The 113,501-nt window shown below is 72.7% G+C and carries 101 protein-coding genes, 1 tRNA gene and 1 riboswitch (1 of these 103 running past the window's edge); of the genes, 39 read left to right on the top strand and 63 right to left on the bottom strand.

The annotated features are described in order from the left end of the window. The first annotated feature begins 264 nt into the window (after positions 1-264). The 5 genes from ACF073_RS33170 (at position 265) to ACF073_RS33190 (ending at position 5,523) form a co-directional block, all read left to right on the top strand. Positions 265-1,074: an SAM-dependent methyltransferase gene (locus tag ACF073_RS33170; RefSeq protein ID WP_392075148.1), complete on the top strand. Its 810-nt coding sequence runs from the start codon at positions 265-267 to the stop codon at positions 1,072-1,074. A 53-nt stretch (positions 1,075-1,127) separates the two neighbouring features. Beyond that, on the top strand, positions 1,128-2,531 hold the full coding sequence (locus ACF073_RS33175) for a glutamine synthetase family protein (protein ID WP_392075149.1): 1,404 nt from the start codon (positions 1,128-1,130) through the stop codon (positions 2,529-2,531). Between the two features lie 2 nt (positions 2,532-2,533). Continuing rightward, positions 2,534-3,709 carry an amidohydrolase family protein gene (locus ACF073_RS33180; protein ID WP_392075150.1) on the top strand — a complete coding sequence of 392 codons (1,176 nt, stop codon included), beginning with the start codon at positions 2,534-2,536 and terminating at the stop codon, positions 3,707-3,709. Between the two features lie 7 nt (positions 3,710-3,716). Further along, complete coding sequence (locus tag ACF073_RS33185) at positions 3,717-4,253, top strand: NUDIX hydrolase family protein (RefSeq protein ID WP_392075151.1); 537 nt, start codon at positions 3,717-3,719, stop codon at positions 4,251-4,253. A gap of 199 nt (positions 4,254-4,452) precedes the next feature. Then, positions 4,453-5,523, top strand: coding sequence for an MASE1 domain-containing protein (locus ACF073_RS33190; RefSeq protein WP_392075152.1), 1,071 nt, complete (start codon positions 4,453-4,455; stop codon positions 5,521-5,523). A gap of 28 nt (positions 5,524-5,551) precedes the next feature. Here the strand turns inward: ACF073_RS33190 and ACF073_RS33195 are convergent. Next, positions 5,552-5,628, bottom strand: a tRNA-Pro gene (locus tag ACF073_RS33195). Positions 5,629-5,752: 124 nt separating this feature from the next. Between ACF073_RS33195 and ACF073_RS33200 the strand changes: the two genes are divergently transcribed. Both ACF073_RS33200 and ACF073_RS33205 read left to right on the top strand, forming a co-directional pair. Beyond that, positions 5,753-6,460 carry a transketolase gene (locus ACF073_RS33200; RefSeq protein ID WP_392075153.1) on the top strand — a complete coding sequence of 236 codons (708 nt, stop codon included), beginning with the start codon at positions 5,753-5,755 and terminating at the stop codon, positions 6,458-6,460. Between the two features lie 61 nt (positions 6,461-6,521). Beyond that, positions 6,522-7,442 (top strand): transketolase family protein, encoded by a 921-nt coding sequence (locus ACF073_RS33205; protein ID WP_392075154.1) that lies wholly within the window; start codon positions 6,522-6,524, stop codon positions 7,440-7,442. Positions 7,443-7,451: 9 nt separating this feature from the next. On the opposite strand, the gene ACF073_RS33210 is transcribed toward ACF073_RS33205, so the two are convergent. From ACF073_RS33210 to ACF073_RS33260, 11 genes are all read right to left on the bottom strand, one after another. Next, positions 7,452-8,756 (bottom strand): MFS transporter, encoded by a 1,305-nt coding sequence (locus ACF073_RS33210; protein ID WP_392075155.1) that lies wholly within the window; start codon positions 8,754-8,756, stop codon positions 7,452-7,454. 108 nt (positions 8,757-8,864) lie between these two features. Further along, positions 8,865-9,224, bottom strand: a complete 360-nt coding sequence (locus ACF073_RS33215; RefSeq protein ID WP_392075156.1) for an MmcQ/YjbR family DNA-binding protein — start codon at positions 9,222-9,224, stop codon at positions 8,865-8,867. Positions 9,225-9,352: 128 nt separating this feature from the next. Further along, complete coding sequence (locus ACF073_RS33220) at positions 9,353-10,255, bottom strand: LysR family transcriptional regulator (RefSeq protein ID WP_392075157.1); 903 nt, start codon at positions 10,253-10,255, stop codon at positions 9,353-9,355. Between the two features lie 31 nt (positions 10,256-10,286). Then, complete coding sequence (locus ACF073_RS33225) at positions 10,287-11,480, bottom strand: glycine C-acetyltransferase (protein WP_392075158.1); 1,194 nt, start codon at positions 11,478-11,480, stop codon at positions 10,287-10,289. An 82-nt stretch (positions 11,481-11,562) separates the two neighbouring features. Continuing rightward, the gene (gene tdh / locus ACF073_RS33230; RefSeq protein WP_392075159.1) at positions 11,563-12,591 is read right to left on the bottom strand and encodes an L-threonine 3-dehydrogenase; all 1,029 of its coding nucleotides are present in this window, start codon (positions 12,589-12,591) and stop codon (positions 11,563-11,565) included. Positions 12,592-12,821: 230 nt separating this feature from the next. After that, a complete protein-coding gene (locus tag ACF073_RS33235) occupies positions 12,822-13,397 on the bottom strand; it encodes a GAF domain-containing protein (protein ID WP_392075160.1) in 576 nt (191 codons plus the stop codon). Positions 13,398-13,458: 61 nt separating this feature from the next. After that, complete coding sequence (locus ACF073_RS33240) at positions 13,459-14,058, bottom strand: ATP/GTP-binding protein (RefSeq protein ID WP_392075161.1); 600 nt, start codon at positions 14,056-14,058, stop codon at positions 13,459-13,461. After that, complete coding sequence (locus ACF073_RS33245) at positions 14,036-14,407, bottom strand: DUF742 domain-containing protein (protein WP_392075162.1); 372 nt, start codon at positions 14,405-14,407, stop codon at positions 14,036-14,038. The genes ACF073_RS33240 and ACF073_RS33245 overlap by 23 nt, the downstream gene beginning before the upstream one ends. 2 nt (positions 14,408-14,409) lie before the next feature. Further along, positions 14,410-14,844 (bottom strand): roadblock/LC7 domain-containing protein, encoded by a 435-nt coding sequence (locus ACF073_RS33250; protein ID WP_392075163.1) that lies wholly within the window; start codon positions 14,842-14,844, stop codon positions 14,410-14,412. A gap of 77 nt (positions 14,845-14,921) precedes the next feature. Continuing rightward, on the bottom strand, positions 14,922-17,210 hold the full coding sequence (locus ACF073_RS33255) for an ATP-binding protein (protein ID WP_392075164.1): 2,289 nt from the start codon (positions 17,208-17,210) through the stop codon (positions 14,922-14,924). A gap of 697 nt (positions 17,211-17,907) precedes the next feature. Beyond that, entirely contained in the window at positions 17,908-19,098 is a 1,191-nt protein-coding gene (locus ACF073_RS33260) for an MBL fold metallo-hydrolase (RefSeq protein WP_392075165.1), read from the bottom strand. Positions 19,099-19,280: 182 nt separating this feature from the next. Between ACF073_RS33260 and ACF073_RS33265 the strand changes: the two genes are divergently transcribed. Together ACF073_RS33265 and ACF073_RS33270 are read left to right on the top strand one after the other, a co-directional pair. Further along, positions 19,281-20,459 carry a Glu/Leu/Phe/Val dehydrogenase dimerization domain-containing protein gene (locus ACF073_RS33265; RefSeq protein WP_392075166.1) on the top strand — a complete coding sequence of 393 codons (1,179 nt, stop codon included), beginning with the start codon at positions 19,281-19,283 and terminating at the stop codon, positions 20,457-20,459. A gap of 54 nt (positions 20,460-20,513) precedes the next feature. After that, positions 20,514-21,134: a TetR/AcrR family transcriptional regulator gene (locus ACF073_RS33270; protein ID WP_392075167.1), complete on the top strand. Its 621-nt coding sequence runs from the start codon at positions 20,514-20,516 to the stop codon at positions 21,132-21,134. Between the two features lie 58 nt (positions 21,135-21,192). Here the strand turns inward: ACF073_RS33270 and ACF073_RS33275 are convergent, their stop codons facing one another. From ACF073_RS33275 to ACF073_RS33285, 3 genes are all read right to left on the bottom strand, one after another. After that, complete coding sequence (locus tag ACF073_RS33275; RefSeq protein ID WP_392075264.1) at positions 21,193-21,978, bottom strand: SGNH/GDSL hydrolase family protein; 786 nt, start codon at positions 21,976-21,978, stop codon at positions 21,193-21,195. A 239-nt stretch (positions 21,979-22,217) separates the two neighbouring features. Further along, the gene (locus tag ACF073_RS33280; protein ID WP_392075168.1) at positions 22,218-23,138 is read right to left on the bottom strand and encodes a peptidoglycan DD-metalloendopeptidase family protein; all 921 of its coding nucleotides are present in this window, start codon (positions 23,136-23,138) and stop codon (positions 22,218-22,220) included. A gap of 5 nt (positions 23,139-23,143) precedes the next feature. After that, positions 23,144-23,297: riboswitch (cyclic di-AMP (ydaO/yuaA leader) on the bottom strand. Between the two features lie 306 nt (positions 23,298-23,603). Beyond that, positions 23,604-25,676 carry an alpha-galactosidase gene (locus ACF073_RS33285; RefSeq protein ID WP_392075265.1) on the bottom strand — a complete coding sequence of 691 codons (2,073 nt, stop codon included), beginning with the start codon at positions 25,674-25,676 and terminating at the stop codon, positions 23,604-23,606. A gap of 172 nt (positions 25,677-25,848) precedes the next feature. Between ACF073_RS33285 and ACF073_RS33290 the strand changes: the two genes are divergently transcribed. Then, a complete protein-coding gene (locus tag ACF073_RS33290; protein WP_392075169.1) occupies positions 25,849-26,646 on the top strand; it encodes a tyrosine-protein phosphatase in 798 nt (265 codons plus the stop codon). Positions 26,647-26,656: 10 nt separating this feature from the next. Here the strand turns inward: ACF073_RS33290 and ACF073_RS33295 are convergent, their stop codons facing one another. The 3 genes from ACF073_RS33295 to ACF073_RS33305 are packed head-to-tail and all read right to left on the bottom strand — an operon-like array spanning position 26,657 to position 28,228. After that, a complete protein-coding gene (locus tag ACF073_RS33295) occupies positions 26,657-27,457 on the bottom strand; it encodes a hypothetical protein (protein WP_392075170.1) in 801 nt (266 codons plus the stop codon). Between the two features lie 28 nt (positions 27,458-27,485). Continuing rightward, positions 27,486-27,608, bottom strand: coding sequence for a DUF6126 family protein (locus tag ACF073_RS33300; protein WP_073891447.1), 123 nt, complete (start codon positions 27,606-27,608; stop codon positions 27,486-27,488). Next, the gene (locus ACF073_RS33305; RefSeq protein ID WP_392075171.1) at positions 27,605-28,228 is read right to left on the bottom strand and encodes a helix-turn-helix domain-containing protein; all 624 of its coding nucleotides are present in this window, start codon (positions 28,226-28,228) and stop codon (positions 27,605-27,607) included. The genes ACF073_RS33300 and ACF073_RS33305 overlap by 4 nt, the downstream gene beginning before the upstream one ends. Positions 28,229-28,376: 148 nt before the next feature. On the opposite strand from ACF073_RS33305, the gene ACF073_RS33310 reads away from it, so the two are divergent. Further along, positions 28,377-28,661 (top strand): hypothetical protein, encoded by a 285-nt coding sequence (locus ACF073_RS33310; protein ID WP_392075172.1) that lies wholly within the window; start codon positions 28,377-28,379, stop codon positions 28,659-28,661. A gap of 11 nt (positions 28,662-28,672) precedes the next feature. Here ACF073_RS33310 and ACF073_RS33315 read toward each other — a convergent pair whose 3' ends face one another. The 18 genes from ACF073_RS33315 to ACF073_RS33400 form a co-directional block, all read right to left on the bottom strand. Then, positions 28,673-30,058 (bottom strand): aspartate aminotransferase family protein, encoded by a 1,386-nt coding sequence (locus tag ACF073_RS33315; RefSeq protein WP_392075173.1) that lies wholly within the window; start codon positions 30,056-30,058, stop codon positions 28,673-28,675. Further along, complete coding sequence (gene dxs, locus ACF073_RS33320; protein WP_392075174.1) at positions 30,055-31,953, bottom strand: 1-deoxy-D-xylulose-5-phosphate synthase; 1,899 nt, start codon at positions 31,951-31,953, stop codon at positions 30,055-30,057. The genes ACF073_RS33315 and dxs overlap by 4 nt, the downstream gene beginning before the upstream one ends. 31 nt (positions 31,954-31,984) lie before the next feature. Continuing rightward, complete coding sequence (ispG, locus tag ACF073_RS33325) at positions 31,985-33,118, bottom strand: flavodoxin-dependent (E)-4-hydroxy-3-methylbut-2-enyl-diphosphate synthase (RefSeq protein ID WP_392075175.1); 1,134 nt, start codon at positions 33,116-33,118, stop codon at positions 31,985-31,987. Between the two features lie 4 nt (positions 33,119-33,122). Further along, on the bottom strand, positions 33,123-34,145 hold the full coding sequence (hpnH, locus tag ACF073_RS33330) for an adenosyl-hopene transferase HpnH (RefSeq protein WP_392075176.1): 1,023 nt from the start codon (positions 34,143-34,145) through the stop codon (positions 33,123-33,125). A gap of 5 nt (positions 34,146-34,150) precedes the next feature. Next, positions 34,151-34,792 carry a 1-hydroxy-2-methyl-2-butenyl 4-diphosphate reductase gene (locus ACF073_RS33335; RefSeq protein ID WP_392075177.1) on the bottom strand — a complete coding sequence of 214 codons (642 nt, stop codon included), beginning with the start codon at positions 34,790-34,792 and terminating at the stop codon, positions 34,151-34,153. A 1-nt stretch (position 34,793) separates the two neighbouring features. Further along, positions 34,794-36,824, bottom strand: a complete 2,031-nt coding sequence (gene shc / locus ACF073_RS33340) for a squalene--hopene cyclase (protein WP_392075178.1) — start codon at positions 36,822-36,824, stop codon at positions 34,794-34,796. A 119-nt stretch (positions 36,825-36,943) separates the two neighbouring features. Further along, the gene (locus ACF073_RS33345; RefSeq protein WP_392075266.1) at positions 36,944-38,008 is read right to left on the bottom strand and encodes a polyprenyl synthetase family protein; all 1,065 of its coding nucleotides are present in this window, start codon (positions 38,006-38,008) and stop codon (positions 36,944-36,946) included. Positions 38,009-38,076: 68 nt separating this feature from the next. After that, positions 38,077-39,507, bottom strand: coding sequence for a hydroxysqualene dehydroxylase HpnE (hpnE, locus tag ACF073_RS33350; protein WP_392075179.1), 1,431 nt, complete (start codon positions 39,505-39,507; stop codon positions 38,077-38,079). Further along, positions 39,504-39,632, bottom strand: a complete 129-nt coding sequence (locus tag ACF073_RS33355; protein ID WP_392075180.1) for a DUF6380 family protein — start codon at positions 39,630-39,632, stop codon at positions 39,504-39,506. The genes hpnE and ACF073_RS33355 overlap by 4 nt, the downstream gene beginning before the upstream one ends. Next, on the bottom strand, positions 39,632-40,594 hold the full coding sequence (gene hpnD, locus ACF073_RS33360; protein ID WP_392075181.1) for a presqualene diphosphate synthase HpnD: 963 nt from the start codon (positions 40,592-40,594) through the stop codon (positions 39,632-39,634). The genes ACF073_RS33355 and hpnD overlap by 1 nt, the downstream gene beginning before the upstream one ends. Next, entirely contained in the window at positions 40,591-41,487 is an 897-nt protein-coding gene (gene hpnC / locus ACF073_RS33365) for a squalene synthase HpnC (protein WP_392075182.1), read from the bottom strand. Before hpnC ends, hpnD begins: the two co-directional genes overlap by 4 nt. Positions 41,488-41,847: 360 nt before the next feature. After that, positions 41,848-42,636, bottom strand: a complete 789-nt coding sequence (locus ACF073_RS33370) for an ABC transporter ATP-binding protein (protein ID WP_392075183.1) — start codon at positions 42,634-42,636, stop codon at positions 41,848-41,850. Further along, positions 42,629-43,558: an ABC transporter permease gene (locus ACF073_RS33375; protein ID WP_392075184.1), complete on the bottom strand. Its 930-nt coding sequence runs from the start codon at positions 43,556-43,558 to the stop codon at positions 42,629-42,631. Before ACF073_RS33375 ends, ACF073_RS33370 begins: the two co-directional genes overlap by 8 nt. Before the next feature lie 107 nt (positions 43,559-43,665). Further along, positions 43,666-44,538 carry a glycosyltransferase family 2 protein gene (locus ACF073_RS33380; RefSeq protein WP_392075267.1) on the bottom strand — a complete coding sequence of 291 codons (873 nt, stop codon included), beginning with the start codon at positions 44,536-44,538 and terminating at the stop codon, positions 43,666-43,668. Between the two features lie 8 nt (positions 44,539-44,546). Then, positions 44,547-45,332 (bottom strand): CDP-alcohol phosphatidyltransferase family protein, encoded by a 786-nt coding sequence (locus ACF073_RS33385; protein ID WP_392075185.1) that lies wholly within the window; start codon positions 45,330-45,332, stop codon positions 44,547-44,549. Then, positions 45,310-46,371 (bottom strand): iron-containing alcohol dehydrogenase family protein, encoded by a 1,062-nt coding sequence (locus ACF073_RS33390; protein ID WP_392075186.1) that lies wholly within the window; start codon positions 46,369-46,371, stop codon positions 45,310-45,312. The genes ACF073_RS33385 and ACF073_RS33390 overlap by 23 nt, the downstream gene beginning before the upstream one ends. Further along, on the bottom strand, positions 46,359-47,111 hold the full coding sequence (locus tag ACF073_RS33395; RefSeq protein WP_392075187.1) for a sugar phosphate nucleotidyltransferase: 753 nt from the start codon (positions 47,109-47,111) through the stop codon (positions 46,359-46,361). Before ACF073_RS33395 ends, ACF073_RS33390 begins: the two co-directional genes overlap by 13 nt. Next, complete coding sequence (locus tag ACF073_RS33400; RefSeq protein ID WP_392075188.1) at positions 47,108-48,937, bottom strand: DUF5941 domain-containing protein; 1,830 nt, start codon at positions 48,935-48,937, stop codon at positions 47,108-47,110. The genes ACF073_RS33395 and ACF073_RS33400 overlap by 4 nt, the downstream gene beginning before the upstream one ends. Positions 48,938-49,203: 266 nt before the next feature. Here ACF073_RS33400 and galE point away from each other — a divergent pair, with 266 nt between their 5' ends. From galE to idi, 3 genes are all read left to right on the top strand, one after another. Beyond that, positions 49,204-50,175, top strand: coding sequence for a UDP-glucose 4-epimerase GalE (gene galE / locus ACF073_RS33405; RefSeq protein ID WP_392075189.1), 972 nt, complete (start codon positions 49,204-49,206; stop codon positions 50,173-50,175). 143 nt (positions 50,176-50,318) lie between these two features. Continuing rightward, on the top strand, positions 50,319-51,254 hold the full coding sequence (locus tag ACF073_RS33410) for a cation diffusion facilitator family transporter (protein WP_392075190.1): 936 nt from the start codon (positions 50,319-50,321) through the stop codon (positions 51,252-51,254). A 180-nt stretch (positions 51,255-51,434) separates the two neighbouring features. Further along, complete coding sequence (gene idi / locus ACF073_RS33415) at positions 51,435-52,028, top strand: isopentenyl-diphosphate Delta-isomerase (RefSeq protein WP_392075191.1); 594 nt, start codon at positions 51,435-51,437, stop codon at positions 52,026-52,028. 15 nt (positions 52,029-52,043) lie between these two features. Here idi and ACF073_RS33420 read toward each other — a convergent pair whose 3' ends face one another. Together ACF073_RS33420 and ACF073_RS33425 are read right to left on the bottom strand one after the other, a co-directional pair. Next, entirely contained in the window at positions 52,044-52,538 is a 495-nt protein-coding gene (locus tag ACF073_RS33420) for an ATP-binding protein (protein WP_392075268.1), read from the bottom strand. A 174-nt stretch (positions 52,539-52,712) separates the two neighbouring features. Then, the gene (locus ACF073_RS33425) at positions 52,713-53,312 is read right to left on the bottom strand and encodes an HdeD family acid-resistance protein (protein ID WP_392075192.1); all 600 of its coding nucleotides are present in this window, start codon (positions 53,310-53,312) and stop codon (positions 52,713-52,715) included. A 150-nt stretch (positions 53,313-53,462) separates the two neighbouring features. Here ACF073_RS33425 and ACF073_RS33430 point away from each other — a divergent pair, with 150 nt between their 5' ends. Then, positions 53,463-54,218, top strand: a complete 756-nt coding sequence (locus tag ACF073_RS33430) for an enoyl-CoA hydratase/isomerase family protein (RefSeq protein WP_392075193.1) — start codon at positions 53,463-53,465, stop codon at positions 54,216-54,218. Here ACF073_RS33430 and ACF073_RS33435 read toward each other — a convergent pair. After that, positions 54,210-54,839, bottom strand: coding sequence for a DJ-1/PfpI family protein (locus ACF073_RS33435; protein WP_392075194.1), 630 nt, complete (start codon positions 54,837-54,839; stop codon positions 54,210-54,212). The two genes, ACF073_RS33430 and ACF073_RS33435, sit on opposite strands and share 9 nt — an antisense overlap. Positions 54,840-54,983: 144 nt before the next feature. Continuing rightward, complete coding sequence (locus ACF073_RS33440; protein ID WP_392075195.1) at positions 54,984-55,943, bottom strand: GlxA family transcriptional regulator; 960 nt, start codon at positions 55,941-55,943, stop codon at positions 54,984-54,986. 241 nt (positions 55,944-56,184) lie between these two features. Between ACF073_RS33440 and ACF073_RS33445 the strand changes: the two genes are divergently transcribed. After that, positions 56,185-58,608 carry a Tex family protein gene (locus tag ACF073_RS33445; RefSeq protein WP_392075196.1) on the top strand — a complete coding sequence of 808 codons (2,424 nt, stop codon included), beginning with the start codon at positions 56,185-56,187 and terminating at the stop codon, positions 58,606-58,608. Between the two features lie 126 nt (positions 58,609-58,734). Here ACF073_RS33445 and ACF073_RS33450 read toward each other — a convergent pair whose 3' ends face one another. Beyond that, entirely contained in the window at positions 58,735-60,375 is a 1,641-nt protein-coding gene (locus ACF073_RS33450; protein ID WP_392075197.1) for an ABC-F family ATP-binding cassette domain-containing protein, read from the bottom strand. Between the two features lie 110 nt (positions 60,376-60,485). Here ACF073_RS33450 and ACF073_RS33455 point away from each other — a divergent pair, with 110 nt between their 5' ends. Then, positions 60,486-61,424, top strand: coding sequence for an FAD-dependent oxidoreductase (locus ACF073_RS33455; protein WP_392075198.1), 939 nt, complete (start codon positions 60,486-60,488; stop codon positions 61,422-61,424). Positions 61,425-61,428: 4 nt separating this feature from the next. On the opposite strand, the gene ACF073_RS33460 is transcribed toward ACF073_RS33455, so the two are convergent. Continuing rightward, positions 61,429-63,375 carry a Xaa-Pro dipeptidyl-peptidase gene (locus ACF073_RS33460; RefSeq protein ID WP_392075199.1) on the bottom strand — a complete coding sequence of 649 codons (1,947 nt, stop codon included), beginning with the start codon at positions 63,373-63,375 and terminating at the stop codon, positions 61,429-61,431. A 176-nt stretch (positions 63,376-63,551) separates the two neighbouring features. On the opposite strand from ACF073_RS33460, the gene ACF073_RS33465 reads away from it, so the two are divergent. Beyond that, positions 63,552-65,042 carry a M1 family metallopeptidase gene (locus ACF073_RS33465; protein ID WP_392075200.1) on the top strand — a complete coding sequence of 497 codons (1,491 nt, stop codon included), beginning with the start codon at positions 63,552-63,554 and terminating at the stop codon, positions 65,040-65,042. 62 nt (positions 65,043-65,104) lie between these two features. Here the strand turns inward: ACF073_RS33465 and ACF073_RS33470 are convergent, their stop codons facing one another. The 3 genes from ACF073_RS33470 to ACF073_RS33480 are packed head-to-tail and all read right to left on the bottom strand — an operon-like array spanning position 65,105 to position 68,025. Further along, positions 65,105-66,022, bottom strand: coding sequence for a PfkB family carbohydrate kinase (locus tag ACF073_RS33470; RefSeq protein ID WP_392075201.1), 918 nt, complete (start codon positions 66,020-66,022; stop codon positions 65,105-65,107). Continuing rightward, the gene (locus ACF073_RS33475) at positions 66,019-66,507 is read right to left on the bottom strand and encodes a macro domain-containing protein (protein WP_392075202.1); all 489 of its coding nucleotides are present in this window, start codon (positions 66,505-66,507) and stop codon (positions 66,019-66,021) included. The genes ACF073_RS33470 and ACF073_RS33475 overlap by 4 nt, the downstream gene beginning before the upstream one ends. Positions 66,508-66,549: 42 nt before the next feature. Next, positions 66,550-68,025: an amino acid permease gene (locus tag ACF073_RS33480; protein ID WP_392075203.1), complete on the bottom strand. Its 1,476-nt coding sequence runs from the start codon at positions 68,023-68,025 to the stop codon at positions 66,550-66,552. Positions 68,026-68,265: 240 nt separating this feature from the next. Between ACF073_RS33480 and ACF073_RS33485 the strand changes: the two genes are divergently transcribed. Next, the gene (locus ACF073_RS33485) at positions 68,266-69,066 is read left to right on the top strand and encodes a MerR family transcriptional regulator (protein ID WP_392075204.1); all 801 of its coding nucleotides are present in this window, start codon (positions 68,266-68,268) and stop codon (positions 69,064-69,066) included. On the opposite strand, the gene ACF073_RS33490 is transcribed toward ACF073_RS33485, so the two are convergent. From ACF073_RS33490 to ACF073_RS33505, 4 genes are all read right to left on the bottom strand, one after another. After that, on the bottom strand, positions 69,061-71,262 hold the full coding sequence (locus ACF073_RS33490; RefSeq protein ID WP_392075205.1) for a 3-hydroxyacyl-CoA dehydrogenase NAD-binding domain-containing protein: 2,202 nt from the start codon (positions 71,260-71,262) through the stop codon (positions 69,061-69,063). The two genes, ACF073_RS33485 and ACF073_RS33490, sit on opposite strands and share 6 nt — an antisense overlap. A 41-nt stretch (positions 71,263-71,303) precedes the next feature. Further along, positions 71,304-72,518: an acetyl-CoA C-acetyltransferase gene (locus ACF073_RS33495; protein WP_392075206.1), complete on the bottom strand. Its 1,215-nt coding sequence runs from the start codon at positions 72,516-72,518 to the stop codon at positions 71,304-71,306. Positions 72,519-72,557: 39 nt separating this feature from the next. Beyond that, positions 72,558-73,727, bottom strand: coding sequence for a CaiB/BaiF CoA transferase family protein (locus ACF073_RS33500; protein WP_392075207.1), 1,170 nt, complete (start codon positions 73,725-73,727; stop codon positions 72,558-72,560). A gap of 307 nt (positions 73,728-74,034) precedes the next feature. Further along, a complete protein-coding gene (locus tag ACF073_RS33505) occupies positions 74,035-74,223 on the bottom strand; it encodes a hypothetical protein (protein ID WP_392075208.1) in 189 nt (62 codons plus the stop codon). A 75-nt stretch (positions 74,224-74,298) separates the two neighbouring features. Here ACF073_RS33505 and ACF073_RS33510 point away from each other — a divergent pair, with 75 nt between their 5' ends. Continuing rightward, positions 74,299-75,477, top strand: coding sequence for a saccharopine dehydrogenase family protein (locus ACF073_RS33510; protein WP_392075209.1), 1,179 nt, complete (start codon positions 74,299-74,301; stop codon positions 75,475-75,477). 67 nt (positions 75,478-75,544) lie between these two features. Continuing rightward, a complete protein-coding gene (locus ACF073_RS33515) occupies positions 75,545-75,733 on the top strand; it encodes a hypothetical protein (protein WP_392075210.1) in 189 nt (62 codons plus the stop codon). Here the strand turns inward: ACF073_RS33515 and ACF073_RS33520 are convergent. After that, positions 75,697-76,437 carry an endonuclease V gene (locus ACF073_RS33520; protein ID WP_392075211.1) on the bottom strand — a complete coding sequence of 247 codons (741 nt, stop codon included), beginning with the start codon at positions 76,435-76,437 and terminating at the stop codon, positions 75,697-75,699. The two genes, ACF073_RS33515 and ACF073_RS33520, sit on opposite strands and share 37 nt — an antisense overlap. A 58-nt stretch (positions 76,438-76,495) precedes the next feature. Here ACF073_RS33520 and ACF073_RS33525 point away from each other — a divergent pair, with 58 nt between their 5' ends. Next, positions 76,496-76,792 carry a YciI family protein gene (locus ACF073_RS33525; RefSeq protein WP_392075212.1) on the top strand — a complete coding sequence of 99 codons (297 nt, stop codon included), beginning with the start codon at positions 76,496-76,498 and terminating at the stop codon, positions 76,790-76,792. A 69-nt stretch (positions 76,793-76,861) separates the two neighbouring features. Here the strand turns inward: ACF073_RS33525 and ACF073_RS33530 are convergent, their stop codons facing one another. After that, a complete protein-coding gene (locus ACF073_RS33530; protein WP_392075213.1) occupies positions 76,862-77,200 on the bottom strand; it encodes a plasmid stabilization protein in 339 nt (112 codons plus the stop codon). A gap of 55 nt (positions 77,201-77,255) precedes the next feature. Beyond that, positions 77,256-78,386 (bottom strand): WD40/YVTN/BNR-like repeat-containing protein, encoded by a 1,131-nt coding sequence (locus tag ACF073_RS33535; protein WP_392075214.1) that lies wholly within the window; start codon positions 78,384-78,386, stop codon positions 77,256-77,258. A 221-nt stretch (positions 78,387-78,607) separates the two neighbouring features. On the opposite strand from ACF073_RS33535, the gene ACF073_RS33540 reads away from it, so the two are divergent. The 4 genes from ACF073_RS33540 to ACF073_RS33555 all read left to right on the top strand — a co-directional run bounded on the left by ACF073_RS33540 (position 78,608) and on the right by ACF073_RS33555 (position 83,114). Then, positions 78,608-79,024, top strand: a complete 417-nt coding sequence (locus ACF073_RS33540) for an SsgA family sporulation/cell division regulator (RefSeq protein WP_392075215.1) — start codon at positions 78,608-78,610, stop codon at positions 79,022-79,024. 341 nt (positions 79,025-79,365) lie between these two features. Next, complete coding sequence (locus ACF073_RS33545; RefSeq protein ID WP_392075216.1) at positions 79,366-80,991, top strand: ABC-F family ATP-binding cassette domain-containing protein; 1,626 nt, start codon at positions 79,366-79,368, stop codon at positions 80,989-80,991. Between the two features lie 144 nt (positions 80,992-81,135). Further along, entirely contained in the window at positions 81,136-81,912 is a 777-nt protein-coding gene (gene ddaH, locus ACF073_RS33550) for a dimethylargininase (RefSeq protein ID WP_392075217.1), read from the top strand. A 227-nt stretch (positions 81,913-82,139) separates the two neighbouring features. Continuing rightward, on the top strand, positions 82,140-83,114 hold the full coding sequence (locus ACF073_RS33555; RefSeq protein ID WP_392075218.1) for an acyl-ACP desaturase: 975 nt from the start codon (positions 82,140-82,142) through the stop codon (positions 83,112-83,114). 119 nt (positions 83,115-83,233) lie between these two features. Here the strand turns inward: ACF073_RS33555 and ACF073_RS33560 are convergent, their stop codons facing one another. Further along, the gene (locus ACF073_RS33560; protein WP_392075219.1) at positions 83,234-83,479 is read right to left on the bottom strand and encodes a WhiB family transcriptional regulator; all 246 of its coding nucleotides are present in this window, start codon (positions 83,477-83,479) and stop codon (positions 83,234-83,236) included. Between the two features lie 277 nt (positions 83,480-83,756). On the opposite strand from ACF073_RS33560, the gene ACF073_RS33565 reads away from it, so the two are divergent. Next, the gene (locus ACF073_RS33565) at positions 83,757-84,545 is read left to right on the top strand and encodes a VOC family protein (RefSeq protein ID WP_392075220.1); all 789 of its coding nucleotides are present in this window, start codon (positions 83,757-83,759) and stop codon (positions 84,543-84,545) included. Between the two features lie 25 nt (positions 84,546-84,570). Here the strand turns inward: ACF073_RS33565 and ACF073_RS33570 are convergent, their stop codons facing one another. Next, positions 84,571-85,692 (bottom strand): LacI family DNA-binding transcriptional regulator, encoded by a 1,122-nt coding sequence (locus ACF073_RS33570; protein ID WP_392075221.1) that lies wholly within the window; start codon positions 85,690-85,692, stop codon positions 84,571-84,573. A gap of 395 nt (positions 85,693-86,087) precedes the next feature. Here ACF073_RS33570 and ACF073_RS33575 point away from each other — a divergent pair, with 395 nt between their 5' ends. Further along, complete coding sequence (locus ACF073_RS33575; protein ID WP_392075222.1) at positions 86,088-88,250, top strand: HEAT repeat domain-containing protein; 2,163 nt, start codon at positions 86,088-86,090, stop codon at positions 88,248-88,250. Between the two features lie 205 nt (positions 88,251-88,455). Here the strand turns inward: ACF073_RS33575 and ligD are convergent, their stop codons facing one another. Further along, complete coding sequence (gene ligD / locus ACF073_RS33580) at positions 88,456-89,475, bottom strand: non-homologous end-joining DNA ligase (RefSeq protein WP_392075223.1); 1,020 nt, start codon at positions 89,473-89,475, stop codon at positions 88,456-88,458. A gap of 74 nt (positions 89,476-89,549) precedes the next feature. On the opposite strand from ligD, the gene ACF073_RS33585 reads away from it, so the two are divergent. Beyond that, the gene (locus ACF073_RS33585) at positions 89,550-90,626 is read left to right on the top strand and encodes an ATP-dependent DNA ligase (protein WP_392075224.1); all 1,077 of its coding nucleotides are present in this window, start codon (positions 89,550-89,552) and stop codon (positions 90,624-90,626) included. Between the two features lie 335 nt (positions 90,627-90,961). Then, positions 90,962-91,981, top strand: a complete 1,020-nt coding sequence (locus ACF073_RS33590) for a DUF3048 domain-containing protein (RefSeq protein WP_392075225.1) — start codon at positions 90,962-90,964, stop codon at positions 91,979-91,981. 34 nt (positions 91,982-92,015) lie between these two features. On the opposite strand, the gene ACF073_RS33595 is transcribed toward ACF073_RS33590, so the two are convergent. Continuing rightward, positions 92,016-92,480 (bottom strand): MarR family winged helix-turn-helix transcriptional regulator, encoded by a 465-nt coding sequence (locus ACF073_RS33595; protein WP_392075226.1) that lies wholly within the window; start codon positions 92,478-92,480, stop codon positions 92,016-92,018. 195 nt (positions 92,481-92,675) lie between these two features. Here ACF073_RS33595 and ACF073_RS33600 point away from each other — a divergent pair, with 195 nt between their 5' ends. From ACF073_RS33600 to pcaD, 6 genes are all read left to right on the top strand, one after another. Then, positions 92,676-93,431 carry a CoA transferase subunit A gene (locus ACF073_RS33600; RefSeq protein WP_392075227.1) on the top strand — a complete coding sequence of 252 codons (756 nt, stop codon included), beginning with the start codon at positions 92,676-92,678 and terminating at the stop codon, positions 93,429-93,431. Continuing rightward, on the top strand, positions 93,431-94,075 hold the full coding sequence (locus ACF073_RS33605) for a 3-oxoacid CoA-transferase subunit B (RefSeq protein WP_392075228.1): 645 nt from the start codon (positions 93,431-93,433) through the stop codon (positions 94,073-94,075). Before ACF073_RS33600 ends, ACF073_RS33605 begins: the two co-directional genes overlap by 1 nt. Positions 94,076-94,175: 100 nt before the next feature. Next, entirely contained in the window at positions 94,176-94,994 is an 819-nt protein-coding gene (pcaH, locus tag ACF073_RS33610) for a protocatechuate 3,4-dioxygenase subunit beta (RefSeq protein ID WP_392075229.1), read from the top strand. 5 nt (positions 94,995-94,999) lie between these two features. Beyond that, positions 95,000-95,602: a protocatechuate 3,4-dioxygenase subunit alpha gene (pcaG, locus tag ACF073_RS33615; protein WP_392075230.1), complete on the top strand. Its 603-nt coding sequence runs from the start codon at positions 95,000-95,002 to the stop codon at positions 95,600-95,602. Beyond that, positions 95,599-96,939, top strand: coding sequence for a 3-carboxy-cis,cis-muconate cycloisomerase (pcaB, locus tag ACF073_RS33620; RefSeq protein WP_392075231.1), 1,341 nt, complete (start codon positions 95,599-95,601; stop codon positions 96,937-96,939). The genes pcaG and pcaB overlap by 4 nt, the downstream gene beginning before the upstream one ends. Beyond that, a complete protein-coding gene (pcaD, locus tag ACF073_RS33625) occupies positions 96,936-98,087 on the top strand; it encodes a 3-oxoadipate enol-lactonase (protein ID WP_392075232.1) in 1,152 nt (383 codons plus the stop codon). Before pcaB ends, pcaD begins: the two co-directional genes overlap by 4 nt. A 223-nt stretch (positions 98,088-98,310) precedes the next feature. On the opposite strand, the gene ACF073_RS33630 is transcribed toward pcaD, so the two are convergent. Then, a complete protein-coding gene (locus ACF073_RS33630) occupies positions 98,311-100,995 on the bottom strand; it encodes an ATP-binding protein (protein WP_392075233.1) in 2,685 nt (894 codons plus the stop codon). Positions 100,996-101,267: 272 nt separating this feature from the next. Between ACF073_RS33630 and ACF073_RS33635 the strand changes: the two genes are divergently transcribed. Beyond that, positions 101,268-102,359, top strand: coding sequence for a DUF2510 domain-containing protein (locus ACF073_RS33635; protein WP_392075234.1), 1,092 nt, complete (start codon positions 101,268-101,270; stop codon positions 102,357-102,359). Positions 102,360-102,544: 185 nt separating this feature from the next. Here ACF073_RS33635 and ACF073_RS33640 read toward each other — a convergent pair whose 3' ends face one another. Further along, complete coding sequence (locus tag ACF073_RS33640; RefSeq protein WP_392075235.1) at positions 102,545-103,159, bottom strand: TetR/AcrR family transcriptional regulator C-terminal ligand-binding domain-containing protein; 615 nt, start codon at positions 103,157-103,159, stop codon at positions 102,545-102,547. A gap of 193 nt (positions 103,160-103,352) precedes the next feature. On the opposite strand from ACF073_RS33640, the gene ACF073_RS33645 reads away from it, so the two are divergent. Together ACF073_RS33645 and ACF073_RS33650 are read left to right on the top strand one after the other, a co-directional pair. Continuing rightward, positions 103,353-104,153 carry a phosphatase PAP2 family protein gene (locus ACF073_RS33645; RefSeq protein ID WP_392075236.1) on the top strand — a complete coding sequence of 267 codons (801 nt, stop codon included), beginning with the start codon at positions 103,353-103,355 and terminating at the stop codon, positions 104,151-104,153. Beyond that, positions 104,150-105,127 (top strand): hypothetical protein, encoded by a 978-nt coding sequence (locus tag ACF073_RS33650; protein ID WP_392075237.1) that lies wholly within the window; start codon positions 104,150-104,152, stop codon positions 105,125-105,127. Before ACF073_RS33645 ends, ACF073_RS33650 begins: the two co-directional genes overlap by 4 nt. 82 nt (positions 105,128-105,209) lie before the next feature. Here the strand turns inward: ACF073_RS33650 and ACF073_RS33655 are convergent, their stop codons facing one another. The 5 genes from ACF073_RS33655 to ACF073_RS33675 all read right to left on the bottom strand — a co-directional run. Beyond that, on the bottom strand, positions 105,210-106,052 hold the full coding sequence (locus tag ACF073_RS33655) for a phospholipid scramblase-related protein (protein ID WP_392075238.1): 843 nt from the start codon (positions 106,050-106,052) through the stop codon (positions 105,210-105,212). Between the two features lie 66 nt (positions 106,053-106,118). Next, a complete protein-coding gene (locus tag ACF073_RS33660) occupies positions 106,119-108,167 on the bottom strand; it encodes a phosphocholine-specific phospholipase C (protein WP_392075239.1) in 2,049 nt (682 codons plus the stop codon). Between the two features lie 154 nt (positions 108,168-108,321). Continuing rightward, positions 108,322-109,899, bottom strand: a complete 1,578-nt coding sequence (locus tag ACF073_RS33665) for a pre-toxin TG domain-containing protein (RefSeq protein WP_392075240.1) — start codon at positions 109,897-109,899, stop codon at positions 108,322-108,324. Positions 109,900-109,903: 4 nt separating this feature from the next. Beyond that, positions 109,904-112,618, bottom strand: coding sequence for a hypothetical protein (locus tag ACF073_RS33670; protein ID WP_392075241.1), 2,715 nt, complete (start codon positions 112,616-112,618; stop codon positions 109,904-109,906). Between the two features lie 235 nt (positions 112,619-112,853). Further along, positions 112,854-113,501, bottom strand: the 3' portion of a protein-coding gene (locus ACF073_RS33675; RefSeq protein ID WP_392075242.1) for a discoidin domain-containing protein. It continues 1,530 nt past the right edge of the window; only the last 648 of its 2,178 coding nucleotides appear in the window; the start codon falls outside the window, past its right edge — the gene reads right to left on this strand; the stop codon is at positions 112,854-112,856.

Raw genomic sequence — 113,501 nt, forward strand, 5'->3', positions numbered from 1 at the left:
CCTCGGCCGCGTCCAGCGTCTCCAGGGCGTCGGGGCAGTCGCCGGACACCGTGGTGCGCGCGGGTGCGATGCCCAGCTCGCGCTGGAGTGCGTGCAGGGCGGCGCCCTTGCCGGCGGTGCGGCCCGTGTTCCGCACGCGCCGGGGCACCCCTCCCCCGGCTCCTCGACGGCGCCCGGGGCGTCGCACCGCGCGTTTCCCGGGACAGCGCGATCAAGGGAGCGGCACAATGGCGAAGGGCAACCGCACGCGAGAGGGGCGGCGACGTGAGTGAGGGCGATTCCCCGGCGACCGGCGCGGCACGACCGAACACCTCCGTGGCGCACAACGCGCGGGTCTGGAACTACTGGATCGGCGGCAAGGACAACTACGAGGTCGACCAGCGGGTCGGCGAGCACATCGCCGGGATGTTCCCGGTGATCCGGGCCGTGGCCCGCGCCGACCGGGACTTCCTCGGCCGGACGGTGCGCTTCCTGGCCGGGGAGCGCGGGACACGGCAGTTCCTCGACGTCGGCACCGGACTGCCCACGGTCGACAACACCCACGAGATCGCCCAGCGGATCGCGCCCGAGGCACGGATCGTGTACGTCGACAACGACCCGATCGTGCTCGTGCACGCCCGCTCGCTGCTCACCAGCTCCCCCGAGGGCCGCACGGACTACATCGACGCCGATGTGCGCGACCCGGACGCCATCCTGCGGGGCGCCGCCGAGACCCTCGATCTGGACCGGCCGGTCGCGGTGATGATGCTGGGCATCCTCAACTTCGTCCTGGACACCGGCGAGGCCCGGGACATCGTGCGCCGGATCATGGCCGCGGTCCCCTCCGGCAGCCATCTGGTGCTCACCCACCCGACCTACGACGCCGAGCTGGGCGGCGAGGGCAACGTCGCCGCGATGGAGTTCTGGAACGCCAACGCCACCCCGCCGATCACGGCCCGCTCCCGCGCCGAGATCGCCGCGTTCCTCGACGGTCTCGAACCGGTCGCGCCGGGTCTGGTGTCGTGCTCGCGGTGGCACACCGGGCCGGATGCCGCGGCGGTACCGCAGTACGGCGCGGTGGCCGTGAAACCCTGATCCCGCCCCGTCGCCCGGCCCCGGGCCGTGGCCGAGCCCGTCGAGGAGGACGCATGACCACTCTGGCCGATCCGGTGCCCGGCGGGCGCCCCGGCGATCTGCGACGGGTCGCCGCCCTCACCGCCGATCTGGCCGCGCAGGGCGTGCACGGGATCGTCCTGGCCTATGTGGACACGGCGGGCGTCGCCCGGGTCAAGACGATCCCGACGGCGCGGCTGGAGGCGGCCGTGGCCTGGGGTGTCGGCATGTCCCCGGTGTTCGACACGTTCCTCGCCGACGACTCCGTCGTCACCACCGACGTCCTCGGCTCCCCCGACGGCGACCTGCGGCTCTACCCCGACCTCGACCAGCTCGTCCCGCTGGCCGGGCAGCCCGGCTGGGCGTGGGCGCCCGTGGACCGGATCACCCAGGAGGGCGAACGGCACCCCGGCTGCGCCCGGACCTTCCTGCGCCGGGTCGTCACGGACGCCGCGGACCGCCACGGCCTCTCCTTCAAGGCGGCCGTCGAGATCGAGTGGGCGGTCGGGCTCGGCTCGGCGCCCGCCGGTGAGTTCGTCCCGGCGGCCTCCGGACCGGCGTACGGCGCGATCCGGCAGATCGAGCTGAGCGACTACACCGCCGATCTGCTGGCCGCGTGCGCGGCCCAGGGCGTGGACGTCGACCAGATCCATCCCGAGTACGCGTCCGGCCAGTTCGAGATCTCGGTGGGCGCCCTCGACCCGGTGGCGGCGGCCGACCGCAGCGTGCTGGTGCGCCAGACGATCCGGGCCGTGGCGCTGCGCCACCGGCTGCGCGTCTCCTTCGCGCCCGCCTACCTCCCCGAGGGCGTCGGCAACGGCGGCCACCTCCACCTGTCCTGCTGGCGCGACGGGACGAACCTGCACTCCGGCGGCTCGGGCCGGTACGGCATGACGGCCGAGGCCGAGTCGTTCGTCGCCGGGGTCCTCGCCCACCTGCCCGGTCTGACGGCGGTGACCGCGCCGAGCCCTGCCAGCTACCTGCGGCTCCAGCCCTCCCAGTGGGCGGGGGTCTTCACCGCCTGGGGCCGCGAGACCCGCGAGGCCGCGGTGCGGATCGTCACCGGTACGGCCGGCCGCCGCGACCAGGACGCCAACATGGAGGTCAAACCGGTCGACCTGGCCGCCAACCCGTATCTGGCCCTCGGCTGCGTGATCGCCGCCGGACTCGACGGGATGACGGCGGTCCGCCCGCTGGCCGGGGAGATCACCGGCGACCCGGCCCGCTACGGCCCCGACGAGGCGGCGGCCCTGGGCGTACGCCGGCTGCCGCGGTCGCTGCCGCTTGCCGTGGAGGAGTTCCGCGCCGACCCGGTGCTGCGGGCCGCGCTGGGGCCGGTCCTCGCCGACGCGGTGAGTGCCGTACGGCTCGGCGAGGCGGCGGCCGTCGAGGGGCTCGGCCCGGTCCAGGTGGCGGCGGCCTACCGCTGGGCGTACTGACCATGGCCCCGCCGGGACCGGTCCACGAGGCCCTCGCCGCGCTGCCGCTGGTGGACCACCACTGCCACGGCGCGGTGACCGCCGACCTGAGCGCCGGGGAGTTCGCGTCCCTGATCACCGAGGGCGCGGCCTGGCCCGGTGTCTCACCCTTCGACAGCCCCGTCGGCGTGGCCGTCCGCCGGCACTGCGCACCCCTGCTCGACCTGCCCCGGCACGCCCCGGCCGCCGACTACACGGCCCGGCGCGCGGCGCTCGGCTGGCAGGAGGTCAACCGCCGCTTCCTGACCGCGTCCGGCGCCGAGGTGTTCTGCGTGGACACCGGCTACACCCCGCACCCGGTCACCTCCCCCGCCGAGCTGGCGGCCGCGGCCGGCGCCGCCGCCTGCGAGGTCGTACGGCTGGAGCAGCTGGCCGAGGCGGTGGCGGCGCGGGGTGTGGCGGCGGGCGCGTACGCGGCAGCGGTCCGCGCCGCGGCCGAGGAGGCCGTGCGCCGGCCGGGCGTGGTGGCGGTGAAGTCGATCGCGGCGTACCGCACGGGCTTCGCCCTGGACCCGGAACGCCCGGCGGCGGCCGATGTGACCCGGGCGGCCGGGCGCTGGCTGGCGGCCGGCGGACGCCTCACCGACCCGGTGCTGGTACGGCATCTGCTGTGGACCGCGGTCGACCTGGGGCTGCCGCTGCAACTGCACACCGGCTTCGGCGACGCGGACGTTCGGCTGCACCGCGCCGACCCCGCCCTGCTCACCGACTGGCTGCACCGGACGGCCGGCACGATCCCGGTCCTGCTGCTGCACTGCTGGCCGTACCACCGTCAGGCCGCCTATCTGGCCGCGGTGTTCGAGCGCGTCCACCTGGACGTCGGTCTCGCCCTGCACTACACCGGGCCGGCCCGGTGCCGGGCGGTGCTGGAAGAAGCACTGGAGATCACCCCGTTCCGCAAACTGCTGTACAGCTCCGACGCCTACGGTGTGGCCGAGTTCCATCACCTGGGTGCCCTGTGCTTCCGGCAGGGCCTCGCCGATCTGCTGCAAGACCGTGTGGACGCCGACGAGTTGAGCCTGGCCGACGCCCTGCGGATCGCGGCCTGGACGGGCCGTGACAACGCCCGCCGACTGTACGGACCGCCCGTATCCGAACCGGCCCGCGATCCCAGCGCGCGCCCCACCCGGAAAGTATGATCAAGCAATGGCTGACATGACCGAAACCACGTCCGGCTGGCTGACCTCGGACGAGCTGGAAATGGCCAGAGCCCGGATGCCGATCCTGTACGTCGAGGCCGTCCCGGTGCGCGTGGACGACAGCGGCGAAGTCACCAGCATCGGGCTGCTGCTGCGCATCGGCCCGGACGGCACGGTCAACCGGACCCTGGTGTCCGGCCGGGTGCTGCACCACGAGCGGGTCCGTGACGCGCTGCTGCGCCACCTGGAGAAGGACCTCGGGCCGGTCGCCCTGCCCCGCGTCCCCTCCTCCCTCCAGCCGTTCACGGTCGCGGAGTACTTCCCGACGGCGGGCATCACGCCGTTCCACGATCCGCGCCAGCACGCGGTGTCCCTCGCCTACATCGTGCCGGTGAGCGGCGACTGCCGGCCCCGCCAGGACGCGCTGGACCTCGTCTGGTTCAGCCCCCAGGAGGCCGCCTCCCCGGCGCTGCGCAGCGAGATGCCGGGCGGGCACGGGGCTCTGCTGCAGCAGGCGCTGGCCCATGTGGGCCTCGTCTTCTGAGGTCCGGGGCCGCGGCGCACGCCGGTGCCCCGATCGGAGGAGGGCACGGGGGCCGGGAAGTGCCGGGCGGCCATGCGGGGCTCCTGACACGGCGGGCCGCCGGCCCGTGGCCGCCGCCGGGCCGCCGGGCCGCTCTGGAGGATCCGCCGGTTCCGGCGGATGATGGGGCTCGGGGCGATGTCGGGACGGAGGTCGCCCGATGGCTGACGTCCGGCGCACACGACTGCGGCGCCATGGCCTGACCGTCCTGCGGATCTGCGTGGTCGCGGCGCTGTACTTCGGTTCGGCCGAGGTGGGACTGCTGCAGGAGCTGGTACGCAGCCAGGTCACCCCGCTGTGGCCGCCGAGCGGTATCGCGCTGGCGGCCCTGCTGCTGTGCGGTGCGCGGGTCTGGCCGGGTATCGCGCTCGGCGCCTTCCTGGCCAACGTCTCGCTCGGGCCGTCGCTCGTGGCCGTACTCGTGATCACGGCGGGGAACACCCTCGCCCCGGTCTGCTCCTACGCGCTGCTGTGCCGTGCGGGCTTCCGTGTGCGACTGGACCGACTGCGGGACGCGCTCTCCCTGATCCTCCTCGGCGCGTTCACCGGGATGCTGGTCAGCGCGACGACGGGCACCACGACCCTGCTCCTCGCCGGAGTGCTGGACGAGGGGTTCTGGCCGACGTGGTCGGTCTGGTGGACCGGCGACGCCATGGGCGTGCTGGTGGTCACGCCGGTCCTGCTCGTCCTCCGGTCGGCGCGCTGGCCGAAGCACGTGCCGGCGTCCCGGTGGGCGGAGGCCCTGCTGCTCATGGCGGCCACGGCCGGCGTCGGCCTGGTCGAGACCAGCAGCTCTCCCCTGCTGTTCCTCGGCTTCCCGCTGCTGATCTGGGCGGCCTTCCGCTTCCAGCTGGCCGGGGCGGCGCCCTGCGCCCTGGCCGTGTCGACCTTCACGATCGTCTCCGCCGCGCGCGGGGCGGGCCCCTTCGCCGGTCATGATCTGCTCACCAGCATGATCGCCCTGCAGGCGTTCAACGGCTCGGCGGCACTGACCTCGCTGCTGGTCGGGGCGGTCATCAGCCGGCGGAACCAGACCGAGCGGGAGATCGCGCGCGCCTGCGGCCAGCTCGCCGAGGTGGTCGCCGGGATCACCACGGCCGACCAGCGGCTCGGCCTTCCCGGCGAGGAGGACGAGCACGACGGACGGGACAAGCGGCCCGAGCGGGTCGAGCGGGTCGAGCGGGTCGAGCGGGTCGAGCGGACACGACAAAGGCCGTCTCCTCGGATCTGAGAAGACGGCCTCCGGCCGACCATGAAGCTGGTCGGGACGACAGGATTTGAACCTGCGACCCCTTGACCCCCAGTCAAGTGCGCTACCAAGCTGCGCCACGTCCCGGTGCGGTCTGACCTGGGCTTTCCCCGGCCGAACGCGCAAGGAAACAATACCGCACTCGGATCGGTCGCCGCGCGCCCCTTTCGCTGTTGACCTCAAGCTTGGTTCAGGTTGCACGATGATCGACATGACCATCGCAGCGGACGAGAGCCGCGCATACGGCTACGACGACCTGCCCCGGCTGATGGGGCTGATGACCGGCGACGAGAAGCACGGCCCGGCGGCCACCTCCACGCTCGACGTGCTGTGGGTGCTCTACGACCGCGTGCTCCGGGTCGCTCCGGAGCTGCGCGAGGACCCGGCCCGGGACCGCTTCCTGCTGAGCAAGGGGCACGGCCCCATGGCGTACTACGCGGTGCTGGCGGCGAAGGGGTTCGTGCCGGTCGCGTGGCTGCCGGACTTCGGGGCGTACGACTCCCCGCTCGGCCACCACCCGGACCGGGTGCTGGTGCCCGGGGCCGAGATCGGCAGCGGGTCGCTCGGGCACGGGCTGCCGATCGCCGTGGGCACCGCGCTGGGCCTGCGGGCGCAGGACCGGCCCGACCCGGCGGTCTGGGTGCTGATCGGGGACGCCGAGCTGGACGAGGGCAGCAACCACGAGGCGATCGCCTTCGCCGGGCCCGCCGGACTCGACCGGCTGCACGCCGTCGTGATCGACAACTCCTCCGCCAGCCACGCGCTGCCCGGCGGGATCGCCGCCCGGTTCACCGCGGCGGGCTGGTCGGCGGTGACCGTCGACGGGCGCGACCACGAGGCGCTGTACGCCGCGTTCACCGCGCCGCATCCGGGCCGGCCGCATGTGGTCGTGGCCCGTGTCGAACCGAAGAACGCCTGACTCGCCTCCTTGCCGGGGGCGCCTCATGGCACCCGTGGCACCTCATGGAAAGGGTCCTTCGATGGACACCATGCGTGACCGTTTCGCCCCCGTCGTCTCCCGGCTGCTGGACGAGGATCCGCGGGTCGCGGTCGTCCTCGCCGAGATCGGCGTCGACGGCTTCCGGGAGGCCGTGCGCCGCCATCCCCACCGGGTGATCAACGTCGGCATCCGCGAGCAGCTGCTGGTCGGAGCGGCGGCGGGGCTGGCGCTCACCGGACTGCGGCCCGTGGTGCACACCTTCGCCAGCTTTCTCGTGGAGCGACCGTTCGAGCAGGTCAAGCTGGATCTGGGGCACCAGGACACGGGCGCGGTGCTGGTGAGCGCCGCCGCCTCCTTCGACTGGCCGGCCGGCGGCTTCACCCACATGGCTCCCGGCGATGTGGCCCTCCTGGACACGCTGGACGGCTGGACCGTACATGTGCCCGGGCACCCGGACGAGGCCGAGACGCTGCTGCACCACGCGATCGCGGCGGGCGACGACAAGGTGTACGTGCGGCTGTCCGTGCAGGCCAACCAGCAGGGCCGGGTGATCGACGGGCAGCACTTCGTCACGGTCCGCGAGGGCCGCTCGGGTGTGGTCGTCGCCGTCGGCCCGATGCTCGACGCGGTCCTCGCCGCCACCGAGGGCCTGGACGTGACCGTGCTGTACGCGACGACCGTGCGGCCGTTCGACGCGGCCGGACTGCGCCGGGCCACCGAGGCGGCGGGGAACGACGTCGTGCTGGTCGAGCCGTACCTCGCGGGGACGTCGACGGCCGCGGTGAGCGAGGCGCTGTCCGACGTACCGCACCGGGTGCTCGGCCTCGGCGTCGGCCGCCGCGAGCTGCGCCGCTACGGCACCGTCGAGGAGCATGTGGCGGCCCACGGGCTGGACGCGGCGGGCCTGCGGGACCGGATCGGCCGCTTCCTGGGTGCCGGGCGGGTGCCGGCCGGCCGGTGAGCCGCGGGCTCAGGGTGCGGGGGCGGGTGTGGGTGCGGGTGCGGGCGCGTCGGCCCGGACCAGGTCGCGTACCGCCGGTATCGCGAGCAGGATCGCCGCCACCGCCAGGCTCACTCCCCCGGCGGCCAGCAGGACGTGGTCGGCGCCCAGCGCGCCGGCCGCCGGACCCGCCAGGGCCTGCCCGACCGGCATCATGGCGAGCGATCCCGCCACGTCGTAGGCATGGATGCGGTTGAGGACGGCGGCCGGGACCTGTGTCTGCACGGTGGTCGCCCACATCACGCCCCAGAAGGACATGCCGGCACCGGCGAGCGCGGCGCCCGCCGCCATGGCGGGTACACCGAGGCCCGCCCCGACGGCCGCCGGGAAACCGAAGAAGGCGAAGAGGGAGACCGCGCCGGCCCGGAGCATACGGCGGGGGCGCAGCCTGAGGGCGAGCAGACCGCCGACCACCGTGCCCGCGCCGAGGGCCGAGTTGACCAGACCGTAGGCGCCGGGCCCGTGGTGCTGGACCACCTCGGTCGCCACCAGCGGGACGGTCGGGCCCCACACGGCGACCATGTACAGGCACCAGACGGCGATCACCCCCCACAGCCAGGCGCGGGAGCGGAACTCCCGCCAGCCGTCGACCAGATCGGCGCGGAAGGCGCGCGGACCGGCGCCGGCTCCGCGGGCGGCCGCGGGGAGCGGGCGCAGCCGCAGGAGCAGCAGGCACAGGGCGCTGAGCGCATAGGTGGCGGCGTGCGCGGCGAAGACGCCGCCGGGCGAGGCGAGGCCGACCAGGACGCCGGCCACCGCGGGTCCGGCGAGCTGTGCGGCGGACTCGGCGATCCGGATCGCGCCGTTCGCCCCCTGGATGTCGGCGGCCAGCCGGGGCACGGTGCTGGCCACGCCCGGCTGGAAGACCGCGCCGGCCATGCCGTTGGCGACGCCGATGGCGCAGATCTGCCAGAGCACCACGTGCCCGGTGAAGAAGAGTCCCGCGGCGACGGACTGGGTGCCGAGCCGGACCAGGTCGGCGCCGATCATCAGTCTGCGGGTGCTGAACCGGTCGGCGATGACCCCGCCGAAGACGACCAGACCGGCGAAGGCGGCGGCCGTGGAGGCCATGGCGAGGCCGACAGCGCCCGCGCCGTACCCGTGCTCCAGCAGGCCGGCGGCCAGGGCCACGGGCAGCATCGTGTCGCCGAGGCGGGCGAGTGCCCGGGCCACGAAGAACAGGGCGAAGTCCCGCGACCACAGGGCCGGGTCACCGGCCGCCGCCTTGCGCACATCCTGGGCGGCGATGTCGCGCCGCGCGTCCGTTCCGGTCATCCCGAGTGCTCCCCTCCCTGCCGTCCGGCCGCTCCCCCCGCACCGCCCGGCCGCGTCGGCTCCGTCGCGCGGGATCATGCCACTGTCCGGCGGCGCCCACCGGGTATTTCAGCCCCCGGGCAGCCGCCCCAACTCCGGGTGTGCGTCCAGCAGTCGGGGCGGGGCGGCCTGGCGCCAGGAGTCCGCCAGGATGTCCCGCAGCTCGCCCTCGTCGTCGAGGGCGGCGAGTCTCGCTCTGACCCAGGCGAACTGGGCCTCGTGGCCGGCGATCCAGAACTTCTCCGGCTCGGCCAGCACGAGTTCGTCGCGCTCCTCCTTGGGGCAGCGCACGGCGATGGACGTCTCGTCCTCCGGGAGGGTCGCGAACATCTTCCCGGCCACCCGGAACGTGGGCATGCTCCAGGCGACCTTCTCCGTGGTGTCCGGCAGGGACAGGGCGATTCGTCGTACGTCTTCTCCATCGGGCATGCAACGCACCGTAGTCCCTGCCACTGACAGTCACCCGAGCCGAGCCGGCGGCCGGCGGGGCCGCGCAACGGCCGGCCGGGCCACCGGGCCCGCGCGCACGCGGCTGGGCACGGTCCGCTACGCGATCTTCACGCCTGTGCCGCCTCGCCCAGCGCCTCCAGCACCGGGCGGATCAGCGGGTGCCCCTCCGCTCCCCGGCGGACGGCGGCGAAGACCCGGCGGGTCGGGGCGACCCCGTCGACCGGTCGTACGACGACATCGGCGAGGTCCATGCCGCGCAGCGCCGAGCGCGGGACGAGGGCCACGCCCGCGTCGGCCGAGGCGAGGGCGACGACGGCACGGAAGTCGTCGGAGGAGTGTTCCAGCCGGGGCTGGAAGCCGGCGCTCTCACAGGCGAGGACCACCACGTCATGGCAGGGATTGCCGGGGTACGGGCCGATCCAGGGGTCCTTGGCCAGCTCGGCGAGCGGGACCTCGGCGGCGTCCGCGAGCCGGTGTCCCAGGGGCACGACCGCGTCGAACGGCTCGGCGTACAGCGGCACGTGGGTCAGGCGGGGGTCGTCCGCCGACGGGGCACCCCGGTACTCGACGGCGACCGCGACATCGACCTGCCGGTCCAGGACCATGGGCAGGCTCGCGTCGCCCTCCGCGTCCTGCACCCGGATCCGTATACCGGGTGCCGTGACGGCGAGCCGGGCCACGGCCGGGGCGACCACCTGGGCGATGCCGGTCGCGAAGGCCGCCACCGTCACCGTGCCCGCCGCGCCCGAGCTGTAGGCCGCCAGCTCGGCCTCGGCGCGCTCCAGCTGGGCGAGGACCGCGTTGGTGTGGCTGAGCAGGATCTCGCCGGCCGGGGTGAGCCGTACCCCCTTGGCGCCGCGCTCGACCAGGCGGTGGCCGGTCTCCTGCTCCAGGGCCGTGAGCTGCTGGGAGACGGCCGAAGGCGTGAGATAGAGCGCGGCGGCCGCCGCGGTGACCGTGCGGTGGTCGGCCACCGCACGGAGGATGTGGAGCCGCCGTGCCTCGATCATGCCCTCGATTATCCCAGGGCGTCCGCGCTGGTCAGACCTCCAGCTCGGCGCGCGCCGCGATGAACGCGTCGACGGCGCGGTTCACGTCCGCCGTGGAGTGGGCGGCGGACAGCTGGACGCGGATGCGGGCCTGGCCCTGCGGCACGACCGGGTAGGAGAAGCCGATCACGTACACGCCCCGCTCCAGCAGCAGCTCGGCCATGCGGGCCGCCTTCGCCGCGTCGCCGATCATGACGGGCGCGATGGCGTGGTCGCCGGCAAGGACGTCGAAGCCCGCCTCGGTCATCCGGCTGCGGAACAGCTTGGTGTTCTCGGCGAGCCGTACGCGCAGGTCGTCGGCCGACTCCAGCAGGTCGAGGACCTTGAGGGAGGCGGCGGCGATCACCGGGGCGAGGGTGTTGGAGAACAGGTACGGGCGGGAGCGCTGGCGCAGCAGGGCGACGATCTCGGCGCGGGCGGCGACATAGCCGCCGGAGGCGCCGCCGAGGGCCTTGCCGAGGGTGCCGGTGATGATGTCGACGCGGTCCATCACGCCGTGCAGCTCGGGGGTGCCGCGGCCGCTCGGGCCGACGAAGCCGACGGCGTGCGAGTCGTCGACCATGACCATGGCGTCGTAGCGGTCGGCGAGGTCGCAGATCTCCTTCAGCGGGGCCACGTAGCCGTCCATGGAGAAGACGCCGTCGGTGACGATCAGGCGGCGCCGGGCGCCGGACGCCTCCTTGAGCTTGGCCTCCAGGTCCGCGAGGTCGCGGTTGGCGTAGCGGAAGCGGCGGGCCTTGGACAGCCGGATGCCGTCGATGATGGAGGCGTGGTTGAGGGCGTCGGAGATCACCGCGTCCTCCTCGCCGAGCAGGGTCTCGAAGACACCGCCGTTGGCGTCGAAGCAGGAGGAGTACAGGATCGTGTCCTCCTGGCCGAGGAACGCGGAGAGCCGGTTCTCCAGTTCCTTGTGCACCTCCTGGGTGCCGCAGATGAAGCGGACGGAGGCCATGCCGTAGCCCCAGCGGTCCAGGGCCTCGTGGGCGGCGGTGACCACGTCGGGGTGGTCGGCGAGGCCGAGGTAGTTGTTGGCGCAGAAGTTGAGGACCTCGCCGGGACGGCCGCCGGCGGTGACGTTCACGGTCGCGGACTGCGGGCTGCCGATGACCCGCTCGGGCTTGTGCAGGCCCGCGGCGCGGATCTCGTCGAGGGTGGCGCGCAGGTCGTCGCGGACGGTGTCGAACATGGGGGCTCCTGAAAGCGCTGACGGGGTGAGGGAGTTCGCGTTCTGGCGGCGGGCGCGGCGCGCGGGGCCGCGGTGGGACGGCTTACGCGGTCCAGTCCAGGATGACCTTGCCGCCCCTGCCGCTGGCCGCGTCGGCGAAGGCGGCCTCGTAGTCGTGGTAGTCGTACCGGCCGGTGATCACGGGGGCGAGGTCAAGGCCGCCTTCCAGCAGGACCGACATCGCGTACCAGGTCTCGAACATCTCGCGGCCGTAGATGCCCTTGATGGTGATCATCGAGGTGACGATCCGCGCCCAGTCGACCGCGAACTCCTGGGCCGGCAGGCCGAGCATGGCGATCCGGCCGCCGTGCGTCATGTTGGCGATCATGTCCCGCATGGCCTCGCCGCGGCCGGACATCTCCAGGCCGACGTCGAAGCCCTCGCGCAGTCCCAGTTCGCGCTGCCCGTCGGCGATGGAGGTCTCGGCCACGTTCAGGGCGAGGCTCACGCCGATCTTGCGGGCCAGTTCCAGGCGCTCCTCGCTGACGTCGGTGATGACGACATGGCGGGCGCCCGCGTGCCGGGCCACGGCGGCGGCCATCAGGCCGATCGGGCCGGCGCCGGTGATCAGCACGTCCTCGCCGACCAGCGGGAAGGACAGCGCGGTGTGCACGGCGTTGCCGAACGGGTCGAAGATCGCGGCGACGTCGAGGTCGACCGGGATCCGGTGCACCCAGACGTTGGACGCGGGCAGGGCGACGTACTCGGCGAACGCTCCGTCGCGGCCGACGCCCAGGCCGACGGTGGCCCGGCACAGGTGGCGGCGGCCGGCCAGGCAGTTGCGGCACTTGCCGCACACCAGGTGGCCCTCGCCGCTGACCCGGTCGCCGATGCGGATGTCGGCCACGTCCCGTCCGACTTCGACGACCTGCCCGACGAACTCGTGGCCGACCACGAGCGGGGTGCGGATCGTCTGCTGGGCCCAGCCGTCCCAGGCCCTGATGTGCAGGTCGGTGCCGCAGATACCGGTCCGCATGACCTTGATCAGCACGTCACCGGGGCCGATGGCGGGCTCCGGGACGTCCGTGAGCCAGAGTCCCGGCTCCGCCTTCTCCTTGACCAGCGCCTTCACGCAAGGGCTCCTGAGGGGTGAGGCCCGGCCCGCGGGCACGCCGAAGGGGCCCGCACCGGGTCAGAGGGGTGGAATCACCCTGCAATCTGCCGTACGCGCGCGCCCTGGTCCATCGAGCTTTTCTTAACCGGCGCCTCAGCTTTCCTACAGGCCCTCTCCCTACCCGCGCGTCACCCCCGGGGATGCTGGGCCGACGCCCGCCCGCGAGGCCCCTAGCCGTGCCCCTCGGCTCAGAGCGGCAGGCCGTCCTCCGTACTCCGTTCGAGGCGCAGGACGAGGTCGGCGGCGAGTGCCTTGATGGTCTCCAGGCCCGGCCTGCCCCACGCACGGGGCGCCGTGTCGGCGGCACACACGGTGCCGAGCGCCATACCGGAGCTGTCGATCAGCGGGGCGCCGAGATAGGAGCGGATGCCGTACTCGTCGACCACCGGATTGCCCGCGAACCGCGGATAGTCGCTGACGTCCTCCAGGACCAGGGCTTTGCGGCGGACCACCACATGGGGGCAGAACCCGTGGTCGCGCGGCAGCACCCGGCCGATCTCGGCCCTGGTGCCGTCCTCCCGCACGACGGGGGCGGTGGCGGGGGCGCTCAGGCCCGCGAAGAACTGGTGCTCCTCGCCGATGAAGTTGACCATGGCGTAGAGCGCGCCGGTGAGCTGGGCGAGGTGACCGGCGAAGGTGTCGAGCACGGGGTCGGGCCGGTCCACCAGACCGAGTCGGCGCAGCCGGTGGACGCGTGCGGGTGCCTCCTTGTCCTCGGGGGTGAGCAGCAGACCCCGGACCGGCCGGGGCGGCTCGTAGCTCATGGCCGGGCTCCGGCACTGTGGGCAGACCTCATATAGCGGCTCCGTGGGCGGTAGGGCGGGATCACATGTGGGCGCCATGGCTGGGCGCGGGCGCCGGGGCATGGGCGAGGAGGTGGCGGACCAGGGTGAGCAGCGTCTGGACACCGGAGCTCGAGATCCGGGCGTCGCAGCGCACCACCGGGACCTCCGGGCCGAGATCGATGGCGGACCGCACCTCGTCGGGGTCGTAGCGGAAGGACCCGTCGAACTCGTTGACGGCGACGATGAACGCGAGCCCGCGTTCCTCGAAGAAGTCCACGGCGGCGAAGCAGTCCTGGAGGCGGCGGGTGTCGGCGAGGATCACCGCGCCGAGCGCGCCCTCGGACAGCTCGTCCCACATGAACCAGAACCGCTCCTGTCCCGGAGTGCCGAACAGGTACAGCACGTGGTCCGGATCGAGGGTGATCCGGCCGAAGTCCATGGCGACCGTGGTCTCCATCTTGTTCTCGACGCCGTCGAGACTGTCCGTGCCGACGCTGACTGTGGTGAGCAGCTCCTCCGTACTGAGCGGCGCGATCTCGCTGACCGCACCGACGAAGGTCGTCTTCCCGACCCCGAACCCGCCCGCCACCAGGATCTTGAGGGCGGTGGGGAACGGGTCAGAGCTGTCGTCGTAGTCCATCGAGCACTGCCTCCAGCAGAGACCGGTCAGTGGGAGTGTGGTGATACACGGGCGGCTTGGTGGTCAGCGCACCGCAGTCGACCAGGTCCGAGAGCAGCACCTTGGTCACCACCGCGGGCAGTTTCAGCTGGGCGGCCGCCTCGGCGACCGAGACGGGCGCGCGGCACAGGTCGAGCGCCTGCGCGTGCTCGGGGCCGAGGTAGCCGAGCGGGGTGACTCCGGTGGCCATCACCTGCGACATCAGGTCGAGGGCGACGCTGGGTTCGGTGCGGCCGTTGCTGACCGTGAAGGGGCGCACCAGCCGCCCGGCCGCGTCGTCCAGCCAGGGCCCGTCGCCGGCTGCGGCCACGCTCAAGGCCTCGTCGCCGTGGATTCGACGGCATGCTGCCGGGGCGCGGTCACCAGGTACGGGCGGACGCTCTTGACCAGCATGGCCATCTCGTAGCCGAGCACCGCGGCGTCGGCCTCGCGGCCGGCCAGCACGGCGAGGCAGGTGCCGGAGCCCGCGGTGGTGACGAAGAGCAGGGTCGCGTCGAGTTCGACGACGACCTGGCGGACCTCCCCGCCGTCGCCGAACCGGACGCCCGCGCTGCGGCCGAGGGAGTACAGGCCGGAGGCCAGGGCCGCCATGTGGTCGGCGCTGTCGGCGTCCAGGCCGTGCACGGACTTGACGAGTCCGTCGCTGGACAGGAGCACCGCGCTGCTGGTGTGGGGTACGCGCTGCACGAGGCCGCTCAGCAGCCAGTCGAGGTCGGATGCGTGGACGGTCGGCGCGTCGCTCGCCATGGTGGATCGACTCCTTGGGGTACGAAGATCTGCGGGAGCGCTGGGGGTGGGGGTACGACGTGCGGGTGTGGAGGTGGTCATCCGGCCGGGGCGCTCCCGTCGGTCCGGCCGGTGCCGCGGATGCCGTCGGACACGGGCGCGACGGCGCGCGCCGGAGGTATGGGGGCGGGCTCCCTGTGGTCCGGGGTCGTGTGGTCCTGAGCCGTGTGGTCCTGAGCCATGTGGTCCTGGGCCATGTGGTCCTGGGCCATGTAGGGACCCTCCATGTGCTCCTGACCCGTGTGGGGTGAGCCCATGGCGTCCGCGCCCATGTGCGCGTGGGCCGGCTCGGTGGCGTCCGGCACGGAGGCCGACAGGTGTGTGCCCGCCATGACCGCCGCCTCCGCATGGCCCGACCCCATGTGCTCGTACGACGTCTTCTCGTACGACGTCTTGTCGTACGAGGTTTTCCCGTACGCCGTCTCGCTGTACGGCGTCGTCCCGTACCCGGGCTGCTCGTACCCCGGTTCCCGGTACTCCGGGTCCCCGTACTCCGACTCCAGGTTCTGCTGGGCCTCGGCGAGCCCGATCCCGCGCTGGAAGGCGGCCATCAGGCCGGGATCGTGGCCGGCGACGCTGTCGGCGTCCTGGCGGGGCGCCGGGCCGCCGCGCAGCTGGGGAGCGATGTGCTCCTGGGCACGCCGGCGGGGCAGTTGGGGCTTGTCCATGGTGCCGCGGACCGGGCCGACGCGCGGAGTGGGCGCGATGCCCGCGTGCGCCTCGACGGCCTGCCGGTCCTCGGCGCTGATGCCGGGCACGGCCTCGGCGGGGGTGGGCCGCGTGTCATGGGCACCGCGTACCGGAAGCGGGGCGGGGGCGCCCGTGTTCCCTCCGCGGGTGCCGGTCTCGGCGCCGCGTCGCGCGGATCCGCGCTGGGCGTGCCGCCGCCGACCGGTGCCGGGTGCCTGCCCGGCAGCCGCCCCGGTCCCGGCCTCGGCCCCGCCCTGGACGGGCTGTTGCGGCTGGGACTGCGTCCGCGCCGGATGCACCGGGTGCGGCCGGGTCTGCGGCTGCGGCTGCGGCTGCGGCTGCGGCTGCGATACGGCAGTCCCGTCGCCGGGACTCGTGTCGGCGTCCGCACTCGCGTCGGTGTCCGCGCCCGGTGCGTCCGGCGCGGCCGGTGCGTCGCCCAACAGCGCCTGCGGGACGACGAGTACGGCCTGGACGCCGCCGTAGATGTTGGTCTGGAGCCGCACATGGATGCCGTGCCGGCGGGCGAGCTGGGAGACGACGTAGAGGCCGATGCGGCCGTCGGCCAACAGGCTGGCGACGTTGACCTGGTCGGGGTCGGCGAGTAGGGCGTTCATCCGGTTCTGCTCGCCCACGGGCATGCCGAGCCCGCGGTCCTCGACCTCCACGGCGAGCCCGGAGGTGACGAGGTTGGCGCGGAGCAGGACCTGGGTGTGCGGGGCGGAGAACACCGTGGCGTTCTCGATGAGTTCGGCGAGCAGATGGATGACGTCGGCGACGGCGTGGCCGCGCAGTTCGCCGTCGATGGGCGGCACCAGCTTGACCCGGGAGTACTGCTCGACCTCGGCGATGGCGGAGCGCAGGACCTCGGTCATGCAGACCGGGTTGCTCCACTGCCGGCGGGAGACCGCGCCGCCGAGCACGGCGAGGTTCTCGGCGTGCCGCCGGATCCGGGTGGCCAGATGGTCCACGTGGAACAGGCCCTTGAGCAGATCGGGGTCCTCGATCTCGTTCTCGAGGTCGTCGAGGATCGAGATCTCCCGGTGCACGAGCGACTGCAGCCGGCGCGCGAGGTTGACGAACACTTCCAGCTTCTGCTCGCTGCCCGTCTGGCTGGAGAGCTGGGCCGCGCGTACGACGGCGGTGACGGCGCCGTCGTGCGCGCGGGCCAGCTCCGCTGCGAGCAGCTCGAAGTCGTCGGCGTCCGCGGGCGGCCGGCGGCGCGGGCCGCGCTGCGGCGGGGCCTCGCCCTGCCGCAGCGCGTCGACCAGGGCGTGCAGATCGGCCTCGCCGCGCGCGGCGGTGCGGCGCAGCGCCTCGACGCGGTCGGCGACGCAGCGGGCGGCGCGGTCGGCGGCGATGGCGGCGATCAGGATGCCGGCCACGGCCACGGCGACCGCTCCGGCGAGTACGGCCCACAGGACGGGTCCGGTGTGCGCGCCGGTGGAGCGGATGCTGACCAGAACCGCGGCGGTGCCGCTCAGGGCGACCGCGAGGGGTGGCAGGACGGCGAGCCGCATGAGCTGGGGCCGTATATGCGTTTCGGGCAGTGCGGGAGCGGGTCGGGCGACCGGCCGCCCGTGCCGGCCGCCCTCGCGGCGGTCGGCGCGAGCGGCCGGTGCTCGGAGGTGAGACATCTGCGTCCTCGTACTGATCCGTGGGGGCCTGGGTTCTCGTGCGGTGCGCGCCGCGGGCAGATGCGGATGCGGGCGTGCGCGATCGCGGTGCCGGGTGGCGGAACCGGTGGATCCGGCCGCGCGTCGCCCGACGGACACTCACAGTAGTTGCCTGCGCATCATGTGCGGCGGGCAGTTGACAAAGTCCGCCGGGGAGCGTCCCGCTCTGGTATGAGGCTTCGTACGAAAGTCCGATGACCGTGACGCGGTGCCTGACCGAGCGCGAACAGGATCGATCCTGGCTGGTCACAGGCGGTCGTAAACGAAAGGCGGTCCCGATCGTGCCGCGCCCCGGAGACGTGGTCGAGCGGGCGCGTGCGTCTCCGCCGACGACTCCCGGATCCTCCGTCACGGCAGCCGCAGGGGGTCTTGCCGCCCGCTGAACCCCACCCGAAAACTACGGAGAGTGTCTGCTTTGGCCTGCACCTCGGCCGGGGTGAGGGAGCGCGACGGGAGAGGGCGTACGCGGAGTGGAGGCGTACGCGGAGAAATGGCCGTCAGGCGTACGCGGAGGGGAGGCGATCAGCGCCTTGGCGTACGCGGAGGTGTCTGGGTGCGCGGGTGCGGCGAACGGCGTGCCCTCAGCCGTTCGCCGCAGACCCGGGAAAAGTCCGCCGCGGACCCGGGGAAAGGGGTGGGCGCAGGTGCCTCGTCGGGCTCAGCCCACGCTGCCGTGCGTGGCGGCGCCCCGGGCGGGCGGCTCCGCGACGAACGCCCCCACCGAGCGCCATGTCCGCCGCACCTCGCCCGCCACGCCGCGCCACCACGCCTCCGCCGGAAGCTTGCCGGACGGTTCGAAGGGCTCGCCCGGGCGGGGCAGGGCGACCGCCTGGCCGGCCTCCTCGGCGGCCTCCTTCGTCCAGTCCCCCGGCTCGGCCCACGGGTGCGGGGCGAGGTTGAAGGTGCCCCAGTGGATCGGCAGCAGGACGCCGTGCGGCGCCCCGCCCTGGAGGTCCAGATGGGCGCGCAGGCCCTCCGCGGGGGTCATGTGGATGTCGGGCCAGAACTCGCTGTACGCCCCGATCTGGATCATCGTGGCGTCGAACGGGCCGTGGCCGGCACCGATGTCCTTGAAGCCGTCGAAGTAGCCGGTGTCACCGCTGTGGTAGATCCGGTGCTCCTCGCCCGCCACGACCCAGGACGCCCAGAGGGTGTGCTGGGTGTTGCGCAGGCCCCGGCCGCAGAAGTGGCGGGCCGGGGCGGCGGTGAGGGTGAGGCCGCCGACGCGGGTGGCCTCGTGCCAGTCCAGCTCGCGCAGCCGGTCCGGGGAGACACCCCACTGTTCGAGGTGGGCGCCGACGCCGAGCGGCACGGCGAACAGGGTGTCCGTGCCCGCCAGCGCCTTGATCGTGGGCAGGTCAAGGTGGTCGTAGTGGTCGTGCGAGATGACGACGACGTCGACCGGACCGAGCGCGGCCAGCGGCAGCGGCACGGGGTGCAGGCGCTTGGGCCCGGCGAAGGGGAACGGGGAGCAGCGCTCGCCCCAGACGGGGTCGAACAGCACCCGGTGGCCGTCGATCTCGGCGAGCACGCTGGAGTGGCCCATCCAGGTCAGCCGCAGTCCGGTGGCGGGCGGCTCGGCCAGGTCGGCGAAGGTGGTCGGGTGGACCGGGATCGTGCCCTTGGGGGCCCGCAACGGCCGGGTCTCCTTGTCGAGGAACACCTTCGCGAGGTCCAGCGTGGAGCCGCTGGGCCGGGTGCGGGCGGGGCCGCCGGGGTTCTGGAAGACGCCGTCCTTGAAGTGCGGCGACCGGCGGATGCGCGCCAGGCGTTCACCGCCCGGGTCCGCGCCGAAGGCAGCGGGCCGCAGCGCGCGGAGCCCGGAGTTCGGAGAACGCAGACCGGTCACAGTACCTCCCGGTGAAGTGGGTGAGGCCCTCCATTATGGTCGGCCCCTGCGACAGTCCGGACACGGCGGGGTGCGCCCGCCCGCCACTGAAGATCGGTTCAGCGCGTTGACAGGGCCCGGACCCGCTCCGGAAACTGACTCACGGTTCAGTAACATTCGCCTTCACGCCCTCCGGAGCTCCCATGACCGCCCCCCTGATCTCGCTCGTCTGGACCGATCACGTCACCGGCCGCCAGGGCTTCCTGGTCGTGGACCGGCTGGTGCGCGGCGTGGCGAGCGGCGGGCTGCGGATGCGCCCCGGCTGCACGCTGGAGGAGGTGGCCGGGCTCGCCCGCGGCATGACGATGAAGGAGGCCCTGCACTACGACCCCGCGGCCCGCTACGTCCCGCTCGGCGGCGCGAAGGGCGGCATCGACTGCGATCCTCAGGACCCGCGGGCGTACGGGATCCTCGTCCGCTACCTGCGCGCGATGCGGCCGTACATCGAGAGCGTCTGGACCACCGGCGAGGATCTGGGCCTCAGCCAGGACCTGGTGGACCGTGCGGCGGCCGAGGCGGGCCTGGTCTCCTCCGTGCAGGCGGTGTATCCGCTGCTGGACGACGAGGCGGCGGCCCGGAAGCGGCTCGCGGACGCCTTCGCGGTCGAGGTGGACGGCATCGGCCTGGACGAGCTGGCCGGCGGCTGCGGGGTCGCCGAGTCGGTGCTGGCGGCCCTGGACCGGGCGGCGGTGCCGTACGCCGGCACCCGGGTCGCCGTGCAGGGGCTCGGCACCATGGGCGGGGCCACCGCGCGCTTCCTCACGCGCGCGGGTCTGACGGTGGTGGCCGTCGCCGACATCAAGGGCACGATCGCCAACCCGGCGGGGCTCGACGTCGAGGCGCTGCTGGCCGCGCGGGACGGCTACGGGACCGTGGACCGGGGCGCGCTGCGGCCGGACGACCGGGAGCTGCCCGGCGGCGCCTGGCTGTCCGCCGAGGCGGAGGTGCTGGTGCCGGCCGCCGTGTCGTACGTGGTGGACGGCGCGAACCAGGACCGGATCCGGGCGCGCTGGATCGTCGAGGCGGCCAACATGCCCGTCGTACCCGAGGCGGAGGCGCCGCTGGCCGCGCGCGGGGTGACGGTGCTGCCGGACGTGGTGGTCAACTCCGGGACGAACGCCTGGTGGTGGTGGACCCTGTTCGGCGACATCGGCGCGGACCCCGACGAGGCCTTCGCGCACATCCGGCGCTCCATGCGGGCCCTGGTCGGCCTGATGCTCGACCGTGCCGAGGCCGACGGGACGACCCCGCGCGCGGCGGCGCACGCCCTGGTGACCGACCGGCTGCCGGTGATCGCGGACCGCTACGGCTGGTACCGCTGACGGGCCCGTGCACACGGCTTAGGCGCCACCGGGGTCAGCGGCTAGGGTGACCGCGTGGCGAGAGTGCGGTTGAGCGTGGCGGAGCGGCGGGAGGAGCTGCTGCGGGCTGCCATCGAGCAGATCGAGGCGCGGGGCGTGGCGGCGGTGCGGATCGCCGACGTCGCCGCCGCCCTCGGTGTGAGCAACGCGCTGGTGCTGTACCACTTCTCCACCAAGGAGAACCTGGTCGCCGACGCGTTCGCCTACGCGGCCCGGGACGACCTCGCGCATCTGCGGAAGCTGCTGGGCCGGCGGACCACCGCGCTGCGCCGGCTGCGGTCGGCGGTGCGCTGGTACGCGCCGACCGGACAGGCCAAGGGCTGGCGGCTGTGGATCGAGGGCTGGGCCGTCGCCCTGCGCGAGCCCGCCCTGCGGGAGGTCGGCCGGGAGCTGGACAAGCAGTGGAAGGCGGCGATCGCCGAGGTCATCGCCGAGGGGGTGGCGGCCGGCGAGTTCCGGTGCCCGGACCCGGCGGGTACGGCGCTGCGGCTGACCGCGCTGCTGGACGGTCTGGCGGTGCAGCTGACGTCGTACCCGGGCGCGGTGCCGCGGTCCCGGGCGCAGGAGTGGGTGGACGACGCCCTCGCCCGGGAACTGGGTCTGGACCGGGATGCGTTGACCGAGCGCCGGCGGTGAGCACGCGCGCGGCCGGGCCCCGGACCGCGCTGGAGCGGTCCGGGGCCCGGTCCGCGGGTCAGGCCACGGAGGCGATGCGCATCTTGATGTCGTCCGGCGACAGCGCGCCCTTGGCGGTCACGTGGTCGCCGGAGGACTCGCCGCGCAGCCGCCGCCCGATCCAGGGGACGAGGAACTCGCGCGCCCACTGGACGTTGTCACGGCGGATCTCCAGGGTGCCCCGCTGCGGCAGCGGCGGCCACGGCTGCTCCGGGTCGGCCGGCACGTCCAGGCCGAGTGCCTGCCCCGCGCGCAGCGCCACGCGCGTGTGCCCCTCGGGCGAGAGGTGCAGCCGGTCGCTGTCCCACGCCCTGCGGTCCCGCACGGACTTGAGGGACCACAGGTCGAGCACGGGGCAGCCGTACCGGTCGGCGATGGCGCGGACATGCCCGTTGTAGGTGGCGATCTTGCCGCGCAGGTGTTTGAGCACGGGGACGCCGCGGGTGTCGAAGCCGGTGGTCACCAGGACCGTGCCGGCGGCCTCGGTCAGCCGGGCCACGGCGCGCTCGAAGCGCTCGGCCACCTCGTCCGGGTCGGTGCCCGGGCGGATGATGTCGTTGCCGCCCGCGCAGAAGGAGATCAGGTCCGGGGCCATGCCCGCGGCCTGCGGAAGCTGGTCTTCCATGATCTGGTCCAGCAGCTTCCCGCGCACGGCGAGATTGGTGTACTGGAAGTCGCCCTCGGGACGCCGGTCGGCGAGCAGCACCGCGAGCCGGTCGGCCCAGCCCACGAACGCCCCGTCGGGGCCGGGATCGCCGACGCCCTCGGTGAAGCTGTCCCCCACCGCCACGTACGACCCGATCACTGATCTGCTGTCATTCTTCGAATCGTCTGCCACGTCGGACCATGATTCCCCTTCGGATGTGACCTACGCGACCGTAGGCGGGGGTTGACGAACGGTGAGATGAGCCACTCGTAAAGAATTTGCCATCCAGGAATACACATGATCTCCGGGCTGTTGGACGCGGACACACCAAAGGCCGGACCCGGGGATCGGGGTCCGGCCTTCGGCGGCGTGTCAGGCAGGTGGTGCGGGGGGAGCGCTCAGCCGACGGCGACGCCGTGCGAGCGGAGGTAGGCGACCGGGTCCACGTCCGAGCCGTACTCGGGCGTGGTGCGGATCTCGAAGTGCAGGTGCGGTCCGGTCACGTTGCCGGTGGCGCCGGACAGGCCGATCTGCCGGCCGGGGCTCACGCTCTGGCCGGCCGAGACGGAGAGCTGCGAGAGGTGGGCGTACTGGGCGTAGTGGCCGTCGTTCAGCTTGATGACGACCTGGTTGCCGTACGCGCCGCCCCAGCCGGCGGAGACGACGGTGCCCGCGGCGACGGCCTTGAGCGGGGTGCCGGTCGGTACGACGAAGTCGACGCCGGTGTGGTAGCCGCTGGACCACATGCTGCCGGCGACGTGGTAGTTGGTGCCGACGGTGGCGCCGGTCACCGGGAGGAGGTAGCCGGTGGCGGAGGTGCGCGCGCTGCCGGACCCGGAGGTCTGGGCGGGCTGCGGGGCGGCGGGCTGGGCGGCGGGCGGTTGGGAGGGCCGCGCGGCGGCCGAGGGGTGCTGGGGGGCAGCGGACTCGGTGCGGGCCGGTGCGGCCTGCCGGCCGATGCTGAGCTTCAGGCCCGGGTGGATGAGCGACGGGTCGGCGCCCACGGCCTGCCGGTTGTCGGCGTAGAGCCGCTGCCAGCCACCGCCGACGTGCTGCTCCTCCGCGATCTTCGCAAGGCAGTCACCGCCGCGCACGGTGTAGGTGCGCACACCCGCGCCCGACTGGGCCGAGGTCTTCTTCGTCGTTTCCGGAAGGGACTGCACGGCCTTTCCGGAGACCGGCTGCGCGGCGGGGGCGGCGTGCGCTCCGGCGGCTCCGAGGAGCGGCAGGGCCAAGGCGGCACCGCCGGTTCCGGCGGCGGCTATGGAGCGAGAAAAACGCGGGGTCTTGGGACGTCGGTGCTTACCCTTGGCGGGCATGGCGCGATTCCTCTCCGGCGCCTGCGAGGTCAGCTGTCGGGTTCGGGCTGGAGCTGCCCGGCCGTGCGCGCACGGCTGCACCCCTAGCCTGTCGCGGAGACCGGACAGGCAGTCGTACCCGGGTCCCCCGCTCCTGCCGGCACGGGTCACATGTCAGGGGACTCCGGGCGGCGGCAGGATTCGGCGTTCCGACCGGATTGAGGGCGAAGGTAGGCGAGCAAGACGCGTGGAAACAAGCGACAGATTCCCGTTGTCCGTGTTTCGACTGATCACGGACGAAAATCCATGGTCACCCAGCGTGAATTCCCGCGTCTCCGCGCGCCCGTTCCGCTTTTCCCGTACGGCTATTACGTGGACATGACGCGCGACGCACGGTCACGGATATGACGCTGCTCACGCACTGCTCGGCCATGACGCCTCATTCCACGGCGAGTTTGGACGAAGGCATCAATTCGGGCAGATGGCTCAGATGCGGTGCAGTCGGATAACCGTCGCGTCCAGGTCGCCCGTGAGCCCGGTGCGCAGTCCATGGTGCAGCAGAACGGCCCCTCGGTACACTTCGCCCGTTTCACGGCATTCATACGATGCCGTCGGGTCGAGTCCGCGCAGCCGCAGCGCCGGCGCCGGCTCGCCGAAGCTCTGCGCCTGGAGCCAGGCGAGGACGACCGTCTCCGCTCCTCGCACGTACTGGACGGCGCTCAGGCCGCCCGCCGGGGGCCGCAGCCGGTACAGCTCGCCGTGCTGCACGACCGGCCGGATCTCCTTGTACAGCTCCACCCACCGCCGGGCCTCGGCCAGCTCCCGCGCGCTCCACTCCGTCAGGTCGCCGCCGACCCCGAGCACGCCCGCCATGGCGCTGACGAACCGGAAGCGCAGGGAGCTGGAACGCCCGTTGAGCTGGGTGTTGGGGCTGTCGGTGACCCAGGCGGCCATCACGCGCGCGGGATGGATCTGGCTGAAGCCGTGCTGGATGGCGAGCCGGTCCAGCGGGTCGGTGTTGTCGGAGGTCCACACCTGGTCGGTGCGGCTCAGCACCCCCAGGTCGATCCGGCCGCCGCCGCCCGAGCAGGACTCGAAGGCGACCTGGGGGTGCGCGGCCCGCAACCGGTCCAGCAGGGCGTACAGGGCGCGGACGTGGTCCACCCAGAGGCGCTGCGGGTACGGCTCCCCCGGCCAGCCGGCGTCGGTGAAGCAGCGGTTGAAGTCCCACTTGACGTAGTCGACCGGGGCGCTGGACAGCAGGGTGTCCAGCTGCTCCCACAGATACTCCTGGACATCCTCGCGGGCGAGGTTGAGAACGAGCTGATTGCGCAGTTCCGTCCGCTTGCGTCCCGTCTGGTGCTGGACCCAGTCGGGGTGGGCACGGTACAGCTCGCTGTCCGCGTTGACCATCTCGGGCTCCACCCAGATGCCGAACCGCATGCCCAGGCCGTGCACCTGGTCGGCGAGGGGCTTGAGACCGTGCGGGAACCGGTCGGGGTTGGGCGTCCAGTCGCCGAGGCCCGCGTGGTCGCTGGTGCGGGCGCCGAACCAGCCGTCGTCCACCACGAACAGCTCGACGCCGATTTCGGCGGCCCGGCGGGCCAGGGCGGCCTGCTGCTTCTCGGAGATGTCGAAGGTCGTCGCCTCCCAGGAGTTGAACAGCACCGGGCGGTCCCGGTCGGCCCCCGGGATCACATGGGCGCGCTGATAGGCGTGCCAGGTGCGGCTCGCGCCGCCGAAGCCGCCGTCGCTCCACAGGCCCGCGAAGACCGGGGTGGTGTACGACTCACCGGGCGCGAGGAGCAGCAGCCCGGAGTCGTCGTGGCCGGCGCCGCCGGTGATCTGCACGCGCGCGTCCGGGAGTTGGGCGACGGCGATGCGCCAGGAGCCGGACCAGCCGAGCGCGCAGCCGTAGACCTCGCCGCGTTCCTCGGTGGCGTCGGTGTCGAGGGCGACCCAGGGCAGGTGCTGGTGGCCGGTGTGGCCGCGGCGGCTGCCGATGACCTTCTCGCCGTAGGTGAGGGGGGCGGTGGTGAGCCGGGACTCGGCGGCCCAGCGGCCGTGCAGCTGGGACAGCCGCCAGCCCTCGCGGTCGGGCAGGGTCCAGGTGGCCGCGTCCGCCCGCAGCAGCTCCACGCGCGAGCTGCCGCCGTTCTGGACGGTCACCCAGCGCTCGACGACGTCGCCGCGCATCCGGTAGTGCAGCGTGATGCCCACGCCGTCGTCGTCGAAGCGCAGCCGCAGCTCGTCGCCCTCCGCGCGGTAGGACTCGAAGCGCCACTCGGTGCCGCGGCGCTCGTCGGTGCGCACGGAGAGAGCGGGGCGGACGAAGCGGGGGCCGCCCTCGACGGGGTACTCCTCGCGGCCGTCGAGGGGGGACTCGAAGGCCCAGTAAGCGGGCAGCGGGTGTGCCGCGAGCGCCTCGGCGTCGGCGAGGGCGATCCGCGGCCCCCAGTGCAGGTGCAGCAGCTCGTCCGCTGCGGTGAGGTGCAGGGCATAGCTGCTGCCGGGGCCCGACAGGAGCCAGGTACGACCGTCTTCGGCGATGTCCACCATCGAGACCTCACAGGTGCCAACAGATCCGCTCAAGTGCCAACATCATCAAGGGCCGCGGACCCTGCTGACAATGCCTGTGGACAACTCATTGCCCCAGGAAACCGATGCCGTATGGTCGACTGAGCGCCCACCGCCGAGCAGCGGCGGCGGGGCCGACCGGGAGGAGCCCCTCGTGACGCAGCAGGTCCCGTCGACCGAGCCGGAGCTGGCCGGCGTCCGCAACTTCCGCGACGTGGGCGGACTGCCCACCGTGGACGGGCGGCGGGTGCGCCACGGAGTGCTGTACCGCAGCGGTCATCTCGCGCACGCGACCGAGGAGGACGCGGCCTTCCTCGCCTCCCTGGGCCTGCACACGATCTTCGACTTCCGCAACGCCGCCGACCAGAGGCTGGAAGGCCCCGATGTCGCGCTGCCCGGGGTGCGGAACGTGAATCTGCCGCTGAGCGACCCGGCGGACGGCGCCGAGTTCTGGAAGATGGTCCGCGACGGCGACCTCGACCAGCTGCGCGCGCTGCTCGACGACGGCAAGGGGGCGGCCCGGATGATCGCCTCCTACCGGAAGATCGTCAAGGAGCGCACCGCCGAGCACTCCCGGGTGCTGCACGCGCTCGCGGTGGACAGCGTGCCCGCGCTGATGCACTGCGCCGCCGGCAAGGACCGCGCGGGCATCTCCGTGGCCGTCACCCTGCTCGCCGTCGGTGTCGAGCGCGAGGCGATCGTCGCCGACTACCTGGAGTCCAATGCCAAGCACCGCCGCTACAAGGTCCGCCGCGGCGGCAGCCCGGGCACCGCGTACACGCCCGAGGTGATGGAGCTGCTCAACCCGCTCTTCGACGCCCGTGCCGAGTACCTCGACGCGGCGTTCGCGAGCATCGAGGAGACCTGGGGCGGCGTCGAGCCCTACCTCGCCGAGGGCCTCGGCCTCTCCCCCGAGGCCCGCGAGCGGCTGCGCGACCGGCTGGTGGACTGACCGGCGGCGGTCAGAGGGCCCAGGGCAGGCGGACGGCCTCGATCTCCGGGTCGCGGAGCAGGGCCTCGACGAGCGGGGCGGGGCCCGACAGCTTGCTGGCCCACAGGTCGTAGTCGGTGCACAGGACCCAGGAGCGGTCCTCGGCCCACAGGTTGGACGGGCTGAACCTGACCTCGGGGTTGTCGTACAGCAGGGCGGCGTCCCCGAGCCGGCCGGCCCGTACGTGGGTGTTCTCGCCGTCGAAGTCCAGGAGCATCAGCGGGTTGTAGTAGGCGAGGCAGCGGGTGTCCGGGCCCGCCGGGCTGTGCTCGGTGAGGATCCCGATCAGCCGGTTCCAGCTCTCCCGGTCCAGGCTGCCCTCGGTGGGCGGCGCGATCCGCAGCGGCCAGCTGCCGCCCTGCTTCGCCGAGGGGAAGCAGCGGAAGGACGGCAGGAGTCCCTCGGGCACCATGGCGTCGCCGGTGCGTGCGGCGAGTTCCGCCCAGCGCAGCCGGCGCCAGCCGGGTCCGGGATGCTCGGCCCGGCCGAGACCGCCGCCGGTGGTCACCGACCGCTCGGTGAGGTCGATGTCCCCGACGACGTGCCGTGCGATGCTCCCGTCCGCCACCCGGGCCCGGTGGTACGCGTCGTGAGTGACATCGGCCGGGGCCCGCTCGTGCTCGTACATCGCGTTGAGCACCCAGGCCGAGTCCGGGAGCGGCGGGGCCATGAATCCGGTGATGCCGTCCCCCGCCAGCTCCCGCAGCCAGTCGGCCGTACGGGGCTCGGCGAGCGGCCAGCGGGCGGTGATCGGGTCGGACGTCTCGGGCATCCGTGCATGATGTCACGCCCGCGGCGGGTCAGCCCTTGGCGCCCACGGCGAACAGCAGGTAGAGGAACGCGGCCAGCACATGCCCGAGGGCGATGTAGATGATCAGCCGGATCCACAGGGAGCGGGGGAACTTCTCCTCGAAATCGCTCATGGCAGCTCTCCGGTCGACGGGCCCAGGCACAGGGTGGCCGTGGGGCTCTGCAGCAGGGTGTGGACGAACAGCAGCTCCACGCCGTCGCGGTCCTCGGCGGCGAGGCGGTGCGGGGTGAGCGAGTCGAAGTGCGCGCTGTCACCGGGCCCGAGCAGGTGCACGGTGTCGCCGAGCCGCAGCCGCAGGCGGCCCGTGAGGACGTGGAGCCACTCCTCGCCGGGGTGGACGCGCACGATGTCGCCCTGCGAGCCGTAGGGCACCCGTACCCGCAGGGCCTGCATGCCGCGGCCCGGCGCCCCCGCCTGGAAGTACGTCCACCCGCCCGCCCTGGTCGGCTCCATGTCGGCGGCCCGTACGATGGCGTCCCGGTCGGCGACCGTCTCGCCGAGCAGCTCGGAGACGGTCGTACCGTAGATACGGGCGAGGGCGAGGAGCATCGGCAGCGAGGGCTGGCGGTGCCCGGTCTCCAGCCGGGAGAGATGGGCCGGGGAGAGCCCGGCCGCGCGGGCGGCGGCCTCCAGGGTGAGGCCCGCGTGCCGGCGCAGGTCGCGCAGCTGTGGCGCGACGGCGGTGAGGCCGTCGTCCGGTGCCGGTGGCGGCCCGGGGTCTGAGGCGTTCATGCCTCCATTGAGCCCGAATCTTGCCTCTCGGGCAATTTTCTTGCCCCAGAGGCAAAAAGCGCGCCCACCTCGGCTTCCGCCCCGCCGTGCCGCACCCCTGCTACGATCAAGCCCAGAGTTTGAACACGTTCAAAACTTGGGGGATGGCATGTCCGCTGAAACCGCGCAGGGCCCGAGCGACACACCCGCCGGCGCCCTCGGCCCCACCTCGATGGTCCTCGGAACGGTCGCCGCGGCGGGTGTGTGGCCCACGCTCACGTTCTTGCTGATGCCCGTGATGCTCATCGCGGGAGGGCTCGCCGTCGCCTTCGGTCTGACGGGGATCCACCACGCCCGCCGGAACGGCGGCCGGCTGTGGACCTCGGTGACGGGAACCGTCCTGGGCACGACCGGACTGCTCTTCCCCTTCGTTCTCGTGCTGTCGCTCGGCTGAACCGGCCGCGGTCAGCGGTTGGCCACCGCCTGCTTGATGAGGGTCTTGCCGAAGTCCCACATCAGACCGCCGCCGCTGTGCGCGTCGTCCATCACGGCCGTGAAGGCCTCCACGAACCGGTCCACGTCGGCCTCGTCGAGGACCAGCGGCGGGATGAGCTTGATCACCTCCAGGTGGTCACCGGAGACCTGGGTGAGGATCCGGTGCTTCTGCAGCAGCGGTACGACCACCATCTGCGCGAACAGGCCCTTGCGGGCCGCCTGGAGCATGGTCCAGCGGCTGCGCAGCTTCAGCGAGGTCGGCCTGCCGAACTCGATGCCGATCATCAGGCCCCGGCCGCGCACGTCGGCGAGCAGCTCGTACGTGTCGATCAGCCCGGTGAGGCGGGTCCTGAGCAGCTCGCCCGTCCGGCGTACACCGGCGACGATCTGCTCGTCCTCCATGACCGACAGCACGGCCAGACCGCACGCCATCGCCTGGGCGTTGGCGCCGAAGCTCGCCGAGTGCACCAGCACGCGGTCCATGGACGAGTAGACCTTCTTGAAGATCCAGTCCTTGCCGAGGGTGGCGCCCACGGGCACATAGCCGCCGGAGAGCGCCTTGGCCACGCACACCAGGTCCGGTTCCACGCCGTCCTCGTGCTGATAGGCGTAGAAGTCGCCGGTGCGCCCGAGGCCGGTCTGCACCTCGTCGGCGATGAGCAGCGCCTTGTGCCGGTGCAGCAGCTCCTGCGCGGCGCGCAGGTAGCCGGGCGGCGCCTCGTGCACGCCCTTGCCCTGGATCGGCTCCACGATCAGCGCGGCCACATCGCCCTTCTTCAGCTCCCGCGCCAGAGCCTCCAGATCGCCCAGCGGTACGGCGGTGTCGGGCAGCAGCGGGGCGAAGCCGTCCCGGAAGCCGCTCTCGCCGTTGACCGAGAGCGAACCAGTGGTCAGCCCGTGGAAGGCGTGGTCGCAGTACAGGACGCGGGGCCGGCCGGTGGCGTACCGGGCGAACTTCAGGGCCGTCTCGACCGCCTCGGTGCCGCTGTTGCCGAAGAACACCCGGTCCAGGTGCGGACTCCGGGCGAGCAGCCGCTCGGCGAGCAGGCCGGGCAGCGGCTGGCAGTCGAAGCGGGTGAGGTCGGCCAGGTCCAGGTCCAGGACGTCGTGCAGCGCCTTGCGGACCACCGGGTGGTGGCGGCCGAGGCCCATCACGCCGAACCCGGCCAGCATGTCCAGGTAGTCGTTGCCGTCCGCGTCGAAGAAGTGGGCGCCCTCGGCCCGCTCGTAGACCTTGTCGAAGCCGATGGTGTGCAGCATGCGCGGCAGCTGCGGGTTCAGGTGCTTCGTGTGCAGCTCGTAGCGTTCGGCTCCGCGCTCGGCGAGCAGGGCGCCGAGGTCGAACTCGGTGGTCATTCACTCTCCTTGGCTGTGCCGCCCGCGTCCCTGACGGCCAGGCTCGCACTGATCCGCCCGGCGATCTCGACGGGCGTGAGGCCGATGTCGGCCAGCAGCTCGCCGCGCTTGGCGTGCGCGAGGAACTGCTCCGGGATGCCGAACCGCCGTACCGGCACGTCCACGTCGGCGTCGCCGAGGGCCAGCGCCACGGCCGAACCGACGCCCGCCGACCGGCTGTTGTCCTCGACCACGGCCACCAGCCGGTGTCCGGCCGCGAGACCGGGCAACGCGGGGTCGACGGGCTTGACCCACCGCGGGTCCACCACCGTGCAGCCGATACCGCGGGCTTCGAGCAGCTCAGCGGCCCGGAGGCACACGGGCGCCATCACGCCGACCGCCACCAGCAGCACCTCGGGGCGTTCGGCGCGGTGCAGGACGTCCATCCCGCCGACCCGGTCGAGGGCCGGGACGCGCGGCCCGACGGACTCCTTCGGGAAGCGGACCAGGGTGGGCGCGTCGTCCACGGCGACCGCCTCGCGCAGCTGTGCGCGCAGCTGCTCGGCGTCGCGCGGGGCGGCGATCCGCAGCCCCGGGACGACCTGGAGGACCGACATGTCCCACATGCCGTTGTGGGAGGCGCCGTCGGCGCCCGTGACCCCGGCCCGGTCCAGGACGAAGGTGACCCCGCAGCGGTGCAGGGCGACATCCATCAGCAGCTGGTCGAAGGCCCGGTTGAGGAAGGTGGCGTAGACGGCGACGACGGGGTGCAGTCCGCCGGTCGCGAGCCCGGCCGCCGACACGGCCGCGTGCTGCTCGGCGATGCCCACGTCCCACACCCTGTCGGGGAAGCGCTCGGCGAAGGCGCCGAGACCGACCGGGTGCAGCATGGCCGCCGTGATCGCCACGACGTCCGCGCGCTCCTCCCCGATCCGCACGATCTCGTCCCCGAACACCGAGGTCCAGGAGGGTCCGCTGGACGGGGCGAGCGGCTCGCAGGTGAGCGGGTCCATCACGCCGACGGTGTGGAAGTGGTCCTCCTCGTGCGCGAGGGCGGGCTCGTAACCGCGGCCCTTCTCGGTGAGGCAGTGGACCAGGACGGGGCCGTGGAAGCGTTTCGCCCGGCGCAGCGCCGACTCCACGGCCTCGATGTCATGGCCGTCGATCGGCCCGAGGTACTTCAGGCCCAGGTCCTCGAACATGCCCTGCGGGGCGAAGGCGTCCTTGAACCCCTTCTTCGCGCCGTGCAGGGACTCGTAGAGCGTGCCGCCGACGACCGGGGTGCGCTGGAGCACCTCCTTGCCCCAGGCCAGGACCCGCTCGTAGCCGTCGGTGGTGCGCAGGGTGGCCAGGTGGTTGGCGAGGCCGCCGATGGTGGGGGCGTACGACCGCTCGTTGTCGTTGACGACGATGATCAGCGGCCGGTCCTTGGCCGCCGCGATGTTGTTCAGTGCCTCCCAGGCCATGCCGCCGGTCAGCGCGCCGTCGCCGATGACCGCGACCACATGGCCCTTCTCGCCCCGCACCTGTTTGGCCTTGGCGAGGCCGTCGGCCCAGCCGAGCGCGGTGGAGGCGTGGCTGTTCTCGATGACGTCGTGCTCGGACTCCTCGCGCGAGGGGTAGCCGGAAAGACCGCCCTTGCCGCGCAGCTTCGAAAAGTCCTGACGCCCTGTCAGCAGCTTGTGCACATAGCTCTGGTGGCCGGTGTCCCAGAGGATCCGGTCGACCGGCGACTCGAAGACCCGGTGGAGCGCGATGGACAGCTCCACCACCCCCAGATTGGGCCCGAGGTGCCCGCCGGTTCTCGACACCGCGTGCACCAGGAACTCACGTATCTCCTCGGACAGTTCACCGAGTTCCGCCTCGGACAGCGCCTTCAGGTCGCGTGGTCCCCGGATGCTCTCCAGAATGGTCACGCTCGGGCCCCCTCTCGGTCCGTGCTTCTGCTCAACTCACTTGGTCTGCGGGGCTCGTCCGCTCGGCGAGCTTCATGGCCTCCTCGATGAGGGTCTCCACGATCTTCGACTCCGGTACGGTCTTGACGACCTCGCCCTTGACGAAGATCTGCCCCTTGCCGTTGCCCGAGGCGACCCCGAGGTCGGCCTCGCGGGCCTCGCCCGGACCGTTGACCACGCACCCCATCACCGCGACCCGCAGCGGCACCTCCATGCCGTCGAGGCCCGCGGTGACCTCCTCGGCCAGCTTGTACACGTCCACCTGGGCCCGGCCGCAGGAGGGGCACGAGACGATCTCCAGGCGCCGCTGCCGCAGCCCCAGCGACTGAAGGATCTGGATGCCGACCTTGACCTCCTCGGCGGGCGGCGCGCTCAGCGACACCCGGATGGTGTCCCCGATGCCCCGCGCCAGCAACGCCCCGAAGGCCACGGCCGACTTGACCGTCCCCTGGAACGCCGGACCCGCCTCGGTCACACCCAGGTGCAGCGGGTAGTCGCACGCCTCGGCGAGCTGCCGGTACGCCTCGATCATCACGACCGGGTCGTTGTGCTTGACGGAGATCTTGATGTCCCTGAAGCCGTGCTCCTCGAAGAGCGACGCCTCCCACAACGCGCTCTCCACCAGCGCCTCGGGGGTCGCCCTGCCGTACTTGCGCAGCAGCCGCCCGTCCAGCGAACCGGCGTTGACGCCGATCCGGATCGGCGTGCCGTGGTCCTTGGCGGCGCGCGCGATCTCCTTCACCTGGTCGTCGAACTTCTTGATGTTCCCCGGGTTCACCCGGACCGCGGCGCAGCCGGCCTCGATGGCCGCGAACACGTACTTCGGCTGGAAGTGGATGTCCGCGATCACCGGGATCTGCGACTTGCGGGCGATGGTCGCGAGGGCGTCCGCGTCGTCCTGCGTAGGGCAGGCGACGCGGACGATCTGGCAGCCGGACGCGGTGAGTTCCGCGATCTGCTGCAGGGTGGCGCCGATGTCCGACGTACGGGTCGTCGTCATCGACTGCACCGACACGGGGGCTCCGCCCCCGACCGCCACCGGCCCGACCTGGATCTGCCGCGACACGCGTCGCGGCGCGACCGGGCGGGCCGGTACCTCGGGAACGCCCAAGGGGACGGCGGTCACCGCCTCACTCCCGGTTTCCGGAGACGGTCTCGCGCATCGCGCGCAGCGACTCCTTCAGGGAGCCCATGGTGGCGAGGACGGCGGTCGGCTCGTAGCCGCAGTGCGCCATGCAGTTGGCGCACCGCGGGTCCTTGCCGCGGCCGTACTTGTCCCAGTCGGTCTCCTCGACCAGTTCGCGGTACGTGGGCACGTACCCGTCGCTCATCAGGTAGCAGGGGCGCTGCCAGCCGAAGAGCGAGTAGTTCGGGATCGCCCACGCGGTGCACGGGAAGTCGACCTTGCCCTCCAGGAAGTCCAGGAAGAGCGGGGAGTGGTTGAGCCGCCACTTCCTGCGGTTGCCGCCCGCGAAGGCCTTCTTGAACAGCTCGCGGGTCTGCTCGACACCGAGGAAGTGCTCCTGGTCGGGCGCCTTCTCGTAGGCGTAGGCGGGCGAGATCATCATCTCGTCCACCTTCAGGTCGTCGTTGAGGAAGTTGAGCACCTCGACGATGGTCTGCGGGGTGTCCGTGTTGAAGAAGGTGGAGTTGGTGGTGACCCGGAAGCCGCGCCGCTTGGCCTCCTTGATGGCCTCCACCGCCTCGTCGAACACGCCTTCCTTCGCGACGGACTCGTCGTGCCGTTCGCGCAGCCCGTCGATGTGCACGGCGAACGCGAAGTAGGGCGACGGCGTGAACTTGTCGATCTTCTTGCGCAGCAGCATCGCGTTGGTGCACAGGAAGACGTACTTCCGTTTCGCCACCAACTGCCGCACGATCTCGTCGATCTGCGGGTGCATCAGCGGTTCGCCGCCGGCGATGGACACCATCGGCGCACCGGACTCCAGTACCGCGCCCACGGCCTGGGCCACCGGCATGCGCTGCTTGAGCACACCGGCCGGGTGCTGGATCTTGCCGCAGCCCTCGCACTTCAGGTTGCAGGCGAACAGCGGCTCCAGCTCGACGATGAGCGGGAACTTGTCCCGCTTGCGGAGCTTCTGTTCGGCCAGGTATGTAGCGACCTTGATGGACTGACGCAACGGCATGGCCATCTGGCTCACCTCCGGGGGAGCAGCAAAGAACGGTGCCATTCGAAAAATGCGGGAAGGATGGAACGAAGAACACGGAAAGCTGATATTCCACCGCGCACCGTGCCGATCCGGACCAGCTCGTGCTCCGGAGCGTCCACGACCACGCGTACCGCCGCGACCGGGCGTTCGCCGGTGCGGACGGCGGCCAGCAGTGTGGCCGCCGACTCCATGTCCACCGCGATCGCGCCGGTGGCGAGGAGGTCGGACCGCTCGGGTCCCCGGACGACATGGTCGGAGCCGGTGAGCGGGCCGGTGTGGACCGTGCGCCCGGGCAGCAGCCGCGCGAGTTCCTTGACCAGCAGTTCGGTGCCCACGCACGGGACGGTCCCGCGCGGGTCCCGGGTCTCCTCGGCGACCACCAGGTCGCCGGGGTGCATTCCGGGAGCGAGCCCGGCACAGAAGCCGGTGGCCAGCACGGCCGTGTCGGCCGCCGGCCGGCCGGCGAGGTGCCGGGTGACGGAGCGTTCCGCCGCACGCGGCCCCATGCCCGTGCGGACGAGGTGCACCGGCCCGCCGGCCCCGCCGCGGTCGCCGGTGCGCAGGGCGAGGTGCTCGATGCCGAGCGCGCAGGCGATCAGCAGCGGGGCCGGAGCGGGCTGGTTGCTCAATTCAGTCCCCCTCGGCCTGCGAGGAGGCTTTTCCGGACGGGGCGAGCAGACGGCGCTCGAAGGGGTCCCCGTGCAGGTACCGGCCGAGGGCGGTGAGCGGGAACACCTGCCGGTAGAGGTGGTAGTTGATGGAGAAGTCCCAGGGGAAGCCGGTGCCGGTGAAGTACGGCTCGTCCCAGGTGCCGTCCTCCCGCTGGGTCTCGGCCAGCCACTGGACGCCGCGCTCGACGGCCTTGGAGCCCTTCTCCCCCGCCGCGAGCAGCGCCATCAGCGCCCACGCGGTCTGCGAGGCGGTGGAGGCGCCCCGGCCGCTCCACTCCTTGGCGTACTTGTAGGAGCGCAGGTCCTCGCCCCAGCCGCCGTCGTCGTTCTGGACGCTCTCCAGCCAGCGCACGGCCCGCCGGATCGCGGGGTGCGAGCCGGGCAGTCCGGCCGCGGTGAGCGCGGGGACGACCGATCCGGTGCCATAGATGTAGTTGACGCCCCAGCGGCCGAACCACGAGCCGTTCGGCTCCTGGTCGGCGAGCAGCCAGTCGATGCCGCGCCGGGTGCGCGGGTCGTGGGCGAGGCCCTCGGCCGCGAGCATCTCGACCACGTGCGCGGTGACGTCGGCGGACGGCGGGTCGATGACCTCGCCGAAGTCGCAGAAGGGCAGGCGGTTCGGGAAGGGGCTGGTGTTGTCGACGTCGAAGGCGCCCCAGGCGCCGTTCTTGGACTGCATGCCGAGGTTCCAGCGGACGGCCCGCCCGATCGACCGGTCCACGCGCTCGGGGTCGTGGTGCCTGACCCGGCGCAGCGCGAGGGCGACCTCGGCGGTGTCGTCGATGTCCGGGTAGTTGTCGTTGTGGAACTCGAACGCCCAGCCGCCCGGGGGCAGTTGGGGCCGCCGTACGGCCCAGTCGCCGGGCCGGACGATCTCCTCGCCGATCATCCAGTCGGCCGCCTTGACCAGTTGCGGATGGTCGACGGGCAGTCCGGCGTCCACGAGGGCGATGGTGGCGAGGCAGGTGTCCCACACCGGGGACTGGCAGGCCTCGATCATCCGGGCGCCGTCCTCGCGCCAGACGGCGAAACGGTCCAGCGAGGCGAGGCCCTCGCGCAGCACCGGGTGTTCGAGGTCGTAGCCGAGCAGGTGCAGGGCGATGACCGAGTACACGGCTGGGGGCTGGATGCCGCCCCAGCAGCCGTCGTTCTCCTGGCGCTCGACGATCCAGCGGGCGGCCGAGTTCAGCGCGGCCTTGCGCAGCCGGCGCACGGCGACCTTGCGGTAGCCGCGGACCACCTTGTCGAGCCGCTGGAAGAGTCCGTCCCAGCTGAGCACCGGCGCGAGCGGCTGCGGCGGGTTGGGCCGCGCCGGGTCGGTGTGCAGCTCGTCCAGCGCGAAGGGGGCGGGGCGCACCGGGCGCTTGGCGGAGACGATGGTGAGCGGCACGATGGTCTGCCGCGCCCAGCAGCCGAAGTTGTAGATGTTGAGCGGGAACCAGGTCGGGAAGTAGATGAGTTCCGGCGGGAGTTCGGGCAGGTCGTCCCACTTCCACCAGCCGAAGAGGGCGAGCCAGATCCGGGTGAAGACCCGGGCGGCGGCGATGCCGCCGCGCTCGCGGATCCAGGCGGAGGCCCGCGCCATGTGCGGGGCGTCGGGCGTGTCCCCGGCCAGCCGCAGGGCGACGTACGCCTCGATGGTGGTGGACAGTTCGCCGGGCCCGCCGTAGAAGGTGGCCCAGGTGCCGTCCGCGCGCTGCTCGCCGCGGATGAACTTCGCGGCGGCCCCGGCGGTCCGCTCGTCCAGGATGCCCAGGAACTGGCGGAGCAGCAGGTCCTCGGCGTCCATGGTGACGTTGGTCTCCAGGTCGCCCTTCCACCAGCCCTGGCTGTCCTGCGTGGCGAGCAGGAAGTCGGTGGCGCGCTGTGCGGCCCGTGCGGCGGCTTCGTGCACCCCGGCCGTCTCGGGGGTGGTACGGGTGATGTCGCTGGCCGCGGCAGCGCGGGACGGCAAGGTCGCCCCGGTGCTTCCGTCGGTCGTCGCTGTCATGGCTTCCCCTTCGTGCAGTCGTGCGAGTCGTGCTGCTGTGGGTCCGCCGTCGGCCGGTGACCGCAGGCTCCCTGCGGCACCGGCCGGCGACTACGCGAGACGTGTTCGCCCGATAGTGATCATCTCTTTCGTACGACGACGAAGTCGGCGAGCGCCGTGAAGGAGTCCCGTACCCGCTCGGGCATGTCGACGGCGTCGAGGGCTTCGATGGCGATGGTGTGCTGACGGCGCGCTTCCTGGGCCGTCCACTCGCGGCCGCCCGACTCCTCGATGAGGGCGGCGCGGGCCGCGAACTCCTCCTCGGAGAAGTTCTCGAAGTCGCTGCTCTTGGCGTCGGCCGCGAGGATCTCGCCGAGGCGCTCCGAGGCGGGGCCGCCGGCCGCGAGCGCGGCCACCACCGGCAGGGACTTCTTGCGCTGGCGCAGATCGCTCCAGGTCTGCTTGCCGGTGGCGTCCGGGTCGCCCCAGATGCCGAGCAGGTCGTCCACGGCCTGGAAGGCGAGGCCGAGGTGGTAGCCGTACCGTTCCAGCGCGTCGGCGGTGGCGTCGTCCGCGCCGCCGAGGACCGCGCCGATGGAGGAGGCGCAGGCGAGCAGGGCGCCGGTCTTGTTGCCCTCCATCTCCAGGCACTCCTCGACGCTGACGCGGTCGCGGTGCTCGTAGGAGATGTCCTGGGCCTGGCCGTCGATCAGGGCCCGGGTGGCGGTGGTCAGACGGCGGGTGGCGCGGCCGGCCTCGACCGTGCCGAGCTCCAGCAGGACCTCGTTGGCGAGGGCGAACAGGGCGTCGCCGACCAGGATGGCCTGGGCGGGGCCGTGCACCTTCCAGACGGTGTCGCGGTGCCGGCGCTGCTCGTCGCCGTCCATCAGGTCGTCGTGCAGCAGCGAGAAGTTGTGCACGAGTTCGACGGCCACCGCGCCGGGGATGCCCGCCTCGGGTGCGGCGCCGGTGACCTCGGCGGAGAGCACGGCGAGCGCGGGACGCACCGCCTTGCCCCCGTCGCCGTCGGCGGGGTTGCCCGCGGCGTCGATCCAGCCGAAGTGGTAGGCGGCGACGGTGTCCATGGGAGGGGCGAGGCGGTCGACGGCCGCACGCAGCACCGGTGTGGCCAGGGTCCGGCCGCGCTCAAGGAGCGCGGTCACGTCTGCCGCGGCCCTCCGAGCGGGCGTCGCGGCCGTGGGCACAGTGGGCACAGTCTCTCCTCTGATCGCGGAACCGGGGGTGCGGGGGCCCGCCGCGTGCTGATCGGACATCAGGCCGCCTCCTCGAACGCGAAGAGGTGGCGGGGGCGGGGCCGGCCCAGGGCGTCGAGGGCGGCGCCGGCCGCGCTCACTCCACTGCGGACCGCACTCTCCATGGTCGCGGGCCACCCGGTGGCGGTCCACGCTCCGGCCAGGTACAGGCCGGGGGCCTTGGTGCGGGCGCCGGGCCGCAGCCGCCCGACGCCCGGGGTGGGGGCGAACGTCGCCGTGCGCTCCCGGGTCACGAAGAAGTCCTTCACCACGGCCGCGCGCGTGCCCGGGATCAGCCGTTCCAGCTCGGGCAGATAGCGCTCTCGGAGGTCGGCGACCGGCAGGTCGATCTCGTCCTGCGCGGCCGACTGGGACAGCGCCAGGTACTGCCCGGCGTCCAGGCCGGAGGCGTGAGTGCGGTCGAACACCCACTGCACGGGGGTGCCGACGGCCGCGAAGAAGGGCCGGGCGAGCACCTTGCGGTCGTAGACGACGTGGACGTTGAGGATCGGCGCGGTGCCGATCTCCAGCAGCCGCTCGGGCGCGTCGAGGGCGCCGGCCGGCAGCAGTTCGTGGGTCTCGCGCTGGGGCACGGCGAGGACGACGGCGTCCGCGGAGAGTGTCTCGCCGGGAACCTGAACGTTCCAGCCGCCGTTCTCGTTAAGAGAGACGGAGGTGACGCGTGTACGGACCTCGGTACGGACGCCCGCGGAGTCGAGCGCCTTGCGGGCCAGCCGGTCGTGCAGTTCGCCCAGCGGGACATGGGCCCAGCCGATGTCGGCCGCGCCCGGGTCGGACAGCAGACCGGTCTTGAACACCATCGCGGCGAGCCCCAGCGAGGCGTCGCCCGCGACCGCGTTGAGGGTGGCGACCCCGACCAGGTCCCACAGGGCCTCGATGGCACGGGCCGACTGGCCGTGCGCGGCCAGCCAGCCGCCGAAGTCCTGGGCGTCCAGGGCCGGATCGGCGAGGTCGAGCCCCTTCAGCGCGAGCGCGGCACGCCCGACGGCGGCGCGCTCGGCGAGCGAGAGGTGCGGATAGGCGGCCAGGCTGCGCCCCAGGTGGAGGGGGACGGGCAGCGGGTCGCGCCGCAGTCTGCCGAGCCGTCGTCCCTCGGGCTTGGCGACGTCGACGACGGGCACGTCCAGGCGGTCCTGCAGCGGTGCCAGCGCCGTGCCCTCGATCCGGTCGAGGAACCAGCGGTAGGCGGTACAGCAGCGCAGGTACACATGCTGACCGTTGTCGACGGTCAGGTCGCCGCGCTGGAAGGAGAAGGCGAGGCCGCCCAGCCTGGGTCTGCCTTCGAGCAGGGTGACCCGGACGCCCGCGTCGGCGAGGGCGAGCGCCGCGGTGACTCCGGCGAGGCCGCCGCCGACCACGACCGCACTGCGGCCTGCCGTCCGCGCGGTGCCGGGCGGGGGCTGTGCGGGGGGTGGTGAGCCGTCGCTCATCGTGCGTCCTTCCGTGCGTGCCGAGCGTGCTGGTTGAACGGTGCACGCCCGGCCGTCGCAGTCAGGGACGCCACGCCGCAGCGGAGGGTTGCCTGCGGTTCGCCGGCTGGTTCCGTGATGTCCATCAGGCACGCCTCCTGACGGAGCGCCGGGAGACATGGCGGCTCACGTGCCGGGTGTCGAGCCCGGACAGGCCGCGCACGGCGACGTAGGCCTTCTCGTGTCCGGGCAGCGAGACCCGGCCGCGCAGCACGGCCTCCGGGTCGCGCTCGATGCGGTCGAGCAGCCGGCGGTAGATGCCCGCCATCGCGGCCACGCAGGCGCCGCTGCGCCGGTCGAGCATGGGCAGCAGCCGGTAGCCCTCGGCGAACAGGGCGCGGGCGCGGCGCACTTCGAAGTGGACGAGGCCGGCGAAGTCGGAGCCCTCCGGCGGGGTCGGCCCGTGGAACCCGGCCGAGCAGCCGAATTTGGCGAGGTCGTCGGCGGGCAGATAGGTGCGGCCGCCGATCGCGTCCTCGCGGACGTCCCGGAGGATGTTGGTGAGCTGCAGCGCGAGCCCCAGGGTGTCGGCGTACTCGGCGGCGCGCTCGGCGCCGCGCGCTCCCGGTTCGGTGCCGAACACGCCGAGCGAGAGGCGGCCGATGGCACCCGCGACACACCGGCAGTAGACCTTCAGGTCGTCCCAGGTCTCGTAGGTCTCGCCGCGCACGTCCATCTGGACGCCGTCGATCAGCTCGTCCAGGCCGGCGAGCGGGACCGGGAAGGCCCGCGCGGCATGGCTGAGGGCGACGGCCACCGGGTCGGTGTCGTCCTCCTCCACCTCGCCCTCGTGGACCCGGGCGAGCAGCGCGCGGGTGTCTTCGAGCCGCGCCAGCTTGACCTCGTCGGCCAGGTCGCCGTCACCGATGTCGTCCACGCGCCGGGAGAACGCGTACAGCGCCGACATGGCGCGGCGCTTGGCCGTCGGCAGCAGCCGGATGCCGTAGGCGAAGTTCCGGGCCTGCTGCCCGGTGACGGCCTCGCAGTAGCTGTAGGCGGCGAGTACCGGTGCGGACACGTGCGGCGGAGTATCCACGGTCCGGATCACCCCTCTCCTCGCAGGATCACGCCCGCCTCGCGCAGCAACTGGACCTTGCCGGGTCTGGGCGGGCCGGGAAGTACGTCGTATTCGGCGGCGGCGATCGCCCTGATCGCCGCCCTTCCCCCCGCCACGAACCCCGCGAGCAGCAGCTTCAGCCTGCCGTGGACGCTACCCACCAGGGGGGCGCCTTCATTCAGCAGATCGCGGGCGCGTTGTGCTTCGTATGCAACCAGGGCGCGCACCGATGCGCCCGCGGTTTTCGCGGCCAGGTCCGTTTCCCGGACGTGGAAGCGCTTCATGTCCTCGGCGGGGAGGTAGATCCGGTCGTCGCCGAGGTCCTCGGCGACGTCCTGGAGGTGTTCCACGATCTGCAGGGCCGTGCAGATCGCGTCGGACAGCCGGATCCGTTCGGGGGTGGAGGTGCCGGTGACACCGAGGACGAGGCGGCCGACGGGGTTGGCGGACAGTTCGCAGTAGGCGAGGAGATCGTCGTAGGTCTCGTAGCGCGTGACGAGCTGGTCCTGGCGGTTGGCGGCGATCAGTCCGAGGAAGGGCTCGGGGGTGAGGGCGCGGCGGCGGACGGTGGGCTGCAGCCGGCGCAGCAGCGGATGGCCCGGGGTGCCGTCGAAGACACGCCGGAGGTCCGCTTCGAAGGCGTCGAGGAGGAGGAGCCGGTCGGCGGCCTCGGCGGGCGACACGCCGAGCGCCCGGGCGTCGGCTCCGCCGGGGGCGAGGTCGCCGTCGCCGATGTCGTCCACGAGGCGCGCGAAGCCGTAGACGGCCATGAGGTCGTCGCGCCAGGCTCCGGGCAGGAAGAAGGGGGCCACCGGGAAGTTCTCGTGCGCGGCCTTGTCCAGCGTGGCGCGTTCCAGGTCGGGCACCGTGCCGGTGCCGGTCATCGGGCGCTGCCCGGGGCGGGAACGGCACATGCTGCCCCGAGCAGGGGAGTTTCCGTAGCCATTGCCGTCACATCTCCCGTTCTACACTGCCGACCCAATACACACTATTTCGGACACGCCGCCCCGCAATGCGCGGAGACACCCCCACGGAGGGTGACGCGCATTATCGCCCCACTTGCCGGTTTCCGGCACCGGTACAGCTTACGTTGTACAACGCGGCGCCGACCGTCGGGGTGTCCTGCGCATCACAACAACACACCGATTGGCTCCAAGATTCCTAACGCCAGACCGAGTTGACGTTTCCTTTGCAGACACAGGGCCCCGCCGGAGGAATTCCGGCGGGGCCCTGGCCGAAACGGGTCACTTGCCCGTGAACTTCTCATACTCCTTGAGGACCTCGTCGGTGGGTCCGTCCATGCGCAGTTCACCGCGCTCCAGCCACAACACGCGGTTGCAGGTGTCGCGGATGGACTTGTTGTTGTGGCTGACGAGAAAGACCGTTCCCGCCTCTTTGCGCAGTTCCCGGATCCGTTCTTCGGAACGCTTCTGGAACTTGCGGTCACCGGTGGCCAGCGCCTCGTCGATCATGAGGACGTCGTGGTCCTTGGCGGCCGCGATGGAGAACCGGAGCCGGGCCGCCATACCGGAGGAGTACGTGCGCATCGGCAGCGTGATGAAATCGCCCTTCTCATTGATGCCCGAGAAGTCGACGATGTCCTGATAGCGCTCCTTGACCTGTTCCCGGGACATGCCCATGGCGAGCCCGCCCAGAATGACGTTCCGCTCCCCGGTGAGGTCGTTCATCAGGGCCGCGTTGACGCCCAGCAGGGACGGCTGGCCGTCGGTGTAGACCTTGCCCCGCTCCGCGGGCAGCAGGCCGGCGATGGCCCGCAGCAGGGTGGACTTGCCGGAGCCGTTGGAGCCGATGAGACCGATGGCCTCGCCGCGGTAGGCGACGAAGGAGACACCGCGCACGGCGTGCACCTTGCGCACCCCCCGCGCCGTGTCGTCGGAGCCCCGCCTGAGTATCCGGCTCAGGGCCGCCGTCGCGCTGCCCTTCCCGGTCTTGGCGCCGTTGACCCGGTAGACGATGTGCAGCTCGTCCGCGATGACCGTCGGACGCTGGTCCTGGATGTTGTCCTCAGCCACGGCCGTACCGCTCCTCAGCCTTCCAGAAGTACACGAAGCCGCCGACGAAGACGACCACTGCCCAGAACAGGGCGATGGCCCAGACATGCGGCGGCAGGTTCGCCGAGCCGTAGCCGTCGATCAGGGCGAACCGCATCAGGTCCATGTAGACCGCGGCCGGATTGACCTGGAGCACCCGGGCGACCCACTCGGAGCGGCCCTCCAGCATGTGGTTGATCGAGAACATGACGCCGGAGGTGTACATCCAGGTCCGCAGGATGAACGGCATGAGCTGCGCCATGTCCGGCGTCTTGGCGCCCATGCGGGCCACGATCAGCGCGAGCCCGGTGTTGAACAGGAACTGGAGCGCCAGCACCGGCACGATCAGCAGCCAGGACGGGCCCGGGTAGCTGCCGAAGCCGATCGCCACGACGAACATCACGATCATCGAGAACAGGAGCTGCTGGAGCTGCTGGAGCGAGAAGGACACCGGCAGGGAGGCGCGCGGGAAGTGCAGGGCGCGCACCAGGCCCAGGTTGCCGGAGATCGCGCGGACGCCCGACATGACCGAACTCTGCGTGAAGGTGAACACGAACACACCGGTCACCAGGAACGGGATGTACACGTCCTGGGACATGCCGCGGCTGGCCTTCAGGATCATCCCGAAGATGAAGAAGTACACGGCCGCGTTCAGCAGCGGGGTGGCCACCTGCCAGAGCTGGCCGAGCTTGGCCTGGCTGTACTGGGCGGTCAGCTTCGCCTGGGAGAAGGCGAGGATGAAGTGGCGGCGCCCCCACAGCTGCCGGATGTACTCCACGAGCGAGGGGCGGGCGCCGCTCACGGAGAGCCCGTACTTGGCGGCGAGCTCGGCCGCCGTCAGGCCCGCGTCGGGCGACGGGGCCGCGGTCACCGCGACCGTACCGTCGTGCGTGGTCTCACTCACAGGTGGGAAACTTTCGTCTTCGGGTGCGTCTGCCGCGTGTCCGCCCTCGTCGGCGAACACGCGTTCATGAGCTGTTCGAGAGTAGCGACCTCTCAGGGTCGAGCTTGTCAGATGACCGGGGGACGGCCCAGTCGGGTGAGTCGCCACACCGTACGCCAGCGCATCGGACGGCGGGCACCGCACGGCGTGGCCCAGCCCTCCCGGAAGCCGCCGAACCAGGCCCGCAGGGCCGGCCGCGAGGGGCGGCGGACCAGGGTGAGCAGCAGCCAGACCCCGAGGTAGACCGGGACCAGCGCGGCGGGGAGGTTGCGGCGGGCGAGCCAGACGCGGTTGCGGGCGACCATGCGGTGGTACACCGCGTGCCGCGAGGGGGCGGTCGTCGGGTGGTAGAGCACCATGTCGGACCGGTAGTCGATCATCCAGCCGGCATCGAGGGCCCGCCAGGCCAGGTCGGTCTCCTCGTGCGCGTAGAAGAACTCGTCCGGGAGCCCGCCGACCTCCGCGAAGACGCGGGTGCGGACGGCGTTGGCGCCGCCGAGGAAGGTGGTGACCCGGGAGGAGCGCATCGGGTCGGAGGCGCGCAGCCGGGGCACGTGCCGGCGCTGGGTCTCGCCGGTCTCGGGGTCGGCGATGCGGAAGCTGATGATGCCGAGCTCCGGGTCGGCCTCGAACGCCGTACGGCACAGTTCGGCGGTGTCGTGCCGGGCGAGCAGGCCGTCGTCGTCGAGGAAGAGCAATATGTCGACGTCGCGGCCACCGGGGCCGAAGGCCTCTATGCCGACGTTGCGCCCGCCGGGGATGCCCAGGTTCTCCGGCAGTTCCTTGATCCGCACCCCGTCGGGCACGTCCGGGACGGGCGAGCCGTTGCCGACGACGACCACCTCGACCGGGTCGCCGTCCTGCTTGGCGACCGAGTCGAGCAGAGCCCGCAGCTCCTCGGGCCGGTTGCCCATGGTGATGATGACCGCGCCGACCTTCATGGGCGTGCTCACTTCAGCCTGCTGGAGGCGAGGATGGACACCAGGTGCAGCAGGGTCTGCAGCATCGCGATACCGGCGAGTACGGCCGTACCGAGGCGGGTGAAGAACAGGTCGCCGCGGGCCTGGTCCAGGATCGCGAGGAGCACGATGAGCAGCGAGGCCTCGATGCCGAGGATCAGCCGGTGGAACTTCAGGGCCGCGGCGGCCCGGCGGGCCAGCGCCATCTTGGCGGAGCGCGGCTCGGCGACGCCGGCGGCGTCCTGCACCGGCGGCATGCCGGCCTGGTGCCGGGCGACGCCGACCAGGTCGGTCTCGGCCTTGATCAGGATGGCGCCGAGCGCGGCGAGGGTCCCGAGGAAGGCCCACAGCCAGTCGATACGGCCGCTGCCCCACAGGTCGGCGGCGCGCAGGCCGAGGCCGACCAGGACGGCCGCGTCGGTCAGGTAGGCGCCGACGCGGTCCAGGTAGACCCCGCCGAGGGAGTACTGCTTCTTCCAGCGGGCGATCTCGCCGTCGACGCAGTCCAGCAGCAGGTACAGCTGGGTGGCGACCACGCCGAGCAGGGCGCCCGTGATCCCCGGCACCAGCAGGGCCGGGGCGGCGAGCACGCCGCAGACGGTCATCAGGTACGTGAGCTGGTTGGGCGTGACCCTGGTGTTCACCAGGTAGCGGTCGACGCGCAGGGACACCTCACGCATGTAGAGGCGTCCCGCCCAGTGCTCACCGCTGCGCCGGTCCTTCACCCCCGCGGGGTGGACGACCGGACGGAGTTCAGCTACCGATGGCCTTGACATAGTCGGCGTAGGTGTCCTTGATCTGGTTCGTCTTGAGGTCGAGGTGTTCGAGGATCGTGTAGCGGCCGGGGCGCGTCTCGGGGGCGAACTCCACCGCGCGGACGAACTCGTCCACCGTGAAGCCGATCTCCTCCGGCAGCACCGGAAGCCCGTGCCGGCGCAGCACCTCGGCCATGTACGCCGACTCCTCGTGGGCGCCGCGCAGGTACATCGCGAAGGCGGCGCCGAGGCCGCACTGCTCGCCGTGGGCGGCGGCCCGCTTGGGGTAGAGCAGGTCGAAAGCGTGGTTGATCTCGTGGCAGGCGCCGGAGGACGGGCGTGAGTCGCCCGACACCGACATGGCGATACCGGTGAGGACCAGCGCCTCGGCCAGCACCTGGAGGAAGCCGTCGTCGCCGACTCCGCCGGGGTGCCTGAGCACCGCCTCGCCGGCCTGCCTGGCCATGGCGGCGGCCAGGCCGTCCACCTTCTCGCCCTTGACCCGGTTGGCCAGCTCCCAGTCCGCGACCGCGGAGATGTTGGAGATGGCGTCGCCGATGCCGGAACGGACGAACCGGACGGGCGCCTCGCGGATCACGTTGAGGTCGATGACCACCGCGATCGGGTTCGGCACGCCGTAGGAGCCGCGGCCCGCGTCGTTGTCGAGGGTCGCGACCGGCGAGCACAGGCCGTCGTGCGCGAGGTTGGTGGCGACGGCGACCAGCGGCAGGCCGACCCGGGCCGCCGCGAACTTGGCGCAGTCGATGATCTTTCCGCCGCCGAGGCCGACGACCGCGTCGTAGCGGCCTGCCTTTATGGCGCCGGCCAGCCGCACCGCGTCGTCGAGGGTGCCGCCGCCGACCTCGTACCAGCTGGCGCCGGGCAGCGAGGAGGCGATCCGCTCGCGCAGCCGGGCCCCGGATCCGCCGCTGACGGCGATGGCCAGCCGGCCCGAGGTCGAGATGCGCTCGTCGGCGAGGACGGCGGCGAGGTCGTCGAGGGCACCCGGGCGGATGTCCACGACGACCGGCGAGGGGATGAGCCGGGTCAGTACTGGCACGCGATCTCCCGTCCGCGGGCAAGGTCGTCGTGGTTGTCGATCTCGACCCACTCGACGTCGCCGATCGGGGCCACGTCGATGCGGAAGCCGCGGTTGACCAGCTCCTGGTAGCCGTGCTCGTAGAACTGCTGCGGGTCGGTCTCCCAGACCGTCTTCAGCGCGTCGGCCAGCTCGGGCGCGGCATCGCCCTCGATCAGGGTGACGCCGATGTACTCGCCGGTGGCCTCGGCGGGCTCCATCAGCTTGGTGATCCTCGTCATGCCCTTCTCGGGGTCGACGACGACCTTCATCTCCTCGTCGGCCAGGTTCTTCACCGTGTCCAGGGCGAGGATGATCCGCTTGCCGTCGCCGCGGGCGGCGAGCAGCGTCTTCTCGACGGAGACCGGGTGGACGGTGTCGCCGTTGGCGAGGATCACGCCGTCCTTGAGGGCGTCACGGCCGCACCACAGGGAGTAGGCGTTGTTCCACTCCTCGGCCTTGTCGTTGTCGATGAGGGTGAGCTTGAGGCCGTACTTCTGCTCCAGGGCCGCCTTGCGCTCGTACACGGCCTCCTTGCGGTAGCCGACGATGATCGCGACCTCGGTCAGCCCGATCTCGGCGAAGTTGCCGAGGGTGAGGTCGAGCACCGTGATCGAGTCCTCTATGCCCGCGGGCCCCACCGGCACCAGCGCCTTGGGCAGGCTGTCGGTGTAGGGGCGCAGACGCCGTCCGGCGCCGGCCGCCAGCACGAGGCCGATCATGCGGGTTCTCCTTCATCGTGTACGGCGGGCGCCCCAGCGGACACCCAGAAGCGGATGCTCTCGACGAGCACCACCAGGGCGACGGCCACGGCGAGAACCGTGAGCGCGACCTTGAACTGCGCGGCGGTGAGCAGCACGGCCAGGACGGTGACGAGCAGCGTGCGCCCCTCGTGACCCCCGATCGCGCGCACCAGCCAGGCCGGCGGCGCTCCGGCGTTGCCGCGGATGCGGTACACCGTGTCGTAGTGATGGTAGGCGACGGCGGCCACCAGGCCGAAAGCTGCGGGAAGGGTCCCGTTCACCCCGGATTCGGCCGCGAGGATCAGCACGGTGCCGTATTCGGCGGCCCGGAAGAACGGCGGGACCAGCCAGTCGAGGGCGCCCTTGAGGGGGTGGTCGACGGCTTCGGCCGCCAGGACGACGTAAAGGCCGGCGGCGGCGACGGTCTGCCAGCTCGCCCCCCACACCCCGGCCACGACCACGAGGAGCGCGCCGCCGAAGCCGGCGCTGAGCGGCGCCAGGGCGTGAGCCTTGACCCGCAGGCCCCGGCCGAGCAGTTCGGCGAGCGGACCGGAGTCGGCGAGGTCGGCGAGCGCCTGCGCGGCCCGGTCGGTGCGCCGCGCCTTGCGGGTCAGGGACCGCAGTACCCGGCCCGCCGTGGTGTACGTCGCGGCGAAGGCGCAGCCGATGAGCAGGACGGTGAAGGTGATCCGCGGGGTGGTGGCCGCCGTGAGGACCGCGATCAGCGCCCAGCGCTCGCCGATCGGCAGCACGATCATGCGGCGCAGCCAGACCGTCCAGCCGACGCTGTCGAGCTTGTCGGAGAGGGTGGCCGTGGGGCTGGTGTTGGCGGTGGCGTCGTGGTTGGCCTCGTTGAAGGAGAAGTCGACCACGTGCCGGCAGGTCTGCAGGATCATCGCGCCGAGGGCGAGGGCCCATACGTCGTCGCCGCCGCGGGCGGCGCCGAGGGCGAGTCCCGCGTAGTAGGCGTACTCCTTGGCCCGGTCGAAGGTGGCGTCGAGCCAGGCGCCGAGGGTGGAGTACTTCAGGGCGTACCGGGCGAGCTGGCCGTCGGTGCAGTCCAGGACGAAGGAGGCGATCAGCAGGACGCCGGCCGCGACGAAGCCGCCGCGGGTGCCGGTCGCCGCGCAGCCGGCCGCGATGAGCGCGGTCAGCAGCGAGGCCGTGGTCACCTGGTTCGGGGTCAGCCCGCGGCGGGCGCACCAGCGTGCGATGTAGCGCGAGTACGGGCTGATGAAGTAGGTGGTGAAGAAGCCGTCCCGGGACTTCACGGCCGACTTCAGGCGTATGGCCTCGTCATCGACGGCGGCGACGGCCTGCCGGGCCTCGTTGCGGGCCTGCGGGTCGGCCGGCACGACGGCGACCAGGCTGCCTAGCTCGGGCCGGTGCACCGCCTCGCCGTCGGCGTCGAGGGCCGTGACAACACGGTCGGCGAGGCTGTCCACGGCGACCGCGGGGGCGCCGCCCGCCTCACGCGCACCGTCGGCCGCCGCGGCGTCGCCCGCCGAGGTCTCGCGGGCCACGGCCCGGGTGAGGGCCTGCCGGGCGGCCGGCTGGGCGGTGACGGCGCCGGGGACGGCGGCGAGCGGGAAGCGCGGGTCGGTCAGCCCGAGGCGCAGCGCGTGCGGGTGCCCGACGAACCGGGCGTCGACCAGGGCCACGCGCCGGCCGGCCGGTACGGCCGCGAGCAGGGTCTCCGACTCGGCGGCGTCGGCGGCCACGCGCACGTCGAAGCCGAGGGACCGCAGATCGTTCTCCAGTGACGATCCGGGGACCGGCTGACCGGTGACGATGGCCGTCGACAACCGAACTCACTCCCTGGGTGCCGACGCGCCAGGCGCCGGTCTTCTGCGTGATGGGGCGCCCCTGCCTGCGGCACCCGGGCGGCATGTCGGCAGAGGCTATCCGATGGGCCGGGATCCGTGTTCACCGGCCGTTCACGGTCCGGCCCACAGGGGCTGACCCGGCCTTTGCCGCGATCATCATCGGGGATCCGGGGCCCGGCCCACAAACCCGTGGCGCAGACCCGGGCAACCGGGACACCGGGCCGCTCGGCATAGGGTGGGCGACCATGACGTGGCTGATCACCGGCGGAGCCGGATACATCGGGGCGCATGTGGCGCGGGCCATGACGAGCGCCGGGGAGAGCGTCGTGGCGCTGGACGATCTGTCGGCCGCCGTGCCGGCGCGGCTGCCGGCGGAGGTTCCGCTCGTGCGGGGCTCGACGCTGGACGGGCCGCTGCTGAAGCGGGTCTTCGCCGAGCACGGCGTGACGGGTGTGATCCATCTCGCCGCGCGCAAGCAGGTCGGGGAGTCGGTGGCGCAGCCCACCCGCTACTACCGGGAGAACGTGGGCGGCCTGGCCACCCTGCTGGACGCGGTCGCGGAGGCGGGCATCGGCCGGCTGCTGTTCTCCTCGTCGGCGGCGGTGTACGGCAACCCGGACGTGTCCCTCATCACGGAGGACACCCCGTGCGCCCCGGTGAACCCCTACGGCGAGACCAAGCTGGCCGGCGAGTGGCTGGTCCGGGCGGCCGGGCGGGCGCACGGAATCTCCACGGTGTGCCTGCGGTATTTCAACGTGGCGGGCGCGGCGGCGCCCGAGCTGGCGGACACCGGTGTGTTCAACATCGTGCCGATGGTCTTCGACCGGCTCACCCGGGACGAGGCCCCGCGGATCTTCGGCGACGACTATCCGACGCCGGACGGCACCTGCGTCCGTGACTACATCCATGTCGCCGATCTCGCCGAGGCCCACCTGGCGGCGGCGCGGCGGCTCGCCGGCGGGGATCTCACCGGCGATCTGACGCTGAACATCGGCCGGGGCGAGGGGGTCTCGGTGCGCGAGCTGATCTCGGTCATCGGGGAGGTCACCGGGGACCGCAGGGCGCCGCTGGTGGAGGGGCGCCGCCCCGGGGACGCGCCCCGCGCGGTGGCCTCGGCCGAGCGGGCCGCCGAGACCCTGGGCTGGCGGGCCCGGCGCGGGGTGCGAGAGATGGTCGAGTCGGCCTGGGCGGGCTGGCGCCAGCACCGCGGCGCGTGAGCCGGCAGCCCCTGGCAGCGCCCTGACCTGCGGAACGTTTCCGCAGGTCAGGGCACATGACAACGGTGTTCAGTGCCGCGTTGCCAGATACCCCCCACCCGTAGTTCACTGGCTTCCGGACAGGCACACGGGAGGCGGTAGTCATGGGGGCAGGGCACGACCACGGGCATGCGCACGCGCCGGCCACGGGTACGGCCGCGGCCGCGTACCGGGGCCGGCTGCGGATCGCGCTGGGCATCACGCTCACGATCATGGTCGTCGAGATCATCGGCGGGCTGCTCGCGGACTCGCTCGCGCTGATCGCGGACGCGGCGCACATGGCGACCGACGGGGTGGGCCTCGGCATGGCGCTGCTCGCCGTCCACTTCGCCAACCTCCCGCCGAGCACCAACCGCACCTTCGGCTACGCACGCGCCGAGATCCTCGCGGCCCTGGCCAACTGCGTGCTGCTGCTCGGCGTCGGCGGATACGTCCTGTACGAGGCGGTCCAGCGGTTCGTCGAGCCCGCGCAGACCCGGGGCGGTCTGATGATCGTGTTCGGTCTGATCGGCCTGGCCGCGAACTCCGTCTCGCTGGTGCTGCTGATGCACGGGCAGAAGGAGAGCCTGAACGTGCGCGGCGCCTTCCTCGAAGTGGCGGCGGACGCGCTGGGCTCGGTGGCGGTGCTGATCTCGGCCGCGGTGATCCTGCTCACCGGCTGGCAGACGGCGGACCCCATCGCCTCGCTGGTCATCGGCCTGATGATCGTGCCGCGGACGGTGAAGCTGCTGCGCGAGACGCTGGACGTGCTGCTGGAGGCGGCGCCCAAGGGCGTCGACATGGCGGAGGTCCGGGCCCACATCCTGGCGCTCGACGGCGTGGAGGACGTCCACGACCTGCACGCCTGGACCATCACCTCGGGCATGCCGGTGCTGTCGGCGCACGTGGTCGTCAGCACCGAGGTGCTGAGCGCCATCGGGCACGAGAAGATGCTGCACGAACTGCAGGGCTGCATCGGCCACCACTTCGACGTGGAGCACTGCACCTTCCAGCTGGAGCCGGGCGGCCACGCGGAGCACGAGGCGCGTCTGTGCCACTGACCGCGCGTACGCACTGCTGTTCGACGTACCCCCGGGCGGTTCCCGGCGGCGGGCACCGGGCACGATGATCTACCGGGTCCGCCTCCCGGTGGCCGCGCCGCGCGCGGACACGCTGACGTGCCGGGAGTGCCGGATTCGTACGGCAGACTTGGGGTGCGAAGACCGAGGCGAAGGATGGGTATGCCGATCACACCTGCCACCGCGACGCACAGCTCGTCGGAGGGCACCGCAGAGGCGATTTTGCTGGAACTGGTCGACGAGAAGGGTGTGACGATCGGTACGGCGGAGAAGCTCGCGGCCCATCAGCCGCCGGGACAGCTGCACCGGGCGTTCTCCGTCTTCCTCTTCGACGAGCAGGGCCGGCTGCTCCTCCAGCAGCGCGCGCTCGGCAAGTACCACTCGCCCGGTGTGTGGTCCAACACCTGCTGCGGCCACCCGTACCCGGGTGAGGCGCCCTTCGCCGCGGCGGCCCGGCGCACCTACGAGGAGCTGGGCGTGTCGCCCTCGCTGCTCGCGGAGGCCGGCACGGTCCGCTACAACCACCCCGACCCCGCCTCGGGCCTGGTGGAGCAGGAGTTCAACCACCTCTTCGTCGGCCTGGTGCAGGCGCCGCTCGGGCCGGACCCGGAGGAGGTCGCCCAGGCCGCCTTCGTGACGGCGGCCGAGCTGGCCGAGCGGCATGCCGAGGACCCCTTCTCGGCCTGGTTCATGACCGTGCTGGACGCCGCCCGCCCGGCGATCAGGGAGCTGACGGGCGCGTCCGCCGGCTGGTGACCGGCCCGGCTCCCGCTAGGGCAGCGCCGCGGGCTTGAGCGGCAGGGCGGCCCAGATCACCTTGCCGCCGCTCGCGGTGTGCTCCACGTCGACCACCCCGCCCGCTTCCCTGGCCACCTCGCGGACCAGGAGCAGTCCGCGCCCGCCCGTCTGACCGTGGTCGGCCTCCAGGGCGGTCGGGCGGTAGGGGTGGTTGTCCTCCACGGACACCCGCACCCACTCGGCTCCGACGGCCACCTCCACGGCGAGCACCGGCGACAGCAGCGCCGCGTGCCGGACCGCGTTGGTGACCAGCTCGGAGACGATCAGCAGCAGGCCGTGCACCAGGTCGTCGGAGGCCGGCACACCCTGGCGCAGCAGCAGGTCCCGCACCGCGTGCCGGGCCTGCGGGACCGAGGCGTCCACCGCCGCAGCGGTGAAGCGCCAGACGCCTTCGTACGGCAGTGGATCCGGCGGCCGGTCGCCGCTCCCCGCTGGGCGCGGGCCGTCCCCACGCCCGTGGTTGTCCATCGTCCGGTCGCCACCCTCGCGCTCGATTGTCACCACACGTCGAGTGTTGGTAACGATGCGCTCCCGCCCGGATGCCTGAACAGAAGTCAGCGGGTATCGAGCGGTTTCTGACCGACTGCGTATGACCTGGTCACGGGTGGGACTGTTCCTGTTCTCCGGACGCCGTTTCCCGAACTAGTCGGGTTGTACGGGTTCGGCGGCCCGCTCCTCGGCGACGAGGCCGACGATACGGCGCCCGCCGAAACCGGTGGCGATCAGGCCGAGCCCGTCGAAGAGCAGGGAGAGCGAGATGAAGCAGCCGATCACGTACTGGCTGCTGCTCGGCCAGGACCCGAGGACCAGGATCCCGAGCAGCAGGTCGAAGACGCCGAGCAGCAGGGTCCAGCCGAACTGGGGACCGCGGACCACCATGCTGCCGACCAGCCGGAAGATCCCGGCGGAGAGGAAGAGCAGGGCGGCGAACATGGTGAGCGCTGCGGCCGCCGCGTGGGGCAGCCGGATGACGACGACGCCGGCCGCGATGTTCAGACCGCTGACGACGACACCGAGCCAGAAGTAGTTCGTGCCGCGGGCCTGGACGGCGTGCAGCAGGCCGATGATCCCGCCGATCAGCAGCAGCCAGCCGAAGAGCAGCATCGAGGTCAGCGTGGCCACGCCGGTGTAGACGAGTCCGACGAGTCCGGCGAGCACGAGGATCACGCCGAGCACCGCGAGCCAGCTGAAATCGCGGCGCATCCGCGCCGCCCCGTCCCTGGACTTGCCGGACCTGGCCATCGCCGCCTCCTGGGATAACGCCGCTTTGCTACTCCCTTCCCTCTTTGTCCCCGTCATGCGGAGTCTCGTAACTCATCCGCCCTTCCGGTCCGGTCCGCCAGCCGTACGGCCGCCCCGACCGCCGCGGCGCCCGGCCGATACGATCACCGCATGGAGCCCCAGCTGTCGCACCAGGTCGCCGACTCCGTCGCCACGGTGGTCATCCGTCATCCGGCCCGGCGCAACGCCATGACGGCCGCGATGTGGCGGTCCCTGCCGCCCCTGCTGGACCGGCTCGCGCGCGCCCCGGAGGTCCGGGCGCTGGTGCTCACCGGAGAGGGCGGCACCTTCTGCGCGGGCGCGGACATCACCTCGCTGCAGGGGGCGCCCGAAGAGCCGCAGCAGCTCGCGGTGGCGGCGGAGGAGGCCCTGGTCGCGTTCCCCAAGCCGACCGTCGCCGCCGTCCGCGGACACTGCGTGGGCGGCGGGGCGCAGCTGGCGGTCGCCTGCGATCTGCGGCTCGCCGAGGAGGGGAGCCGCTTCGGGGTGACGCCGGCCCGCCTCGGCCTGGTCTACCCGGCCTCCTCGACCCGGCGTCTCGCCGCGCTCGTGGGGCCGTCCACCGCCAAGTACCTGCTGTTCAGCGCCGAGTTGATCGACACCGGACGGGCCCTGCGCACCGGGCTCGTGGACGAGGTGCTGCCCGAGGGCGGCCTCGACGCCCGTGTCGCCGAGCTGACCGGGGTGCTCGCCTCCCGTTCGCAGCTCACCCAGGCCGCGGCGAAGGAGTTCGTGAACGGCAGGGCGGACCGGGACGGCCACTGGGCCGAGCGGGCGCGCGGCAACGGCGAGGCAGCGGAGGGCGTCGCCGCGTTCCTGGAGCGCAGGCAGCCCCGCTTCACCTGGAGCGTCTCCGCGTCAGGCTGAGGCGACCTGCTCGCGGAACCGGGCCACCAGGTGCGCGGGCGCCTTCTCCGGCGACCCGGCGTCGTAGGGCGGCTGGGGGTCGTACTCGGTCAGCAGCTGGACCAGCTGGGCCTGTTCGTCCCCGGCGATGGCGCCGAGGAGGGTCAGGCCCATGTCGATGCCGGACGACACACCCGCCGCGGTGACGTACTTGCCGTCCACGACCACCCGCTCCCCTGTCGGCTCGGCGCCGTGACCGGGCAGCTGGTCCAGGGCCAGCCAGTGGGAGGTGGCGCGGCGGCCCCGCAGCAGCCCCGCGGCGGCCAGCAGCAGTGAACCCGTGCACACCGAGGTGGTCCAGGTGCTGGTGGCGTCGGCCGCGCGCAGCCAGTCCAGCAGGACGGGGTTCTCCATCTGCGGGCGCTGCCCCGGGCCCCCGGGCACGACCAGGATGTCCGGCGCCGGTACGTCGGCGAGCGTCCGGTCGGCGACGAGCGCCAGGTTCCCGGTGTCGGCGCGGACGGGGCCGGTGCGCTCGGCGACGAACACGGTCTCGGAGTCCGGGAGCCGGCCCAGGGTCTCGTAGGGGCCGACGGCGTCGAGGGCGGTGAAGCGGTCGTAGAGCACGATGGCGATCTGCATACGATTTCCTCTTCTCTGGGGGGACTTCTCTGGCCTGCCGGATCTGGCCTGCCGGATCTGGTCTGCTGGGCCTGGTCTGCTGGGCCTGGTCTGCTGGGCCTGGTCTGCTGGGTTTGGCCTGCCGGGTTTGGCCTGCCGGAACGTTCAGCCCACCGGTGCCGGGCGGAAGCGGCGTCGGTACTCGGCCGGGGAGGTGGCGAGGGCGCGCACGAAGGCGCGGCGCATGGCCTCCGGCGTGCCGTAGCCGCTGGCGCGGGCCACGCGCTCGATGCCGTCGGTGGTGTCCTCCAGCAGCCGGCGGGCGTGTTCGAGGCGGACCCGGTCGACGTACCGGCCGGGTGTCATGCCGGTCTCGGCGTGGAAGGCACGGGCGAAGTGGCGCGGGGAGAGGGCGGCGCGCGCGGCCAGCGCCTCGACACCGAGGTCCCCGTCCGGGTGCTCGGTGATCCACTGCTGGACGTCCCGCAGGGGTTCGCGCCGGGCGGTCTGGACGGCCAGCTGGGCGCTGAACTGGGCCTGGTTGCCCGGCCTGCGCAGGAACACCACGAGGTGGCGGGCGATGGTCAGCGCCGTCTCCCGGCCCAGGTCCTCCTCCACCAGCGCGAGGGCGAGGTCGATGCCGGCGGTGACCCCGGCCGAGGTGGCCACGCGCCCGTCCCGGACGAAGATCGGGTCGGGGTCGACCCGGACGGCGGGATGGTCCCGGGCGAGCGCCTCGCAGTACGCCCAGTGCGTCGTGACACGCCGTCCGTCCAGCAGACCGGCCCGCGCCAGCGGGATGGCGCCGGTGCAGACGGAGACCAGGCGCGACGCCCGCGGGCCGTGCACCCGCAGCCACTCCACGAGGCGCGGGTCCGGGTCCCGGCTGCCCTCCCCGCCGGGGACCAGCAGGGTATGCGGGTCCCCGGCGTCCGCGAGGGAGCCGTCCGGTACGAGGACGAGCCCGCTGGAGGCCCGTACGGGAGCGCCGTCCACGGAGGCCGTACGGATCCGGTACGAGCCCGGAGTGTGCGACTCGGCACCGGCGAAGACCTCCAGGGGACCGGTGACATCGAGGCTCTGGAGGCCCTCGAAGAGGGTGAGCAGGACGTTTCGCTGCGCCATGCCCTCGATTGTTCGCGGGCACGCGGATGACCGCAATGACGTCCTTCCCACCTTTTCTGCCATGCGGGGCTCCGGCGTGCCGCGCGCAGTGGTGCGTCCTCGCCGGCCCGTCGGGCGCGGAGCCGGCCTTCGCACCCGGGAACCGGACCCGCGGCCCGCCGGGCGCGGCCCTGATCCCCGGTTGTCGGTGTCACCTGCCACAATTGCCGCGCAACCTCAGTGGAGAAGGCGGTACCGGATCGTGACGACACCCGGGTCCCTCGGAGCAGGGTCCATCGAAGGCAGGATCGCCGGTGAGCTCGGCGTACGGGAGCGGCAGGTGAAGGCCGCGGTGGAGCTGCTGGACAGCGGCTCGACGGTGCCCTTCATCGCTCGCTACCGCAAGGAAGCGACCGAGATGCTCGACGACGCGCAGCTGCGCACCCTCGAGGAGCGGCTGCGCTATCTGCGGGAGCTGGAGGAGCGGCGGACCGCGATCCTGGAGTCGGTGCGGGAGCAGGGCAAGCTCACCGAGGAGCTGGAGGCGCGGATCCGGAGCGCCGAGACCAAGGCGCGGCTGGAGGACATCTACCTCCCCTACAAGCCCAAGCGGCGGACCAAGGCGCAGATCGCCCGCGAGGCGGGTCTCGAACCGCTCGCGGAGGGGCTGCTGAGCGACCCGACGGTCGAACCGCAGGCCGCGGCCGCCGCGTTCGTGGACGCGGCCAAGGGCGTCGCCGATCCGCAGGCCGCGCTGGACGGCGCGCGGGCGATCCTCACCGAGCGGTTCTCCGAGGACGCCGACCTGATCGGCGAGTTGCGCGAACGCATGTGGGTGCGCGGGCGGCTGGCCGCGAAGGTGCGGGACGGCAAGGAGGAGGCGGGCGCCAAGTTCGCCGACTACTTCGACTTCGCCGAGCCGTTCACCGAGCTGCCCTCGCACCGGATCCTGGCGATGCTGCGCGGTGAGAAGGAAGAGGTCCTGGATCTCGTCCTGGAGCCGGAGGAGGCCACGGAGGGTCCCTCGTCGTACGAGGGCATCGTCGCTTCGCGGTTCGCGATCGCCGACCGGGGACGGCCGGGCGACAAGTGGCTCTCGGACACGGTCCGCTGGGCCTGGCGCACCCGCATCCTGGTCCACCTCGGCATCGATCTGCGGCTGCGGCTGCGCACGGCCGCCGAGGACGAGGCCGTGAACGTGTTCGCGGCCAACCTGCGCGACCTGCTGCTGGCCGCCCCGGCAGGCACCCGCTCGACGCTCGGCCTCGACCCCGGTTTCCGTACGGGTGTGAAGGTCGCCGTGGTCGACGCCACCGGCAAGGTCGTCGCCACGGACGTGATCCACCCGCACGTCCCGGCGAACAAGTGGGACGAGGCGATCGCCAAGCTCGCCCGGCTGTCGCGGGAGCACGCGGTCGAACTGATCGCGATCGGGAACGGCACGGCGTCCCGCGAGACCGACAAGCTCGCCGGTGAACTCATCGCCAGGCACCCGGAGCTGAAGCTCACCAAGGTGATGGTGTCCGAGGCGGGCGCGTCGGTGTACTCGGCGTCGGCGTACGCCTCGCAGGAGCTGCCGGACATGGACGTGTCGCTGCGCGGCGCGGTCTCCATCGCCCGGCGCCTGCAGGACCCGCTGGCCGAGCTGGTGAAGATCGACCCGAAGTCGATCGGCGTCGGCCAGTACCAGCACGACCTGTCCGAGGTGAAGCTGTCCCGCTCGCTCGACGCGGTGGTCGAGGACTGTGTGAACGGCGTCGGCGTGGACGTCAACACGGCCTCCGCGCCGCTCCTCGCGCGCGTGTCGGGCATCTCGGCCGGGCTCGCCGAGAACATCGTCACGCACCGGGACCAGAACGGCCCCTTCACGTCCCGCGCGGAGCTGAAGAAGGTGGCGCGGCTCGGCCCGAAGGCGTACGAGCAGTGCGCGGGCTTCCTGCGCATCCGGGACGGCGTCGACCCGCTGGACGCCTCCAGCGTGCACCCCGAGGCCTACCCGGTGGTGCGCCGCATGGTGAAGACCACGGGCCAGGAGGTGGCCTCCCTCGTCGGCAACACGGGCGCGCTGCGCTCCCTGCGCCCCGCCGACTTCGTGGACGACACCTTCGGTCTGCCCACCGTCACCGACATCCTCAAGGAGCTGGAGAAGCCGGGCCGCGACCCGCGTCCCGCCTTCAAGACGGCCACCTTCAAGGAGGGCGTGGAGAAGATCTCCGACCTGTCCGCCGGGATGGTCCTGGAGGGCGTGGTCACCAATGTGGCCGCGTTCGGCGCGTTCGTGGACATCGGCGTCCACCAGGACGGCCTGGTGCATGTGTCGGCGATGTCGAAGACGTTCGTCAAGGACCCGCGCGATGTCGCCAAGCCCGGTGACATCGTCAAGGTGAAGGTCCTGGACGTCGACATCCCGCGCAAGCGGATCGCCCTGACCCTGCGTCTCGACGACGAGGCCGCGCCGGAGGGCCAGGGCGGCGGCGGCCGGCAGCAGCGCGGCGGCGGCGCCCGCCCGCCCCAGCAGCGGCAGAGCGGCGGCCAGCGGCAAGGCGGCGGCCAGCGGCAGGGCCGTGGCGGAGGCGGTGGCGGTGGCGGCGGTGACCGCGGCGGCCGGCAGGCCCCGGCACCGGCCAACAGCGCGATGGCCGACGCGCTGCGCCGCGCGGGCCTGCTGGACCCGAAGAAGCGCTGACCACCGGCGTCCGGGCCCGCTGCCACGGCGGCGGGCCCGGACGGGCCGGCGGAGAGCCGGCTGATCCCGTTGCCCGGGACGCCCGGGATCCGCACGGACCCGGTGCCGGGATGCCGGCCGGGCCGGCTAGCGCTCGGTGACCTTGCCGTCCGCGACCTCCAGGCGGCGGGTGACGTGGACGGCGTCCAGCATGCGGCGGTCGTGGGTGACCAGCAGGAGGGTGCCCTCGTAGGCGTCGAGGGCCGACTCCAGCTGCTCGATGGCCGGCAGGTCCAGGTGGTTCGTCGGCTCGTCCAGGACGAGCAGATTGACGCCCCGGCCCTGGAGCAGGGCGAGCGCGGCGCGGGTGCGTTCGCCCGGGGAGAGGGTCGCGGCCGGGCGCACCACATGGCCGGACTTCAGGCCGAACTTGGCCAGCAGGGTGCGGACCTCCACCGGCTCGGTGTCGGGGACGGCCGCGCAGAAGGCGTCGAGCAGGCTCTCGGTGCCGTGGAACAGCTTGCGGGCCTGGTCGACCTCGCCGACCAGCACACCCGAGCCGAGGGCGGCGTGGCCGCCGTCGAGCGGGACCCGGCCCAGCAGCGCGCCGAGCAGCGTGGACTTCCCGGAGCCGTTCGCGCCCGTGACCGCGATCCGGTCCGCCCAGTCGATCTGCAGCGACACCGGGCCGAAGGTGAAGTCGCCGCGCCGGATCTCGGCGTCCCGCAGGGTCGCCACGACCGCACCCGAGCGCGGCGCGGACGCGATCTCCATGCGCAGCTCCCACTCCTTGCGCGGCTCCTCGACCACGTCGAGGCGTTCGATCATGCGCTGGGTCTGGCGGGCCTTGGCGGCCTGCTTCTCGCTGGCCTCGCTGCGGAACTTGCGGCCGAGCTTGTCGTTGTCGCCGCCCGCCTTCCGCCGGGCGTTCTTCACGCCCTTGTCCATCCAGGACCGCTGCATCTGCGCGCGGTCCTGGAGCGCGGCCTTCTTGTCGGCGTACTCCTCGTAGTCGTCGCGGGCGTGCCGGCGCGCGACATCGCGCTCCTCCAGGTAGGCGTCGTAGCCGCCGCCGTAGAGGTTGATCTGCTGCTGGGCGAGGTCCAGTTCGAGGACCTTGGTGACCGTGCGGGTGAGGAACTCGCGGTCGTGGCTGACGACGACCGTGCCCGCGCGCAGGCCGGTGACGAACCGTTCCAGCCGCTCGAGGCCGTCCAGGTCCAGGTCGTTGGTGGGCTCGTCCAGCAGGAAGACGTCGTAGCGGGACAGCAGCAGGGAGGCGAGGCCGGCGCGGGCCGCCTGGCCGCCGGAGAGGGCGGTCATGTGCTGGTCGAGGCCGACGGCGAGACCGAGGGAGTCGGCGACCTCCTCCGCGCGTTCCTCCAGGTCGGCGCCGCCGAGTCCCAGCCAGCGCTCCAGGGCGGTGGCGTAGGCGTCGTCGGCGCCCGACGCGCCGTCCACCAGGGCCTGGGTGGCCTCGTCCATGACCCGCTGGGCCTCGGCGACACCGGTGCGGCGGGCCAGGAACTCGCGGACCGTCTCCCCCGGCCGGCGCTCCGGCTCCTGCGGCAGATGGCCGACGGTCGCGGCGGGCGGCGACAGCCGGAGGTCGCCCTCCTCGGGCGGGACGAGTCCGGCGAGCATCCGCAGCAGGGTCGACTTGCCCGCGCCGTTGGCGCCGACCAGCCCGATCACATCGCCGGGCGCGACGACCAGGTCGAGCCCGGAGAACAGGGCGCGGTCGCCGTGTCCGGCGGCGAGGTTCTTGGCAACGAGGGTGGCAGTCATCAGAACGCCGATCCTAATGGCCGCACCGGAGCGTGCCGCGCATGTGCTCCGCCGGCGGCCGGCGCCACCGGCCCTCCCGGAGCGCCCGGGTCAGGGCCTATCGTCCCGGCATGAACAGTGCGCCGCATGACGAAGTGATCGTGGTCGGGGGCGGGATCGCCGGGCTGACGACGGCCGTGCTGCTGGCCGAGTCCGGGTGCCGGGTGCGGGTGTGGGCGCGGGAACCGGCCGAGCGGACGACCTCGGCCGTCGCCGGCGGCCTGTGGTGGCCGTACCGCATCGAACCGGAGCCGCTGGCCGGCGCCTGGGCGGTGGAGTCCCTCGGCGTGTACGAGGAGCTGGCGGACCGCCCGGAGGAGACGGGGGTACGTCTGGCGGAGGGTGTCCACCACGGGGCCCGGCTGGACGGGCTGGGCGCGTGGGCGGGCCGGGTGCGGGGGCTGCGGGCGGTGGCCGGAGGGCTGGCGGCGCGACTGCCGGTGATCGACATGCCGGTGCATCTGGCGTGGCTGCGGCGCCGCCTGGAGCGGGCGGGCGGCGCGCTGGAGGTGCGCGAGGTGACCGATCTGGCCGCCGTGCCCGCCGCCGTGGTGGTCAACTGCACCGGGCTCGGCGCCCGTTCACTGGTGCCCGACCCCGCGGTGCGTCCGGTGCGCGGGCAGCTGGTCGTGGTGGAGAACCCGGGCGTCAGCAGCTGGTTCACCGCCGTGGACCACTCCTCGGCCGCCTCCACCTACGTCATTCCGCAGCCGGGGCGGCTGCTGCTCGGCGGCACCGCTGAGGAGGACGACTGGTCCCTGGAGCCGGACCCGGGGACCGCCGCGGCGATCGTCGCCCGGTGTGCTGCCGTCCGGCCGGAGATCGCCGGAGCCCGGGTGCTGGCGCACCGCGTGGGGCTGCGTCCGGCCCGGGAGTCGGTACGGCTGGAGCGGCGGCCCCTGCCCGGCGGCCGGACGCTGGTGCACAACTACGGGCACGGCGGGGCCGGTGTCACGGTGGCCTGGGGATGTGCGCGGGAGGCGGCCGGGCTGGCGTGCCCGGCCGCCTGAGCCGTCAGCCGGCCGGGACGTGCCGGACGGCGCGGGGAGCGCGGACGCCGTCCAGGACCGCGGGGGCCGGTGCCGCGGCCCGGCCGGAGGCGGCCCGGGCGAACGCCGCCGCACCGCCGACCAGCGGCACCTTCGCCGTCGTACGGGACAGGTCCAGGGTGAGGGTCGGCCGGGTGGACGGCGGGTCGATGAGGTCCTTGTCCGTGCCGGCGACGATCAGTGCCAGGCGGTGTCCCGCGGGGACGACGTGGTCGGTGGCCGCGAGATCGAGGGTCATCGTGTACGCCCTGCCCGGGGTGAGCGGGACGCCCTCGGTCGCCGAGGCGTAGTGGCCGAGATCGGCCCAGCCGCGGCTGACGACGGTGTAGTCGACGGCGGTGGTCTTGGCCCGCGTCTCCTTGTAGCAGGCGCTGTCCCCTGCCGTGCTCGCGCCCCAGCAGGTGCGGTCGGTGAGGGTGGTGATGCCCTCGGCACTGTCGGCGTAGTCGCGGATGGTGTCCGGGCCGACGTCGACCAGGACGGCGGACAGGTGGGCGGAGGCGGTGGTCGGGGTCGCGGTGACCGTCACCCGGGCGGAGCCGGCGAGCCGCAGGTCGCGGGTGAGGGGCGTGGTGAGGAATCCCGCCTTCTCCGGGGTGGACGCGGTGAGACGGGCGGCCCAGTCGGTCTCGCTCAGCCGGGGGTCGTCCGTGAAGGTCTCGGTGCCGGCGGCCGGGCGCGGGCCGAGGGTGCCGACGCCGGCCCGGCTGCCGGCGGCCGGGTGCAGGACGGTGGCGCGGGTGCCGTGCGGGGGCCAGGCGGCGGAGGTGGCCCAGCGGTCGGGCCCGCGTTCGATGTCGGCCGCCGGCTCGCGGTCGATGCCGTTGTCGTAGCCGAGGAGTTCATGGTCGAACCAGCGGTGCAGGGTGTCGACCCAGGCGCCGCGCCGGTAGTCGAAGGGATCGACATGACCGGTCTGGGACAGCCAGATCTTCCGCTCGACGCCGTGCCGGGCGAGGGCGTCCCACCACTGGCCGAAGTTCTTGGTGCGGACGTTGAGGTCCTGCATGCCGTGGACCAGGAACACGCTGGCGCGCACCTTGGCCGCGTCCTTGACGTAGTCCCGCTCGGTCCACAGCGGGGTCCGGTCGCCGCTGCGCGGGCTGCCGTCGGCGAGCCTGCGCTGGACGGCGGCGCAGTGGGCCCGCGCTCCGGCGCTCTCGACGTAGTCGGCCAGCTCGTCGGGGCCGCCTTCGTAGAGCGGGGCGCCCTGGGCGAAGTAGTAGTCGTACCAGGAGGAGATGGCGCTGATCGGGACGATGGTCCTCAGGCCCTTGACGCCCGTCGCGGCGACGCCGTTGGCGATGGTGCCGTCCCAGCTCTTGCCGATCATGCCGGTTCTGCCGTTGCTCCAGCCGGCCCGCGCCCGGGTGTCGCCGGTGCGGCTGGTGTATCCCTTGGCGCGGCCGTTCAGCCAGTCGATGACGGCCTTCGCGGACAGGACGTCGGACCGGCCGCCGACGTCGACGCAGCCGTCGGAGCGGTTGGTTCCGGCGAGGTCGACGCCGACGAAGGCGTAGCCGCGGGGGACGAAGTAGTTGTCGTAGAACAGCGGCATCTGGACGACGTGGCCCTGGGGGTCGTAGGTCTTGCGCTGGCTCTCGTTGCCCCGGCCGCAGCACGAGTAGTAGGGGCTCGCGTCCATGATGACCGGCACCTTGCGGCCCTGCCGGGCCGGTTCGGCGGGCCGGACGATGTCGGCGGCGACGCGGTCGTGGTGTCCGTCGCCGTCCTCGTCGAGTCCCGTGTCCACCCACACGGACTCGCGGACGGCATGGGCGTAGGAGTAGACGGGCCGGCTCTCCCGGGGTGCCGCCTGGGCGGCGGCCGGCGTGAGGAACACGGCCGTCAGGGTGGCGACGACCGCGGTCACCAGCGGTCTCCAGAGGGTCAAGCGGGTGCGTTTCGGCATGCGCGGACCGTACTCCCGTCAACTCCTGTGCAAAAGACGCCTTTCCGGTGGTCGTGACGGCTGAATGGCGATCGTGTGACAGCAGGGGCCATGGACAAGCCGGAGGCCACAGGGACTGAATAGGCTCCGAACAGAATTCCGGAACGGACTCGCAGTCCCGACGACTTGGAGCTGACGTGCACCGCAGAATCATCGCCCCGGGCGCACTGGCGGCGGCCTCCCTTCTGCTGGCGATCCCGGCATCGGCCGCGAGCCACTCGCCCGGCGCACCGGGCATCGGCGACCCCTATTACCCGTACTACGGCAATGGCGGCTATGACGTCTCGCACTACGACCTGAGGCTGCAGTACCAGCCGAAGACGGACGAGTTGCAGGGCACGGCGACGATCCTGGCCAGGACCACCCAGGATCTGTCCAGCTTCGACCTGGACTTCCTGCTGGACGTGAGCGAGGTGCGGGTCAACGGCACCAAGGCGGCCTTCACCACCTCCGGCCAGCACGAACTGGTCATCACCCCGAAGACGCCGCTGGCCAAGGGCACACCGGTCTCCGTCGTGGTCCGCTACAGCGGGGTGCCGTCGACGAAGAGCGCCTACGGCTTCTCCACCTGGCACCGCACGCCGGACGGCGCGGTGGCCGCCGATGAGCCCGAGTCGGCCTGGTGGTGGTTCCCGAGCAACGACCACCCGAGGGACAAGGCCACCTACGACGTGTCGGTGGCCGTGCCGGACGGCACCCAGGCCATCTCCAACGGCACGCTGCAGTCGACCAGTTCGAAGCTCGGCTGGACCCGGTACACCTGGCGGCAGAACAAGCCGCAGGCCACCTATCTGACCACGCTGGCGCTGGGCAAGTTCGACATCACCACCGGCACCTCCGACGGCGGCGTGCCCGTCGTCAACGCCTACAGCAAGGACCTCGGCGACAACGACGGGGCCGCGCGGGCCAGCGTGGAGCGCACCGGGGAGCTCGTGGACTGGCTGAGCGGCTACTTCGGGCCGTATCCGTTCAGTTCGGCGGGCGGGTACGTGCCGAACACCACCACCGGGTACGCGCTGGAGACGCAGACCCGGGTCTATTACAGCCCCAAGCAGTTCGCGAATGGTTCCAACACCTCCGTGGTCGTGCACGAGCTGGCCCACCAGTGGTACGGCGACTCCGTGTCGCTGAAGGACTGGAAGGACATCTGGGTCAACGAGGGCTTCGCCCGGTACGCGCAGTGGCTGTGGTCCGAGCACGAGGGCGAGGGCACCGCGCAGGAACTCGCCGACTACGTGTACGCCTCGCACCCGGCCGACGACGCCTTCTGGACGGTCGCGCCCGGCGACCCCGGTGCGGACAACCAGTTCGACACCGCCGTCTACGACCGGGGCGCGCTGGCGATCCAGGCGCTGCGCAACGCGATCGGTGACGACGCCTTCTTCGCGATCCTGAAGGGCTGGCCGAAGGAGCACGCCTACGGCAACGCCTCGGTGGCCGACTTCCAGAAGTACGCCGAGCACGTGTCCGGCAAGCCGCTGTCCGCACTGTTCGACACCTGGCTCTTCCAGCCGTCGAAGCCGGCCGCGTCGTCGGTGCGCGCGCTGGCGAAGAAGGGCGGTGCGACGGTGTCGCAGCCGAAGTCGTGGAAGAAGATCGAGGCGACGAACGACGTCCACGGGCACTGAGGTGCCCGGGTGCTGATGCGCCCCGCCGCTGAGGTTCCCGGGGCGCCGCGCCCCGGGGCGCCTCAGCGGCTCGGTTCGGCCGCCTGCCGCAGCAGCTCGTCCCGGCCTATCGCGTCCGCGCGGGCGGCCGGGACGGTGCACGCGTAGGCGCCCGCTATCGCGCCGAAGCGGGCGCATCGCTCGGGCGGCTCGCCGCTGAGCCGGCCGTGGAGGAACGCGGCGGCGAAGGCGTCGCCCGCGCCGTTGGAGTCCACCACCGGTCCGGGCGGGGCCGCCGCCGGTATCCGGGTCAGCGCGCCGCCGGTCAGCAGATACGCGCCCGCCGCGCCGGCGGTGGCGACGACGGTCGCGGCCCGGCCCCGCTCGGCGATACGCCGCATGGTCCGCTCGGGGTCGGTGAGGGCGGCGGCCGACAGGAAGACGACGTCGGCCGCGAGCGCGAACGGCTCGTGGTACGGGTTCTCGCCGTCCCAGTCGTGCAGGTCCGTGGAGAGCGGCACGCCCGTCTCGCGCAGGACCGGCAGGGCCTCGGCGCACGGCTGGGTGATGGTCACGTGCACATGCCGGCTGGCGGCGGCCAGCGCGCGCAGGACCGCCTCGGGGAAGCGGTCGCCGGGCCGGGCGCGGCTCGTGTCGTAGAGCGAGAGGCGGCGGCCGTCGGGGCCGACGAGGTTGACCGCCCGCTTCGTCCCGGCCGGCTGGGGCAGTGCGGTGAGGGCGATGCCGTGCTCGTGGTGCAGGGCGCGGACGAGGTCGCCCTCGGGGTCGTCGCCGAGCAGGTCGAGATGGTGGGTGCGCAGGCCGAGCGCGGCCAGGCCCAGCGCGACGAAGTCGCCGGTCTGCCCGGCGCGGGTGCGGATCCCGGAGTCGATCATGTAGCTGTCGGCGTACGGGAGGGGCAGCTCGGGGACGTGGACGATCGTGTCCACACCGGCTCCGCCCAGGACCAGTACATCGGTCGCTTCCGTCTGCCCGGTCATGCCCCGCCCCCTCCGTGGTCGTACACCGTCACCGCGATTCCCCGGCGCACCAGGCGGTCGGTGACGAGCGGCTCCACGCGGGACCACTTGCCGCCCGCCAGGCCGCAGCCTATGCGCGGCATGTGCACGGACGCGCCGCGTTCGCTCGCCTCGCCGGCGAGGCGGCCGAGGGCGGTGCCGATGGCCTCGTAGCGTACGGGGGCGCCCTTGCTGCCGGTTCTGATGCCGCGCTGGCCGATCATGTTGGCCACCCACACCTGGGGGGCGACCGGCACCAGCTGGACGGCGCCGAGGGCGAAGTCGTTGCGCGCGCGGTCGCGGTGCCAGGCGCGGTACGCCGCCTCGGGCTCCGGCCAGCGCCGGGAGAGGGCCAGGACGAAGCCCTTGCCCCAGCCGCCGAGGTCGTTGCAGACATGGGCGATCACCTTGGCGCCCTTGACCGACGGCACGGTGGCGTCACCTCGGACATACATGATCTCCGACATGACGCCACCGTAGGCGATGCCACTGACAGTGGCCCTGAGCTGCTACTTCGAGGAGTCCGACAGCTTCGACAGCTCCTGGTCGGCGTTCTTGGCCGCCTGGCGGCGGATGCCGAACCAGCCGACGACCAGCATGAGGGCGATCACCGGGATGAGGAGCAGGGTCTTGCGGCCGACCTCGGCGTCGTTCCACATCATGCCGAGGCAGACCAGCAGGAAGACGATCGTGGCGATCTCGGTGACCGGGCTGAACTTCAGCTGGAAGCGCGGCCGGGTCAGCTGGCCCGCGCGGGCGCGGCGGACGAACACCACGTGGCAGAGCATGATGATCACCCAGGTGCTGATGATGCCGAGCGAGGCGACGTTCAGCACGATCTCGAAGGCCTGGCTCGGCATCAGGTAGTTCAGACCGACGCCGAGCACGCACACCCCGCAGGTCAGCAGGATGCCGCCGTAGGGCACCTGGCTGCGGTTCATCCGGGCGGTGAACTTGGGCGCGGAGCCCGCCATGGCCATCGAGCGCAGGATGCGGCCGGTGGAGTACAGGCCGGAGTTCAGCGAGGACATGGCGGCGGTCAGCACGACCAGGTTCATCACGTCACCGGCCGCCGGCACGCCGATCTTGGAGAGCACGGTCACGAACGGGCTCTGGTCGGCGGAGTACACCGAGCCGGGCAGCAGCAGGGCGAGCAGCACGACCGAGCCGACGTAGAACAGGCCCACGCGCCACATGATCGAGTTCACCGCGCGCGGGACGACCTTCTCGGGCTCGGCGGTCTCGCCCGCGGCCACGCCGACCAGCTCGAGGGCGGCGTAGGCGAAGATCACGCCCTGCATGACGAGGACGACCGGCATCAGGCCGTGCGGGAAGACGCCGCCGTGGTCGGTGATGACGCTCAGGCCCGGCTTGCTGCCGCCGACGTCGTGCTGGGTGGCCAGCAGGAAGATGCCGATCAGCATGAAGCTCACGAGGGTGGCGACCTTGATGATCGCGAACCAGAACTCCATCTCGCCGAAGATCTTCACCGAGATCAGGTTCACGGCGAGCACGACCGCGAGGGCGATCAGCGCCAGGACCCACTGCGGGATCGACGTGAACATGCTCCAGTAGTGCGTGTAGAGCGCGATCGCGGTGATGTCGGCGATGCCGGTGGTCGACCAGTTCAGGAAGTACATCCAGCCGGCGACGTAGGCGCCCTTCTCACCGAGGAACTCGCGCGCGTACGACACGAAGGAACCGGAGGACGGGCGGTACAGGACCAGCTCGCCGAGGGCCCGCACCACGAAGAAGGCGAAGACACCGCAGACCAGGTAGGCCAGGGCGAGCGCCGGTCCGGCGTTGTGGAGGCGTCCTCCGGCGCCCAGGAAGAGGCCGGTGCCGATGGCGCCACCGATGGCGATCATGTTGACGTGGCGGGCCTTGAGGCCCTTGCTGTAACCGGCGTCGCCCGCGTCCGCGGGCGTCTGGGCCACCTGGGGATGGGCAGCGGCCTGTGCCGCCTGTACGGCGTCCTTGCTCACGGTGGTAACCACTTCCTGGTGCGCCCGGACCTCGTGGGTCCGGGTGTCCGTACGTTCTCGGCCCGCGCCCACTACTGTGCGTGTCGCGCGGCACAGACCGAGACAGCACCTTCCCAGATGGATCGACCGGTACGCGGTGGTCCACGTCACAGAGCGTTGCTTCTCACACGGTCCATACAAGGTCCACACGCCGTTCACCGGGACTTTCACACCATTGGTGAGACAGCAATACTGCTGCACATGACGACCGAGGCCGAGGAGCCGACCCTCACCATCGACGAGCTGGCCGCGCGGGCCGGCGTCACGGTCCGCACCGTCCGCTTCTACGGCGGCAAGGGGCTTCTCCCGCCGCCCGTGATCGGTCCGCGCCGGGTGGGCCGCTACGGGCCCGGGCACGTGGCGCGGCTGGCGCTCATCGAGGAGCTGCAGCAGCAGGGCATGACGCTCGCCGCGATCGAGCGGTACCTGGGGCAGCTGCCGGCGGACCTCACCCCGCACGACCTGGCGATCCACCGCGCCGTGGTCGCGTCGTGGGCGCCGGATCTGCGGGAGACGGTGTCGCGGGACGAGCTGGAGCGGCGGGCGGGCCGGACACTGACCGCCGAGGACGTCGAGCGGCTGACGGCGATGGGCGTCGTCCTCCGGCAGGACCGGCGCGAGCCGCCCGACCGGCCGGATCGGCCCGACCGGTCAGAACAGTCAGAACAGGCGGATCAGGCGGATCAGACAGGTCAGCCGGGCCAGGAAGCCGGGGAGGACGCCTTCCGCGTCGACTCCGGAATGCTGCGGCTCGGGGTCCGGCTGCTGGACGTGCCGCTGTCGCAGGACGCGATCCTCGCGGCGCGCAAGGTGCTCATCGAGCATTCGCGCGCCGCGGCCCGTGAACTGGCCCAGCTCTTCCGCGGCGAGGTCGCGGAGCGTGACGCCCGGGATGTGAAGTCCCTGTCGGCGCACATGCACCCCTTGGTGGTGCAGGCGCTGCTGACGACGTTCCAGCGGTCGCTGCGGGAAGAGCTGAGCGAGTGGCTCACCAGATCATGAGCGGGCCGAGTCGCTGAACGGCTCCCCCTTCTCCGCCTTCTCCACGAGCAGCGCGGGCGGGGTGAACCGCTCGCCATAGCGCTCGGCCAGCTCGCGCGCGCGGGCGACGAAGCCGGTGAGCCCCGTGGCTCCCCCGTCGCCGCCCTCGTAGCCGTTGATGTACTGGAGCACACCGCCGGTCCAGCCCGGGAAGCCGATGCCGAAGAGCGAGCCGATGTTGGCGTCGGCGACCGAGGTCAGCACGCCCTCCTCGAGGAGTCGTACGGTGTCGAGCGCCTCGGCGAAGAGCATCCGCTCCTGCATGTCCCGGAACGGGATCTCGTGTCCGGGCCTGGTGAAGTGCTCACGCAGGCCCGGCCACAGCCCGGCGCGCTTGCCGTCCTCCGCGTAGTCGTAGAAGCCGGCGCCGCCGCTGCGGCCGGGGCGGTCGAACTCATCGACCATCCGGTCGATGACCGCCTCCGCCGGGTGCGCCGTCCAGGTGCCGCCCGCCTCCTCCACGGCCTGCTTCGTCTCCTTGCGGATCTTGCGCGGGAGGGTCAGGGTCAGCTCGTCCATGAGCGACAGCACCTTGGCCGGGTAGCCGGCCTGGGCGGCGGCCTGCTCCACGGAGGCCGGCTCGATGCCCTCGCCGACCATGGCGACGCCCTCGTTGATGAAGTGGCCGATCACCCGCGAGGTGAAGAAGCCGCGCGAGTCGTTGACGACGATCGGCGTCTTGTTGATCTGCCGGACCAGGTCGAAGGCGCGGGCGAGGGCCTCGTCGCCGGTGCGCTCGCCCTTGATGATCTCGACCAGCGGCATCTTGTCGACCGGCGAGAAGAAGTGCAGCCCGATGAAGTCGGCCTGGCGCTCCACGCCCTCGGAGAGCGTGGTGATCGGCAGCGTGGAGGTGTTGGAGCACAGCAGCGCGTCGGGGGCGACGACCGACTCGATCTCCTGGAACACCTTGTGCTTGAGGGCGGTGTCCTCGAACACGGCTTCGATGACGGCGTCACAGCCCGCGAGATCGGCCGCCTCGGCGGTGGGGGTGATCCGGGCGAGCAGCGCGTCGGCCTTCTCCTGGCTGGTACGGCCCTTGGCGACGGCCTTGGCGCACAGCTTCTCCGAGTAGTTCTTGCCCTTGGCCGCCGCCTCCGGGGTGACGTCCTTCAGGACGACGTCGATTCCCGCGCGGGCGCAGGAGTAGGCGATGCCGGCGCCCATCATGCCGGCGCCGAGGACGGCCACCTTGCGGACCGGGCGGGGCTCGATGCCCTGGGGGCGGTTGGCGCCCGAGTTGACCGCCTGGAGGTCGAAGAAGAACGCCTGGATCATGTTCTTCGAGGTCTGTCCCGCGGCCAGCTCCACGAAGTAGCGGGCCTCGATGACCTGCGCGGTCTCGAAGTCGACCTGGGAGCCCTCGACGGCGGCGGCGAGGATGTTGCGCGGCGCCGGGTAGGGGGCGCCGTTGGTCTGCTTGCGCAGGTTCGCCGGGAAGGCGGGCAGGTTGGCGGCGAACTTCGGGTTGGCCGGGGTGCCGCCGGGGATCCTGTAGCCCGGCTTGTCCCAGGGCTGCTGGGACTCGGGATTGGCGTCGATGAAGGCCCTGGCCTTGGCCAGGAGTTCCTCGGGCGTGGCGGCGACCTCGTGGACGAGACCGTTCTCCTGGGCCCGGCGCGCGTTGTACTGCGTGCCCTGGAGCAGCACCTTCAGCAGGGCGTCGGCGATGCCCAGCAGCCGCACGGTGCGGACGACTCCGCCGCCGCCGGGAAGCAGGCCGAGGGTGACCTCGGGGCAGCCGATCTTGGTGCCGGAGGTGTCGAGGGCGACCCGGTGGTGGCAGGCGAGGGCCAGCTCGAAGCCGCCGCCCAGGGCGGCGCCGTTGATGGCGGCGACGACCGGCTTGCCGAGCGTCTCGATGCGGCGCAGGTTCCGCTTGATGGCGAGGCCGCCGTCGAACAGGTCCTGGGCGGTCTCGGGGGTGACCCGGATCAGGTCGCGCAGGTCGCCGCCGGCGAAGAAGGTCTTCTTCGCCGAGGTGAAGATGATGCCGCGGACGGAGTCCCGCTCGGCCTCCAGCCGGTCGGTGATCGCGGCGAGGGAGTCGCGGAACGCCTGGTTCATGGTGTTCGCGGACTGGTTGGGGTCGTCCAGGACGAGGGTGACGACACCGGTGTCGTCCTGCTCCCAGCGGATGGTGGTGCTCTCGGTCATGACAGTCGTCTCCGTTGAAGTCGCTTGGTTCCGCAGGGAGGTCAGATGCGCTCGACGATGGTGGCGATGCCCATGCCGCCGCCGACGCACAGCGTGGCGAGGCCGTAGCGCTTGTCCTGGCGCTCCAGTTCGTCGACGAGCGTGCCGAGGATCATGGCGCCGGTGGCGCCGAGCGGGTGGCCGAGAGCGATGGCGCCGCCGTTGACGTTGACCTTGTCCAGGGACAGGCCCATGTCCTTCACGAAGCGCAGCACGACCGCGGCGAACGCCTCGTTGATCTCGACCAGGTCGATGTCGTCGATGGTGAGGCCGGCCTTCGCCAGGGCCTTGCGGCTGGCGGGGGCGGGGCCGGTGAGCATGATGGTCGGCTCGGAGCCGGAGACGGCCGCGGAGACGATCCGCGCGCGCGGGGTGAGGCCGTTGCGCTCCCCCGCCTCCTTGGAGCCGATCGCGACGAGCGAGGCGCCGTCCACGATGCCGGAGGAGTTGCCCGCGTGGTGGACGTGGTCGATCTTCTCCACCCAGTGGTACTTCTGCAGCGCCACCGCGTCGAAGCCGCCCAGGTCGCCGATGTCCGCGAACGACGGCTTCAGCTTGGCGAGGGAGTCCGCCGTGGTGCCGGGGCGCGGGTGCTCGTCGTGGTCGAGGACGACCAGGCCGCTGCGGTCCGTCACGGGGACCACCGAGCGGTCGAAGCGGCCCTCCTTCACGGCGGTGGCGGCGCGCTCCTGGGACAGCGCCGCGTACTCGTCCACGTCCCGGCGGGAGAAGCCCTCGATGGTGGCGATCAGGTCGGCGCCGATGCCCTGCGGCACGAAGTTGACGGCGAGGTTGGTCATCGGGTCGTTGAACCAGGCGCCGCCGTCCGAGGCCATCGGGACGCGGGACATGGACTCGACGCCGCCCGCGAGGATCAGGTCCTCCCAGCCCGAGCGGATCTTGGCGGCGGCCATGTTGACGGCCTCCAGGCCGGAGGCACAGAAGCGGTTCTCCTGCACGCCGGCGACCGTGTCGGGCAGTCCGGCGGCGACGGCGGCGATCCGGGCGATGTCGGAGCCCTGATCGCCCACGGGGCCGACGACACCGAGCACGATGTCGTCGATCGCGGCCGGGTCGAGGCCGGGGAAGCGGTCGCGGATCTCGTGGATGAGGCCGACGACCAGGTCGATGGGCTTCGTGCCGTGCAGGGCGCCGCTCGCCTTGCCGCGGCCGCGCGGGGTGCGGATCGCGTCGTACACGTACGCTTCGGTGCTCACTGGTGTGCCTTTCGGGAGGGTGGGCCGGGCGGGGGGCGTTCAGCCGCCGTCGGTGACCAGGTCGTCGGGGTCGTCGGTCGGGTGTGCCGGTATGCCCCAGTCCAGGACGACCGCGGCCGTGTCCGCGCCGGGCCGGGCCGGGCCCGTGCGGACGGCGGTGGGGGTCGCGGAGAACCGGGGGGCGGGGGCCGGCTGGGTGATGCCGCCCTGGTCGGTGAAGGTGCCGCGGGCGGCGAGGTGCGGGTGGTCCGGGGCTTCGCGCAGGGTCAGTACGGGCGCGACGCAGGCGTCGGAGCCGGCGAAGACCGCGGTCCACTCGTCCCGGGTGCGGGTCCTGAAGGCGGCGGCGATCCGGTCGCGCAGCTCGCCCCAGCGGGCCCAGTCCGTGCGGGCGGAGGCCAGGTCGTCCAGGCCGAGCAGGCTCAGGAACTCGGCGTAGAACTTTCCCTCCAGGGCGCCGACCGCCATGTACCGGCCGTCGGCGGTCTCGTAGGTGCCGTAGTAGGGGCAGCCGCCGTCCAGGAGGTTGGCCGCGCGCCGGTCCTGCCAGCTCCCGGCGGCGAGCATGCCGTGGATCATCGCGGACAGATGGGCCGTGCCGTCGACGATGGCCGCGTCGACCACCTGGCCGGTGCCGGTCGCGCGTGCGTGGTGCAGGGCGGCCAGGACACCGACGACCAGGTAGAGGGAGCCGCCCGCGTAGTCCCCGAGGAGGTTGGCGGGGACGGCAGGGGGCTCGTCCGGGCGGCCGATCATGCCGAGCGTGCCGGTGACGGCGATGTAGGCGACGTCGTGTCCGGCGCGCTGCGCGAGAGGGCCGTCCTGGCCCCAGCCGGTCATGCGGCCGTAGACCAGGCGGGGGTTGCGGGCGTGGCAGTCCCCGGGGCCGATGCCGAGCCGCTCGGCGACGCCCGGGCGGTAGCCCTCGATGAGGATGTCGGCCCGCTCGGCGAGGTCGAGGACGCGCGCGGGGCCGTCCGGCGCCTTCAGGTCGACCACGAGGGAGCGCTTGTTGCGGTTGGTGATGTCGCAGGCCGGGTCGAGGGCGAGGTCCGCGCCGCCGGGGCGGTCCACCCGGACCACGTCGGCCCCCAGGTCGGCCAGGAGCATAGCGGCGAACGGGCCCGGCCCGATGCCGGCCAGCTCGACCACCCGCACGCCGGAGAGCGGGCCGGTGCCCGGCGTCGGCGGCGTCCCTGCCGTTGTCATGCGTCCAGCCCCCAAGCATGTGTGACACAACTGATGTAACACCGGTGATGCTAAGAACGTGTTCCACCGGGCACAAGACCTGAACGAGCAAGCGCTTAGCCAAGTGCCCGGTCCGCCGGTCATCACCCGGGAGAGTGACCGATACCCGATCGCCTCCGTGGCGGAAAACGCCTCGCGGCGGAACGTGACGCGCAGGTTCCGGCAGTCGGCGCGCACGCCCTCGCACCCGACACACGCCCACCGCGTTTCCCCGGCGCGCGGACCTCGCCACTCGACGCGGCAGCCCGTCACCCGACGCAGGAGCCCGTCACCCGACGCGGGCGTCCCGTCCCGCGTCCGGCGCCCGCGCCCGCACCACGGGACCTCGTCCGGCCGCGCCCGGCGGGCAGAGCGCGAACGCGTGCGCTTTCTCCCGCTTCTTCAGGGCATTCCTGGCTACGGCCACCGCTGCCTCCGGCCGGTCGTCGGGCTGGTCGTCGAATCCCGCACTCCTCACGCTAGCCTCGGCCACCGACAGCGGCGCGGGCTGCACGACGGGGTGCGCGGCGGGCTGCCTGAATCGAGGGATGTCATGAGCAGGATGAGCAGGCCGGACCGCCCGTACGACCTCGTGCTCTTCGGAGCCACGGGCTTCGTCGGCGCGCTCACGGCCCACTATCTCGCCGCGCACGCGCCGCACGACCTCCGCTGGGCGGTCGCCGGCCGCGACGAACGGCGGCTGCAGGAGCTGCGCGAGGGCCTGCCCGGCGGTGCCGACGTCGGTGTCCTGCGGGCCGACGCGGCCGAACCGGCCACCCTGCGCGCCCTCGCCGAGCACGCGCGCGTGGTCGCCACGACCGTGGGGCCGTACGTGCTGCACGGCGAGGAACTCGTCGCCGCCTGCGCCGACACCGGTACCGACTACCTGGATCTCGCCGGCGAGCAGGAGTTCGTGGACCGGACGTACGTCCGGCACGACGCACGCGCGCGCGAGACGGGCGCGCGGCTGGTGCACGCCTGCGGTTTCGACTCCGTGCCGCACGATCTGGGCGTGTACTTCACGGTCCGCCAGCTCCCCGAGGGCGTGCCGCTGACCGTGGACGGCTATGTGTCCGCCGACGCGGCCTTCTCCGGCGGCACCCTCGCCTCGGCACTGAACCAGATGGCCCGCGGACGGCAGCTGCTCAGCGCCGCCCGCGAGCGGGCCCGGCACGAGCCGCGGCTGCCCGGCCGCCGCGTGTCGGCGCCGACGGGCACGCCGCGGTACGCCGCTGAGGTCGGGGCATGGGCGCTGCCGCTGCCCACCCTCGACCCGCAGATCGTGCGCCGTTCGGCGCGGGCCCTCGAGCGGTACGGCCCGGACTTCCGCTACCGGCACTACGCCGCCGTGCGGCGCCTGCCGGTCGCCCTCGGCGGGGTCGCGGCCGTCGGCGCGGTGACGGCCGCCGCCCAGCTGCCGCCCGCCCGGCGCTGGCTGTCCGACCGGCTCAGGCCCGGCGACGGACCGAGCGCGGAGAAGCGGGCGAAGAGCTGGTTCTCGGTGCGGTTCGTCGGCGCGGGCGACGGGCGGCGCGTGTTCACCGAGGTCACGGGCGGCGACCCCGGGTACGACGAGACGGCGAAGATCTTCGCCGAGGCCGCTCTGTCCCTGGCCTTCGACGACCTCCCGCCGACGGCCGGCCAGGTCACCACGGCCCAGGCGATGGGCGACGCCCTCGTCGAACGGCTGCGCGCGGCCGGGATCGTCTTCCGGGTGGCCGCGCGCACCTGAAAAACGCGCGCGGCCCGATGAGACGATGTCCGCCCGGACCGGAACACGCGAGAAAGGGGCGGCAGACGTGAAGTTCGTGCTGGAAGTGACCGTGGACGAGGGTGCGTCGGCGCAGGAGCGGGCGGACGAGCTGGGGCGCATCCTGCGCTACTGGGGCGGCAATCTCCACCATTACGCCGTGGAGCCCGGCGACGGCTCGGCCGTCTACGACTCGGCGTATCAGGAGGTCGGCGCCTGGCGCGTCGTCGAGTCCTGACCTTCGCCGGCGACGCCCTGTGCCGCCTCCCGCAGGGCACGGCGGCACAGGGCGTCCGCCCGGCGCGTGCTCTCCGGCAGCCGGAACCGCGGGGTCAGCGCCAGGGTGTGCGCCACGGCGCCGGCCAGGCTCACCCGGTGGCCGACGGAGACGAAGACCGGCTTGACCCCGTCCCGGGTGCGCAGGGCACGTCCGACCTCCTCGTTCCCGGCGAGCAGCGGCGCCGAGGCGCCCCGCGCCGGACCGGGGTCGTCGTACGTGAACGTGAACGGGTTCTTGGCGACGCCGATGGTCGGCAGGCCCGTCAGCACGCCCAGATGGCTCGCCAGGCCGAAGCGGCGCGGATGGGCCAGGCCGTAGCCGTCGCACACGACGAGGCCGGGCGGGCACGGCAGCCGGTCCAGGGCGGCGCGCACGGTCGGGATCTCCCGGAAGGCGAGGAGCCCGGGCACGTACGGGAAGGAGACCCGGCCGACGGCCGTCGCCTCGGCGACGACGTCCAGGGTGACGGCGTCCAGCACCACCGCCGCCGCGGCGACCAGGTCGAGACCGTCGTCGTAGGCGACGTCGACCCCCGTGACACGGCCCGTCCCGGGCGGCGGTCCCGGCTCGTCGAGCACCACGCGTCCGCGCAGTCCGTCCTGTGCCGCGCGGGCCTCTTCCTCGGTCGCGGGCCAGCCCGCTGGTACGCCGACGATCGTCATGCCGGGTGACTGTACGGGCCGCCGCCCACCGCGTGACCTGCGGGGTACGCTCGTGATCATGTTCGTACTCGAGTTGACCTACACCGCGCCCCTCGACGCCGTGGACGCCGTCCTCCAGGACCATGTGGCCTGGCTGGAGGAGCAGTACGAGAAGGGCTTCTTCCTGGCCTCCGGGCGCAAGAACCCCCGCGACGGCGGTGTGATCCTGGCCGTCGCCGAGGACCGCGCCCGCGTCGACGCACTCGTGGCGAGTGACCCGTTCGTCGTCGCCGGTGTGTGCGCGTACCGCGTCATCGAGTTCCTCGCCACGAAGACGGCTCCGGAACTGGAGCGCCACCGCCAGACGCTCGGCTGAGCCCCGCGGGAGCGGCGGGCGGGCGGCCGGGACCAGTCCGGGGGCGGCCCGTGGCCGCCCCCGGCCCGATCAGCCCTTCTCGGCGTTCAGCGCGCGCCGCAGCTGGTCCTTGTTCATGTGCGAACGGCCCTCGATGCCGCGCTGCCTGGCCTCGTTGTAGAGCTGGTCGCGGGTCGGGCCCTGCGGTCCGGACCGGCTGCCCGACCGCTGACCGCCGCGCTTGCCGGACGACATGTCCTGGATGGAGCTGCGGCTGGCGGTCTTGGACTCGCCGGAGCGGGCGCGCTCCTTGTTCACCGTCCGCGCGGCTATCTCCTTGGCGCGCGAGGCGCTCTCGCCCCGCTCCTGCGCGCTCTCCTTGATGTGCTCGTACTGGCGCTCACGCTTGGCGCTGGAACCGGCCGGCATGATCGCTCCCTTCCACGGTGACGGTGACCGGGTACCCGCGTTCCGGTCCGCCATCTCACCGTTCCAGCCGCGCCGCACGGCCCTGCTCGCCGGCCGCCCAGCAGCTCAGGTCCGGCGTACAGGCCACGGTGTCGTACGAGCCGGTGTCGAGCGTCCGCCAGCTGCGCCCGCCGTCGGTGGTCAGGTCGGTGCCGGTCGGGCCGACGGCCAGCGCGGCGGTGCGGCTGTGCGGGAGCCACGCGGCACCGGAGCGGTAGGCGGGCGGCGGGGCGGCGGCGGGCCGCCAGGTGCGGCCGCCGTCGCCGGTGACCGCCGTGGACGCGGGCGAGGGCCGGCCCGGGCGGTAGTCGCCGCCGACCGCGATGCCATGGGTGCGGTCACGGAAGGCGAGCGCGAAGACGCCCTTGGCCGGGTCGCCCGCGGGGATCGGCGTGTCGGCGGCGGTCCAGGTCAGTCCGCGGTCGGCGGAGTGCAGCACGCGCGCGTGGGCGCCGCCGCCGGTGGCCAGCCAGACGTCCTTCGGGCCGGCGGGGACCAGGCACTGGCCGCTCGCGGCGAAGCCCGCCTCGCCGTCCAGCGCCGGGGGCATGCCGTCCGAGGGGAGCACACGCCAGGAGCGTCCGCCGTCGGCGGTGGACAGGATGCGGAACTTCCCGTCCACGGGGTCGCCGAGGGCGAGGCCGTGGCGGCGGTCGAAGAAGGCGAGGCAGTCGTAGAAGCCCTTCGGGTCGGTGTTGCGGAAGGACTCCGTCCAGGTCGCCCCGCCGTCGTCGGTGCGGTAGACGCGGGACGCCTCGCCCTCGCCGATGGCCAGCACCACCGCGCGCCGCGCGTCGAACGCCGTCACGTCCCGGAACTCCAGGTCGGACGCGCCCGGCGGAGAGACGTTTCGCCAGTGCGTGCCGCCGTCCGTGGTGCGCAGCACCGTGCCGCCGGTGCCGGCGAGCCAGGCGGTGCGGCGGTCGACGGCCGCCAGGCCCCGGAACCGGATCTGCGGCGTGCCGGTGTCCTTCACCGCCCAGTGCACGCCGGCCCGGCCCGGGCTCGCCTTCGCCGGGCCGCCCTGTGCGAGCGGCCGGGCCTCGGCCGCCGGCACCGTCAGGGCGGCCAGTGCCGCCCCGCACGCCACCGCCGCCGTCAGCCGGCCCGTCCGTCCTCCGCCTCGCGTGCTCCCCAAGCGCCTCATGGCGGGCGAAGCTAGCCCCCCTCCCCCGGCCCCGTCCAGAGGGCCGCACGTGCCGCACCCGACCACGGACGAGAGGGAGCGACCGCGCGTTCCCCGCGCATGAACGCGGTGACCGAGGTCACTAGTTCCGTGTGTGCACGCATCGGCCGTTTCCGTCGTCTCTCTCAGTGCCGGGTGTCGCACACCCGGGCGCAGACCAGTCGTCACGAGGGAGCAAGGCGTTGTCCACCGTCATCGAGCAGCCCGTAGAGGCCCGTCTCGTCGCCGCCGCACCGCGTATGCCGAGCATTCCCGCCACGCTGCGCTACGACCGTCGCGACCCGTTCGCCGTCCGCATGACGTTCCCGGCCCCGGCCACCCTGGAGGGTGTCGAGGTGTGCTGGACGTTCTCCCGTGAGCTGCTGGCGGGCGGGCTGCGGGGCCCCGAGGGGCAGGGCGACGTCCGTGTGCGGCCGTACGGGTACGACCGCACGGTGCTGGAGTTCCACGCCCCGGAGGGCACCGCGATCGTGCATGTGCGCTCGGGCGAGATACGGCGGTTCCTGGAGGCGGCCGACGACCTCGTCCCGGTCGGCCTCGAACACCTCCAGCTCGATCTGGACCACGACCTCGCCGAGCTGATGCGGGACGCCTGCTGAGCCCCACGCGCGCGTGAGGGGCGCGCGGCCCGCTGCGGCCGGACACCCGCGCAGACGCCGTCCACGCCCCGCCCGGGAACAATTCCGTTGACACCCCTCCCGGCCTCTCCTACGGTGTACAGCGGTTCTGTTGTCGTCGATTGGAGAAGGACGTTGCTCGTCTGAGGTCCTGAGACATCGCGTCGCACCGGTGAGGTGTGCGCGGCGTACGACCTCGGCGTCCGAGCCGTCCTCCGGCACAGGCCCTTTCTTCTCGGCCTCTCCGTGCCCAGACCTTCGGTATTTGCCTCGCGGTGTCTCGATACGCGTCCACCCGACCGCATCATCCTCGCGAGGCGCCCATGTCTGCTTCCCTCACCTGTACCTGCCTGTCCTTCACCTGGCCCGACGGCACCGCCGTCTTCGACGGCCTGGACATCGCCTTCGGCCCCGGCAGGACCGGTCTCGTCGGCGTCAACGGATCAGGCAAGTCAACCTTGCTCAAGCTGCTGGCCGGGGAACTCGTCCCGGCCGACGGTGTCATCAAGGCGGCCGGCGAGATCGGCTGCCTTCCCCAGAACGTCACGCTCGACACCGGGCTCCGCGTCGACCAGGCCCTCGGCATCGCCGACCGCCGGGCCGCCCTGCACGCCATCGAGGCGGGCGACGTCGCCACGGAGCACTTCGAGACCGTCGGCGACGACTGGGACGTCGAGGAGCGCGCCCTGGTCACCCTCGGCGAGCTCGGCCTCGGCCACATCGGCCTCGACCGGACCGTCGGCGAGGTGTCGGGCGGCGAGTCGGTGCTGCTGCGGCTCGCCGCGCTGCTGCTGCGCCGCCCCGACATCCTGCTGCTGGACGAGCCGACCAACAATCTCGACCTGTACGCGCGCCGGAGGCTGTACCAGGCCGTCGCCTCCTGGCCGGGCGTACTGATCGTGGTCAGTCACGACCGGGAACTGCTGGAACTGGTCGACCAGATCGCGGAGCTGCGCTCCGGGGAGGTCACCTGGTTCGGCGGCAACTTCTCGGCCTACGAGGAGGCCCTCGCCGTGGAGCAGGAGGCGGCCGAGCGGACGCTGCGCACCGCCGAGGCCGATGTCCGCAAACAGAAGCGCGAACTGGCCGACGCCCAGGTCAAACTGGCCCGCCGCAAGCGGTACGGCCAGAGGATGTACGAGCAGAAGCGGGAACCCAAGATCGTCATGGGTGCCCGCAAACGCTCCGCCCAGGAGTCGGCGGGCAAGCACCGCATCATGCACGAGGAGCGGCTCGCCGAGGCCAAGGAGCGGCTGGACGACGCGGCGGAGGCCGTACGGGACGACGACGAGATCCGCGTCGACCTGCCGTACACGGCCGTACCGCCCGGCCGGCAGGTGCTCACCCTGGAGAACCTGGAGATGGCCTACCACGCGCGCGTGGCGGGCATCCTCGATCTGCGCGGCCCGGAGCGGATCGCGCTCGTCGGCCGCAACGGCGCCGGCAAGACGACGCTGCTGCGGACCGTCGCCGGTGAACTGGCGCCGCTGGCCGGCACGGCGACGGCGCACGTCCCGCTGCGCTTCCTGCCCCAGCGGCTGGACGTGCTGGACGACGATCTGTCCGTCGCCGAGAACGTGGCCCGGTTCGCGCCGGGCGCCACCAACAACCGGATCCGGGCACGGCTCGCCCGCTTCCTGTTCCGGGGCGGGCGGGCCGACCAGAAGGCGGCCACCCTGTCGGGCGGTGAGCGCTTCCGGGCGACCCTGGCCGCGCTGATGCTCGCCGAGCCCGCGCCCCAGCTGCTGCTGCTCGACGAGCCGACGAACAACCTCGACATGGCCAGCGTCCGGCAGCTGACCTCGGCCCTGGAGTCGTACGAGGGCGCGCTGATCGTCGCCAGCCACGACCTGCCGTTCCTGGAGTCGATCGGGATCACGCGCTGGCTGCTGATGGAAGGAGGAGAGCTGACGGAGACCGCACCCGAGGCGCTCGGGGACCCCGCCTGACCGGCCCGGCGGGGTCTCGGGACGGGCACGGCCCCGCCACGGGGGTTTTGCCATGGCCGAAAGGCGCTGCATGATGACGGACCGGCGCCGGGTGACCGGCGCCGGAATCCGCATGACCGCACACACCGAGTCGAAAGGCCCCTCGTGCCCAGCAAGAAGGCCCTCGTCCGCCGCCCCGGCCCCCGCCTCGCCGACGGCCTGGTGACGCACATCGAGCGGGAGAAGGTCGATGCCGGGCTCGCCGGCGAGCAGTGGGAAGCCTATGTGGAGGGGCTGCGCACGCACGGCTGGGAGACGATCGAGGTCGAACCGGCCGACGACTGTCCGGACTCGGTGTTCGTCGAGGACACCGTCGTCATGTACAGGAATGTGGCGCTGATCACCCGGCCCGGCGCCGAGTCGCGGCGCGCGGAGACCGCCGGGGTGGAGGAGGCGGTGGCCCGCCTCGGCTGCTCCGTGAACTGGATCTGGGATCCGGGCACGCTGGACGGCGGTGACGTCCTCAAGGTCGGCGACACCGTGTACGTCGGCCGCGGCGGGCGCACCAACGCGGCCGGGGTGCAGCAGCTGCGGGCGGCCTTCGAACCGCTGGGCGCCCGCGTGGTCGCCGCGCCCGTGAGCAAGGTGCTGCACCTGAAGTCGGCGGTGACCGCGCTGCCGGACGGCACGGTGATCGGGCACATACCGAAGGTGGACCGGCCGTCGCTGTTCCCGGGCTTCCTCTCGGTGCCGGAGGAGGCCGGCGCGCACGTGGTGCTGCTCGGCGGCGGCAAGCTGCTGATGGCGGCGAGCGCCCCGAAGACCGCGGAACTGCTGACCGATCTCGGACACGACGTGGTGACGGTCGACATCAGCGAGTTCGAGAAGCTGGAGGGCTGTGTGACCTGCCTCTCGGTGCGTCTGCGGGAGTTGTACGCCTGATCGGGTGATCCCGCTCCTCCGACAGCCCCCGGACCTCCGTGCCCCGGGGCTGTCCGGCACGCCCCGGACGGCCCTTGCAGGCGGCTGATCAGCACTTCTTTACAGCCGCCTTAACCTACGGGTTCGTAACCTACGGATTCGTAGCCTACGATCTCGTAGGTCCCCCGGCACCGCTCGCCGGATCACCCCGTTCACTCCCTCTTGTACGGCGTCCCCCTGGAGTTCCCGTGACGATCACTTCCCCTCATCTCGGCAGCCCGTCCGTCTGGACCGACGCGCGGCTGCTGTACGCGCTGGAGGAAGTGGTCGAGAAGGAGCTGAACCGGCATCTGACGGTCGCCAAGGACTGGATGCCGCACGAGTACGTGCCGTGGAGCGACGCCCGTAACTTCCCGGGCCTGTTCGAGGACGGGGAATCCTGGGACAAAGAGCAGTCCAAGGTGACGGAGATCGGCCGTATCGCCCTCGTGGTCAACCTGCTGACCGAGGACAACCTGCCGAGCTACCACCACGAGATCGCCTCGCTCTTCGGCCGTGAAGGCGCCTGGGGCACCTGGGTGCACCGCTGGACGGCCGAGGAGGGCCGGCACGGCATCGTCATGCGGGACTATCTGCTGGCCTCGCGCGCGGTGGACCCGGACAAGCTGGAAAGCTTCCGGATGTCGCACATGAGCGAGGGCTTCGAGTCCGACAACCGGCACTCGATGCTGCACTCGATCGCCTACGTCGCCTTCCAGGAGCTGGCCACGCGGATCTCGCACCGCAACACCGGCCACCAGTCCGGGGACCCGGTCTGCGACCGCATGCTGGCCCGCATCGCGACCGACGAGAACCTGCACATGGTCTTCTACCGCAACCTGCTCAAGGCCGCCTTCGAGCTCGCCCCCGACCTGACCATGCAGGCGGTCCGGGACGTCGTGGTGAACTTCCGCATGCCCGGCCACGGCATCCCCGGCTTCGAGCGGGCCGCCGCGCAGATGGCCATCGGCGAGGTCTACAACCTGCGCATCCACCACGACGACGTGCTGCAGCCGGTGCTGCGCTTCCTGAAGGTCCTGGACATCGACGGGCTCGGTCCCGAGGGGCGCCAGGCGCAGGAGGAACTCGGCCTGTTTATGGGCGGACTGGACGCGGAGGCCCTGAAGTTCGACGAGAAGCTGGCCGCGCGCAAGGCGCGGATGGCGGCACGCGCCGGGGCCTGACGGCCCGCGCGCGTCGACGTTCTCACCGCCGGTGCCGGTCGACGGCGCCGGCGGACGCGCCCGGCGGCAGGCCGGCCCGAAGGGCCGGCCTGAGCCTTCGGCCGGGGCTGCGGGCGGTGTCAGAGCGCGGTGCGCCGCAGCGCGAGGCGCTCCTTCTCCGACAGTCCGCCCCAGACACCGAACCGCTCGTCGTTGGCCAGCGCGTACTCCAGGCAGGCGGGACGCAGCTCGCACATGGCGCAGATGCGCTTCGCCTCGCGCACCGAGCTGCCGGGCTCGGGGAAGAAGAACTCCGGCCCCGTCTGCGCGCACAGCGCCTGTGCCTGCCAGGTGTCGTCGGCCGGGGTGATGGTTTCGAAGTGCATGGTCAGGAGCCTGCCGCACGTCGAAAAACGTTCGCTCAACGTGGACTCAACGACGGGCCCGGGGCCTCCGCCCCACCCGATGATGCTCCCCGGGGCCCGGCGTGCGCACGGCGGCGCGCGGAGCGGCGGGAAACCCGGGAAACAGGGAGAACGCGCGCGGCCACGCCGAGTGAGAGCGCGGCGGCCCGGCGCGTCGCGCTACTCCGGCGGCGATTGTCAGCGGGCGGTGCCAGACTCGGCAGTGCACAGGACGGGACCCCCTGCGAGGAGGGCCGAGATGCTCACCACCCGTTTCGTCGACGGCGCCCCCAACTGGATCGACGTCGCCAGCCCCGACCTCGACGGCGCCGCGGCCTTCTACGGCGCCCTCTTCGGCTGGCGGTTGCGGTCGGCGGGGCCGGACGCCGGCGGTTACGGCTTCTTCCAGTCTGCCGGGAAGACCGTCGCCGGCGGGATGCGGACCGGCCCCGACCAGGGCCCCCCTGCCTGGACCGTGTATTTCCGGAGCGCGGACGCCCAGTCCACCGCAGAGGCGGCCGAACGCGCCCACGGCCGCGTGCTGTTCCAGCCGAGGGACGTGAGGGGCGAGGGCCGGATGGCGGTCCTCGCCGACCAGGCGGGGGTGCCGTTCGGGATCTGGCAGCCCGGGCGCACCCAGGGCGTGGACGTGGCGGGCGAGCCGGGCGCGCTGTGCTGGGTCGAGCTGTACACGCCGGACATCGCGGCGGCCGCCGCCTTCTATCACAAGGTGCTCGACCTGGAGACCTGGGCCGTGCCCTTCCCGGGCGGGACGTACACCAGCATCAACCCCGGCGGTGCCGACGAGAGCGCTATGTTCGGCGGGATTGTGCCGATGGCCGACGCGCCCGCCGAGGCGTCCGAGGGTCCGTACTGGCTGCCGTACTTCGAGGTGGCGGACACCGACACCGTGGTCGAAGAGGCACAGCGCCTCGGCGGAAGGGTGCGGATGCCCGCGACGACCATGGAGGGGGTGGGCCGCATGGCCAAGCTCGCCGATCCGTACGGGGCCCGCTTCGCGGTGATCAAGAGCGAGCCGCGGGCCTGATCCGCCGTCACCTCCCGGGCGGCGGTTAGGCGGAGGCGCGGTGTATCAGCGTCGTCGGCAGGATCACGGCCCGCCCCGCGGTGCCCTGCGCCTCGGGATCCGGGCGCATCCGGTCCCTGCCGTCACGGCCGTCCCGGTCGCTGGACAGTCCCTGCAGCAGCAGACGAGCCATCAGCCGGCCCATCTCCTCGATGTCCTGACGGACCGTCGTCAGCGGCGGTTCGGCCTGCTCGGTGACCGGCACCATGTCGTCGAAGCCGACCACCGCCACGTCCTCGGGCACCCGCCGGCCGCTCGCCCGCAGCACCCGCAGGGCACCGAGCGCGGTGAGGTCGTTGGCGGCGAACACGGCGTCCACATCCGGGCAGCGGTCGAGGAGTTCACGCATGGCGCGCTCGCCACCGGCCGGGGTGAAGTCGCTCTCCACGACCAGCCGGGGATCGCTCTCGCCGAGGACGTCGGCCATGACGTCCCGGTAGCCGTCCAGCCGGTCCACCGCCGACGTCTGGTCCAGCGCACCGGTGATGTGCGCGACACGCCGGCGCCCCTTGTCCACGAGATGCCGTACCGCGGCGCGCGCCCCGCCCCGGTTGTCACAGTCGACGTACACCACGCCCTGGTTCTGCCCCGCCCGCGTCCGGCCGGTGCCGGTGGTGTCGGCGTCGTCGCCCCAGCCGGGACGGCCGCCGAACACGGTGGGCACACCGGCGGCCTGGATGAGCCCGGGCAGCGGGTCGTCCAGGTGGAGGGAGAAGACGAGCGCGCCGTCGACATGGCCGCCGGCGAGATACCGGGCCACCCGGGGGTGGTCGGCCCGGCCCTCGATCAGCAGCAGCACCAGCTGGTTGTCGTGGGCGGTCAGTTCCTTGCTGATGCCGCGCAGCTGGAGGGCGAAGAAGGGGTCGGCGAAGACCCTGGCCTCGGGCTCGGCGATGACGACGGCGACGGCGTCGTGCCGCCGGGTGACGAGGCTGCGCGCGGCCTGGTTGGGGACGTAGCCCAGCTCTTCCACGGCCTGCCGCACCCGCTCGGCGAGCGGTTCGCGCACGCCGTCCCCCCCGTTGACCACCCGGGACACGGTGGCGCGGGACACTCCGGCCCGTGCGGCCACCTCCTCCAGCGTGGGACGCGACACTGCCTCGGTCACTTCGGGACTCCTCATCCGTCGGCGGGCGATCAGGATAGCCGCGGGGCGCCGGTCCGGCGGGGGTGGGAAGGGACCGCACCGGGCGGCTCGGCCCGGCGGGTCCCCGTCATCCCCCGCGGCCCGCCGCTCCGCCTCCCGGCAGGTGGGCCGGGTGACGGCCCGGCGGGCGCGGCGGAGTGAGGCCCGGCAGGTGTACCGGGTGCCGGCCCGGCCGGTGCGCCGTGGGCAGCCGGCCGGTGCGCCGTGGGCAGCCGGCCGGTGCGCCGTGGGCAGCCGGCCGGTGCGGCGTGGGCGGCCGGCCGGGCCGCTTGGTCACTCGTCCGAGGCCGTTGTCAGTGCCGTGGTGCATGCTGTGATCAGTGGCGCGGGGGCGCCCGAACGGCGGGGAGGACAGGGTGTTCAGGGGGATCGAGGACGTCGACTGGGCGTCACTGGGGCATGCGTACACCGACTCGGCGACGGACGTGCCGGACCTGCTGCGGGGACTGGCGTCGGACGACCCGGAGCGCCGGGAGATCGCGCTCGACGGCATGTACGGGGCGGTACTGCACCAAGGGACGGTGTACGACAGCACGGTGGCCTGCGTGCCGTTCCTGTTCGAGCTGATCGCCAACGAGGCGGTGGCGGGCCGGGGGGACGTGGTCGCGCTGCTGCACAGCATCGCCGACCCCTTCGAGGGCGAGGACGAGGGGGACGAGCCGGACGAGGGGGACGCGGAGGAATCCGGGTTCTGGGAGGCGTACGACGCTGAGCTGCACGAGGAGTGGCAGCGGGAGTACTTCGTGGCCCGGGACCTGATCCGGGGGCGGGCGGAGGCGTTCCTCGATCTGCTGGACGACCCGGACCCGGGGGTGCGTGCGGCGGTGCCGGCCGCGCTGGCGCGGCTGCATCCCGAGCCGGTCCGGGTGTTCGGTGTCCTGCGCGGCCGGCTGGCCGCGGAGAGCGACCCGGAGGCGACCCGCCGGCTGGCCCGCGCCCTGAGTGTCCTGGCCGTGCGGCACCCCGACCAACTGCGGACCGAGGCCGCCGAGGCGCTGCGCGGCCTCCTCGGCTCCACCCGGGACGCGGAGCTGCGGCTGACGGCACTGATCGCGCTGGCCCGCTGCGCGCCCGCCGAACTCCCGCCCGACACGGTGCGGATCGCCTCAGAAGTGCTCCGACAGGCCCGGGAGACAGCCGAGTCGAACGGGGCGGACGGGGCGCCCCTGCCCGCGGGTCCGCTCACGCCGCCGCGGACGGACACGCACATCTCCTATGTACGCGAGCTGTACGCCGAGCATCGCCGCAGCCTGGGCCTGGACGACAGGGACGAGCTGGTCCAGGAGCTGCACACCGCGCTGCGCGACCGCACCGACATCCGCTTCCCGCTCCTCGTCGACCAGTTGCGCGGCCCGGACCTGCGGCAGCGGCGGCACGCCGCCGCCATGGCCGGGTGTCTGCTGACGGGCTGGCGGGCACCGGACGACACACCGCTGCTGGCGCTGGCCGGGCAGCTCACCGACGAGGACCTGCGGTTGCAGAAGTCGGTGCTGTCCACGCTGGTCGACCTGGCCCCGGCGGCGCACCGCGTGTCCGAGCATCTGGTGACGTACATCGCGGGCTGGGCCGACCGGCCGATCGAAAAGGACACTCCCTTCCCGGAGATGGCCCTCGGCATGGCCTACGAGGTGCTGGCGCTCCAGGGTGACACCCGGATCGTGCCCGCGCTCGTCGCGCTGCTGGAGGTGGTCGACCTCCCGGAGCGGCTGCCGCGGTGGGTGGCGGCGCTGGGCCCCGAGGCGGCGGCTACGCTCGGCCCGGTGCTGCACGAGCGGCTCGCCGCGCTGGACCCGGGCCCCCGTTCCCAGGACCGGGACCGGCTGGTGGACGCCCTCGGGGTGCTGCGCCACGCCGGGTCGGTACCCCTGCTCGTCCGCGTCCTCGCCGCGGCCGAGCAGCCCGCCGGCCGGGAGCGGGTGCTGGCGGCGCTGGCCCGTCACGGCCGGGCGGCGGCCGAGGCGGCGCCGCTGATCGGGCGGTTGTGGGACCGCGCCCCGGCGGGCGAGGAGCGGATCCACCTGGCCGAGGCGCTGTGGGCCCTGAACGGGGACACCGAGGCGGTGCTTCCCGTCGTCCGCGACGCCTTCGGCTCACGCGGATGGCGCCGGTGGCGCACCGCGCTGCGGCTGACCGAGGCGCTGGGCCGGTCCGGCGCCGCGCTCGCCCCGCGGCTGCGCGAGCTGATCGCGGCCGGGCACAGCCCCGCGCTCGCGGCGATCGCCCTGTGGCAGGTCACCGGGGACGCCGACGAGGTGCTTCCCGTCCTGCTGGAACAGTGGCCGGTCACGCCGAGGGAGTGGCCCGCCATGGCCGCATGCCTGGCCGCCATGGGCGGGACGGCGGCGCCGGCCCTGCCGCTGATACGCGCTCAACTGGCCGCACCCCGCCACCACCAGAACTACGACGCCCGGCCCGGCATACGCTACGACGTCACCTCGGACGTCGCCCTGCTGACCGATTGCCGGCGCGTCCTGGCGGAGTGCGGCGAGCGGCCGGAGGACGTCCGAATACGCCACTGACCGGACCGCCGCCGGCCGACCACCGACCTCCGACCACCAGGCCACCAGGCCACCAGGCCACCAGGCCACCAGGCCACCAGGCCACCAGGTCACCAGGCCACCAGGCCACCAGGTCACCAGGTCACCAGGTCACCAGGTCACCAGGTCACCAGGTCACCAGGTCAGTGTCGGGGCTCCGGCCCCGCCCACGACCGGCCGCCCCACGTCAGGCCGATGGTTCGGGGCGGGCGCGACTCGGCTGGACGCGTTTGGGTTCGCCGGGCATCTTCGGGTACTCCGGCGGGTACGGCAGATCGCCCAGGCCGTGGTCGTGTTCATCGCGGCGGGCCAGTTCGAGCAGCGCGTCCAGGGAGTAGGCGTGATCGTCCATGTCGGCGTGCACGTCACCGAGTTCGGCGAACCGGGCCGGCATCGTGGCGAGGTCGAAGTCGCGCGGGTGGGCGACGCCGACCTCCTCCCAGCGCAGCGGCGCCGAGACGGGTGCGCCCGGGCGGGGGCGTACGGAGTAGGCGGAGGCGATGGTGCGGTCGCGGGCGGTCTGGTTGTAGTCCAGGAAGATGCGTTCGCCGCGCTCCTCCTTCCACCACTTGATGGTCACCTGCTCGGGCATCCGGCGCTCCATCTCCCGGCCGACCGCGATGGCCGCGCGGCGCACCTGGGTGAAGGTCCAGCGCGGTTCGATGGGGACGAAGACGTGCAGGCCACGGCCGCCCGAGGTCTTCGGCCAGCCGCGCAGCCCGCCGAACTCGTCCAGAACGGCGCGCAGTTCACCGGCGGCGTGGGCCGCGTCGTCGTAGTCGGTGCCGGGCTGCGGGTCGAGGTCGATGCGGAGTTCGTCGGGGTGGTCGACATCGGTGGCGCGGACCGGCCAGGGGTGGAAGGTGAGGGTGCCGTACTGGGCGGCCCACACCACGGCGGCCTCCTCGGTGGGGCACATCTCGTCGGCGGTGCGTCCGCTGGGGAAGGTGATGTGGGCGGTGGGGATCCAGTCGGGCATGCCCTTGGGGGCGCGCTTCTGGTAGAACCATTCGCCGCCGACACCGTCCGGGTAGCGCTCCAGGGTCGTGGGGCGGTTGCGCAGGGCACGCAGGATGCCGGGGGCGACGGCGGCGTAGTACCGGGCAACGTCCAACTTGGTGAAGCCCCGGTCCGGGAAGAACACCTTGTCCGGGCTGGACAGCCGTACGGTCCTGCCGCCCACCTCGAGTTCCACCGCTGCGCCCATGCGGCCACGGTAGGCGTACCCCACACACACCGCATACCGGGCGAATCCATATGCGTGCGCGCAGAATCGGAGTCATGGATCTCCCCGTCATGCCGCCCGTGAAGCCGATGCTCGCCAAGTCGGTGGCGAAGATCCCGCCGGGCATGCACTACGAGGCGAAGTGGGACGGGTTCCGGTCGATCGTGTTCCGGGACGGCGCCGAGGTCGAGCTGGGCAGCCGTACCGGAAAGTCACTGACCAGGTATTTTCCCGAGCTGGTCGCGGCATTGGCGGAGCGGGTGCCGCAGCGGTGCGTGCTGGACGGGGAGATCGTGATCGCACGGAACGGCCGGCTGGACTTCGACGCGCTCTCCGAGCGGATCCATCCGGCCGCCTCCCGGGTGCGGATGCTGGCCGAGAAGACCCCGGCCTCCTTCGTCGCCTTCGACATGCTGGCCCTGGACGACCACGCGCTGCTCGACGTGGAGCTGACCGGCCGCCGGGCCCTGCTGGAGCGCGCCCTCGCCGACGCGACCCCGCCGGTGCATCTGGCGCCCGCGACGACCGATGCCGAGGTGGCCGCACAGTGGTTCGAGCAGTACGAGGGCGCGGGTCTCGACGGGGTCGTCGCCAAGCCGCTCACCCTGCACTATCTCCAGGACGAGCGGGCCATGTTCAAGATCAAGCACGAGCGGACGGCGGATGTCGTGGTCACCGGGTACCGCTTCCACAAGAGCGGCCCGGTGGTCGGTTCGCTGCTGCTGGGGCTGTACGACGAGCACGGCCGGCTCCAGCACGTCGGGGTGTCGGCGGCCTTCGCGATGAAGAGGCGTGCCGAGCTGGTGGCCGAGCTGGAGCCGCTGCGCATGGACGATGTGACCGGGCACCCCTGGGCCGCCTGGTCGGACGAGGCCGCGCACGAGACGGCCCGGTTGCCGGGTGCGCCGAGCCGCTGGTCCGGCAAGAAGGACCTGTCCTGGGTTCCGCTCCGGCCGGAGCGGGTGGCCGAGGTGGCGTACGACCACATGGAGAACGGGCAGCGGTTCCGGCACACGGCGCGCTTCCGCCGCTGGCGCCCGGACCGGGCGCCGGAGAGCTGCACCTACGCGCAGCTGGAGGAGCCGGTGCGCTACGACCTGGCGGAGATCCTCGGCGAGAAGGACCACGACTGAGCCGGGCGGCGGGTACGCCAGGCCCTTGGCAGGCACGAGCCCTCGGCACGCTCAGGTCCTCGGCACGCCGGGCCCTCGGCACACGGGCCGGCACCGGCGCCTTGCCCCGAACGCGCCGAACGCGCCGGGCGCCCCGGACACCCCGACGCCCCCGACGCCCCCGACGCCCCGGTGGACCTACCCGACGTCCGCCCGCACAAAGGGCCGCTCTCCCTCGCTCCCCGCCACTCCCCCCCCCCGCCGCTGCCCTTCCCCCGCGACGCCGGGGGGACCGCACACGACCGCACACGACCGCCCACGCCCGCTCGTGACCAGGTATGGCCAGTGATGACCCGATGAGCGCACAATCGGACCACACGAACGGGGTGGGCAGGGTGGGCATCGGGCACTGGGTGCGTACGCGGCGCGTCACACCGGCGGCGGTACTGCTGGCCGTCACGCTGACGGCGTCGCTCGCAGCGGGCTGCGGCGGTCCCGGCCGGGACGGCGACGACCACACCCCGCGCCACACCCCGACGCGGCCCGGTCACGCGTCCGTGGCCGGCTCGCCGCTCGCCGTGAAGATCGACAACGTGCGCGCGGCCCGCCCGCAGACCGGGCTCGGTGCGGCGGACGTGGTGTACGTGGAGCAGGTCGAGGGCGGCCTGAGCCGGCTGCTCGCGGTGTACGCGACACGGCTGCCGAAGTCCGTCGGGCCGGTACGCAGCGCCCGGGAGTCCGATCTGGAGCTGCTGCGCCAGTTCCACCTGCCGACGCTGGCCTTCTCGGGCGCCCAGCGCGCACTGCTGCCGCTGATCGACCGGGCACCGCTCCGGGCCCGGTCCCCCGACGCGGCCCCCGGCGCCTACTACCGGGACACCGGCAGGGCCGCCCCGCACAACCTCTATCTGCGCCCCGCCGCACTGCTGCCCGCCGCCCCCGGGAAGGCGGCGCTGACCACGGGCTTCCCCTACGGCCCCGCCCCCGCCGGGGGCACCCCGGTCTCCTCGCGGACCGTGCGCTATCCGGCCGCCCGGCTCGCCTTCACCTGGTCCGCCGGGCGGAGCGGCTGGCTGGTCTCCCTGGACGGCGAACCCGCCCTGAGCACCGACAGCGCCCGGCCCGCACCGCCGACGGTGGTCGTGCAGTACGTCGAGATCCGCACCTCGCCGTACCACGACGTGCTCGGCAGCCCCACGCCGTACACCGAGACGGTCGGCTCCGGACGGGCGCAGGTGCTGCGCGACGGGCGGTCCTTCGACGCCTCCTGGTCACGGCCGGCGGCGTCGGACGGTACGGCGTTCACGGCGGCGGACGGCGGCCCGATGGCCTTCGCCGCTGGTCAGGTGTGGGTGGTGTACGCACCGGCGCGCTGAGGGAGGCCGCGCGGGGCGAGGGGCTCCGGCGGGGTCAGCCCTGGGCGGTCAGCGGTTCGGACGGGTTGCGCAGGTCCTCGGCCGCGTCCGCGACCCGGCGGATCAGGTCGAAGAACACGGTCTGCTCCCCGGCGGAGAGCGGGGCCAGGAACACCTGGTTCATCCGGGCGGTGCGCACGGTCAGCTTGCGGTGGGTGCGCAGGCCGTCATCGGTGAGGCGGAGCAGGAAGCGCCGGCCGTCCCGCGGGTCGCGGACCTTGTGCACCAGCCCGCGGCGGTCGAGCCGGCTGATGACCTCGGCGATGGTCGACCGGTCGAGGCCCACCCGCTCCCCCACGGTCCGCTGGTCGAGCCCCGACTCGGCGACGAGCACGTTCATGACCGCGAACTGGGGTGAGGTGATCTCCTCCGAGACCATCGCGTTCCACAGCAGGTGGTGCGCCTGCTGGAGCCGCCGGGCGAGGTGCCCGGGATGGGTGGCGAGATCCACCGCGGCCATGTGCGCTCCCCTGGTCGATTCGTTGGCGCACTGAACGATACTCGCCCCGTGACCCGACCGCCGCACCCGGTGATGTGATCCGTTGCTGCTCTTGACGGGTATCGCCTCCGATGACAGCGTGAGCAGCACCTCACTGAATTACTCAGTGCCCTGATTATCAGCGTCCTGCTGGACCGGAGAGATGGGGCTTCACGGATGGACAAGGTGGTCGCCACGGCCGTGGAGGCGGTGGCCGATGTGCCGGACGGCGCGTCGCTCGCGGTGGGCGGGTTCGGGCTGAGCGGAGTGCCGAACGTGCTGATCCAGGCGCTCTACGAGCGGGGGCTCGGCGGGCTGAGCGTGGTGTCGAACAACTGCGGTGCGATGGAGTCCGGCCTCGCGGTACTGCTCGCGGCGGGCCGGATCGCCCGGGTGACGGCCTCCTACATCGGCGCGAACAAGGAGTTCGCCCGTCAGTACCTGGCCGGTGAGCTGGAGGTGGAGCTGATTCCGCAGGGGACGCTGGCGGAACGGTTGCGGGCGGGCGGGGCCGGCATCCCCGCCTTCTACACCCCGGCCGGGGTGGGCACGCAGGTCGCGGAGGGCGGTCTGCCCTGGCGCTACGACGGCACGGGCGGCGTAGCGCTCGCCTCGCCGGCGAAGGAGGTGCGCGAGTTCGACGGCGTCCCGTACGTGCTGGAGCGGGGCATCCGCACCGACTTCGCACTGGTCCGCGCCGCGAAGGGCGACCGGCACGGGAATCTGGTGTTCAACAAGTCCGCCCGGAACTTCAACCCGCTGTCCGCGATGGCCGGGCGGGTGACCATCGCCGAGGTGGAGCAGCTGGTCGAGCCCGGCGCCATCGACCCGGACGCGGTGCATCTGCCGGGCGTCTTCGTGCAGCGGGTGGTCGCCCTCACCCCGGAGCAGGCGGCGGACAAGAGGATCGAGCGGCGGACGGTGAGCGGCTGATGGCCTGGACGCGTGCGGAGATGGCCGCCCGGGCGGCACGGGAGCTGCGGGACGGGCAGTACGTCAATCTGGGGATCGGGCTGCCGACGCTGATCCCGAACCACCTCCCCGCGGGGGTGGAGGTGGTGCTGGAGTCGGAGAACGGCATCCTCGGCACCGGCCCGTACCCCACCGAGGACCGGCTCGACCCTGATCTGGTCAACGCGGGCAAGGAGACCGTGACGGTCCTGCCGGGCGCCTCCTTCTTCGACTCCGCGCTGTCGTTCGCGATGATCCGGGGCGGTCACATCGATGTGGCGGTGCTCGGTGCGATGCAGGTGTCCGCCGGGGGCGATCTGGCGAACTGGGCCGTGCCGGGGAAGCTGGTCACCGGGATCGGGGGCGCGATGGACCTGGTGCACGGGGCCCGGCGGGTGATCGTGGTGATGACGCACACGGCCAAGGACGGCTCGGCGAAGATCCTCGAACAGTGCACGCTGCCGCTCACGGGCAAGGCGTGTGTGAACCGGGTCATCACGGATCTCGCGGTGCTTGACGTCACGGACGAGGGGCTCGTCCTGGTGGAGACCGCCCCGGGTGTGAGCGTCGAGGACGTCGTCACCGGGACCGGCGCCGCCCTGCGGATCGGGGAGCACCTGCTGTGAACCCCGTACACCTCCCGGGCGTGGTCCTCCCCCGCTGAGGGACTCGTCCGCCACCGCCGAGAACCTCGTCCGCGAACGGCAAGGAAGCGTCAGGTATCCCATGGCTCTCACCCAGCAGGACATCGACCGGGAGATCGCGGCCCGGCACGCCGACTACGACAAGCGCGTGGCCGACGGCGGACCGGTCGAGCACCACCCCCGGCGCGACTACGCGCCGTACCGCTCCTCCGTGCTGCGCCACCCGAAGCGTCCGTTGGTGGCGATCGACACCGGCAGGGACCCCGAACTGGTGGAACTGCACTCCCCCGCCTTCGGGGAGCGCGACATCACCGAGGCCGACAACGACCTCACCCGGCAGCACACCGGGGAGCCGCTCGGCGAGCGGATCACCGTCTCCGGGCGGCTGCTGGACCGGCACGGGCAGCCGGTCCGGGGCCAGCTGGTCGAGATCTGGCAGGCCAACTCGGCCGGCCGCTACGCCCACCGGAGGGAACAGCACGACGCCCCGCTGGACCCGAACTTCACCGGCGTCGGCCGCACCCTCACCGACGCCGAGGGCCGCTACCGGTTCACCACCGTCCGGCCCGGCCCCTACCCCTGGCGCAACCACGTGGGCGCCTGGCGCCCCGCCCACATCCACTTCTCGGTGTTCGGCTCGGCGTTCACCCAGCGCCTGGTGACACAGATGTACTTCCCGAACGACCCGCTCTTCCCGTACGACCCGATCCTGCAGTCGGTGACGGACGACGCGGCCCGGCAGCGACTCGTCTCCGTCTACGACCACGGCCTGTCGGTGCCGGAGTTCTCCCTCGGCTACCACTGGGACATCGTGCTGGACGGGCCGGCCGCCACCTGGACCGAAGCCACCGGGACCGAAGGCACGGGGACCGAAGCCACCCGGACCGGAGGAGGACGCTGACCGCCATGACGCTCACCGACCCCGGCGGCCCTGAGCAGGTGCCGCCCACCCCGTCCCACACGGTCGGCCCGTTCTACGGCCACGCGCTGCCGTTCCTCGGCGGCGAGGACATCGCGCCGCCCGGCCACCCCGACGCGGTCACCGTCCACGGGTACGTCCTCGACGGCGCGGGCGCACCGCTGCCCGACGCTCTCGTGGAGCTGTGGGGACCGCGCCCCGACGGCACGGTGCCGCGCGTCGACGGCTCCCTGCGGCGCGATCCGGCCACCGGCGCCTTCCTGGGCCGCAACGGCGTGGAGTTCACCGGCTGGGGGCGCGTCCAGACCGACGCCGACGGCCACTGGTACGCGCGCACGCTGCGCCCCGGCCCGCGCGGCCCGAACGCGCCGTACCTCAGCGTCTGCGTCTTCGCGCGCGGCCTGCTCGTCCACCTGTTCACCCGGATCTACCTGCCGGGCGACGAGGCGGCCCTGGCCGCCGACCCGCTGCTCACCCGGGTGGGCGACCGGCGCGACACGCTGATCGCGGGCGACGAGGGGGGCGGCACCTACCGTTTCGACATCCGCCTTCAGGGCGAAGGCGAGACGGTCTTCCTGGAGTACCAGTGACATTCAGCTCCCCTCCCCACGCCGGCACCGGCCTGCTCGCCCCCGAGTGGGGGCTGTCGGGTGCAGCGTCCGAGACCGGCGACACCGCGTACCTGCGGGCGCTGCTCGACGCCGAGGCCGCGCTGACCCGGGCGCAGGCCGCGCTGGGGCTGGTCCCGGCCGGGGCCGCCGCGGCGGTGACCGAGGCGGCCGTCCCGGACCGGTTCGACATCCGCTCCCTGGCGGCACGGGCCGCGGACGGCGGCAATCCGGTCATCCCGCTGGTCGCCGATCTGACCGCGGCGGTCGGCGCGGAGTACGGGCCCTGCGTCCACCGGGGCGCCACCAGTCAGGACATCATGGACACGGCGACGATGCTGGTCGCGGTGCGCACCCTCGGCCCGGTCCTGGCCGACCTCGGCCGCACCGAGCGGGCGCTGGCCCGACTCGCCGCCGGCCACCGGGACACGGTGCTGCCGGGACGGACGCTCACCCAGCACGCCGTACCGACCACGTTCGGGCTGAAGGCGGCCGGCTGGCGCTCGCTCGTCCTGGACGCCCGCGACCGCGTCACCCGGGTACGGGACGCCCTGCCGGCCCAGCTCGGCGGGGCGGCGGGGACCCTGGCGGCCTTCCAGGCGTACGGCGCCACGGACCCGGCCGCGCTGAGCCGGGCGTACGCCCGCGAAGTGGGTCTCGCCGCACCGGAGTTGCCCTGGCACACGCTGCGCACACCGGTCGCGGACCTCGCGGGGTGCCTGGCGTTCACCGCGGGTGCGCTGGGCAAGCTCGGCGCGGACGTCCTGACGCTGTCGCGCACCGAGATCGGCGAGGTGGGCGAGGGCAGCGGCGGCGGCTCGTCGGCCATGCCGCACAAGGCGAACCCGGTGCGCTCCGCCCTCCTCGTCTCCGCCGCCCGGCGCGCTCCCCAGCTCGCGGCCACGCTCTACGGTTCCCTCGTCGCCGAGGACGAGCGGCCGGCCGGCGCCTGGCACGCGGAGTGGGAGCCGCTGCGCGACCTGCTCCGGCTGGCGGGCGGCGCCGCGGCGCACGCGGCCGCGCTGGCCGCGGGGCTACGGGTGCGTCCGGCCGCGATGCGCCGCAACCTCGGCATCACCCGGGGCCTGATCGTCTCCGAGCGGCTGTCCGCCGCCCTCGCCCCTGTCCTCGGCCGTGCCCGCGCCAAGGAGCTGCTGGCCGAACTGGCCCGCCGCGCCGGCACCGAGGACCGCTCGCTGAGTGAACTCCTGCGAGAGCAGCCAGAGTTGACGGATCTCGATCTGGACGACCTGGTCGATCCGGCCCATTACACCGGGTTCGCCGGCCCGCTCACCGACCGCGCCCTGGAGCGACCTTGACCGCGCACCTCCTCCACCACGTCGCCGAAGGCCCGCCCTCGGCGCCGCCCCTGCTGCTCGGGCCCTCACTCGGCACCTCACTCGCCCTGTGGGACCAGATCGCGCCCGAACTGTCCGCCGGCCACCGGGTGATCCGCTGGGACCTGCCGGGGCACGGCGGCTCGGCGCCGGATCTGATCGGGCCCGGCGCGACCGTCGGCGACCTCGCCGCACGGGTGCTGGACCTCGCCGACGCGCTCGGCGTCGACCGGTTCGCCTACGCGGGCGTGTCCCTGGGCGGCGCGGTCGGCCTGCACCTGGCCGTCCACCGCCCCGAGCGGCTCTCCTCGCTCGCGGTCGTGTGCTCCTCCGCCCACTTCGGCGGGGCGGCGCCCTGGCGGGAGCGGGCGGAGCGGGTGCGCCGCGAGGGCCTCGACCGGCTGGCGGCGAGCGCCGACGCACGCTGGTTCACCCCCGGGTTCAGCGTGCCGCGGCTGGTCCGGGACCACCGGGAGGCCGACCCGGACGCGTACGCCGCCTGCTGCGACGCGCTCGCCGCGTTCGACCTGCGCGACCGGCTCGCCGAGATCACCGTACCGACGCTCCTCGTGGCCGGGCGGCTCGATCCGGCGACGCCGCCCGCGCATCTGCGGGAGATCGCGGACGCGGTGCCCGCGGCCACGCTGGTGGAGCTCGCGGGCGCCTCCCATCTGGCCCCGGCGCAGTGCCCGCGGGCCGTGCTGACCGCGCTGCGCACCCAGCTCGACGGGCCGCCGGCGAGCGGGACGGCGGTACGCCGGGAGGTGCTGGGCGACGCCCATGTGGACCGCGCGCAGGCCCGGCAGCCCCCGTTCACCGCCCGTTTCCAGGACTTCGTAGCGCGCTGTGTCTGGGGGGAGATCTGGGCCGATCCGACGCTGTCCCGCCGCGAGCGCAGCATGATCTCCCTGACCGCGCTGGTCGCGTACGGGCACCACGACGAGCTGGCGACGCACGTCCGCGCGGCCCGGCGCAATGGGCTGACGCCCGAGGAGATCGGCGCGGTGCTCCTGCAGACCGCGGTGTACTGCGGGGTGCCCGCCGCCGACTCGGCGTTCGCGACGGCCCAGCGCGTGCTCGCCGAGGAAGCCGAGGAAGGGGAGGCGGCAGAGGAGGAGCGGCGAGGGTGACCCTGCCGGTCGCCCTCGCCGCCGGTGCCGCGGGCCGACGGGCCGGAGCGGACCGTCGGCGCCGGCTCGGCAGCCAGGAACGCATCGGCCTCGCCGGCCCGGCGGGCAGCCGGGTGACGGTGGACGTGCCGCACCCCGCCGCCCTCACGGCTGCGACGGCGGTCTCAGGCGGTTGCCGGTCCGGTGAGCCGGGGGCCGGCCACGGGCGGACGCCCGGCCCGGCTCAGTGCAGGCCCCGTCCCGTCTCCAGCACCTCGCGCGCCTGGGTCACCAGTCCTTCCGCGCCACAGGCGCGGGCGAGGTCGAGGCCGCGGTTGAGTTCGGCCGTCGAGCGGGCGGCGATGCCGTACTCGACGCGGGCCGCCGCGTGCTCGTACTGGCACGGGGACGCCTCCAGGTAGGTGACGGCCCGCGCGGCCAGCTGGACCGCCCGCTGCCCGGTCTCCAGGGCGGCGGCGCAGCGCAGGGCCTCGCCGATGGCGGTGTCCGTGCCGAACCGCTCGGCCTGCCGGCGGGCGTCGGCCGCGAGCTGGGCGGCCCGGGCCGGGTCCCGCACGGCGAGGGCCTTGGCCAGGTCGATGGACCAGGGTGCGAGGACCGGGTTGTGGCCGCCGCGCGACACGGCGGTCTTCTCGGCGGCCTCCAGTTCGCCCACGCCCTCCTCGGTGCGGCCGACGGCGAGCAGCAGCCGGCCGCGCACGGAGCGGATGTCGGGCAGCACGATGGTGGAGGGGTACGGCGGCGCGAAGCCGTACTGCTCGGCCACCGACCAGGCCTCGTCGACCCGGCCGCGGGCCAGCAGGGTGTCGACGAGACCGCAGGTGGACGACCAGTACAGCGGCAGGCGGCGGCCGACGCGCTCGGCGAGGACCAGGCCCTCGCGCAGGGTGGACTCGGCATCGCGCAGCCGGCCCTGTCTGCGGTAGGCGAGCCCGAGGAAGGCGTTGGCCAGGGAGAGGTGGCCGCCGCGCCAGCCGGCCGAGGTGTAGACGCGCCGGGCCTCGGCGAACAGGCTTTCCGCGCGGTCGAGCCGGTCGGCGTAGGCGTACGCGCTGCCGAGCATCATCAGCAGTTCCATGCCCCACTCGGGGTCGGTCCAGCCGAGGCCGGGCGCGAGGCGGCCGTTGACGAGGGCGCGATCGCAGAGTTCGAGGACCTCGTCGGCGCTCTCGCCGTGGGTCATCGCGTCGAAACCGCGCAGGATCAGCAGGGCGCGTTCGGCGTTGTCGCGGCCTGCGCAGGTGTTGGCCAGTTCGGCCAGGCGCCGGGAACGGGCCGGGGCGACGGTCTCGCCGTGGATGCCCTCCCACATGAACTGGAATGCCTGGAGCCGCATCCGGACCGGGGCCGCCTCGTGCCGGGCGGCCTCGGCCTCGACCGTGCGGACGGCTTCCTCCAGCTGGTCGTTGTGGAGCAGCGCCTGGGAGAGGCGGACGACGGCATCGACCCGGTCGTCCCCGTCGAGGCCGGGCATGCCGAGCGCGCTCTGCAACTGGTCGATGGTGCCGGCGGGGTTGGTCAGCAGGGTGGCGCAGCCCAACTCGTAGAGGACGTGCGCGTGCACCTCGGGGCGGGGCGGCTCCTCCAGCGCGCGCTCCAGACAGCGGCGGGCCGCGTCGGGCGCTCCGACGGCGAGGTGCTCACGCGCGGCCTCGCGCAGCTGTTCGACGAGTTCCTCGTCGTCGTCCGGGTGCACCTTCAGCAGGTGCCGGGCGGCCTCGGCGGCGCCGCGGCCCAGCTCGGTGATGATCTGCGCGGCGACGCCGTGCATGGCGGTGCACACGCCGGGCGGGATGGAGTTGTAGACGGCGGTGGCGATGAGCGGATGGACGAACTCCAGCTCGCCCTGCTCGTGTTCGGCACGGGTCGCCGGGGCGGGTTCGGTGAGGATGCGGGCGGTGCAGAGCAGTTCGGCGCAGTGCCGGGCCAGGTCGTCGTTCATGGTGGCGAGGCGGGCGACCATCTCGACGGTGATGCCGGTGCCGAGGATGGCGGCTGCCCAGGCGAACCGGGTGGCCTCCAGGCCGAGGCCCTTGAGCCGGTCGACGAGTCCGCCGCCGCGTGCGGCACGGTTGAGCGCGCGCAGTTCGCCGGCCTGCGCCTCGACCGGCTGGAGTTCGGTGTCCTGCACCTTGGCGAGGAGTTCGACGGTGTCGTAGGGGTTGCCGCCGGTGACGGCCCAGACCTCGCGGCAGAACGCGTCGTCGGCGTGCCGGCCGAGCGTGGCGCGGGTGAGGCCGGCGGTGGCGTCCGGGGTGAGCGCGCTGAGGTTCTGGACGGGGTGGCCGGCCGTCGCGGCCACGGCGTCCAGGAGACGGGCGCTGTCACCGCCGGTCTCGCCGGGCCTGCGGGCGACCACGACGAGGACGGACAGGTCGTCCAGGCGCTCGGCGAACGCGGCCAGCCAGCGCAGGGTCTCCTGGTCGGCCCAGTGCGCGTCGTCGAGGAGCAGCACCAGCGGCCATTCGCGGCGGGCGAGCCGGCGGACCGCGGCGACGAGGCCGTCGCAGACGTACTGCGGGTCGGCGTTGCCCTCCTGCGGGTCGACTATGCCGAGGGCGGGGCCGGCGATGTCGTACCAGTCGCCGAGGTACTCGCGGGCCTCTTCGGGCAGTAAGGACAGCAGCGCGGGCTGGAGCAGCTGCCGGACCACGTGGAACGGAACGGATTTCAGCGTCTCGGCGCCGCGGGCCGACCAGACGGTGCAGCCGCGGCGTTCGGCCATGCGGCGGGCCTCGGCCAGCAGGGCGGTCTTGCCGATCCCCGCCTCGCCCCGCAGAACCAGCAGGCCGCCCGCGGACGACTGGTCCGCGCACAGGGCGTCGACCGCCCGCACGACGGTGGCGATCTCGGCGTCCCGCTCCCACAGGGGAACCGAGCCGGCCGCCGACGGCCGTCCCTCCGTCATCCCCTTACCTCCCCAGGTCGCCCGAATGATGTACGAACCCCGAGCGTAGCCGTCCGGCGGTGCCTCCGGTGGCCGGTCACGGCAGCTGTTGCCCGGCGGGGTGAAAGAGAGTGCGAGCAGGCGACAGCGCGCCCCGTGCGACCAGCGGACGGAGCGTCAACGGGGGCTGCCGCGGGGCGTCGAGGAGAAATCCGGTGCGAAATATTCCTCTTTGCCCTCTTGGCGGCGGATCCTCTCATCCCGCTTTCACCGTCGCCTCATACGGTGGGGTCATGACGCAGGCGACTCCTCCCGGGTGGTATCCCGACCCGGGTCAGACGAACGACGGTCCGCCCACCGAGCGCTGGTGGGACGGCAAGGCCTGGACGGACCAGACCCGCCCCGCCGGCACGGCCGCCGCGTGGGGTCCCCCGGCGCAGCCGCCGGCGGACGGCGGCCCCTTGCCGGTGCAGCCGGCCCAGCCGATGCGGCAGCCCGGGCAGGCCCCCGCGGGGTACGGCGCGTATCCGGGGCACCCGGGCTATCCGGGGTATCCGGGGTATCCGGTGCAGCCGCCCGCCCGGGGGCGGCGCGGGCTGCGCACGGGCATAGCCGTCGTGGTGGCGGCCGCGGTCCTGGCCAGCATCGGGGTCGGCGTGTACGCCCTCACGCGGCACGACGGGGGCGACGACCGCGCGGGCTCGCGGCAGGGGCCGGGCGACGGGCCCGGCGGCGGACAGGGCGGACCGTTCGGCGGGTCCGGCGGCGGCTCGGGCGGCTCGGGGGGCTCCGGTGACTCAGGGGGCTCCGGCGGGGCCTCGCCGTCCCCGAGCCGGCCCGCGGCGCCGAAGATCGAGGGCGGCGGCACGGTACCCGACCCGGTCAACGGCATCAGCCTGCCGGTGCCGCGGGGCTGGACCGGGCAGACGATCGACATCGGCGCACAGGTGACCTCCGGGAACTCCTACAAGTGCCCCGGGAAACCGGCCGAGACGTGCACCCCCGGGGGTGCCTACACGGCTCCGGCGGCGCTGCTCGGCATCCGGAAGGGCACGGCGGAGGAGGTCGCGAAGGCGGACATCGCGGTCAACGCCGAGAAGTCGTACGGCGGCACCACCTACGGCAGCATCACCTCGCACGAGGTGCTGGCCTCGAAGGCGGTGACGGTGGCCGGGCAGAAGGGCTATCTGGTGCGCTGGAAGGCGGTCACCAGCAAGGGGGCCGACGGCTACGTCGAGTCGGTCGCCTTCCCCTCCCCCAACGACGCGAAGCAGATCGTGGTGGTCCGCTTCGGCGTGGACGTCGGGCAGAAGCTGTCCGTCGTCGACGAGATCCTGAAGGGGATCAAGGTCTCGTCCGGCGGCGGCACCGGGCAGGACGTCTGAGCCGGCGCCCGGCAGACCGGATCGGCCGGGTGGGATTCCCCGCCCGGCAGACCGGATCGGCCGGGTGGGATTCCCCTCCGCTCAAGGAGAACCCCACCCGGCCGGGGGGTGCGCGCCGCCCCCGTCCCCACGGTGCGGCGCCGGCAGGTCGCCGTTCAGTCATCCCGTGAACGGCGGCCTGGCTCTCATCTCAGTCCGAGCGCGGGCAGCACGGCGGCTTCCACGAACCGGACGAGATAGTCGGAATCGGCGTACTGGCCGCTGAGCACCGGCCGCACGCGCAGGACGCCGAACATCATCGCGGGGATGTACTCCAGCGCGGGATGACCCGCGCGGACCTCGCCCCGGGCCACGCCCCGGGCCAGCATCTCCTGCAACGCGGCGATCTCCGGGTTCACCAGCGCCTCGCGCAGCGCCTGGGCCAGCTCGTGGTCCGAGGTCACCGCGTGTCCCAGCGCCTGCAGCAGCCGGGTGTCCTTGTCGGACCAGTCGCCGGCGGCCCGCGCGGCCTGGCGCAGGTCCTCGGCGAGCGATCCGGTGTCGATGCCGGCGAACCGCACCCGGCGGCTGGCGCGCAGCGCCGCCGCGACGAACTGCGGCTTGGTCTTCCACTGCCGGTAGAGCGTGGACTTGCTGCACCGGGTGCTGGCGGCGACGCCCTCCATGGTGACGGACTCGTAGCCGCACTGGCGGATCTGTTCCAGCACGGCGTCGAAGAACTCCCGCTCACGCTCCGGCGTGATCTTGGAGCGGCGCGAGGCGACGACCGTCTCCGGTTCGTCCGCGGCCTGCGACGTCATGCGGTGCTTCCCCTCACTCGTGCCTGACTCCAGTGTGGCGCAGATCAATCGATACGCAAGTGTACCGGTACTCCGGCGTATCGGTACACTGGCGTATCGGTACGAACTCGTATCGATGAGCGTCGCCATCACGCACGACATACGCACCGCACACGCACCACACACGCACCACCGTCAGCGAAGGGGTCGGGGGATGAATGCCCGAACCGAGCCTGCGGGGGCGCAAGCGGAGCCGGAGAACCCGGCCCGCCCGCCCCTGATACGTGAGTTCCTGCTGGTCGCCGGGTTGTTCCTGGTCTACAAACTCGGCCGCCGGCTGGCCACCGGGCACACCGCGGAAGCCTTCCGCAACGCCCGCCGCGTCTGGGACTGGGAGCGGACCGTGCATCTCCCCCACGAGAACGCCGTGCAGACCGCACTGCTGCACGGCCACACCCTCGTCCACCTGGCGAACACCTACTACGCGACCGTGCACTTTCCCGCCACGCTCGCCTTCCTGATCTGGCTGTACCTGCGCCGGCCCGCGCACTACGTCTGGGCCCGCCGGGTGCTCGCCCTGGTCACCTCCGCCGCACTGGTCCTGCCGTTCACCTTCCCGCTGGCCCCGCCGCGGATGCTGACCGGGACGGGCCTGGTGGACACCGCCCGGCTCTACGGCCCGTCCGTGTACGGGCCGCCGTCCAGCGACCACCTCTCCAACCAGTTCGCCGCGATGCCCTCGCTGCACTTCGGCTGGGCGCTGATGGTGGCGGTCGGCCTGATCACCGCCACCCGGTCCCGGTGGCGCTGGCTGTGGCTGCTGCATCCGCTGCTCACCCTGCTGGTGATCGTGGGCACGGCGAACCACTACTGGATCGACGCGATCGTCGCGACCGCCATGCTCGGTCTCGCCCTCGCGGTGATCCATCCGCCGCAGCGCACCGCCACCACGGCAGGGCGCGGCACCCCCCGCCTCGGCACCCCCGAGCCGGTCCTGGCGGGAGCGGGCCGGTGAGCGCCGCCGCACTGGCCGCCCTCGGCCTCTCCCTCGTCTCGGCCGTCGCCTACGCGCTGGCCGCCGTCGCCCAGGAGCGCCTCGCCTCGCGCAGCGCCGACACCGGCCTGCTGCGCCTGCTCGGCACCGGCGCCTGGTGGTCGGCGGTCGGCCTGAACGCCGCCGCCGCGCTGCTGCACGTCGTCGCCCTGAAGTACGGCCCGCTGACCGTCGTGCAGCCGCTGGGCGCGCTCACCCTGGTCGCGGCCGTTCCGCTGGGAGCGCGGGCGGCCGGGCGGCGGGTCAGCGCGGCCGAGTGGCGCGGTACCGCGCTCACCCTGCTCGGGCTCGCCGCGCTGCTGGTCACCGCTTCGGGACCGGCGCCGGACCGGGTGCTCTCGCTGACCGAGGCGCTCGCCGTCGCGGGCACCACGGCCGCCGCGATCGGCCTGCTGTCCTGGCCCGGCGCCCGACCGGGCCTGCGGCACGCGACCGCGTCCGGATTCGCCTCCGGTGTGGCCTCCGCGCTGACCCAGACGGTGACCGTGGCGGCCACCGACCGCTCCGGACCGGCCCTGAGCACGGAGGTGATCGTGGTCGCCGTGCTCGTCGCCGCGTTCGCCGTCGGCGGGCTGCTGCTGTCCCAGACGGCCTACCGCGGCGGCCTCGGCGCCCCGCTGGCCGTGGTCACCCTCGCCAACCCGCTGGCGGCGGCGGTGATCGGCCTCACGCTGCTGGGGCAGGGCCTGCAGGGCGGTGCCGGCGGGGTGCTGCTCGCCCTGGCCGGTGCGGGACTCGCCGGGTGGGGCGTGGTGCTGCTCAGCAGGACCGCCCCGGAAGCCGGCCGGACGGACCCGGAACCGGACGGGGCGCCCGACGGGCACGACGAGCACCCGGTGGCGGCGGTCCTCGCCCTGGAGCAGGCGAAGGCGGCGGCCGGACCGGTGCTGCTGCCCCGGCAGCAGGACCAGCCGGGGCATCTCACGGCGTTGTGACCCCGCATACGGCGGCGGCCGGTGCGCGGAGAAGATCCGCGGACACCGGCCGCCGTCGCCGTACCGTCCTGCCGCCTGCCGGTCAGCCCCAGCCGCGCGAGTCCTGCTTGAGGGCGGTGTCCACGGTCAGGGCCGTCGCGACCACCAGGCTCAGCAGCGGCTCGGGGAGCTGGTAGTGGACCTGGAGGACGTAGTTGTCCGCGGTCGTGAAGAGGGTCTTGGCGAGGCCCTCCCAGGTCTTGGTGATCCGGGCGACCTCGTTGTCCGCGTGGTCGACGATCGCGAAGTTCCAGGCCCGCCAGTTCTCCGCCTTGATCGCGCCGACCTGCTGGCCGTTCGCCGTCATCGCGAAGTTGATCTTGCCGATCATGTTCTTCTGGACGATCTCACCGACCGGCGAACCGTCCGGGCGGGTCACGATCACCCGGGACTTGAAGATCTTCGCGGGCCGGGTCAGCAGCAGCTGGGGCTGCCCGTAGGCGTCCCGGATCTCCAGCTTGTGGGTCAGGAACTGGTCCAGGCTGGAGACGAAGCGCAGGATCTTCCTCAGCACGCCCTGCCCGACCTGGGTGACCGAGCCGATCTCCCGGCCGCCCTGATCCATGACCTTGTACTCGTTGGTCAGCTCGATCAGCTTGGCCTTCTGGTTCACGACCAGGACGGGCTCGGTGAAGAGGGTGCCGCCGCCGGGGCCGCCGGCCGCGACACCGGCCTGCTGCTGCACCTGGCGCTGCACCTTGGCGTCACCGGCCTGCTGCGGGAAGGCGGCCTGCTGGGCCGGGACCTGCTGCTGCGGAGCCTGTCCGGCGGTCTGCTGGGCCGGGTTGGTGTGCTCGGTCCACTGGGCGCCGTCCCAGTAGCGCGTCTGCGCCGCTCCGTGCGGATCCGGGTACCAGCCTGCAGGTGTGTTCGATTGCGTGGTCACCGGGGCACACTACCTTGATGTGACCAGTACCTGACCAGTCCGCCCGGAGCGGTGCTCATCGCTCGCTCACACCGTGACGATCGCCGGATCGCTGACGCCGGGCAGCCCGTTCTCCACGTGCCCGGCGAAGCCGCGCAGGAAGGCCGGGTCGGCGTCGCAGGTCACCGTCAGGTCGTACCAGCGCTTGCTCCCCGCGAGGACGACGGTGTGCCGCACGGTGGCGCCGGGCCGCACCGTCACCGCGACCGGGCTGCCGCCGTAGCCGCTGACCAGCTTCAGCCCGACCGTGCCCGAGCCCTTGTTGGTGAAGGTCAGCTCGATGTCGTCGCCCGTGTGCCGGGCGGTGGCCTCGGGTCCGGCGACCTTGTTGCGGCCCTTGAAGACCCGCAGGAAGCCGTTGGGGCCGTGCACGGCCAGGTCGTAGGAGCCGGCGGAGTAGACCGAGTTCCAGGTGTCGGAGAGGGTCTTGCCGGCCTCCGTGGTGTAGGTCCAGGGGCCGTCGGTGCGGCTGTCGGAGGTGACCAGGAAGGCGGCGCCCGCGCCCGCCCCCGAGGCGAACGTGAGCGTGAACTTGCCGGCCGCCGTGTCCGCCGAGCCGTCCACCGCCGGGGCGTACTTCAGCGGGCGGGTGGGCCGGCTGCCGCGCTCCTGCCGGGGCAGCGCCGCGGCCGCGGGCGGCTTGGGCACGTAGTCCGGGTGCCGGTCGCGGTCCGGCGGCAGGTAGCCGGCCGTGGAGGGCAGCGAGACCGGTGCGGTGTCCTTGCGGGAGAAGTCGAAGGCGCTGGTCAGGTCGCCGCAGATGGCTCGCCGCCAGGGCGAGATGTTCGGCTCCTGGACACCGAAGCGGCGCTCGACGAACCGGATGATCGAGGTGTGGTCGAGGGTCTCGGAGCAGACGTAGCCGCCCTTGCTCCACGGCGAGACGACCAGCATCGGCACCCGCTGCCCGAGCCCGTAGGGGCCGGCGGAGTAGCCGTTGCCGCCCTTGAACAGGTCCGGCGCGGGATCCACGGTCGACTTGCCCTGGGCGGCGGAGGCCGGCGGGTAGGCCGGGATGACGTGGTCGAAGAAGCCGTCGTTCTCGTCGTAGGTGAGGAACAGCGCGGTCCTGCCCCAGACATCGGGGTTGGAGGTGAGCGCGTCCAGCACCTGGGAGACGTACCAGGCACCGTAGTTGGCCGGCCAGTTGGGGTGCTCGGTGAAGGCCTCGGGGGCGACGATCCAGGAGACCTGGGGCAGCCTGCCCGCCCCCACGTCCGCCTTCAGCTGGTCGAAGAAGCCCTCGCCCTTGCGGGCGTCGGTGCCGGTGCGGGCCTTGTCGTACAGCGGGTCGCCGGGCTTGGCGCCCCGGTACTGGTTGAAGTAGAGGAGCGAGTTGTCGCCGTAGTTACCGCGGTAGGCGTCGTCGATCCAGCCCCAGGAGCCGTTCGCGTCCAGCCCGTTGCCGACGTCCTGGTAGATCTTCCAGGAGACCCCGGCCCGCTCCAGGCGCTCGGGGTACGTCGTCCAGCCGTAGCCCTTCTCGTCGTTGCCGAGGACCGGGCCGCCGCCCTTGCCGTCGTTGCCGGTGTAGCCCGTCCACATGTAGTAGCGGTTGGGGTCGGTGGAGCCTATGAACGAGCAGTGGTAGGCGTCGCAGACGGTGAAGGCGTCCGCGAGCGCGTAGTGGAACGGGATGTCGTCGCGGGTCAAGTACGCCATCGTCGTCGCGGACTTGTTGGGCACCCACTTGTCGTACTTGCCGTTGTTGAACGCGGCGTGCCCGTCGTTCCAGCCGTGCGGGAGGTCCTGGATGAAGGCCAGACCCAGGTCGTCGGCGTCCGGGTGGAAGGGCAGGACGTCCTTCGTGCCGTCGGACTGCTTCCAGACGGAGCGGCCGTTCTGGGTGACGGGGCGCGGGTCGCCGAAGCCGCGGACTCCTCGGAGCGAGCCGAAGTAATGATCGAAGGAACGGTTCTCCTGCATGAGGATCACGATGTGCTCGACATCGTCCACCGAACCGGTGCGGTAATGCGCGGGCAGGGCCGCCGCGCGCTGGATGCTGCCGGCGAGAGCCGTGAACGCCGTGCTGGCGCCCGCGACCTGGAGGAAACGCCGCCGGTTGACTTCGGGCATGAGTGAAGGTCCTCTCGTCCTGACGTTCCTGATACCGCCAGATGACGGAATCTGCGCGGAGCGAGTGTTCCAAGAGCACCAAACATCAGGGAAGGGTGCGGTGGCCTTCACGTGAAACTCGGCGGTCCGTGCGGTTCGCTGCGATGCGGGCCGCTCAGCGCTCGGCAGCGCGGCCCTTCTTCTCCTCCGCCTCGGCCCGCAGGACCTCCTCGGCCGTCCTGACGAGGTGGGCGGGGTTGCCGACGAGGACACGCGTGAGGACGTAGACGCGCGGGTCCATGGTGATGTAGCGGACCGGGCGGGCGATGACCTTGATCGTGCCGTCCTGGAGGATGACGATCTTGTCGATCCACTGGAACTGCGGATTGCCCCAGAACCGGTCGCCGAACACCGTGGGAAGGTCGAGGGACACGTTCGGCGCCCTCGTCACCACGAGCGTGGACGCCTGCTTGCCCTTGCCCGCCTCCCTGATGGCCCTGAGGATGTTCTTCTCGCTCTTGGCCCGCTCCACCCGGTACAGCTCCGCGAATTCGTCACCCCAGACGGTGTCGCTGTACTTGACCCCCTTGACCTGGGGCATCTTGGCCGCCGGATCGGTGGCCAGGTTCCGTACGAAACCGTCGTAGTCCTGGGGATGCAGCTCCGGGAGCGATACGACGCGCTTGCCGCTCAGCCGGCTCAGGTCCTCCATCATGGCCCGCTCGTGCGGCAGGACGACCACGTTGGGCGGCCGCTTCAGCGCGCGTACGTCGCTGAAGCCCGCCCCCAGATCCCGCTCGATGATCCTCAGCCACTGGGCCAGCCGCGAGGCGCAGTTCAGGCGCGAGACATAGAAGTTGAGGCTCGTCTGCTGCTCCGGAGTGAGCTTGCCGGCGATGCGGATGATCCCCAGGAACTTCTCGAACGACTCCTTCGGGAAGGACCGCAGGGCGATCACCATGTCGACCGTGAAGCGGTCGAGCCGTGCCGCGACGGAACCCGGGATGCGCCTGGCCAGGTTGACGCGGAAGTTCCGCAGGACGATGCCGCCCACCCTCGGGACCTGCTTGACCAGTGCGCCGAGCACGGGAGGGATCACAAGCCCCAGGAAGGCCAGCAGCTGCTCGGGCTTCGACAGCTTCCGGCCGCCCACGAGCTGGCGGCCGATGACGGCCTCGTACGACAGGACGAACTCGCCGACCACGGGGACCGCGCTGAGCACGAATTCGGCGAAGTCGTGGAGCACTTCGTCGGGCCGGCCGATGGCCGCCTCCGGCAGCGGGAGTTCGCCCTCGATGACCTGGAGCGGCTCGAACGCCGTGTAGAGCCATTGGAGCCACACCAGCGGCCAGGCGCCCCTCAGCGATCTGACCTGGCCCGCGCCGGGAGGGGAGCCGTCCAGGATCCGGCGGGTCTCGTCCGCCAGGTGCCGGGTGGCATCGGACGCGGCGTTCATCGTCGTACGGACGGCGAACTCGCGGTGGCCCGGCCAGGGCACGGTGGAATACCGGCTCTGCCACTCCGTGAACAGGGACCGCACCTCGGTGGCGATCAGGTGCGCCGCCTCCATGTCCTCGCGCGGCACCGTACGGGATTCCCTCTCCCGCAGCCGTTCCGTCCGGTTCGGGCTCCGGTCGATCTCGGCCTGCTCCGCCGCGGTGATGCCGCGCGCCAGCATCACCGCGTGCTTGTAGGAGGTGAGCGCCTCGGCGACCAGCCCCCAGCGGACCTCCTCCCCGGTCCGGCCGGGCACGGGATCAGGCTCCGCTGCCGAGGTCGGAGCCGATCTCGATGTCGGTGCCCGAGGAGGGGGTGTACTCGTTCCACTCGGCGATCAGCGCGCCCTTGGTGCCGGGCTGGAGCACGGCGAACGGGGTCACCGAGCCGTCGTGGGCCCGGTCGAGGCGGGCGACCGTGACGCGGGTGGGGTCCGGGACAGCCGTGATGATCTGGCTCTCCTGGACCACCCTGCCGTCGGCGGGGTCGGTCCTGTCCGCGGAGTCGATGACGACCTGGGCGCCCACCAGGAAGTCCTTGCTGGAATCCACCCGGATGGTCACCGGGCCCGCGCTCTTGCCGAGGACGTCCCGGGACGTGGCGTACACGGCCTCCTCCAGACGCACCGCGCTGCGGCCCGGGTTGGCCGGCGGGATGCCCGGATAGTTGCGGTCGTCGTAGGCGGCGATCTCCCGGGCCACGGTGAGGTACGGCGAGTCAGGCGGCGTCGGCCGTGAGGTGAAGCCGCCCTCGGCGAACCTCACCCAGTCCTCCTCCCAGCCCTTGCGGACCGTCAGGACGACCCGTGCGCTGCCGGACCGCAGGAAGGCCTGCCGGGCCGCGTCGGGGTGCCGGAGCCGGCGGACGAAGTTCCAGCTCTGGGGGACGTCCCAGAAGTACGAGTACAGGAACGTGACCACGTTCTCCCACTCGATGGCCTGGTTGACGAACCGCACGAGGTCCTCGTGCTCGCGCACGGCGGCCCAGGCCGTGGCGTCGAGGCCGAGGCCGTTCTCGTCGAAGCCGATGCCGTGCTCCAGGTCGACGCGGGCCTTGGCGAAGGCGTCGACGACCTCCGGCGGCATGAAGGCGAAGTCCGGTCCGAGCAGGAAGCGCAGCACCCCCTTCATGATCTCCTCGCTCTCCTCCCGGCGGAGGGTGAGGGTGTCGACCTGCTCGATCTGCTCCTCCAGCGCGGCGGCCTTGGTCGCGATGTCCTGCTGACGCTCGTAGTACTGGCTCTGCGCGGCGTCCCGCAGCAGGTTCCAGACGTCCGACCGCCACTTGTCCCGGACGCGGTCGCTGTGCGCCGGCTCGGTCGGGTCCGGGTCGGGCTGGGTGGGGATCGGCTCGATCTCGGAGGCGACCCTGATGGTCGTGTTCCGGTTGTTGATCATCTCGAACGAGATGAAGACCTTGCCGGTCGCGTGCAGCATGAACGCGCCGTAGGCGCCGGAGGTCAGCTCCATCGGACCGTACTCGCCCTGGTCCTGCTCCTTGATGTACAGCGGCGTGCCCAGCACCTTGAAGCTGAACTTGTTCTCGTCGCCCGTCTTGCTCGTGGTCGCGAACCACAGGTTCAGGGTCTTGACGCGGTACCCCTCCGGGATCTCCAGCGGGTCCGGGGTGAAGATGTGCCAGCCCTCGTCCTGCGAGGGGGCGCCCACGCTGAACTGCGGGGCCGACGGGGGCAGCGGCGGGTCCGGCACCACCGCCCCGTACCGCTCGGCCAGGACGCGGAAGTGCGGCTGGGTCTCGCCCGGCAGGACCGCGTCGGTGATCTCCGAGTGCGGCAGGCCGAACTGGAAGGGGCCCAGCTGCCCCTTGAGTTCGGAGAGTTCCTTGTGCATCCGGCGCAGGCCGGCCCCGGGCTCCGGGATCACCAGGTCGTAGGTCAGCCGCAGTCCGTGCCGGTACAGCCGCACCCGCCACCTGCGCATCAGGCTGAAGTAGTCGACCCGCATCGCCGCGACCTGGCTGGGGTTCTTCAGCACCCGGGTCGAGGTCTCCTCGCTGCCGGTGACCGTGGTGGTGGTGATGGTGGTCTTGTGTTCCTGCTTGGCGCGCGAGGACGCCTTCCTGGTCAGCTGAGTGGCGTGCTTGGTGCTGTCCGTCGCCGACTGGGACCTGGAGTCCTGCGAGGTGAAACCGGACTGGGCCGAGCCGTTGATCACCGGGATGCCGCCGGTGACCGTGGCGGTGACGTTGAACTGGTTGGAGTGCTGGGCCTGCGAGGTCGTCGACTGGGACAGCTCGGTGTTGTCGGTCACCCCGGTCTCGCTGACCGTCTCCAGGGAGTCGGTCACGATGGAGGTGAACTCCTTGCTGCGGACCGACCATTCCTTGTGGCTGACCGCCGTCTCCTCCAGCGGGGCCAGCGGGATCGTGGCGATCAGCTCGCCCCGCTCCAGCCCGGCCGGCACCATCTCCAGGCGTTCCAGGTTCAGCATGCCGAGCGGGGTCGCCCGGGTGTTGGCGACCAGTGCCCGCACCGCCACCAGGGCGCTGCGCACGTCCTGCTGGGCCGTCCCCGCCGGGTCCGGCGACGCCGCTTCGGCGCGCGCCCCCGCCCGGTCGGCGGCCAGTCCCGCGGCCCGCTGCCGCCGCACCTCGACGAGCGCGTCGCCGAACGCCTTCAGTGCCGCGACCGGAACCTCGGCGAAGGTGCTCGGCGGCGGCAGGAGCGAGGGCTGGTCGGGCCGCTCGTAGGCGGCGAGCAGGTCGAGGAGCGCGTCGGGCACCTCACCGGTGTGCCGGAGGCGGTCGCGGACGGCGTCCGTCTCCTGCGGCCGCAGTCCGAGCTGGCGCGCGTACGCCGATTTGACCAGGGCCTGTCCGGTCGGCGGCACCGGAAGCCGCAGCTGCACCAGGGTCGCCTTGGGGATCTCCCGTGCGGAGCCCGTGAGCGGCTGCGGGGCAGGGGACACGTGCGTCGGCGCGATGTGCTCGGTACCGGATCCGTCCAGCTCGGTCAACTCGGCCTCCGTGCAGTGCTGGTGGCGATCTCCGCTCCGCCAGCGTGAGGCATCCGCACGACACGATCGACGCGATCGCCGAAATCTTTACAGAAACCGCTCACCACAACATCAAACAGACATATGTACACAGCATTTCGGCCGACGGTTGCTTCCGGCGCCGTGCCCCGGGCCGGAGTGGTCCGGTCCGGGGCACGGCCAGGGGCACGGTCAGGGGCCGGTCCGCAGGTGCGGCTCAGGAAGCGAGGTACGCCTCCACCTCGCTGAACTGCCCCGCCGGCCAGCCGGTGTTGCCGGTGACGGTCAGGCGCAGATGGCGCAGGCTGGTGCCGGCCGGCAGGGACACGGTCGCCGTGTTGCCGGTGGCCGGGTCGAAGCGGTAGCCCTGGGAGCCGGCCACCGTGGTGTAGTGCGTGCCGTCGGTGCTGCCGAGCACCGTGACGGTCTGGGTGCGGGCGCCCCAGGCCGAGGACGGCGGCAGCTTCAGCACCAGGCGGCGCACGGCGTAGGAGGAGCCGAGGTCGACCGTCAGGGACTGCGGGAAGGCGTTGTTGGCCGACTCCCAGTAGGAGTTGGCATCACCGTCGACCGCCCTGCCCGGCGCGTAGACGTCCTGGGAACCGGTCGCGGTGGCCGGGCGGCCCTTGGCGAGGTTGCGGCCCGGGTCGGGGTCGGGGTTGCTCTGGCCCGGCTGGGGCCAGCTGGAGCAGTCGGACCAGGTGCTGGACCAGCCGGAGTTGCCGCCGCCGTCGCCGAGCGTGAAGGAGCCCGAGCCCGCCGGGTAGGGGCAGTTGTAGACACCGGCCGCCCCGACCTGGGTGGCGGTGACGTTCCTGAAGGTGGCCGCGCCCTGCGCCTCGGCCTGGACCACGACGGTTCCGGT

The sequence above is a fragment of the Streptomyces sp. NPDC015171 genome, from assembly GCF_043079545.1.
GTDB lineage: Bacteria > Actinomycetota > Actinomycetes > Streptomycetales > Streptomycetaceae > Streptomyces.

Excerpts from the sequence above, each read along its gene's own strand:
- ACF073_RS33190 (WP_392075152.1), top strand. The coding sequence starts at position 4,453 with ATGGCTGACGTCCGGCGCACACGACTGCGGCGCCATGGCCTGACCGTC.
- ACF073_RS33500 (WP_392075207.1), bottom strand. The coding sequence starts at position 73,727 with ATGACAACGGCAGGGACGCCGCCGACGCCGGGCACCGGCCCGCTCTCC.
- ACF073_RS33490 (WP_392075205.1), bottom strand. The coding sequence starts at position 71,262 with ATGACCGAGAGCACCACCATCCGCTGGGAGCAGGACGACACCGGTGTC.
- ACF073_RS33455 (WP_392075198.1), top strand. The coding sequence starts at position 60,486 with ATGAACAGTGCGCCGCATGACGAAGTGATCGTGGTCGGGGGCGGGATC.
- shc (WP_392075178.1), bottom strand. The coding sequence starts at position 36,824 with ATGACAGCGACGACCGACGGAAGCACCGGGGCGACCTTGCCGTCCCGC.
- ACF073_RS33295 (WP_392075170.1), bottom strand. The coding sequence starts at position 27,457 with ATGCCCGAGACGTCCGACCCGATCACCGCCCGCTGGCCGCTCGCCGAG.
- ACF073_RS33285 (WP_392075265.1), bottom strand. The coding sequence starts at position 25,676 with ATGGTGGACATCGCCGAAGACGGTCGTACCTGGCTCCTGTCGGGCCCC.
- ACF073_RS33520 (WP_392075211.1), bottom strand. The coding sequence starts at position 76,437 with ATGACGATCGTCGGCGTACCAGCGGGCTGGCCCGCGACCGAGGAAGAG.
- ACF073_RS33175 (WP_392075149.1), top strand. The coding sequence starts at position 1,128 with ATGACCACTCTGGCCGATCCGGTGCCCGGCGGGCGCCCCGGCGATCTG.
- hpnE (WP_392075179.1), bottom strand. The coding sequence starts at position 39,507 with ATGAGCGACGGCTCACCACCCCCCGCACAGCCCCCGCCCGGCACCGCG.
- hpnH (WP_392075176.1), bottom strand. The coding sequence starts at position 34,145 with ATGGCCATGCCGTTGCGTCAGTCCATCAAGGTCGCTACATACCTGGCC.
- ACF073_RS33435 (WP_392075194.1), bottom strand. The coding sequence starts at position 54,839 with ATGCAGATCGCCATCGTGCTCTACGACCGCTTCACCGCCCTCGACGCC.
- idi (WP_392075191.1), top strand. The coding sequence starts at position 51,435 with ATGCCGATCACACCTGCCACCGCGACGCACAGCTCGTCGGAGGGCACC.
- ACF073_RS33450 (WP_392075197.1), bottom strand. The coding sequence starts at position 60,375 with ATGACTGCCACCCTCGTTGCCAAGAACCTCGCCGCCGGACACGGCGAC.
- ACF073_RS33395 (WP_392075187.1), bottom strand. The coding sequence starts at position 47,111 with ATGATCGGCCTCGTGCTGGCGGCCGGCGCCGGACGGCGTCTGCGCCCC.
- ACF073_RS33210 (WP_392075155.1), bottom strand. The coding sequence starts at position 8,756 with ATGACCGGAACGGACGCGCGGCGCGACATCGCCGCCCAGGATGTGCGC.
- pcaH (WP_392075229.1), top strand. The coding sequence starts at position 94,176 with ATGGCTCTCACCCAGCAGGACATCGACCGGGAGATCGCGGCCCGGCAC.
- ACF073_RS33315 (WP_392075173.1), bottom strand. The coding sequence starts at position 30,058 with ATGACCACCGAGTTCGACCTCGGCGCCCTGCTCGCCGAGCGCGGAGCC.
- ACF073_RS33635 (WP_392075234.1), top strand. The coding sequence starts at position 101,268 with ATGACGCAGGCGACTCCTCCCGGGTGGTATCCCGACCCGGGTCAGACG.
- ACF073_RS33310 (WP_392075172.1), top strand. The coding sequence starts at position 28,377 with ATGTCCGCTGAAACCGCGCAGGGCCCGAGCGACACACCCGCCGGCGCC.
- ACF073_RS33470 (WP_392075201.1), bottom strand. The coding sequence starts at position 66,022 with ATGACCGGGCAGACGGAAGCGACCGATGTACTGGTCCTGGGCGGAGCC.
- ACF073_RS33645 (WP_392075236.1), top strand. The coding sequence starts at position 103,353 with ATGAATGCCCGAACCGAGCCTGCGGGGGCGCAAGCGGAGCCGGAGAAC.
- ACF073_RS33640 (WP_392075235.1), bottom strand. The coding sequence starts at position 103,159 with ATGACGTCGCAGGCCGCGGACGAACCGGAGACGGTCGTCGCCTCGCGC.
- ACF073_RS33600 (WP_392075227.1), top strand. The coding sequence starts at position 92,676 with ATGGACAAGGTGGTCGCCACGGCCGTGGAGGCGGTGGCCGATGTGCCG.
- ACF073_RS33525 (WP_392075212.1), top strand. The coding sequence starts at position 76,496 with ATGTTCGTACTCGAGTTGACCTACACCGCGCCCCTCGACGCCGTGGAC.
- ACF073_RS33545 (WP_392075216.1), top strand. The coding sequence starts at position 79,366 with ATGTCTGCTTCCCTCACCTGTACCTGCCTGTCCTTCACCTGGCCCGAC.
- ACF073_RS33530 (WP_392075213.1), bottom strand. The coding sequence starts at position 77,200 with ATGCCGGCCGGTTCCAGCGCCAAGCGTGAGCGCCAGTACGAGCACATC.
- ACF073_RS33440 (WP_392075195.1), bottom strand. The coding sequence starts at position 55,943 with ATGGCGCAGCGAAACGTCCTGCTCACCCTCTTCGAGGGCCTCCAGAGC.
- ACF073_RS33240 (WP_392075161.1), bottom strand. The coding sequence starts at position 14,058 with ATGGACTACGACGACAGCTCTGACCCGTTCCCCACCGCCCTCAAGATC.
- ACF073_RS33200 (WP_392075153.1), top strand. The coding sequence starts at position 5,753 with ATGACCATCGCAGCGGACGAGAGCCGCGCATACGGCTACGACGACCTG.
- ACF073_RS33630 (WP_392075233.1), bottom strand. The coding sequence starts at position 100,995 with ATGACGGAGGGACGGCCGTCGGCGGCCGGCTCGGTTCCCCTGTGGGAG.
- ACF073_RS33255 (WP_392075164.1), bottom strand. The coding sequence starts at position 17,210 with ATGTCTCACCTCCGAGCACCGGCCGCTCGCGCCGACCGCCGCGAGGGC.
- ACF073_RS33420 (WP_392075268.1), bottom strand. The coding sequence starts at position 52,538 with ATGGACAACCACGGGCGTGGGGACGGCCCGCGCCCAGCGGGGAGCGGC.
- ACF073_RS33305 (WP_392075171.1), bottom strand. The coding sequence starts at position 28,228 with ATGAACGCCTCAGACCCCGGGCCGCCACCGGCACCGGACGACGGCCTC.
- ACF073_RS33225 (WP_392075158.1), bottom strand. The coding sequence starts at position 11,480 with ATGTTCGACACCGTCCGCGACGACCTGCGCGCCACCCTCGACGAGATC.
- ligD (WP_392075223.1), bottom strand. The coding sequence starts at position 89,475 with ATGGGCGCAGCGGTGGAACTCGAGGTGGGCGGCAGGACCGTACGGCTG.
- ACF073_RS33355 (WP_392075180.1), bottom strand. The coding sequence starts at position 39,632 with ATGGACATCACGGAACCAGCCGGCGAACCGCAGGCAACCCTCCGCTGC.
- ACF073_RS33205 (WP_392075154.1), top strand. The coding sequence starts at position 6,522 with ATGGACACCATGCGTGACCGTTTCGCCCCCGTCGTCTCCCGGCTGCTG.
- ACF073_RS33590 (WP_392075225.1), top strand. The coding sequence starts at position 90,962 with ATGAGCGCACAATCGGACCACACGAACGGGGTGGGCAGGGTGGGCATC.
- ACF073_RS33220 (WP_392075157.1), bottom strand. The coding sequence starts at position 10,255 with ATGATCGAGGCACGGCGGCTCCACATCCTCCGTGCGGTGGCCGACCAC.
- ACF073_RS33430 (WP_392075193.1), top strand. The coding sequence starts at position 53,463 with ATGGAGCCCCAGCTGTCGCACCAGGTCGCCGACTCCGTCGCCACGGTG.
- ACF073_RS33250 (WP_392075163.1), bottom strand. The coding sequence starts at position 14,844 with ATGGCGAGCGACGCGCCGACCGTCCACGCATCCGACCTCGACTGGCTG.
- ACF073_RS33485 (WP_392075204.1), top strand. The coding sequence starts at position 68,266 with ATGACGACCGAGGCCGAGGAGCCGACCCTCACCATCGACGAGCTGGCC.
- hpnC (WP_392075182.1), bottom strand. The coding sequence starts at position 41,487 with ATGACCGGCACCGGCACGGTGCCCGACCTGGAACGCGCCACGCTGGAC.
- ACF073_RS33410 (WP_392075190.1), top strand. The coding sequence starts at position 50,319 with ATGGGGGCAGGGCACGACCACGGGCATGCGCACGCGCCGGCCACGGGT.
- ACF073_RS33300 (WP_073891447.1), bottom strand. The coding sequence starts at position 27,608 with ATGAGCGATTTCGAGGAGAAGTTCCCCCGCTCCCTGTGGATCCGGCTG.
- galE (WP_392075189.1), top strand. The coding sequence starts at position 49,204 with ATGACGTGGCTGATCACCGGCGGAGCCGGATACATCGGGGCGCATGTG.
- ACF073_RS33585 (WP_392075224.1), top strand. The coding sequence starts at position 89,550 with ATGGATCTCCCCGTCATGCCGCCCGTGAAGCCGATGCTCGCCAAGTCG.
- ACF073_RS33280 (WP_392075168.1), bottom strand. The coding sequence starts at position 23,138 with ATGCCCGCCAAGGGTAAGCACCGACGTCCCAAGACCCCGCGTTTTTCT.
- ACF073_RS33185 (WP_392075151.1), top strand. The coding sequence starts at position 3,717 with ATGGCTGACATGACCGAAACCACGTCCGGCTGGCTGACCTCGGACGAG.
- ACF073_RS33380 (WP_392075267.1), bottom strand. The coding sequence starts at position 44,538 with ATGAAGGTCGGCGCGGTCATCATCACCATGGGCAACCGGCCCGAGGAG.
- pcaG (WP_392075230.1), top strand. The coding sequence starts at position 95,000 with ATGACGCTCACCGACCCCGGCGGCCCTGAGCAGGTGCCGCCCACCCCG.
- ACF073_RS33605 (WP_392075228.1), top strand. The coding sequence starts at position 93,431 with ATGGCCTGGACGCGTGCGGAGATGGCCGCCCGGGCGGCACGGGAGCTG.
- ACF073_RS33235 (WP_392075160.1), bottom strand. The coding sequence starts at position 13,397 with ATGAGCTACGAGCCGCCCCGGCCGGTCCGGGGTCTGCTGCTCACCCCC.
- ACF073_RS33475 (WP_392075202.1), bottom strand. The coding sequence starts at position 66,507 with ATGTCGGAGATCATGTATGTCCGAGGTGACGCCACCGTGCCGTCGGTC.
- ACF073_RS33265 (WP_392075166.1), top strand. The coding sequence starts at position 19,281 with ATGACCGCCCCCCTGATCTCGCTCGTCTGGACCGATCACGTCACCGGC.
- ACF073_RS33595 (WP_392075226.1), bottom strand. The coding sequence starts at position 92,480 with ATGGCCGCGGTGGATCTCGCCACCCATCCCGGGCACCTCGCCCGGCGG.
- ACF073_RS33215 (WP_392075156.1), bottom strand. The coding sequence starts at position 9,224 with ATGCCCGATGGAGAAGACGTACGACGAATCGCCCTGTCCCTGCCGGAC.
- ACF073_RS33510 (WP_392075209.1), top strand. The coding sequence starts at position 74,299 with ATGAGCAGGATGAGCAGGCCGGACCGCCCGTACGACCTCGTGCTCTTC.
- ACF073_RS33660 (WP_392075239.1), bottom strand. The coding sequence starts at position 108,167 with ATGCCCGAAGTCAACCGGCGGCGTTTCCTCCAGGTCGCGGGCGCCAGC.
- ACF073_RS33565 (WP_392075220.1), top strand. The coding sequence starts at position 83,757 with ATGCTCACCACCCGTTTCGTCGACGGCGCCCCCAACTGGATCGACGTC.
- ACF073_RS33385 (WP_392075185.1), bottom strand. The coding sequence starts at position 45,332 with ATGTCAAGGCCATCGGTAGCTGAACTCCGTCCGGTCGTCCACCCCGCG.
- ACF073_RS33460 (WP_392075199.1), bottom strand. The coding sequence starts at position 63,375 with ATGCCGAAACGCACCCGCTTGACCCTCTGGAGACCGCTGGTGACCGCG.
- ACF073_RS33535 (WP_392075214.1), bottom strand. The coding sequence starts at position 78,386 with ATGAGGCGCTTGGGGAGCACGCGAGGCGGAGGACGGACGGGCCGGCTG.
- ACF073_RS33560 (WP_392075219.1), bottom strand. The coding sequence starts at position 83,479 with ATGCACTTCGAAACCATCACCCCGGCCGACGACACCTGGCAGGCACAG.
- ACF073_RS33180 (WP_392075150.1), top strand. The coding sequence starts at position 2,534 with ATGGCCCCGCCGGGACCGGTCCACGAGGCCCTCGCCGCGCTGCCGCTG.
- ACF073_RS33425 (WP_392075192.1), bottom strand. The coding sequence starts at position 53,312 with ATGGCCAGGTCCGGCAAGTCCAGGGACGGGGCGGCGCGGATGCGCCGC.